The organism is Ralstonia sp. 22086, from assembly GCF_052045975.1.
Classification (GTDB): domain Bacteria; phylum Pseudomonadota; class Gammaproteobacteria; order Burkholderiales; family Burkholderiaceae; genus Ralstonia; species Ralstonia wenshanensis.
In genome coordinates, this window is the sequence record NZ_JBQEPZ010000003.1 from 112263 (window position 1) to 226178 (window position 113916).

102 protein-coding genes and 4 tRNA genes (1 of these 106 cut by a window edge) are annotated in these 113916 nt (G+C 64.0%); 43 read left to right on the top strand and 63 right to left on the bottom strand.

The annotated features are described in order from the left end of the window. Together ACTJK6_RS13695 and ACTJK6_RS13700 are read right to left on the bottom strand one after the other, a co-directional pair. A protein-coding gene (locus ACTJK6_RS13695) for an NADP-dependent malic enzyme (protein ID WP_316878981.1) crosses the window boundary here: on the bottom strand, positions 1-2067 show its 5' portion. It extends 255 nt beyond the left edge of the window; only the first 2067 of its 2322 coding nucleotides appear in the window; it begins with the start codon at positions 2065-2067; the stop codon falls past the left edge of the window. A 294-nt stretch (positions 2068-2361) separates the two neighbouring features. After that, complete coding sequence (locus ACTJK6_RS13700; RefSeq protein WP_440839370.1) at positions 2362-3030, bottom strand: DUF4136 domain-containing protein; 669 nt, start codon at positions 3028-3030, stop codon at positions 2362-2364. 163 nt (positions 3031-3193) lie between these two features. On the opposite strand from ACTJK6_RS13700, the gene pepN reads away from it, so the two are divergent. The 3 genes from pepN (at position 3194) to ACTJK6_RS13715 (ending at position 7123) form a co-directional block, all read left to right on the top strand. Then, on the top strand, positions 3194-5908 hold the full coding sequence (gene pepN, locus ACTJK6_RS13705) for an aminopeptidase N (RefSeq protein WP_440839371.1): 2715 nt from the start codon (positions 3194-3196) through the stop codon (positions 5906-5908). Between the two features lie 46 nt (positions 5909-5954). Then, positions 5955-6971, top strand: a complete 1017-nt coding sequence (locus tag ACTJK6_RS13710; protein ID WP_232040504.1) for a class 1 fructose-bisphosphatase — start codon at positions 5955-5957, stop codon at positions 6969-6971. 76 nt (positions 6972-7047) lie between these two features. Further along, positions 7048-7123, top strand: a tRNA-Thr gene (locus tag ACTJK6_RS13715). Positions 7124-7276: 153 nt separating this feature from the next. Here the strand turns inward: ACTJK6_RS13715 and ACTJK6_RS13720 are convergent. The 9 genes from ACTJK6_RS13720 to lysM form a co-directional block, all read right to left on the bottom strand. After that, positions 7277-9232, bottom strand: coding sequence for a sigma-54-dependent Fis family transcriptional regulator (locus ACTJK6_RS13720; protein WP_440817556.1), 1956 nt, complete (start codon positions 9230-9232; stop codon positions 7277-7279). Between the two features lie 155 nt (positions 9233-9387). Then, positions 9388-10968, bottom strand: a complete 1581-nt coding sequence (locus ACTJK6_RS13725) for a GMC family oxidoreductase (RefSeq protein WP_316869871.1) — start codon at positions 10966-10968, stop codon at positions 9388-9390. Positions 10969-11001: 33 nt separating this feature from the next. Continuing rightward, complete coding sequence (locus ACTJK6_RS13730; protein WP_440839372.1) at positions 11002-11574, bottom strand: gluconate 2-dehydrogenase subunit 3 family protein; 573 nt, start codon at positions 11572-11574, stop codon at positions 11002-11004. 74 nt (positions 11575-11648) lie between these two features. Then, positions 11649-12431 (bottom strand): lipoate--protein ligase family protein, encoded by a 783-nt coding sequence (locus ACTJK6_RS13735; protein WP_260801862.1) that lies wholly within the window; start codon positions 12429-12431, stop codon positions 11649-11651. Next, on the bottom strand, positions 12431-13141 hold the full coding sequence (locus ACTJK6_RS13740; RefSeq protein ID WP_440839373.1) for a dihydrolipoamide acetyltransferase family protein: 711 nt from the start codon (positions 13139-13141) through the stop codon (positions 12431-12433). The genes ACTJK6_RS13735 and ACTJK6_RS13740 overlap by 1 nt, the downstream gene beginning before the upstream one ends. Continuing rightward, a complete protein-coding gene (locus tag ACTJK6_RS13745) occupies positions 13138-13389 on the bottom strand; it encodes a lipoyl domain-containing protein (protein WP_232040559.1) in 252 nt (83 codons plus the stop codon). The genes ACTJK6_RS13740 and ACTJK6_RS13745 overlap by 4 nt, the downstream gene beginning before the upstream one ends. Further along, complete coding sequence (locus ACTJK6_RS13750) at positions 13386-14459, bottom strand: alpha-ketoacid dehydrogenase subunit beta (protein WP_440839374.1); 1074 nt, start codon at positions 14457-14459, stop codon at positions 13386-13388. The genes ACTJK6_RS13745 and ACTJK6_RS13750 overlap by 4 nt, the downstream gene beginning before the upstream one ends. 32 nt (positions 14460-14491) lie before the next feature. Further along, positions 14492-15502 (bottom strand): thiamine pyrophosphate-dependent dehydrogenase E1 component subunit alpha, encoded by a 1011-nt coding sequence (locus ACTJK6_RS13755; RefSeq protein ID WP_260801865.1) that lies wholly within the window; start codon positions 15500-15502, stop codon positions 14492-14494. Between the two features lie 306 nt (positions 15503-15808). Beyond that, complete coding sequence (gene lysM / locus ACTJK6_RS13760) at positions 15809-16294, bottom strand: peptidoglycan-binding protein LysM (RefSeq protein WP_009241111.1); 486 nt, start codon at positions 16292-16294, stop codon at positions 15809-15811. Between the two features lie 302 nt (positions 16295-16596). Here lysM and ACTJK6_RS13765 point away from each other — a divergent pair, with 302 nt between their 5' ends. Next, the gene (locus tag ACTJK6_RS13765) at positions 16597-17631 is read left to right on the top strand and encodes an extracellular catalytic domain type 1 short-chain-length polyhydroxyalkanoate depolymerase (protein ID WP_440839375.1); all 1035 of its coding nucleotides are present in this window, start codon (positions 16597-16599) and stop codon (positions 17629-17631) included. Positions 17632-17638: 7 nt separating this feature from the next. On the opposite strand, the gene ACTJK6_RS13770 is transcribed toward ACTJK6_RS13765, so the two are convergent. The 3 genes from ACTJK6_RS13770 to gcvA form a co-directional block, all read right to left on the bottom strand. Continuing rightward, entirely contained in the window at positions 17639-17944 is a 306-nt protein-coding gene (locus ACTJK6_RS13770) for a hypothetical protein (RefSeq protein ID WP_232040563.1), read from the bottom strand. A gap of 104 nt (positions 17945-18048) precedes the next feature. Continuing rightward, positions 18049-18459 (bottom strand): hypothetical protein, encoded by a 411-nt coding sequence (locus ACTJK6_RS13775; RefSeq protein ID WP_232040564.1) that lies wholly within the window; start codon positions 18457-18459, stop codon positions 18049-18051. A gap of 74 nt (positions 18460-18533) precedes the next feature. Next, complete coding sequence (gene gcvA, locus ACTJK6_RS13780; RefSeq protein WP_440839376.1) at positions 18534-19469, bottom strand: transcriptional regulator GcvA; 936 nt, start codon at positions 19467-19469, stop codon at positions 18534-18536. Between the two features lie 156 nt (positions 19470-19625). On the opposite strand from gcvA, the gene ACTJK6_RS13785 reads away from it, so the two are divergent. Beyond that, positions 19626-20459, top strand: coding sequence for an EamA family transporter (locus tag ACTJK6_RS13785; RefSeq protein ID WP_440839377.1), 834 nt, complete (start codon positions 19626-19628; stop codon positions 20457-20459). 9 nt (positions 20460-20468) lie between these two features. On the opposite strand, the gene greB is transcribed toward ACTJK6_RS13785, so the two are convergent. Then, positions 20469-21032 (bottom strand): transcription elongation factor GreB, encoded by a 564-nt coding sequence (gene greB / locus ACTJK6_RS13790; RefSeq protein ID WP_260801869.1) that lies wholly within the window; start codon positions 21030-21032, stop codon positions 20469-20471. A 115-nt stretch (positions 21033-21147) separates the two neighbouring features. On the opposite strand from greB, the gene ACTJK6_RS13795 reads away from it, so the two are divergent. Continuing rightward, a tRNA-Arg gene (locus tag ACTJK6_RS13795) sits at positions 21148-21224 on the top strand. A gap of 169 nt (positions 21225-21393) precedes the next feature. Here ACTJK6_RS13795 and ACTJK6_RS13800 read toward each other — a convergent pair. Continuing rightward, a complete protein-coding gene (locus tag ACTJK6_RS13800; protein ID WP_232040568.1) occupies positions 21394-23814 on the bottom strand; it encodes a RelA/SpoT family protein in 2421 nt (806 codons plus the stop codon). On the opposite strand from ACTJK6_RS13800, the gene ACTJK6_RS13805 reads away from it, so the two are divergent. After that, positions 23813-24028: a hypothetical protein gene (locus ACTJK6_RS13805; RefSeq protein WP_440839378.1), complete on the top strand. Its 216-nt coding sequence runs from the start codon at positions 23813-23815 to the stop codon at positions 24026-24028. The two genes, ACTJK6_RS13800 and ACTJK6_RS13805, sit on opposite strands and share 2 nt — an antisense overlap. A gap of 47 nt (positions 24029-24075) precedes the next feature. Here ACTJK6_RS13805 and rpoZ read toward each other — a convergent pair whose 3' ends face one another. The 3 genes from rpoZ to ACTJK6_RS13820 all read right to left on the bottom strand — a co-directional run bounded on the left by rpoZ (position 24076) and on the right by ACTJK6_RS13820 (position 26039). Further along, positions 24076-24279, bottom strand: coding sequence for a DNA-directed RNA polymerase subunit omega (rpoZ, locus tag ACTJK6_RS13810; protein WP_004630929.1), 204 nt, complete (start codon positions 24277-24279; stop codon positions 24076-24078). A 136-nt stretch (positions 24280-24415) separates the two neighbouring features. After that, positions 24416-25081 (bottom strand): guanylate kinase, encoded by a 666-nt coding sequence (gene gmk / locus ACTJK6_RS13815; protein ID WP_024975230.1) that lies wholly within the window; start codon positions 25079-25081, stop codon positions 24416-24418. 22 nt (positions 25082-25103) lie between these two features. Next, entirely contained in the window at positions 25104-26039 is a 936-nt protein-coding gene (locus ACTJK6_RS13820) for a YicC/YloC family endoribonuclease (RefSeq protein WP_260801870.1), read from the bottom strand. Positions 26040-26190: 151 nt separating this feature from the next. On the opposite strand from ACTJK6_RS13820, the gene ACTJK6_RS13825 reads away from it, so the two are divergent. From ACTJK6_RS13825 to ACTJK6_RS13850, 6 genes are all read left to right on the top strand, one after another. After that, on the top strand, positions 26191-27216 hold the full coding sequence (locus ACTJK6_RS13825; protein WP_024975228.1) for a serine/threonine-protein kinase: 1026 nt from the start codon (positions 26191-26193) through the stop codon (positions 27214-27216). A 105-nt stretch (positions 27217-27321) separates the two neighbouring features. Further along, positions 27322-28236, top strand: coding sequence for a PP2C family protein-serine/threonine phosphatase (locus tag ACTJK6_RS13830; protein ID WP_147214658.1), 915 nt, complete (start codon positions 27322-27324; stop codon positions 28234-28236). A 94-nt stretch (positions 28237-28330) separates the two neighbouring features. Continuing rightward, complete coding sequence (rph, locus tag ACTJK6_RS13835; RefSeq protein WP_232040571.1) at positions 28331-29047, top strand: ribonuclease PH; 717 nt, start codon at positions 28331-28333, stop codon at positions 29045-29047. Between the two features lie 11 nt (positions 29048-29058). Beyond that, positions 29059-29664 carry an RdgB/HAM1 family non-canonical purine NTP pyrophosphatase gene (rdgB, locus tag ACTJK6_RS13840; RefSeq protein WP_440839379.1) on the top strand — a complete coding sequence of 202 codons (606 nt, stop codon included), beginning with the start codon at positions 29059-29061 and terminating at the stop codon, positions 29662-29664. A 7-nt stretch (positions 29665-29671) separates the two neighbouring features. Beyond that, positions 29672-30940, top strand: coding sequence for a radical SAM family heme chaperone HemW (hemW, locus tag ACTJK6_RS13845; RefSeq protein ID WP_260801871.1), 1269 nt, complete (start codon positions 29672-29674; stop codon positions 30938-30940). 74 nt (positions 30941-31014) lie between these two features. Further along, positions 31015-31104, top strand: a tRNA-Ser gene (locus ACTJK6_RS13850). A 124-nt stretch (positions 31105-31228) separates the two neighbouring features. Here ACTJK6_RS13850 and ACTJK6_RS13855 read toward each other — a convergent pair. Then, complete coding sequence (locus ACTJK6_RS13855) at positions 31229-31546, bottom strand: hypothetical protein (protein WP_440839380.1); 318 nt, start codon at positions 31544-31546, stop codon at positions 31229-31231. Positions 31547-32153: 607 nt separating this feature from the next. Beyond that, positions 32154-32321, bottom strand: a complete 168-nt coding sequence (locus ACTJK6_RS13860; RefSeq protein ID WP_316869884.1) for a hypothetical protein — start codon at positions 32319-32321, stop codon at positions 32154-32156. Between the two features lie 54 nt (positions 32322-32375). On the opposite strand from ACTJK6_RS13860, the gene ACTJK6_RS13865 reads away from it, so the two are divergent. From ACTJK6_RS13865 to ACTJK6_RS13880, 4 genes are all read left to right on the top strand, one after another. Continuing rightward, entirely contained in the window at positions 32376-32960 is a 585-nt protein-coding gene (locus tag ACTJK6_RS13865) for a PAS domain S-box protein (protein WP_232040575.1), read from the top strand. Positions 32961-33358: 398 nt separating this feature from the next. Then, complete coding sequence (locus ACTJK6_RS13870) at positions 33359-33766, top strand: hypothetical protein (protein WP_316869885.1); 408 nt, start codon at positions 33359-33361, stop codon at positions 33764-33766. Between the two features lie 35 nt (positions 33767-33801). Next, a complete protein-coding gene (locus tag ACTJK6_RS13875; protein ID WP_440839381.1) occupies positions 33802-34434 on the top strand; it encodes a DUF2968 domain-containing protein in 633 nt (210 codons plus the stop codon). Between the two features lie 182 nt (positions 34435-34616). After that, the gene (locus tag ACTJK6_RS13880) at positions 34617-35348 is read left to right on the top strand and encodes a ribonuclease E (RefSeq protein WP_440839382.1); all 732 of its coding nucleotides are present in this window, start codon (positions 34617-34619) and stop codon (positions 35346-35348) included. Between the two features lie 26 nt (positions 35349-35374). Here ACTJK6_RS13880 and pcp read toward each other — a convergent pair whose 3' ends face one another. The 8 genes from pcp to ACTJK6_RS13920 form a co-directional block, all read right to left on the bottom strand. After that, entirely contained in the window at positions 35375-36022 is a 648-nt protein-coding gene (pcp, locus tag ACTJK6_RS13885; RefSeq protein ID WP_260801878.1) for a pyroglutamyl-peptidase I, read from the bottom strand. A gap of 78 nt (positions 36023-36100) precedes the next feature. Next, positions 36101-37126: a TRAP transporter substrate-binding protein gene (locus ACTJK6_RS13890; RefSeq protein WP_440839383.1), complete on the bottom strand. Its 1026-nt coding sequence runs from the start codon at positions 37124-37126 to the stop codon at positions 36101-36103. A 139-nt stretch (positions 37127-37265) separates the two neighbouring features. Continuing rightward, a complete protein-coding gene (locus tag ACTJK6_RS13895) occupies positions 37266-38222 on the bottom strand; it encodes a DUF979 domain-containing protein (protein ID WP_440839384.1) in 957 nt (318 codons plus the stop codon). A 3-nt stretch (positions 38223-38225) separates the two neighbouring features. After that, positions 38226-38951 carry a DUF969 domain-containing protein gene (locus ACTJK6_RS13900; protein WP_045206110.1) on the bottom strand — a complete coding sequence of 242 codons (726 nt, stop codon included), beginning with the start codon at positions 38949-38951 and terminating at the stop codon, positions 38226-38228. Between the two features lie 55 nt (positions 38952-39006). Further along, positions 39007-39750, bottom strand: coding sequence for a 5-oxoprolinase subunit PxpA (pxpA, locus tag ACTJK6_RS13905; RefSeq protein WP_024975214.1), 744 nt, complete (start codon positions 39748-39750; stop codon positions 39007-39009). Between the two features lie 19 nt (positions 39751-39769). Beyond that, a complete protein-coding gene (locus tag ACTJK6_RS13910) occupies positions 39770-40819 on the bottom strand; it encodes a biotin-dependent carboxyltransferase family protein (protein WP_316670750.1) in 1050 nt (349 codons plus the stop codon). Beyond that, complete coding sequence (gene pxpB / locus ACTJK6_RS13915) at positions 40816-41463, bottom strand: 5-oxoprolinase subunit PxpB (RefSeq protein WP_414560840.1); 648 nt, start codon at positions 41461-41463, stop codon at positions 40816-40818. The genes ACTJK6_RS13910 and pxpB overlap by 4 nt, the downstream gene beginning before the upstream one ends. A gap of 278 nt (positions 41464-41741) precedes the next feature. Next, on the bottom strand, positions 41742-42956 hold the full coding sequence (locus ACTJK6_RS13920; RefSeq protein ID WP_045206106.1) for a multidrug effflux MFS transporter: 1215 nt from the start codon (positions 42954-42956) through the stop codon (positions 41742-41744). A gap of 486 nt (positions 42957-43442) precedes the next feature. Between ACTJK6_RS13920 and ACTJK6_RS13925 the strand changes: the two genes are divergently transcribed. From ACTJK6_RS13925 to ACTJK6_RS13945, 5 genes are all read left to right on the top strand, one after another. Further along, positions 43443-44957 (top strand): ABC transporter ATP-binding protein, encoded by a 1515-nt coding sequence (locus ACTJK6_RS13925; protein WP_316870212.1) that lies wholly within the window; start codon positions 43443-43445, stop codon positions 44955-44957. Beyond that, positions 44950-46059: an ABC transporter permease gene (locus ACTJK6_RS13930; RefSeq protein WP_440839385.1), complete on the top strand. Its 1110-nt coding sequence runs from the start codon at positions 44950-44952 to the stop codon at positions 46057-46059. The genes ACTJK6_RS13925 and ACTJK6_RS13930 overlap by 8 nt, the downstream gene beginning before the upstream one ends. Before the next feature lie 13 nt (positions 46060-46072). Continuing rightward, on the top strand, positions 46073-46993 hold the full coding sequence (locus tag ACTJK6_RS13935; RefSeq protein ID WP_440839386.1) for an ABC transporter permease: 921 nt from the start codon (positions 46073-46075) through the stop codon (positions 46991-46993). A gap of 81 nt (positions 46994-47074) precedes the next feature. Next, positions 47075-48235: a BMP family ABC transporter substrate-binding protein gene (locus ACTJK6_RS13940; RefSeq protein WP_232040585.1), complete on the top strand. Its 1161-nt coding sequence runs from the start codon at positions 47075-47077 to the stop codon at positions 48233-48235. A 271-nt stretch (positions 48236-48506) separates the two neighbouring features. After that, the gene (locus ACTJK6_RS13945) at positions 48507-48803 is read left to right on the top strand and encodes a YkvA family protein (protein WP_322017313.1); all 297 of its coding nucleotides are present in this window, start codon (positions 48507-48509) and stop codon (positions 48801-48803) included. A gap of 9 nt (positions 48804-48812) precedes the next feature. Here ACTJK6_RS13945 and ACTJK6_RS13950 read toward each other — a convergent pair whose 3' ends face one another. From ACTJK6_RS13950 to ACTJK6_RS13965, 4 genes are read right to left on the bottom strand one after another with little or no spacing between them, the layout of a single operon-like run. Further along, a complete protein-coding gene (locus ACTJK6_RS13950) occupies positions 48813-49793 on the bottom strand; it encodes a quinone oxidoreductase family protein (protein WP_440839388.1) in 981 nt (326 codons plus the stop codon). After that, positions 49790-50221 (bottom strand): methylglyoxal synthase, encoded by a 432-nt coding sequence (locus tag ACTJK6_RS13955; RefSeq protein WP_232040588.1) that lies wholly within the window; start codon positions 50219-50221, stop codon positions 49790-49792. Before ACTJK6_RS13955 ends, ACTJK6_RS13950 begins: the two co-directional genes overlap by 4 nt. A gap of 10 nt (positions 50222-50231) precedes the next feature. Further along, positions 50232-51023 carry an SDR family oxidoreductase gene (locus ACTJK6_RS13960; protein ID WP_147214644.1) on the bottom strand — a complete coding sequence of 264 codons (792 nt, stop codon included), beginning with the start codon at positions 51021-51023 and terminating at the stop codon, positions 50232-50234. Between the two features lie 42 nt (positions 51024-51065). After that, positions 51066-51983 (bottom strand): DMT family transporter, encoded by a 918-nt coding sequence (locus ACTJK6_RS13965; RefSeq protein WP_316878953.1) that lies wholly within the window; start codon positions 51981-51983, stop codon positions 51066-51068. A 184-nt stretch (positions 51984-52167) separates the two neighbouring features. Between ACTJK6_RS13965 and ACTJK6_RS13970 the strand changes: the two genes are divergently transcribed. Next, complete coding sequence (locus ACTJK6_RS13970; RefSeq protein ID WP_440839389.1) at positions 52168-53646, top strand: NCS1 family nucleobase:cation symporter-1; 1479 nt, start codon at positions 52168-52170, stop codon at positions 53644-53646. A 65-nt stretch (positions 53647-53711) separates the two neighbouring features. Continuing rightward, the gene (gene upp, locus ACTJK6_RS13975) at positions 53712-54362 is read left to right on the top strand and encodes a uracil phosphoribosyltransferase (protein ID WP_232040591.1); all 651 of its coding nucleotides are present in this window, start codon (positions 53712-53714) and stop codon (positions 54360-54362) included. Positions 54363-54431: 69 nt separating this feature from the next. Here upp and ACTJK6_RS13980 read toward each other — a convergent pair whose 3' ends face one another. Continuing rightward, a complete protein-coding gene (locus ACTJK6_RS13980) occupies positions 54432-55994 on the bottom strand; it encodes a helicase HerA-like C-terminal domain-containing protein (RefSeq protein WP_440839391.1) in 1563 nt (520 codons plus the stop codon). 173 nt (positions 55995-56167) lie between these two features. Here ACTJK6_RS13980 and ACTJK6_RS13985 point away from each other — a divergent pair, with 173 nt between their 5' ends. The 8 genes from ACTJK6_RS13985 to rng all read left to right on the top strand — a co-directional run bounded on the left by ACTJK6_RS13985 (position 56168) and on the right by rng (position 63422). Further along, complete coding sequence (locus tag ACTJK6_RS13985; RefSeq protein ID WP_260801888.1) at positions 56168-56893, top strand: YebC/PmpR family DNA-binding transcriptional regulator; 726 nt, start codon at positions 56168-56170, stop codon at positions 56891-56893. A gap of 84 nt (positions 56894-56977) precedes the next feature. Further along, positions 56978-58246 (top strand): phosphoribosylamine--glycine ligase, encoded by a 1269-nt coding sequence (gene purD, locus ACTJK6_RS13990; protein WP_232040594.1) that lies wholly within the window; start codon positions 56978-56980, stop codon positions 58244-58246. Positions 58247-58401: 155 nt separating this feature from the next. Beyond that, positions 58402-59310, top strand: a complete 909-nt coding sequence (gene hemF / locus ACTJK6_RS13995) for an oxygen-dependent coproporphyrinogen oxidase (RefSeq protein ID WP_232040595.1) — start codon at positions 58402-58404, stop codon at positions 59308-59310. After that, positions 59307-60017, top strand: coding sequence for a nicotinate-nucleotide adenylyltransferase (locus tag ACTJK6_RS14000; protein ID WP_440839392.1), 711 nt, complete (start codon positions 59307-59309; stop codon positions 60015-60017). Before hemF ends, ACTJK6_RS14000 begins: the two co-directional genes overlap by 4 nt. 66 nt (positions 60018-60083) lie before the next feature. After that, positions 60084-60701, top strand: a complete 618-nt coding sequence (gene rsfS, locus ACTJK6_RS14005) for a ribosome silencing factor (RefSeq protein ID WP_260801890.1) — start codon at positions 60084-60086, stop codon at positions 60699-60701. Positions 60702-60722: 21 nt separating this feature from the next. After that, positions 60723-61193, top strand: a complete 471-nt coding sequence (rlmH, locus tag ACTJK6_RS14010; protein ID WP_440839393.1) for a 23S rRNA (pseudouridine(1915)-N(3))-methyltransferase RlmH — start codon at positions 60723-60725, stop codon at positions 61191-61193. Continuing rightward, positions 61190-61813, top strand: a complete 624-nt coding sequence (locus ACTJK6_RS14015) for a Maf family protein (RefSeq protein WP_232040598.1) — start codon at positions 61190-61192, stop codon at positions 61811-61813. The genes rlmH and ACTJK6_RS14015 overlap by 4 nt, the downstream gene beginning before the upstream one ends. Positions 61814-61952: 139 nt before the next feature. Continuing rightward, on the top strand, positions 61953-63422 hold the full coding sequence (rng, locus tag ACTJK6_RS14020) for a ribonuclease G (protein ID WP_232040599.1): 1470 nt from the start codon (positions 61953-61955) through the stop codon (positions 63420-63422). 22 nt (positions 63423-63444) lie between these two features. On the opposite strand, the gene ACTJK6_RS14025 is transcribed toward rng, so the two are convergent. The 4 genes from ACTJK6_RS14025 to mdlC form a co-directional block, all read right to left on the bottom strand. Then, positions 63445-64863: an MFS transporter gene (locus ACTJK6_RS14025; protein ID WP_440839394.1), complete on the bottom strand. Its 1419-nt coding sequence runs from the start codon at positions 64861-64863 to the stop codon at positions 63445-63447. 120 nt (positions 64864-64983) lie between these two features. Continuing rightward, positions 64984-65919: a ketopantoate reductase family protein gene (locus tag ACTJK6_RS14030; protein WP_440839395.1), complete on the bottom strand. Its 936-nt coding sequence runs from the start codon at positions 65917-65919 to the stop codon at positions 64984-64986. 12 nt (positions 65920-65931) lie between these two features. Continuing rightward, positions 65932-67383: an aldehyde dehydrogenase gene (locus ACTJK6_RS14035; RefSeq protein ID WP_440839621.1), complete on the bottom strand. Its 1452-nt coding sequence runs from the start codon at positions 67381-67383 to the stop codon at positions 65932-65934. Between the two features lie 32 nt (positions 67384-67415). Then, positions 67416-69005, bottom strand: a complete 1590-nt coding sequence (mdlC, locus tag ACTJK6_RS14040) for a benzoylformate decarboxylase (RefSeq protein WP_440076092.1) — start codon at positions 69003-69005, stop codon at positions 67416-67418. Between the two features lie 92 nt (positions 69006-69097). Here mdlC and ACTJK6_RS14045 point away from each other — a divergent pair, with 92 nt between their 5' ends. Beyond that, positions 69098-69997 carry a LysR family transcriptional regulator gene (locus ACTJK6_RS14045; protein WP_440839396.1) on the top strand — a complete coding sequence of 300 codons (900 nt, stop codon included), beginning with the start codon at positions 69098-69100 and terminating at the stop codon, positions 69995-69997. A 12-nt stretch (positions 69998-70009) separates the two neighbouring features. On the opposite strand, the gene ACTJK6_RS14050 is transcribed toward ACTJK6_RS14045, so the two are convergent. Together ACTJK6_RS14050 and msbA are read right to left on the bottom strand one after the other, a co-directional pair. Beyond that, on the bottom strand, positions 70010-70606 hold the full coding sequence (locus ACTJK6_RS14050) for a peroxidase-related enzyme (protein ID WP_440839397.1): 597 nt from the start codon (positions 70604-70606) through the stop codon (positions 70010-70012). 51 nt (positions 70607-70657) lie between these two features. After that, positions 70658-72382, bottom strand: coding sequence for a lipid A export permease/ATP-binding protein MsbA (gene msbA, locus ACTJK6_RS14055; protein ID WP_232043030.1), 1725 nt, complete (start codon positions 72380-72382; stop codon positions 70658-70660). 233 nt (positions 72383-72615) lie between these two features. Between msbA and ACTJK6_RS14060 the strand changes: the two genes are divergently transcribed. Beyond that, entirely contained in the window at positions 72616-73398 is a 783-nt protein-coding gene (locus ACTJK6_RS14060; RefSeq protein ID WP_440839398.1) for a glycosyltransferase family 25 protein, read from the top strand. A 15-nt stretch (positions 73399-73413) separates the two neighbouring features. On the opposite strand, the gene ACTJK6_RS14065 is transcribed toward ACTJK6_RS14060, so the two are convergent. The 5 genes from ACTJK6_RS14065 to dnaE form a co-directional block, all read right to left on the bottom strand. Then, positions 73414-74256: a glycosyltransferase family 2 protein gene (locus tag ACTJK6_RS14065; RefSeq protein WP_440839399.1), complete on the bottom strand. Its 843-nt coding sequence runs from the start codon at positions 74254-74256 to the stop codon at positions 73414-73416. Further along, on the bottom strand, positions 74243-75016 hold the full coding sequence (locus tag ACTJK6_RS14070) for a glycosyltransferase family 2 protein (RefSeq protein WP_232040607.1): 774 nt from the start codon (positions 75014-75016) through the stop codon (positions 74243-74245). The genes ACTJK6_RS14065 and ACTJK6_RS14070 overlap by 14 nt, the downstream gene beginning before the upstream one ends. Positions 75017-75028: 12 nt before the next feature. Next, positions 75029-76309, bottom strand: coding sequence for an O-antigen ligase family protein (locus ACTJK6_RS14075; protein ID WP_232040608.1), 1281 nt, complete (start codon positions 76307-76309; stop codon positions 75029-75031). Next, positions 76306-77373 (bottom strand): glycosyltransferase family 4 protein, encoded by a 1068-nt coding sequence (locus tag ACTJK6_RS14080; protein ID WP_440839400.1) that lies wholly within the window; start codon positions 77371-77373, stop codon positions 76306-76308. The genes ACTJK6_RS14075 and ACTJK6_RS14080 overlap by 4 nt, the downstream gene beginning before the upstream one ends. Positions 77374-77456: 83 nt before the next feature. After that, positions 77457-80975 carry a DNA polymerase III subunit alpha gene (gene dnaE / locus ACTJK6_RS14085; RefSeq protein ID WP_440839401.1) on the bottom strand — a complete coding sequence of 1173 codons (3519 nt, stop codon included), beginning with the start codon at positions 80973-80975 and terminating at the stop codon, positions 77457-77459. 150 nt (positions 80976-81125) lie between these two features. On the opposite strand from dnaE, the gene ACTJK6_RS14090 reads away from it, so the two are divergent. After that, a complete protein-coding gene (locus ACTJK6_RS14090; RefSeq protein WP_440817486.1) occupies positions 81126-81974 on the top strand; it encodes a sulfurtransferase in 849 nt (282 codons plus the stop codon). Positions 81975-82156: 182 nt separating this feature from the next. Here ACTJK6_RS14090 and ACTJK6_RS14095 read toward each other — a convergent pair whose 3' ends face one another. Both ACTJK6_RS14095 and ACTJK6_RS14100 read right to left on the bottom strand, forming a co-directional pair. Next, positions 82157-82729: a flavodoxin family protein gene (locus tag ACTJK6_RS14095; RefSeq protein ID WP_232040612.1), complete on the bottom strand. Its 573-nt coding sequence runs from the start codon at positions 82727-82729 to the stop codon at positions 82157-82159. A gap of 78 nt (positions 82730-82807) precedes the next feature. Next, on the bottom strand, positions 82808-83506 hold the full coding sequence (locus ACTJK6_RS14100; protein WP_440839402.1) for a pirin family protein: 699 nt from the start codon (positions 83504-83506) through the stop codon (positions 82808-82810). A 106-nt stretch (positions 83507-83612) separates the two neighbouring features. On the opposite strand from ACTJK6_RS14100, the gene ACTJK6_RS14105 reads away from it, so the two are divergent. Together ACTJK6_RS14105 and gluQRS are read left to right on the top strand one after the other, a co-directional pair. Further along, entirely contained in the window at positions 83613-84515 is a 903-nt protein-coding gene (locus ACTJK6_RS14105) for a LysR substrate-binding domain-containing protein (protein WP_232040614.1), read from the top strand. 62 nt (positions 84516-84577) lie between these two features. Then, positions 84578-85513 (top strand): tRNA glutamyl-Q(34) synthetase GluQRS, encoded by a 936-nt coding sequence (gluQRS, locus tag ACTJK6_RS14110; protein WP_414560855.1) that lies wholly within the window; start codon positions 84578-84580, stop codon positions 85511-85513. Between the two features lie 48 nt (positions 85514-85561). On the opposite strand, the gene ACTJK6_RS14115 is transcribed toward gluQRS, so the two are convergent. Beyond that, a complete protein-coding gene (locus ACTJK6_RS14115; protein ID WP_392397746.1) occupies positions 85562-87043 on the bottom strand; it encodes a DEAD/DEAH box helicase in 1482 nt (493 codons plus the stop codon). A 254-nt stretch (positions 87044-87297) separates the two neighbouring features. Here ACTJK6_RS14115 and ACTJK6_RS14120 point away from each other — a divergent pair, with 254 nt between their 5' ends. Next, entirely contained in the window at positions 87298-88113 is an 816-nt protein-coding gene (locus ACTJK6_RS14120) for an MBL fold metallo-hydrolase (protein ID WP_232040617.1), read from the top strand. Here ACTJK6_RS14120 and ACTJK6_RS14125 read toward each other — a convergent pair. Next, complete coding sequence (locus ACTJK6_RS14125; protein WP_440475671.1) at positions 88097-88807, bottom strand: TetR/AcrR family transcriptional regulator; 711 nt, start codon at positions 88805-88807, stop codon at positions 88097-88099. The two genes, ACTJK6_RS14120 and ACTJK6_RS14125, sit on opposite strands and share 17 nt — an antisense overlap. 200 nt (positions 88808-89007) lie before the next feature. On the opposite strand from ACTJK6_RS14125, the gene ACTJK6_RS14130 reads away from it, so the two are divergent. From ACTJK6_RS14130 to ACTJK6_RS14140, 3 genes are read left to right on the top strand one after another with little or no spacing between them, the layout of a single operon-like run. Beyond that, on the top strand, positions 89008-90711 hold the full coding sequence (locus ACTJK6_RS14130) for an AMP-binding protein (protein WP_440839404.1): 1704 nt from the start codon (positions 89008-89010) through the stop codon (positions 90709-90711). Positions 90712-90725: 14 nt separating this feature from the next. After that, positions 90726-94037, top strand: a complete 3312-nt coding sequence (locus ACTJK6_RS14135) for a carboxyl transferase domain-containing protein (protein WP_440839405.1) — start codon at positions 90726-90728, stop codon at positions 94035-94037. A 25-nt stretch (positions 94038-94062) separates the two neighbouring features. Further along, complete coding sequence (locus ACTJK6_RS14140; RefSeq protein ID WP_316869922.1) at positions 94063-95340, top strand: branched-chain amino acid ABC transporter substrate-binding protein; 1278 nt, start codon at positions 94063-94065, stop codon at positions 95338-95340. 15 nt (positions 95341-95355) lie between these two features. Here ACTJK6_RS14140 and ACTJK6_RS14145 read toward each other — a convergent pair whose 3' ends face one another. The 7 genes from ACTJK6_RS14145 to rpoD form a co-directional block, all read right to left on the bottom strand. Further along, a complete protein-coding gene (locus ACTJK6_RS14145; RefSeq protein ID WP_316869923.1) occupies positions 95356-96369 on the bottom strand; it encodes an MBL fold metallo-hydrolase in 1014 nt (337 codons plus the stop codon). 210 nt (positions 96370-96579) lie between these two features. Next, entirely contained in the window at positions 96580-97083 is a 504-nt protein-coding gene (locus ACTJK6_RS14150; RefSeq protein ID WP_260801908.1) for a hypothetical protein, read from the bottom strand. Positions 97084-97195: 112 nt separating this feature from the next. Continuing rightward, on the bottom strand, positions 97196-98020 hold the full coding sequence (locus tag ACTJK6_RS14155) for an OmpW/AlkL family protein (RefSeq protein WP_440839406.1): 825 nt from the start codon (positions 98018-98020) through the stop codon (positions 97196-97198). Between the two features lie 74 nt (positions 98021-98094). After that, a complete protein-coding gene (locus ACTJK6_RS14160; RefSeq protein WP_440839408.1) occupies positions 98095-99354 on the bottom strand; it encodes a DUF2957 domain-containing protein in 1260 nt (419 codons plus the stop codon). Between the two features lie 90 nt (positions 99355-99444). Beyond that, a complete protein-coding gene (locus ACTJK6_RS14165) occupies positions 99445-101040 on the bottom strand; it encodes a DUF2957 domain-containing protein (protein ID WP_440839409.1) in 1596 nt (531 codons plus the stop codon). A 738-nt stretch (positions 101041-101778) separates the two neighbouring features. Beyond that, positions 101779-101866, bottom strand: a tRNA-Ile gene (locus tag ACTJK6_RS14170). Positions 101867-101974: 108 nt separating this feature from the next. Continuing rightward, the gene (rpoD, locus tag ACTJK6_RS14175; RefSeq protein WP_232040627.1) at positions 101975-104299 is read right to left on the bottom strand and encodes an RNA polymerase sigma factor RpoD; all 2325 of its coding nucleotides are present in this window, start codon (positions 104297-104299) and stop codon (positions 101975-101977) included. Between rpoD and ACTJK6_RS14180 the strand changes: the two genes are divergently transcribed. Further along, positions 104292-104672, top strand: coding sequence for a hypothetical protein (locus tag ACTJK6_RS14180; protein WP_232040628.1), 381 nt, complete (start codon positions 104292-104294; stop codon positions 104670-104672). The two genes, rpoD and ACTJK6_RS14180, sit on opposite strands and share 8 nt — an antisense overlap. A 108-nt stretch (positions 104673-104780) precedes the next feature. Here the strand turns inward: ACTJK6_RS14180 and dnaG are convergent, their stop codons facing one another. The 3 genes from dnaG to ACTJK6_RS14195 all read right to left on the bottom strand — a co-directional run bounded on the left by dnaG (position 104781) and on the right by ACTJK6_RS14195 (position 108438). After that, a complete protein-coding gene (dnaG, locus tag ACTJK6_RS14185; protein ID WP_440839411.1) occupies positions 104781-106592 on the bottom strand; it encodes a DNA primase in 1812 nt (603 codons plus the stop codon). 40 nt (positions 106593-106632) lie between these two features. Next, a complete protein-coding gene (locus ACTJK6_RS14190) occupies positions 106633-107082 on the bottom strand; it encodes a GatB/YqeY domain-containing protein (protein ID WP_440839622.1) in 450 nt (149 codons plus the stop codon). Positions 107083-107214: 132 nt separating this feature from the next. Further along, complete coding sequence (locus tag ACTJK6_RS14195) at positions 107215-108438, bottom strand: NAD(P)/FAD-dependent oxidoreductase (protein ID WP_440839412.1); 1224 nt, start codon at positions 108436-108438, stop codon at positions 107215-107217. 95 nt (positions 108439-108533) lie between these two features. On the opposite strand from ACTJK6_RS14195, the gene tsaD reads away from it, so the two are divergent. Beyond that, positions 108534-109577 (top strand): tRNA (adenosine(37)-N6)-threonylcarbamoyltransferase complex transferase subunit TsaD, encoded by a 1044-nt coding sequence (gene tsaD, locus ACTJK6_RS14200; RefSeq protein ID WP_440839413.1) that lies wholly within the window; start codon positions 108534-108536, stop codon positions 109575-109577. 46 nt (positions 109578-109623) lie between these two features. Here the strand turns inward: tsaD and folE2 are convergent, their stop codons facing one another. The 4 genes from folE2 to ACTJK6_RS14220 form a co-directional block, all read right to left on the bottom strand. After that, positions 109624-110430, bottom strand: a complete 807-nt coding sequence (gene folE2 / locus ACTJK6_RS14205; protein ID WP_024975157.1) for a GTP cyclohydrolase FolE2 — start codon at positions 110428-110430, stop codon at positions 109624-109626. A 250-nt stretch (positions 110431-110680) separates the two neighbouring features. Further along, the gene (gene dxs / locus ACTJK6_RS14210; RefSeq protein ID WP_316869930.1) at positions 110681-112591 is read right to left on the bottom strand and encodes a 1-deoxy-D-xylulose-5-phosphate synthase; all 1911 of its coding nucleotides are present in this window, start codon (positions 112589-112591) and stop codon (positions 110681-110683) included. Between the two features lie 56 nt (positions 112592-112647). Continuing rightward, complete coding sequence (locus ACTJK6_RS14215; RefSeq protein ID WP_440839414.1) at positions 112648-113559, bottom strand: polyprenyl synthetase family protein; 912 nt, start codon at positions 113557-113559, stop codon at positions 112648-112650. Next, positions 113556-113843, bottom strand: a complete 288-nt coding sequence (locus ACTJK6_RS14220; RefSeq protein ID WP_232040635.1) for an exodeoxyribonuclease VII small subunit — start codon at positions 113841-113843, stop codon at positions 113556-113558. Before ACTJK6_RS14220 ends, ACTJK6_RS14215 begins: the two co-directional genes overlap by 4 nt. Positions 113844-113916: the final 73 nt, after the last annotated feature.

The window sequence follows — 113916 nt, forward strand, 5'->3', positions numbered from 1 at the left end:
CAACGCCGCGTCGCCCTGGATCTCCCCTTCCACCTGCAGATCCGGTGCTTCGGTCTTCAGCAGGTCATACGCAGCGCGCATGCGGCGGGCCGAGGCGTTTTTCGACGAGCCGAACATGGAGTGCGACAGCATCGCCACCTTCGGCTCCTGGCCGAAACGGCGCACTTCTTCTGCCGCCAGCTTGGTGATGTCGGCCAGTTCTTCTGCGCTCGGCATCTCGTTGACGAACGTGTCGGTGATGAACAGCGTGTGCTTCTCCAGCATCAGGCCGTTCATGGCCGCGAACACCTTGGCGTTCGGGGCCAGGCCGATCACGTCGCGCACGTGCTCCAGATGGGCGTCAAAGCGGCCGACCGTGCCGCACAGCAGCGCATCGGCATCACCCAGACGCACCAGCAGTGCGCCGATCAGCGTGTTCGAACGGCGCAGCGCCGACTTCGCCATGTCCGGCGTCACGCCGTTGCGGCCCATCAGCTCGTGGTAAGCGGTGTGGTACTGGTGATAGCGGCGATCGTCTTCCGGGTCCACCAGCTCGAAGTGCACGCCCGGCTTCAGGCGCAGGCCCGCCTTCTGGATACGCATTTCAATCACATGCGGGCGGCCGATCAGGATCGGCTTGGCCAGGCCTTCATCGACCACCGTCTGCACGGCGCGCAGCACGCGCTCTTCTTCACCTTCGGCGTACACGACGCGCTTCGGGTTGGCCTTGGCGGCCGAGAACACCGGGCGCATGGTCAGGCCCGTGTGATACACGAAGTCGCTCAGTTGGGCGCGATACGCATCCAGATCCTTGATCGGGCGCGTGGCCACGCCGGACTCTTCCGCGGCCTTGGCGACGGCCGGCGCGATCTTCTCGATCAGGCGCGAATCGAACGGCTTCGGGATGATGTAATCGGGGCCGAAGGTCAGGTCCTGCCCGGCGTAAGCCTGGGCCACGGCGTCGTTCGTTTCGGCTTCCGTCAGTTCCGCGATGGCCTTCACGCATGCCAGCTTCATCTCTTCCGTGATCTTCGTGGCGCCGCAATCGAGCGCACCACGGAAGATGTACGGGAAGCACAGCACGTTGTTGACCTGGTTCGGGTAGTCCGAACGGCCCGTGGCGATGATGCAGTCCGGCCGCGCGGCCTTGGCCACTTCCGGGCGGATTTCCGGCTCGGGGTTGGCCAGCGCCAGGATGATCGGCTTCGGAGCCATGGTCTTGACCATGTCGGCGGTCAGCACGCCGGCGGCCGAGCAGCCCAGGAACACGTCTGCATCGCGCACGATGTCGGCCAGCGTACGGGCCGAGGTGTCCTGCGCGTAGCGCGCCTTGTTCGCCTCCATCTTGGCGTCGCGACCAACGTAGATCACGCCCTTGGAATCCACCACGTAGACATTCTCACGCTTGACGCCCAGGCCCACCATCACGTCCAGGCAGGCAATGGCCGCGGCGCCCGCGCCCGACACGGCCACCTTCACGCTGCCGATGTCCTTGCCGACGACCTTCAAGCCGTTGAGCAGCGCCGCCGACGAGATGATCGCCGTGCCGTGCTGGTCATCGTGAAAAACGGGAATGTTCAGGCGGTCACGCAGCTTCTGCTCGATGTAGAAGCACTCCGGCGCCTTGATGTCTTCGAGGTTGATCCCGCCCAGCGTCGGCTCCAGCGAGGCAATGATGTCGACCAGCTTGTCCGGATCGCGCTCGGCCAGTTCGATATCGAACACATCCACGCCGGCAAACTTCTTGAACAGGCAGCCCTTGCCTTCCATCACCGGCTTGCTGGCCAGCGGGCCGATGTCGCCCAGGCCCAGCACAGCGGTGCCGTTGGTGATCACGCCGACGAGGTTGCCGCGCGAGGTGTACTCCGCCGCCAGCGACGGGTCTTGCTCAATCGCGGTACACGGATACGCCACGCCCGGCGAATACGCCAGCGACAGGTCGCGCTGGTTGATCAGCGCCTTGGTCGGGCGCACCTCAATCTTGCCGCGCGTGGGGGCGCGATGGTATTCAAACGCCGCGCGGCGCAGTTCGGCCTCGGCGCCTTGGTCTTGGGAATCCGGCGAGGCGTCGTGAAGCTTGTCGTTCATAGCAATGAATCCTGATGGGGAGTTCCGCACATGAGGCACACATGCGCTCAGGCAGAAACTCCCTGAGACGAAGTGGCGAAAAACAGTGGGAACAGAGAGAAACCGGGGGTGAGGCCGCACGCGTTGCGCAGCACCGTCAGGAGGGTAGCGACGGGGCGGAGGCGGCGCCGGCCAGGGGTGGCGGTCGGCGCGAGACGGGATGAAGTGACAACGCTCAAGCGAGGTACGGCTGGCGGCCTACAGATTAGGTCACGCATTCTAACGTAGACAGCCGGCCAAAACCCACCCTGGCGCCTACTTGGGTGCCGGCCCGGATGCCGGTTTCGCCGCCGGTTTCACCGATGGATCAACAGGCAGCTCTACGACGATGGGCTGCGCGTTCGGCGCCGGGAAATTGGCAAAGGCGCTGCGTACCAGGTACGGCATCACCGCCGTCAGCGATCCATCCCCACCCTGCGTTTGCGCCGTCACCTGATAAACGCGCTTGCCGGTGGCTGCTTCGTCAATTTCCACGTGATAGGCATAGAACGGCACTTGAACGTTGGTATCGACGTATTGCGGCCCCCACGGGCCCCAGGGTCCCCAAGGGCTGCGCCATGGCCCCCATGGCCCGGGCCCCCAATACGGATCCGGGTACACGGGCTGGCGCACCTGCACGAGCCGCGTGGCGGCCGAGTAGTCCAGGCGGACCAAATAGCGTGCGCTGGCACGGGGCACGCTGGAAAAGCCGTGGGCGGCCAGTTGGTCCGATGTCCAGGTCTCGTAGGTCTGACGTTCGAGATCATTTTGCTGCGCCGCAGTGTGCTCGAAGGCATAGGTGCGCGGCGGGTTGTCGGTCCAGCCGGGTTGCCGGAACGCCGTCACCTGGCTGGTGACCGTGCTCGCGCAGCCCGCCAGCAGGCTGGCCGCCATCAGGGCGCCAGCCATCGGCCAGACGCCCGATGTCTTGATCCATTTCCACATAGAAGATCCCTCTACTCTCAATCAGACAGATGGTCGCGGGCCCCGGAAGCGGGCTGCGCGCGCTCTGTTACTCAGAGTGACGCCCCGCGCGGAAGATTCCCGCCAAGGGCCTGAGTACAATGGCCCTTTGCGACCGCAGACAACGCAGATAAGGATGTTACCGATGTTGCGCACCGATACCGCCGTCACGATTTACCGCAAGGACTACACCGCGCCCGCTTTCCGCATTGACGAAGTGGCCCTGGAGATCGATCTCGTGCCCGAGCGCACTCGCGTCGTCAACCGCATGCGCATGACGCGCACGGATGCCGGCAGGCCGCTCGTGCTGGTGGGTGAGGGGCTGGAACTGGCCGCCGCAACCGTCGACAGCAAAGCGCTTTCCGGCCTGCAAGCCTCGGGCGACACCCTCACCATCGACGCCGTGCCGGCCGATGTTGGCACCAGCTTCACGTTGGAACTCACCACCTACTGCAATCCCGCAGCCAATTCGTCGCTGATGGGCCTGTACGTTTCCAACGGCAACTTCTTCACGCAGTGCGAGGCCGAGGGCTTTCGCAAGATCACCTACTTCCTCGACCGCCCGGACGTGATGACGGTCTACACCGTCACGCTGCGCGCATCGAAGGCGGACTACCCGGTGCTGCTGTCCAACGGCAATCTCATGTCGGAGCGCGACCTGCCGGACGGCCGCCACGAAGCCGTGTGGCACGACCCCTTCAAGAAGCCGTCTTATCTGTTCGCGCTGGTGGCGGGCAAGCTGGAGTGCATCGAAGAGCGCATTCAATCCGCCTCGGGCAAGGAGAAACTGCTGCAGGTCTGGGTCGAGCCGCATGACCTCGGCAAGACCCGCCACGCGATGGATTCGCTCATCCATTCCATCCACTGGGACGAACGCCGCTTCGGCCTGGAGCTGGATCTCGACCGCTTCATGATCGTCGCCGTGGGCGACTTCAACATGGGCGCGATGGAGAACAAGGGCCTGAACATCTTCAACACGAAGTACGTGCTGGCCAATGCGGAGACGGCCACCGATGTGGACTTCGCCAACATCGAATCGGTGGTCGGTCACGAATATTTCCACAACTGGACGGGCAACCGCGTCACCTGCCGCGACTGGTTCCAGTTGAGCCTGAAGGAAGGCCTGACGGTGTTCCGTGATCAGGAATTCTCCGCCGATATGGCGGCACAAGCGGCCGCGCAAGCCGGCAACGAAGCCGCCGCGGCCAGCGCCCGCGCCGTCAAGCGCATCGAAGACGTGCGCGTGCTGCGGCAGGCGCAGTTTCCGGAAGATGCCGGGCCGATGGCCCACCCGGTGCGGCCCGACAGCTACGAAGAAATCAATAACTTCTACACCGTCACGGTGTACGAAAAAGGCGCGGAAGTCGTGCGCATGTACCAGACGCTGCTCGGCCGCGACGGCTTCCGCAAAGGCATGGACCTGTACTTCCAGCGCCACGATGGCCAGGCTGTCACCTGCGACGACTTCCGCGCTGCCATGGCCGATGCCAACGGCCGCGACCTCACGCAATTCGGCCGCTGGTACAGCCAGGCCGGCACGCCGGTCGTGGCAGTCGAAGGACACCACGATGCGGCCACGCACACCTACACGCTCACGCTGCGCCAGCGCTGCGAGCCGGTCGGCATCGAAGTCAACAGCGGCATCCAGAAGCAACCGTTCCACATTCCGTTTGCGGTGGGCCTGATCGACAAGAACGGCCGCGACTTGCCGCTGCGTTTGCGTGGCGAAGCCGCATCGCCCTCGCCCGCGAACACGCGCGTGCTGGACTTCACTGAAACCAAGCAGACCTTCGTCTTCGAAGATGTGGCCGAAGCGCCGCTGCCCTCGCTGCTGCGCAATTTCTCGGCGCCGGTGATCGTTGAATACGGCTATACGACCGAGCAGCTCACGTTCCAGCTCGCGCACGATTCCGACCCGTTCAACCGCTGGGAAGCCGGCCAGCGCCTGGCCACCGACACGCTGCTGCGCATGGTGACGGACATCCAGCACGGCCGCGCGCCGGTGGTGGATCCGGCGCTGGTCGAAGCCCTGCGTGCCGTCGTCGCCGACGCCTCGCTTGATCCGGCCTTCCGCGAGCAGATGCTGATCCTGCCGGCCGAAGGCTATCTGGCCGAGCGCATGGACGTGGCTGATCCGGCTGCCATCCACACCGCACGCCGCACGCTGCGCCGCACGCTGGCAGAAAAGCTCAACGCAGAGTTGCTGCACGCCTATCAGGCCAACCAGACCGAAGGCGCCTACTCGCCCGATGCGGTGTCTGCAGGCAAGCGCGCACTCAAGAACATTGCCCTCGGCTATCTCGTGGAAACCGAAGCCGCCGAGGCGCTGGCCCTGGCCGAACAGCAATATGCCGGCGCCACCAACATGACCGACCGCATGGGCGCCCTCTCCGCAATGGTCACCAGCTATGCCCCGGGCCGCGAAGCGGCGCTGGCTGATTTCTACACGCGCTTTGCCGACGACGCACTCGTCATCGACAAGTGGTTCTCGCTGCAGGCCATGCAGCCGGGCGCCGCCGGCAAGCCGACGCTGGCGACCGTGCGCGCGCTGATGGCCCATCCGGCTTTCACGCTGCGCAACCCGAACCGCGCGCGCTCCCTGATCTTCAGCTTCTGCTCGGGCAACCCCGCGCAGTTCCATGCCGCCGATGGTTCCGGCTATGCCTACTGGGCCGAGCAGGTGCTTGCGCTCGACGCCATCAACCCCCAGGTCTCTGCCCGCCTGGCACGCGCGCTGGACCGCTGGCGCAAATACGTGCCCACGCTGCGCGACGCCATGCAGGACGCGCTCAAGCGCGTGGCGGCACATCCGAGCCTCTCGCGCGACGTGCGCGAGATCGTCGGCAAGGCGCTGGCCTGAATGTCACCGCTTGTATCGTAAAATCGCGCCCGTCTCAGGAGAACCCATGAAGCGCATCAACCTCACCCGCTACCTGATCGAAGAACAGCGCGAGCACAACACCATCCCGGCCGAGCTGCGTCTGCTGCTCGAAGTCGTGGCGCGCGCCTGCAAGGCGATCTCGCACAGCGTCAACAAGGGGGCCCTTGCCGGCGTGCTCGGCTCGGCTGGCACCGGCAACGTGCAAGGCGAAACCCAGCAGAAGCTGGACGTGATCGCCAACGAAGTCCTGCTCGAAGCGAACGAATACGGCGGCAACCTGGCCGCCATGGCCTCGGAAGAGATGGAATCGTTCTACGAGATTCCGCACCGCTATCCGAAGGGCGAATACCTGCTGCTGTTCGATCCGCTCGACGGCTCGTCCAACATCGACGTGAACGTGTCGATCGGCACGATCTTCTCGGTGCTGCACATGCCCAAGGCCGGCGAGGCCGTGACCGAAGCCGATTTCATGCAACCCGGCGTCAAGCAGGTCGCCGCCGGCTATGCCGTGTACGGCCCGCAGACCACGCTGGTGCTGACCGTCGGCAACGGCGTGCACATGTTCACGCTCGACCGCGAAGTCGGCAGCTTCGTGCTGACCCACCGCGACGTGAAGATTCCGGTCGATACAAAGGAATTCGCCATCAACATGTCGAACATGCGCCACTGGGCCCCGCCCGTGCGCCGCTACATCGACGAATGCCTGGCCGGCTCCGAAGGCCCGCGCGGCAAGGATTTCAACATGCGCTGGATCGCTTCGATGGTGGCGGACGTGCATCGCATCCTCACGCGCGGCGGCATCTTCATGTACCCCTGGGACAAGCGCGAACCGGGCAAGGCCGGCAAGCTGCGCCTGATGTACGAAGCCAACCCGATGGCCTTCCTGGTGGAACAGGCCGGCGGCGCGGCCACCAATGGCGAGCAACGCATTCTGGACATCCAGCCCGAACAGCTGCACCAACGCGTGGCGGTGGTCCTGGGGTCAAAGAACGAGGTGGATCGCGTCACGCAATATCACCTCGAAGCCAAGAAAACGGCGTAACGCGGCCATGTGAGACTGTTGTTCCAGCGGTTCTTGCGGAGCGACAAAAAGTTCTGTTAGAATCGCTGTTTCCGACGCCGCTGTAGCTCAGTCGGTAGAGCAGCGCATTCGTAATGCGAAGGTCACCAGTTCGATTCCGGTCAGCGGCACCAGAATAAAAAAAAAGGGTTACAGGTTCTGCCTGTAACCCTTTTTGTATTTCTGCCTGGCCGATGGTGTCCACCGGCATCTCCCCCGCAAGTAATCCAATTCGCCCCCACCCAAGGCAACTAACTGGCGCCCTTCCCCCTCCTAGCGCGCCCCGCCTATTGCTGATTCGGCGCAACAATCCCGAACCGTTCCATCTGCCGATAAACCGTCGCGCGCGCGATGCCAAGCTCGTGCGCAACGTGGGTGATGCGCCATTTGTTCCGGCGCAGTGCCGCCAGCAGGATTTCCCGCTCGTTGTCCGGTGCGGCATCGGCCACGATGGAAGCTGCGGCGGCCGTAGCGTCCGTCGTGCTTTCGAGCACCTCCGGCGGCAATGCGTCGACATCGATCAGGCCGTCGTCGCTCATGGCCAACGCAAAGCGCAGCACGTTGCGCAACTGCCGGACGTTGCCCTGCCACGGGTAGCTGCGCAGCACCGCCAGCGCGGCCGGCGCGAGTTGCGCGTGCATGTCCAGCTGGCGCGCTTCTTCTTCGACGATACGGGCGATCAGGTAATCCTTGTCGCAGCGCTCGCGCAGCGTCGGCAGGTGCAGCGTTGCGCCGCATAGCCGGTAGTAGAGATCTTCACGGAAGCGCTGCTCGGCAATCAGTTGGCGCAGATCGCGATGGGAGGCGGCAATCACGCGCAGGTCGACCGGAATCGGCTTTTCGGAGCCTAGCGGCATCACCTCGCGCTCGGACAGCACGCGCAGCAGCCGGCTCTGCAGATGCAGCGGCATGTCGCCAATTTCGTCGAGGAACAGCGTACCGCCGTCTGACTGGGCGATCAGGCCACGCATGCCCTTGCTGCGTGCGCCGGTGAAGGTGCCGGGCGTGTAGCCGAACAGTTCGCTCTCGATCAGCGATTCAGGAATGGCGGCGCAATTGACCGCGACAAACGCCTTGCCGCGACGCTCGCTCGCCGTGTGCAGCGCCTTGGCCAGGACTTCCTTGCCGGTGCCGGTCTCGCCTTGTACCAGGATGTTGAGCGGCTTGTTGGCCAGGCGCTTGGCCTGCAGGATCAGCCGCTGCATCTGGGGGTCGTCGGCGCCCAGCGCCTCCAGCGCAGCACTGGCCTCGGGGCTCGGCAACACCGACTGAGCCGCCGCTGCGGACGGCATAGACGGCTTGCCGGGCGCGCCGCGCGGCGGGATCCCCGTCGCGTAATAGAGCCCGTGATCGAACATCCGAATTGCCGTGCGCTCGGATGACGTGCCAGCCCGGGCGATGCGCCACAGCTCGCTCATGTTTTCGCGAAACACTTCGGTCAGCAGGTGGCCACGCACATCGGCGTGCGGATCGCTCTCGAGCCGCAGCTTGCGCCGCCCGCCGCTGTTGATGCCGCGAATCACACCGTTGGCATCGAAGGCGACCATGATTTCGCTGTCCACATCCACCAGCGACCACGTTGACCCCAGCCGCAAGATCCACTGATCGCGGAAGTAGCGCAGGAAGTTCGCGTCTTCGATCTTCTGCGCGTACATGGCGGTCATCTGCAGCGCGAGGTGTTGCCCTTCGCGCGGCGCCGGCGCACTCAGCGCAGACACATCGAGCACGCCCAGGAAGTTGCCCGTCGGGTCAAACAGCGGCGCGCTGTTGCAGGTGAGCGTGATATGGCATGCGTCGAAATGATCGGTCTGATGACACGTTACCGGGGCCTGCTCGACGATGCAGGTGCCGACCGCACAGGTGCCGGCGCGTGACTCACTCCAATCGGCCCCCAGGTACAGGCCCGAACGTTTCAGTTCGCGGTCGAGGTTGTCGTTACCGATGAAGTCGACCGTGACACCGTAGGCATCGGTCAGCAGCAGCACGTAGTCGAGGCCGGAGACGCGCTTGTAGAGCTGCTCCATGCCGGTACGCGCGACGCTCAGGAAGTCCTCGATCTGGTCCTTGTGTTCGCGCAGGCGCTGTGCCTCGACGATGTAGGCGGGTGTGGGGCGGCTCGGGTCGCGGCCGTAGTCGTCCAGGCAGCGCCGCCATGAGCGCTCGATGACGCCCTGCGCCTCGCCCGGCTGCTGCGAGAAGGCGAGCAGCCGCTCGATATGTGCGCGGTGTGCTTTTTGCTGCACGACTGTCTCCTTAGCCGCCGCATTTGAAGGGTGCGATGCCCGCGCCGCCGGTCTTTTGCCGGCCTTTGGGGCGAGGGCGGATGCGGTTCTACGCTAATCGATTTACCCGGTTGCCGCAACGTAGCGGCGCTGCACAGGCAACCGGGCAGACTGGCTTAGATCTCCCTCCGGTTCAATGCCCCGGCAATGTATTCGGCCTGCCGGATCGCCAGAGCCACGATGGTGAGCGTGGGGTTGGCCGCTGAACTCGACGTGAACTGGCTGCCATCGGAAATGAACAGATTCTTCACATCGTGTGCCTGGCCCCAGCGGTTGACCACGCCATCGCTGGCCTTCGCGCTCATGCGGTTGGTGCCCATGTTGTGGCTGGCAGGATAGGCAGGCATGTCGATCACGCGCGTTGCGCCCACCGCCTCCGACACCTTGCGCCACTGCACCAGACCATGAGCGGTAATTTTTTCGTCGTTCTCGTGATAGGTCTTGGTGACGATCGGAATGGGCAGACCGTACTGGTCTTTCTCCGTGGGGTGCAGCGTGATGGTGTTCTGCTCGCGGGCCATGTCTTCACCGCAGACCCACACGCAGCTCATGTGGTCGTACATCTCCATGGCCGATGTGAAGTCGCGCCCCCAGCCGCCCGGCTTCATGAATGCGGCCGTGTACGGCAGATGAATGGCCAGGCCTTCGAGATAATAGCCGCCGACAAATCCGCGCTTGGTATTGAGCGGCACCTCATCGGCCACCACCGCCGCAATGTCGAAGCCGCGATACATGTAGACCGGCTTCTTGTGGATCGACACCGCCGCTGCCGTCGCGTGGTTCATGTAGTTCTTGCCCACCTGCCCTGAAGAGTTTGCGAGCCCGTCGGGGAACATGCTCGACGCCGAGTTCAGCAGCAGCCGCGGCGACTCGATGGAGTTGCCTGCCACGCAGACCACCCGTGCCTTCTGCAGTTGCTTGCGGCCCTTGCTGTCGACATAGAGCACACCATTGGCGCGACCCTGCTTGTCATGCTGGATCTGAAGCACCATCGACTCGGGACGCAGTTCGACATTGCCCGTGGCCTGGGCACGCGGCACTTCGGTGTAGAGCGTCGACCATTTCGCGCCGATCTTGCAGCCCTGCATGCAGAAGCCGATCTGCATGCAGCCCGGGCGACCGTCGTACGGTTCGGAGTTCGACGCCGCCGGCCGCACGATGTGCTTGTAGCCGACCTTCTTTGCCCCCGCCTCGATCACCTTGTAGTGATTGTTGGGCGGCATGGGGGGCAAGCCGCTGGCCTTGGTGCCGCACACGCCCATCTTCTTCTCGGCCAGTTCGTAGTAAGGCTCAAGCTCGGACAGCGTGATCGGCCAATCCAGCACATTAGCCCCGTCGATGGCGCCGTACGTGGTCTTGGTGTGGAAGTCGTGTTCCTGAAAGCGCAATGCCACGCCCGACCAGTGCACCGTAGAGCCGCCCACGCCCTTCACGATCCACGCAGGCAGGTTCGGATACGTCTTGGTGTGGTGCCAACCGCCCGCCGAGATGCGTTTGTCCAGCCACGAGATCTTGTTGAACATGGCCCATTCGTCGTTCTCGAAATCGGCCTGCGTGTAGTGCTTCCCCGCTTCCAACACCACGCATTTGACACCGCGCTGCGCCAGCTCGTTGGCCAGCGTGCCGCCGCCCGCGCCCGAGCCGACGATCACGACGACGCTGTCGTCGTCGAGTGAAAACTTTGCCTGATCCGTCATGATGGTTGTCTCCGTTTTTTTATGTGCCGAGGCTTAGAGCCAATCGATGTCGTCAAAGCCGCGGTGCAGGTAGCCGCCCTTCTGCCACGACGAGCCCTCGTAGCCGAACAGGGGCCAGAGTTTCTTGTTGTTGTAGAGGCCGGTCACCAGATCGCCCTGGACCTTCTTGAAGAAAGGCGTGGACTCGATGTCCTTGAGCAGTACCACGCGTTCGTTCTCGGTCTTCACCTGGGCATAGGGCACGCCATAACGTTGCTTGGCGCGTTGGTCCAGGTCGCGCACGCCATCGATCAGCAGCGCCTTCACTTCGGGGGCCTTGCCTGCGGCCGCGTCATAGGGCGCGACCGCCTCCACGTAGAACTTCTCGGCCAGCTTGTCGTGCGGATAGATGTCGCGCGCCATGCGCACCAGCGTCTTGCCGGTGACGGTGCCCAGACGAGGAAAGCTCTGCTCGACCACCACATCCTTGGTGACCGCCATGGCCGCGGGGACGACCGTGACGCTGATGGCGGCCAAGCCGCCACCGCGCAGAAAGCCGCGTCGCGACACCTTGGGTTGCTTGTCCAAAACACGCATGGCAGCGCCAGCGGCTAGCGTGGGTTTCATGTTGGTTGCCTCCGTTATCGGGCGTGCACAGCGCGCGCCTTATCTTGTTGAAATGCACAACGTTGACCGCCAGCTCACGGGCCTGCTATGGCGGATCGAGTTAACTGCGCCGAATGCGGCACGCGGCGGGAATGACGGGATTCACTCGTGGGCTCATGCTCGCCAAGCACATCGACGAGCATGTGGTGCAGACCTTCGGCCAGCACCGTCGCCAGCAGCGGCGCACCCAGCTGCTCGGCACACGACGTCGTGCAGGCCTGCAGGCGCTGGGCATCCGCCGGGTTCGCCCCCAATGCAGCGCACAGCAGCGGCCACTCGGGCGACGCGATGAGCGTGCCGCACGTCAGCAGCACACCCGTGCGCCGGCGCACCTGCGCGAGGCCGACGATCTTGCGTTGCCCGACCACCACCTCCCATGGCGACAGCGAACCGAAGCAGGCCCACTTGAGCGACGGGGCCGGCGATGCCAACCGCACTTCCTCCGGCGGCACTGCATAGGCCGGAATGCCGAGATCTCGCAGCAGCCCTGCGTGCAGCACGCCCAGCCATCGGTAGCTCGACACCGTGCCGGTGCCCGCGACGAGCGGATGATCGGCGGGCAGCACGATCGACGCCGACAACATCCAGGGCCCGGCCAGCACTGCGCCACCCCCCGCGTCCCGCACAACTACTGGCGTGGCACCGCCTGCCATGCCCGGATGCAAGGCCGCCTGCGCGCGGCCCAGGACAACACCGGGCCCCGCATACGTCCACAGCCGCACCGCAGGCCGCTGGACCGGCTGCGCAAGTTGCGCGCGGTTCCAGTCCTGCTCTTCTGCGCAGTGGATTCCGTCGGAGAGAAAGTCGGGCGCGAGCATCACAGGCCTTCGAGGGTTTCCAGCCGCGTCTTCAGATCGGTCAGGAAGCGTGCGGCCGGGTAGCCATCCACCGCGCGGTGATCAAAGATCAGATGCAGGCCCATCATTGGCGCGATCACGATGCTGTCGTCCTTGACCACCGCCCGCTTGGCAACACGCGTCACACCGAGGATGGCCACCTGCGGCACGTTGATGATGGGCGTGAAGCTGTCGATGCCCGTCATGCCGAGATTGGTCACGGTGAATGTGCCGTGCTGATAGCTGCCGGCCGACAACGTGCCAGCACGGGCGCCCGCCGCCAGACGGCGACTTTCGGCGGCAATGTCGGCCACTGACTGCGTATCGACATTGCGCAGCACCGGCACCATAAGCCCTTCGCCCAGGCTGACAGCCAGGCCGATGTTGACCTCGGGCATCAGCTCGATCTCTTTCTCCTGCAGGCGTGCGTTCAGGCGCGGATGCTCGCGCAGTGTCAATGCCAACGCACGCAGCACGAAGGCCGTCAGCGTGACCTTGCACTGCGGCCCGAGCTGTTGCTGCAGAGCCTGCACGGCGGCCTCCAGCCGTGTCGCCTCCACCTCGATCGACTGCGCCACGCGTGGCACCTGCCAGGCGGCGCTCATGGTGCGGGCGATGGCACCGCGCATGCCGGAAAGCGGCACGACACGACGCTCGCCGGCATCCGGCACGAAAGCCAGGGCCTGACTCATGCTTTCGGCTCCAGCCGCGCGAGCACAGCGCCGCGCCCGAAGGTGTCCTGGGCAGCCACCTCCAGCGCAGCAACAACGCCATCTGCAGGCGCTGCCACCTCGTGCGTGGTCTTGACCAGCTCGACCACCGCCAGTGCCTGGCCCGCGCTCACCACATCGCCGGGTTTGACCAGCCAATCCTGCAACAGGGCCTCGGTGCCGTCTTCAACGTCCTGCCAGACGGCGTCGGACATCACGATGTCGATCATGCTGCTTCTCGCTTGAGTGAATAGGAAACGGGTTGGTGCTGCACCAGCGCACGCACCTGGGCGACGATGCTGTCGACCTGTGGAATGACGAACTGCTCGAGCGGTCGCGAGTACGGGATGGGCACGTCGGGCACCGCCAGCCGCCGCACGGGCGCGCGCAATGCCACGGTGTCGAGGTTCTCCGCGACGATGGCGGCAATCTCGCCCGACAGGCCGAAACTCAGGTAATCCTCGTCGGCCACCAGCAGACGGCCGGTCTTGGCCACCGAGCGCAGCACGGCCTGGCGGTCGAGCGGCACGATGGTGCGAAGGTCGATCACCTCGACATCGATGCCCTCGGCCGCCAGTTGCTCGGCTGCCAGCAGCGACTTCTGCACCATCTGCGAGAGCGTGACGATGGTCACGTCGCGGCCTTCGCGTGCCACGCGGGCCTGCCCGAAGGGAATCGTGTAGGCCTCTTCTGGGACCGCGTTCGTGCTGCCCTCGAAATAGGACATCCACGACAGGCCCATGATGCCCTTGTGGTAGCAGAAGATGACCGGGTTATCGTCGCGGATGGCCTGGGTCATCAGGCCCTTGGCGTCATAAGCGTTGGACGGCACGACCACCTTCATGCCCGGCATGTGGGCAAAGCTGGCGTACAGACATTGCGAGTGCTGGGCCGCATCGTTGTAGCCCCCGCCGATGCCGGTCGTGATGACCGCCGGCAGCGCAACACGGCCGCCGGACATGTAGGTGTTCTTCGCCAGGTGGTTGTAGATCTGGTCAAAGCACACACCGAAGAAATCCACGAACATCAGTTCTGCAATGGGGCGCAACCCTTCTGCCGCCGCGCCGAGCGCAGCGCCGATAAACGCCGTCTCTGAGATCGGCGTGTCCATGATGCGATCCGGCCCGAAGCGGTCGAGCAGCCCGGTGGTGGCGCTGAAAATGCCGCCGTACTTGCCGATGTCTTCGCCCATGACGAAGACACGCTGGTCGCGTTCCATTTCCTGGCCGATCGCTTCGGAAATGGCCTGCGCCATGGTGAGGGTGCGCGCGCCCTGCGCCGCGCCTTGTGAGGATTGCATGGTGAGTCTCCTGTGATGGCCGCAGGGGCTGCTTAGTGAACGAAAACGTGATTCAGCGCTTCACCCGGTTCCGGGTACGGGCTGTTGCGGCCGAAGTCGTAGGCCGCGTCAATGCGTGCCGAGATGGCGGCCCGCAGCGCGGTGTCTGCGTCGCCGTCGAGCAGCCCCGAAGCCCGCAGACTGTTTCCGAGCAGGTTGATGGGATCGGACTCGCGCAGATGCTTCGCTTCGTCCTTCGGGCGGTAGGTTTCCGGATCGCCCTGGAAGTGCCCGAGGTAGCGGTCGGTCTTGACCTCGATGAGCGTCGGCCCCTCGCCGCGGCGCGCGCGGGCGATCGCCTCGCCGGCTGCGTGATACACGGCCACCGCGTCGTTGCGGTCCACCAGCACGCCAGGCATGCCGTAGCCGGCAGCACGTACATCGTTGGAAGGCACGGCGGTCGAATCGGCCTTCTCGACCGAGATGCCGTACTTGTTGTCTTCGCAGATGAAGACGACGGGCAGCTTCCAGAGCGCCGCCAGATTCAGCGATTCATGGAATGCGCCCTGGTTGGCCGCGCCCTCGCCAAACACCGCGATGGCCACCCAGTCCTTATTCAGCTTGCGCGCAGCGAGCGCCGCGCCGCAGGCTTGCGGCATGCTCGCGCCAACGATGCCGCTGCACGAGAACTTGGTCTCCGGGTGGAACAGGTGCATATGGCCGCCCTTGCCGCGGCCCAGGCCCGTTGCCTTGCCGAAGATCTCGGCGGTCATTTCGTTCAGGGGCACACCCTTGGAGATGGCGAAATGGTGGGCACGGTGCGGGCCGACCACGGTGTCTTCGGGCCGCAGATGCGCACACACGCCCACTGCCACCGGTTCCTGCCCTGCCGACAGGTGCATCTCGCCAGGCACAGGGCCGGCACCAATATCAAAGGCCAGGCCCTTCTGGATTTTCGGCGGCAACTTGCCTTCCAGATAGACCTTCGCCATGGCCTCTTCATACTGGCGAATCTCGATCATCTTCTCGTACATCCACAGAAGATGTTGCGGTGTCGGATCCATGCAAAGTCTCCTCTTGCTCTCGTATCGGTGTCCGGCTGCTGGGCCGGCTGACCGGGAATTGCAAGAGGGGTGCCAGGTGCATGCGCAAAGAGGATGCGTGCATGGGAACTACCCGCAAAGCCTTTCAGCACAAGGATTTGCGACGATGCAACCGGAGAGGGCCAGGCACCTGAAGACGTCTCGGCAAAGCGCGGCCGAACGAGACAGACGTCGCAATGAATGCGACAGGTGTCTCACTCAACCGTCATGCGTGAGCAAAAGAAAAGGGCCCGAAGGCCCTTTGTCTTGATGCAACCGCCAGACAGATCACGCCGCCGGAATGCGCAGCTTCTGCCCGGGATAGATCTTGTCCGGATTCGACAGCATCGGCTTGTTGGCTTCGAAGATGGCCGGGTACTTGTTGGCATCGCCGTAGAACTTCTTGGCGATGGCCGAGAGCGTGTCGCCGCGCTCCACCGTGTGCCATTGAGACTCTTCCGACTCGGTGTTGACCGACATCTGGTCGTCCACCGACTTGATGCCCTCGACGTTGCCACAGCACAGGATGATCTTTTCGCGCGTGGCCTGGTCGGGCGCTACGCCGAACACCTTGGCAGCATCGCCTTCCACCTGCACTGACAGCGCCGTGGCGCTCAGGCCCTGCTGTGCGATGTAGTCCTGGATGGCTTGGCCCTTGGCATCGTCGGCCGCCTTGGCGGCATCGGCATCCGCCGACGCATCGGCTGGCGCAGCTGCAGCGCTGCCGTGGAACAGCTTCTCGCCAGCCTCTTTGATGAAGTCAAAAAAACCCATAACGACCTCCATAAGTACACAACGGGGAACGGGAAAGCAGAAAGGCGTGCCCTCATGGGGCTTGCCCGTCGCGGCAGTGTAGCCGCTCACCCACGGTGTCTCCATGACAGTCGCGCGCGCAATTGCAAACTTTGCCGCCCGCTTGAGCGACCATGAGGCGCTTTGCCCACTTTGAATGCTGCGTTGCAACAAAATCGCTGGCACACTGTCTTACCAACATCGAAACCCCTTGCGACCTCTCGGAGAGCACGGGCACCATCGTCCTCCCGAGCCACTTTGCCGCCGCCATGCACCGTAATTGGATGAAATCCATCACCCGGCTGGTCGACGCCCTGACCACACCGGGCTTTGGCCGCCAGTCATGGCCGCCCAAACCGGTCAAGCCGCTCAAGCCAACCACCCGCCGCGACAGCCCGCGCCGCGTACGCCCCACACCCACCCAGGGCACCTTCGTTCGCGAACAATTCATCTACGAACCCGAGTCGCCCGCCGTGGTGGCGCGCCGGCCGGAATACTGGCTCTACACACCGCCCACACGCGGCAGCAAGCCCCCCGCATTGATGGTGATGCTGCATGGCTGCAAGCAATCGGCAGAAGTGCTGGCGCATGGCACGCGCATGAACGCACTGGCAGACCGCGAGGGCTTTATCGTGCTGTATCCGGAGCAGCCGCGCCGCGCGCATCCGCAATGCTGCTGGCACTGGTATGACCCCGAGCACGCCGGCGCGCGCGAGGCCGATGGCATTGCCCAACTGATCGAACAAACCCTGGAACAAACTGGCGCCGACCCTTCACGTGTGTATCTGGCAGGGTTGTCGGCCGGCGCAGGATTGGCCGGCCTGATCGCATTGCGTCATCCGAAGCTGTTCGCCGCGTTGGCGCTGCATTCGGGCCCGGCGTTGGGCGTGGCGCGTTCGCCGGCGTCTGCGTTGAACCTGATGCGCCGCGGAGCCCGCGTCGACGTTGTCGAGGCGCTCTCAAGCGTGGTGAACGTGGCCACCTACCCCGGCATGCCGACGATGCTGTTGCACGGCCTGCGCGACGAGGCCGTCAACCCCGCCAACCAGGCGCAGTTGGCCGCGCAGTTCCGCGCGCTGAATCATCTTGGCGATGGGGGCAACGTCTCACGCCAGACCACGCGCGGCGAGGGCTATGTCCTGCGCAACGACATGCGCGACGGCGAATGCATCGTCAGCTTGTGCCAACTCACCGCCACGGGCCACGCCTGGAGTGGCGGCGACCCGCGCTATGCCTTCCACACGCCGGGGCCCGACTCGACGTGGCTGTGGTGGCAATTCGCACGCCAGCACGTTCGCGACGCAGCGCTGGCGGCGTAAGCGCGCCTCAGAGATCAATCGACTGCTGGACGGGGCTACGCCCGAGCAATTCATCGATCAAGCCATAGCCCCGCGCGAGCCCGGCCTCTTCGGCGGCCTCACGTGTGGGCAGCGGGCGCTCGTCGTGCGAGTGGGCGACGAGGGTTTCGACCGCCGTCGGGTCTGCGCCCGACTCGCAGATGCGCACGACAAAATCCCACTGCGTGGGCCCCTGCCCGCCCTTGTCGGATTTGCGCTCAGCACGCGGAATGGCCAGTACGTAGACGTCGAAGTCCTTGTACAGCTCGGTGCGCCAATTCGATTCCATTGTCATGTTGCCTCCCGGAAGACGCCGCAACTTCTCACTTGGCGGTTGCGACATCGACAGAATCGCGTGCAAAAAACAGGCCGGTACATGACCGGCCTGTCGTTGCATCGTCAGCATTCGCCCTTGCGCGCGTGACCCGGGGGACAGTGGTAGCGGTCGTCGCGATCCCGGCCACGGCCATGCCAGCGGCCGTCGTCGCCTCGGTCCCAGCCGCCGTCACGCATTTGCCAGCCGTGCGGACCCTGCTCCCAACGCGGCTCGCGCCAGTGGTAACCCGGTCGGCCATGTTCGCGATAGCCGCGACGCCAGACATAGCGGCCGTCGCGCCATTGCCAGTAACCCGGTACCCATACGTAGCCCGGCTGCAAGACTGGCACGGGCTCATACTGGGGCGGCGGGGGCGCGTAGGTGGGGCCGATCTGCACGCCGATCGACACCTGGGCCTGCGCCGGCAAGGCGATCGAACCAGCGACACCGGCAGCCGCCAAGCATGCAGCGAGAATCCATGCGTTCTTCTTCATGTGGGGACCTCCTTTTCAAAGCACTCGAGCGTGATTGCATCGTAGCATCGCGTTTCGCCCCCGCCTCTAGGGTGTTACGCGGCGTTACCTCCGTTACCGGAGGCCGGAAATGTATTCACGTTTGCGTGACGTTGCGGTCGTTCCTCCCCCAGCCACGCGCAAAAGGCCTGCACCACCTCGTCACCGAGATTGCGGGCAGGGCTGTACCAGTAGTAGCTGCGCGCGACCAGCGCGAGATCCGGAAACGGCGCCACAAGACGCCCCTCCTCCAGATCCTCCGCGATGAGCGCCGATGGTCCCATCGCGACACCCAACCCATCGATGGCGGCTTGAATCGACAGATAGAAATGCTCGAACGTGAGCGCATGCGCTGGCCGCAGGTTCGGCACGCCTGCCAGCACCAGCCAGCTGGGCCACACCGAAGGCAGCGTGTCCGAATGCAGCAGCGTGTGATGCCGCAAGTCGGACGGGGTCGATAGCGGCAAGCGCTCCAGCAACACCGGGCTGCACACCGGAAAGCGGCTCTCGTCCAGAAAGCGCCCGGATTGAAAGCCCGCATGAATCTCCGGCCCGCCACGGATGATCACGTCGAAATGATCAGGCAAGTCTTCGATCTCTTCGATGGAGGTGGTCAGCCGCACCTCCACGCGCGGAAAGCGCATCTGAAACGTAGAAAGCCGCGGAATCAGCCAGCGCATCGTGAACGTCGGGATGCTGTTCACACGGAGAATGCGCACGGCATCGCGGTCGCGCAGCGCCTGGCTGGCCATGCTGATGCGGTCAAGCGCTACGCCAATCTCGGCAAGGTAGCGTTGGCCCGCATCGGTCAGTTCCACACGCCGATTCAACCGACGAAACAACGACACACCCAGCCACGCCTCCAGCGCCTGGATATGACGGCTGATCGCGCCATGCGTGACGCTCAGTTCTTCGCCCGCGCGCGTAAAACTGAGATGGCGCGCCGCCGATTCAAAGGCGCGCACGGCATTCAGAGGGGGCAGCTTGCGCATATCGCGTGAGTTTTTTGCGCAGATCGAGTCAGTATATATCGATTGTTGATCACACTTTGCGGCGCTACGCTGGGGTCTTCTTGCTCTCGCTGACACGGCATCGAGTGAGAAAAATCGACCCGATTCTCACTTTCGCCCTTCGCGCACATCGTCATCGTGACCCCCGCCGTCATTGCCCTGGTTCTCTGCGCCGCCCTTCTCCATGCCTCATGGAATGCCATGCTGAAAAGCGGCTCCGACCGCCTGCGCGCCATTACGCTGATGACGCTGGCCTCTGGCGTGGCCGCAATACCGATGGCGATTGCATTGCCGTTGCCGGCGCCGGCCGCTTGGCCTTATGTGGCACTGTCCGCGGTGCTGCACGTCGGCTACAACGTGTTCCTCGCGCGCGCGTACCGGTTTGGTGAATTCGGGCAGGTGTACCCGATTGCGCGCGGATCGTCGCCGCTGCTGGTAACGGTGGGCGCCGCACTGTTTGCGGGCGAAATGCCGGGCGTGATTGCGCTCGCGGGCGTGGTGCTGGTGAGCGGCGGCATTTTGAGTCTGGCGCGCGGCCGCAAGGCCGACCTTGGCTCGACGCTGGCGGCCCTCACCACGGGCGTGTTCATCGCGTGCTACACGGTGTGCGATGGCATCGGCGCGCGGGTAGCCGGCAATGCGAATGCGTACTCGGCTTGGCTATTCATGCTCGACGGTCTGCCGATGGTGCTGCTCTATCGCGTGTGGAAAGGCCCTTTAAACATCGACCTGCGAGACGCCGCTACGCTCAAGACGTTTGGCGGCGGCGTGGTCTCGCTCATCGCATACGGCATAGTCATCTGGGCCGTGACGCTCGCGCCGATGGGGCCCGTGTCGGCCCTGCGCGAAACGTCGGTGGTGTTTGCCGCGCTGCTCGGCCGACTGTTCCTAAAGGAGTCGCTCACGGCGCGGCGCCTCTCGGCGTGCTCTGTCATCGCTTTCGGCGCCTACTGCCTGGGGCACCCGGCGTGAGGACACAACTCATGCAGAGCGCTGCGGATATTTGACTTCAAGGATGTCGATCTGCTCGACGCCCGTGGGCGTGCGCAGCGGCACCGTATCGCCCTCGCGCGCTTTGATCAGCGCTCGCGCAATCGGCGAGATCCAACTCACGTGTCCGATGTCCAGATCGACCTCGTCCATGCCGACGATGGTGACGGTGGTCTCGTCACCGCGCTGGTTGGCGTAGGTGACCGTTGCACCAAAGAAGATCTGATCGTTGTCGCCCTGCAAACTGGCGTCGACCACCTCGGCCTTCTCGATACGGCGCGTGAGAAAGCGGATGCGGCGATCGATCTCGCGCAGGCGCTTCTTGCCGTAAAGGTAGTCGCCGTTCTCAGAGCGATCACCATTGGACGCAGCCCACGACACGATGCTGACCACTTCGGGCCGCTCCGTGTCGATCAGGTGCATCAGCTCGGTCCGCAGACGCTCGTAGCCCGCTGGCGTGATGTAGTTCTTGGAACCCGGCGGCAAGGGCGCAGCGCCCTCGGGCAGATCGTCTTCGTCATCGCCGGAATCTTCCCGGACGAAAGCCTTGTTCATGATGGAAGCCACGGTGGATCAAGGCTTCATTATAGAAAGTTGGCCCCGCTCGAAGAAAAAGTGAAGAAGGGGGTTCACAAGACGGAAAATCTCTGTATAATCTCATTTCTCGGTTGCGGCTGTAGCTCAGTTGGATAGAGTACTTGGCTACGAACCAAGGGGTCGTGGGTTCGAATCCTGCCAGCCGCGCCAACCTAATACGAGAACGAGAAGGGCTTCCAGAAATGGAAGCCCTTTTCTTTTGTGCGCATCCGTCTCGCATGCGGCGCAATGTCCCAGCGCTCTTGGGTTCGCCGCAAGCGGCTACAAGCAAAAAAGGCGAAGCCCCTGGCCTCGCCTTTTTTTGCTTGTGCGTGGAGCATCAATCTCCGCCGCGATCTCGCGCAATGCGAATCACATCCGGGTTGCGCCGCAGCGCGCGCATCACATCCGCAAGGTGCACGCGGTCGTGCACCTGAATCAGGAACGTCATGTATGTCGCTTCCTGATCGCCCTCCTGCTCCATCGACACGTGTGCCACGTTGGCGTCGGCCGAGGTCAAATCCGCTGCTACGCGCGCAAGAATGCCCTTCGTATTGCGCACCAGCACCTTGATCGACACGTCGAACGCACGCGTCGTGTGCTCCGCCCACATGACGTCGATCCAGTGCTCCGGATCCTTGCCATGCAGGCGCTTTGCCACGCGGCATTCCTGCACGTGGATCTGCAAGCCTTCGCCCTTGCCGATATAGCCGACGATCGGATCGCCGGGAATCGGGCGGCAGCACGACGAGAACACCATCGCCATGCCTTCGTCGCCACTCACGGTGACGGCAGGCGCCTCTTCACCAGCAAAGGTATGCACGGCCGCCATCAAGGCTTCGTCGCCCTCGTGGCCACCTTCTTGCAAAAGGATTTCCAGACGGCGCGCAACCACGGCAGCCACCCGGCGGCCGAGCGCGAGATCCGCAAAGACATCTTCACGCGCCTTGTTGCCCGTCCACTGCACGATGCGTTCCCACACCTGGGCGGACACGGCCTTCATGTCAATGCCGATCTGACGCAGCGCCTGTTCGAGCAAACGCTCGCCAAGTTGAATGGCCTCATCCAGCTTGGCCGTCTTGAGGAAGTGCCGGATTGCCGCGCGCGCTTTGCCGGTGCGTACGAACGTGAGCCACGCCGGGTTCGGCTTCGAGTACGGCGCCGTCACCACCTCGACGATGTCGCCGTTCTTCAGCTCCGTGCGCAGCGGCAGCAACTCGTTGTTGATCTTGACCGCCACACACTGGTTACCCAGGTCACTATGCACCGCGTAGGCGAAGTCCAACGCAGTGGCACCGCGCGGCAGCGCGCGGATCTCGCCCTTGGGCGTGAACACGTAGACGGCATCCGGGAACAGGTCGATCTTGACGTGCTCAAGAAACTCCTGCGAATCCCCAGTCTGGCTTTGAATGTCGAGCAGCGATTGCAGCCACTGATGCGCTTGTTGCTGCGCCCGATCGGGCTCGTCGTGGTGCTGCTTGTACATCCAGTGCGCGGCCACGCCGGCCTCCGCGATCTGGTTCATCTCGCGCGTGCGGATCTGAAACTCGACCGGTGTGCCGAACGGGCCCACCAGCGTCGTGTGCAGCGATTGATAACCGTTGATCTTGGGGATAGCGATGTAGTCCTTGAACTTGCCGGGCATCGGCTTGTACAGGCTGTGCAGCGCACCCATCGTCATGTAGCACTGCATCTGCGTGTCGACCACCACACGGAAGCCATACACATCCAGCACCTGCGAGAACGACAACTGCTTGTCGTGCATCTTCCGGTAGATGCTGTAGAGCGTTTTTTCGCGGCCCGTCATCTCGGCCGGGATGCCTGCGTCAGCCAGCGCACGCTGAGCCGTTTCAAGAATGCGGCTCACAACCTCGCGTCGATTGCCGCGCGCGGCCTTCACCGCCTTCTCAAGCGTGGCGTACCGGAACGGTGAGCCGATGCGGAAGCTCAGTTCCTGCAGCTCACGATAGGTCGTGTTGAGCCCAAGGCGGTGCGCGATCGGCGCGTAGATCTCCATCGTCTCGCCCGCAATGCGGCGGCGCTTTTCCGGCGGCACGTGGTCGAGCGTGCGCATGTTGTGCGTACGATCGGCGAGCTTGACGAGAATCACGCGCACATCGCGCGCCATCGCGAGCAGCATCTTGCGGAAGCTCTCCGCCTGCGCCTGCTCGCGGCTCTGGAATTCGAGCTTGTCCAACTTGGTCAGGCCATCGACCAGTTCTGCGACTTTGGGGCCGAACTTCTCGGCCAGCTCGCTCTTGGTCACGCCCTGATCTTCGATCACGTCGTGCAGCAGCGCCGCCATGATCGATTGCACATCCAGCTTCCAGCCCGCGCAGATCTCTGCCACGGCCACGGGATGCGTGATGTAAGGCTCGCCGCTCTGGCGATACTGCCCGAGGTGCGCCTCGTCGGAGAAGTGAAACGCTTCCTTCACCAACTTGAGATCGGCCGGCTTCAGATACGAAAGCTTTTCGGTCAGCCCCGAAATGGAAACCACTTGCTGCCGAGGCGGTGCCGCCGGCTGCGAGGTCGGGCCAAACAGATGGCGATAGGTTTGCTCCAGCACCGCATCGATGAAGAGCGTGTCCGCGCCTTCGGACTTGGCCGTCTCCTCGGGTGCATCAGCACTTGCACCCTTGTGTGATTTTGGCGGCAGCGCTGCCCGCTCCCCGACCAGGTCGGCACCGCGCGGATCAGGCAAGTTCGGCGCGCCCGTACGAGGCGACGCAGGGCCGGAGCCGGAAGCGGAGGACGGCATGGAAACGATGGAAGCGGTGGAAGACCCGGAGGGATCCGTGGAGACGCCCAGCGCAGGACCGGACGACCTCGCGGACGATTCCACCGACGGCACGTTGTATTCGTGCGTGGCGGAATGTTCGGTCCTGGGCGAAGAAGCGGGCGAGGTAGGCATGCCGGGGTCTAGTGCGTTCGCGGCTCTTACATCCACGAAAGATCGCAATAACGATCAGTGACCGAGGCAGCGTACCACGCCAGGTAATGCCAAGTAACGCGTGTCAGCTCAGGACGGAACCTTCTTGAGCATCTCGATACCAACCTGGCCGGATGCGATTTCGCGCAATGCGGTCACGGTCGGCTTGTCCTTGGCATCGACCTTGGGCGTGTGGCCCTGCACCAACTGACGGGCGCGGTACGTTGCGGCCAATGCCAGTTCGAAGCGATTCGGAATCTGTTTCAAGCAATCTTCGACGGTAATACGCGCCATGAAAACTCCACCTGGTGGCAAATCTTGTTGATCTCGATATTTTAGCAGCAGCGCAGCACTTCCCTCGGACAGCGCGGGGAAGCGGGCGCTACCACACTTTCGCAATCGCGCTGAAAAACGCGATTGCGCTGCTTGCTCAATGAATACCCAGCTCGACGAACAGCTCGCCGTGGCGCGCCTTCTGGGCACCGAAGCGCAGACGCGTGGCCTGCACCACGGTGCGCAGCTCGGCCAATGCGGTATCGAACACTTCGTTGATGATCACGTAGTCGGCCTCGGGTGCGTGCGCCATCTCGGAGCCCGCCGCCAGCAGGCGGCGCACGATCACGTTAGGCTCGTCCTGACCGCGCTTCTTCAGACGCTCTTCCAGCGCCGTGAGCGACGGAGGCAGGATAAAAATTTCGACCGCGTTGGAGAAACGCTGGTGCACCTGCTGAGCGCCCTGCCAGTCGATTTCGAGCAGCACGTCGGTGCCGGCGCGCATCTGCTCTTCGATCCACACGCGTGAGGTGGCGTAGTAGTTGCCATGCACCTCGGCCCATTCGAGAAACTCGCCGCGATCACGGCAAGCCTTGAACTCCTCGACGGTCATGAAGTTGTATTCGCGTCCGTGCTGCTCGCCCGGACGCGGCTTGCGCGTGGTTGCCGAGACCGACAGGCGGATCGAGGAATCCTGTGCCAGCAGCGCATTCACCAGCGTTGACTTACCGGCGCCGGAGGGCGCCACGACCATGAACAGGCTGCCCGGAAAGTGATTCTCGATGGGCGTATCGACGGCAGAGTGCGCTTGAGAGGATGGCATGTTCTAGTTCTATCGTTTCGAGTTATTCGAGGTTCTGGACCTGCTCGCGCATCTGCTCAATGAGCAGCTTGAGTTCCATCGATGCATCGGCCAGCTCCTTGGCGGCGGCCTTCGAGCCGAGCGTGTTCGCCTCCCGGTTCAGCTCTTGCATCATGAAGTCCAGGCGCTTGCCGATCTGGCCGCCCTTTTCCAAGATGTGGCGCGTTTCGCGCAGGTGCGCCTGCAGGCGCGAGAGCTCTTCGGCGATGTCGATGCGGATGCCATAAACGGTGGCTTCCTGGCGAATGCGCTCGGACAGCTCGTCGCGCGTCAGTGCCGGAGTGCCTTCGGGCGCTGCCAGGCCAAACGCCTCGCGCAGGCGCTCGGTCAGCTTGTCCTGATGCTGCTGGATCAGGACCGGCACCATCGGCGTGAGTCTGTCGACGATGCCGAGCATTGCGTCCGCACGGTCAAGCAGCACGGCCTTGAGCGCATCGCCTTCGCGGCGGCGCGATTCGAGAAGTTGCTTGAGCGCCTCTTTGGCCGCCTCGATCACGGCGTCGCGCAAGGCGTCCTGTGTCAGTTGCGGCTCGGCCAGGACACCCGGCCAGCGCAGGATTTCGCCCATGCGCAGCGAACCCGATGCCGGCAGGTGGCGCGTGACCGCCTGCTCCAGTTTGGCCAGTTGTTGCAGCAGGTCCACATTGAGCGCCGCGACATCGCTCGCGGCTTCCTGGCGCTGCAGGTTGATCCGGCACTCCAGCTTGCCGCGCGACAGTGCGCTCATCAGCATTTCGCGCAGGGCCGGCTCGAAGGCGCGGCATTCCTCCGGGGCACGGAACAGCAGGTCGAGAAAGCGTGAGTTGACGGTGCGGAATTCGACCGAGACGGTAGCGACGCTCCCGCTGGGTGCGCCATGGGCGTCGGTAAAGGCTGCTTGGCGTGTGGCAACGCCGTAGCCGGTCATGCTGTGGATCATGGAATCGTGGTGTGTTGTTCTTGGTCGAATCAGGAAATCCGGCGGCGGTTATTTAACGCCCGGAATTGGCGGGGAATCCCCCACCTTTTGTCGCTTTACAACGTGTGGACTGGTCAGGGAGAATCCGACAGCCATTTCGCCACACAAACCCATGACAGAGTCAAAAGGCTCAGGACAGCCGCGCAGTGCCCCGTTGCCGGTCGGTACCTTGCTGTCCAATTATCGTATTGTAAAGAAGTTGGCCAGCGGGGGGTTCAGCTTCGTCTATCTTGCGACCGACGAACATGGGACGCCGGTGGCCGTGAAGGAATATTTGCCGTCTTCGCTGGCGCGTCGTGCACCGGGCGAATTGATTCCTGTCGTGCCTGAAGAAAGCGGGAGTGCATTCCGCCTCGGGCTGAAATACTTCTTTGAAGAAGGCCGGTCGCTGGCCAAGATTTCTCACCCTGCCATCGTGCGCGTGCTCAATTTCTTCCGGGAAAACGGCACCGTCTACATGGTGATGACGTATGAGCAGGGTAAAACGCTGCAGGAACACATCCTCACCGCGCGCCAGCAGGGCAAGCTGAAGATGCTGCGCGAGCGCTTCATCCGCCAGGTCTTCCATGACCTGATGAGCGGCCTGCGCGAAGTCCACATCCACAAGCTGCTGCACCTCGACATCAAGCCCGGCAACATCTACCTGCGCGAAGACTTTTCACCGATCCTGCTCGACTTTGGCGCCGCAAGGCAGACGCTCACCGCCGAGGCCTCGCGCTTCCAGCCGATGTACACGCCGGGCTTTGCCGCGCCGGAGCTGTACCGCAAGCACAATGAGCTGGGCCCGTGGACGGACATCTACAGCATCGGCGCCACCATCTATGCCTGCATGGCCGGCACGCCGCCCCAGGAAGCCACGCAGCGCGAGAAAGACGACAAGTTGGAAGAAGGCCTGGAGCGCTTGCGCAAGGTCTATACGGCCAGCCTGATCGATCTGGTTGGCTGGTGCCTGAAGATGAAGCCGGAAGAGCGTCCGCAGAGCGTGTTCCGCCTGCAAAAGGTGCTGCGTGAAGAAAGCAACGCGCTGACAGAGTTGCAGGCATTGACCGCCGTCACGCAGGGCGGCCCGGTGCCAGAAGAGAAAGAGGCGTTGACGACACGTTTCATGAGCCGCCTGTTGCGCCGCCGGGACAGTTGACCGCCCAGACGCCGCCCATAGGCGGAGTATGATTCCAAAACGGTGTAACACCAGGCGCGACGTGCCGGTGCACCGCATCCCTCACCGAATATTTATTTAGCCGCAATGCGATTCTCGGTTTATCAGGAAAGCAAAAAAGGCGCGCGACGCGTCAACCAGGACCGCATGGGCTACTGCTTCACGCGCGATGCCATGCTCATGGTGCTGTGCGACGGCCTGGGCGGGCATTCCCTGGGCGAAGTTGCGGCCCAGCAGGCTTTGCAGACCATGGCGCGCCAGTTCCAGCGCCACGCCCGTCCGTCGATTCGCAATCCGCGTGATTTCCTGCACGAGAGCATCATGCTCGCGCACCGCGACATCCATCGCTATGCCGAGACGAACGGCCTGCCGGATGCGCCGCGCACGACGATCGTTTGCGCACTGGCCCAGCGCGGGTCGCTGCATTGGGCGCACGCCGGTGATTCGCGCATGTATCTGATGCGCAAGGGCGAGCTGGTGACGCGCACGCGCGATCACTCCAAGATCGAAAACCTGCTGCAACAAGACCGCGTGCTGCCGATGCAGGTCGCGAACCACCCCGAGCGCAACAAGATCTACAACTGCCTGGGCTCGCCCAATCTGCCGCTGATCGACATCGGCGGGCCGGTCAACCTGGAACCGGGCGACGTTGCCATGCTGTGCTCCGACGGCCTGTGGGGCAGCGTGCAGGAAGACGAACTGATCGACACCTGCACCAGCTTCTCGGTCACGCAGGCAATTCCTGAACTGATCGCCCGCGCGCTGCGCAATGCCGGCGACACGGCCGACAACACCACCGCCATCTCCATGATGTGGGAGCTGGATGCCGTGACCACCACGCAGGATTCGGTGCAGACCGACACCCTCCCCCTGAACGCCTTCACCACGTCCATCCTGGACGCGCCGCAAAGCGAATCGGGGCTGATGTCGGAAGAGGAAATCGAGCGCTCCATCGCGGAAATCCGCGCCGCCATCGACAAGACCAGCAACCTGACGCGCTAAGCACGTCGCGCAGTCCTCATCCGGCCCGCCCTGCCGAGCGCAGCGCGGGCCGGTATCATGTCGGGCTAACCGTTTTCCTCAGCGAGACCCCCACATGCGACCCAGCGGCCGCCAGCCCGACCAACTCCGTCACGTCACCCTCACCCGCAACTTCACGCGCCACGCCGAAGGCTCGGTGCTGGTCTGCTTTGGCGACACGCAAGTGCTCTGCACGGCCAGCGTGCTCCCCAAGGTGCCGCCGCACAAGAAAGGCAGCGGCGAGGGCTGGGTGACGGCCGAATACGGCATGCTGCCGCGCTCGACGCACACGCGCTCCGACCGGGAGGCCGCACGCGGCAAACAGACCGGCCGCACGCAAGAAATCCAGCGCTTGATCGGCCGCGCGATGCGCTCGGTGTTCGATCTGCGCGCGCTGGGCGAGCACACGCTGCATCTCGACTGCGATGTGCTGCAGGCCGATGGTGGCACGCGCACGGCCAGCATTACCGGCGCGTTCGTCGCCGCATATGACGCTGTCTCGGTCATGCGCGAAAAGGGCCAGTTGGTGGGCAACCCGGTCCGCGACTTCGTGGCCGCCGTATCGGTGGGCGTGGTGGATGGCGTACCGGTGCTCGACCTGGACTACCCCGAAGACTCGGCGTGCGATACCGACATGAACGTCGTCATGACGGGCAGCGGCGGCTTTGTGGAAGTGCAAGGCACGGCGGAAGGCACGCCGTTCTCGCGCGCTGAAATGGACGCACTGCTGAATTTGGCCGACCAAGGCATCCGCACGCTGATCGGCCTGCAAAAGCAGGCCTTGGGCCTGTGAACGACACTGCCATGCGCAAGATCGTTCTGGCATCGAACAACGCCGGCAAGCTGGCCGAGTTCAACGCGCTGCTGGGCACCCTCGGGTTCGACGTGACGCCGCAAGGCGCGCTCGGCATTCCCGAGGCGGAGGAGCCCTATGCGACCTTCGTTGAAAACGCGCTCACCAAGGCACGCCACGCGAGCCGTGCCTCCGGCCTGCCCGCGCTGGCAGACGACTCAGGCATCTGCGTGCATGCGCTGGGCGGCGCGCCGGGCGTGTATTCAGCGCGCTATGCACAACTGGTGGGCGAGCCCAAAACGGATGCCGCCAACAACGCCCGCCTCGTCCGTGAACTGGCCGGCAAGGCGGACCGCGGCGCGCACTATGTTTGCGTGCTCGTCTACGTGCGCCATGCCGATGACCCGCAGCCGATCATTGCCGAAGGCAACTGGTTTGGCGAGGTGATCGACACCCCGCGCGGCGACGGCGGCTTCGGCTACGACCCCCACTTCCTGCTGCCTGATCTCGGCAAGACCGCTGCCGAGCTGACCAAGGCCGAGAAGAACAGCGTGAGCCATCGTGCACAAGCCCTCGCGCAGCTTGTCGAACGGCTGCGCACCTTTGAAAACGCCTGAAGTTCCGATGATCCCGATTCACCCCGCCGGCGCAGCCAAGACGCCTTCCGCAACTGCCGCTGAGACTGGTGACAAGGTCACCTCCGTCTTCCTGCAGCCGGGCAAGATCAGCCTGCCCGCTTCGCCGCCGCTGTCCTTGTACGTGCACGTGCCGTGGTGCGTACGCAAGTGTCCGTACTGCGATTTCAACTCGCATGCGGAGCCGGACCAGGGCATCCCGGAAGAGCGCTTTCTCGCTGCCGTGCGTCAGGATCTGGAGGCCGCGCTGCCGATGGTGTGGGGCCGGCATGTGCATACGATCTTCATCGGTGGCGGCACGCCCAGCTTGTTGTCGGCGCAGGGGCTGGATCGTCTGCTGTCGGACATCCGCATGCTGCTGCCGGTCGACGCCGACGCCGAGATCACCATGGAAGCCAACCCGGGCACGTTTGAGGCCGAACGCTTCCGCAGCTATCGCGCCAGCGGCGTGAACCGCCTGTCGATCGGCATCCAGAGCTTCAACGACGCACACCTGCAGGCGCTCGGCCGCATTCACAGCGCCACTGAGGCCCGGGCCGCCATCGACATCGCCCGCGCGCATTTCGACAACATCAACCTCGACCTGATGTTCGCCCTGCCGGGCCAGACACTCGCCGAATGCGAAGCCGATGTGGAGGCCGCGTTGTCGTTCGATACGAACCACGTGTCGCTGTACCACCTGACGCTGGAGCCGAACACGTACTTCGCCAAGTACCCGCCCGCGCTGCCGGATGAGGACACCGCGTTTGCGATGCAGGACTGGATTCACGCGCGGCTGTCTGCGGCGGGCTACGAGCACTACGAGGTGTCGGCATACGCCAAGGCGGGCAAGCGCTGCAAGCACAACCTGAACTACTGGCAATTCGGCGATTACCTTGGCATCGGGCCAGGCGCGCACGGCAAGCTCAGCTTTCCGCACCGGGTCATCCGCGAGATGCGGCACAAGCATCCGGACACATACCTGCGCCAGGCTGAGACGGCCGGCGGTGCGGCGGTCATGCAGGAGCAGCGCGAAGTCGACGCCGCCGACCTGCCGTTCGAGTTCATGCTGAACGCGCTGCGTCTGACGGATGGTTTCCCCGTCACGCTGTTCCAGGAACGCACCGGCCTGCCGCTTCGCTCGATCGAGCGACAACTCGACGCCGCCGAGCAGCGCGGCTTGCTGACGCGCGACCATGTTGCCATCCGCCCGACCGAGCTGGGCCAGCGATTCCTCAATGATTTGCAGGAATTGTTCTTGGCTGACGACGAAAACTGACGGTAACCGGTGCCAAGTTGCGCCAGGTGCCGTTACAATGGCGCCCTTGCTCGCAACGAGCAGCGCAGTACGAAGGAAGCGTGGCCGAGTGGTTTAAGGCAGCAGTCTTGAAAACTGCCGATGGGGTGACCCATCCGTGAGTTCGAATCTCACCGCTTCCGCCAGTCTTTGCCTTGCCACAGGGCGTTCCAGATTTCTCCAACACTCCCTCGCCGCGTCGATTGACAACGCCGTGCCGCGGGCATTTCCGCTTTTACCAGTTCCGGGTCTTCAATAGCGCATGCCGTGTTAGTGCCGCGCCATTGGCCAAAGCGCATCGGGATCTTGTCCAAGCGCCTTGGCAATGGCCAGACGAACGCGCTTGGCCCCACTGCCCGCGATGGAGGACGACAGCAGTTGCGGAGTGACGTCGTCCAAACCCAGCTTTTCTGAAAGTTCACGCAAGGTGGCCTTGCCGAAACGCTCGTTGAGGAGGCGTTTTACGGTGGGTATGGCGCGGGGAAATTCGCGAGGAGCGGGCGTGCCACTGCCTGCCTGGCTAGCGCTCTTGCGCTCCTTCGGCTCTATCGACAAATCGGCCGACTGAGGCAGAGAACTCTCGGCCATTGAACGGCCTAAATTGGTCAAAGCTTCAGCTGCGTCTCGCCCTGTGCTGGAGCACATCGTGTCCGGTGCGACCAACACCGCAAAATAGCGTCCACGGTCTTGATACAACCTCACCTTGCAAATCAAATCCATAGTATTCGGGCGCTAAATAAAAACCGGCTTATTGATTATTCTTTTTTTAAATGGAATAACCTGACCGCGACTGCTATGCGCCGTTAACCAGAGCCAAGAACGCAAGCGCCTCCCCAAGCCCCCCCGGGCTTGGGGTTGGTCGAGCGCATGAAGACTCTTCCCCGTTCTTCAAAAAAGGTACAACTCTTTTTATTTTTTCTCACCAATAAGCTTATTGGTGAGGACTTGCGCATCAATGCCGGAGCAATGTCGCCGGATCGCCAACTCGAAAAGACCCGGAAGAATCCGCTTACCCCCGTGTCAGCGCGTCGGGCTTGGCCTGTGACGGCCAGACGACTTGCTATTTTCCCCGTTACCCGCCCCGCATCGATTCCATGGAATCGAGAGGGCGCTGAACATTGTTATTAGGCATGATGCTGACACCGCATATTGTGGGCAACGATAGCAGACGCTATTCTGAGTGGCACCCTGCTAATTAGAGGGCATGAACCTGCCAGTAGATGCCGTTCGTGCCTGCTGCTTTTTGGTGCAGCGGGCTCGAATCAGCATATTCCGGGGCGCCGTAAACGCTGGCAGCGCTGTCAATGATCACTGCCTTGTGCACTGTTTGTTGCTGCCTGGGATTGCGACCCTGCTTGGTCATGCACATCGGCGCCGGCCACCACTTCTTTTGTATTGCAACCAAACGCGGCAGACCATGGAAGTCCTCAATGATGTGAGCGCGATCGCTTTGGCCAATAGCCTTCCGGATGGCGTCTTCCTGGTCGACGAGCGGGGGCGGATCCGTCACGCCAACGCGGCCTGGCAAGACCTCCTTGGTTATCGGCCATCCGAGCTGGTCGGGCAATGCATGCTTGAACTCGTAGCGCCGGACGACCGCGACAGAACCCGAAGGGAGGCCGGTCGCGTTCAGGCGGGTGCAAAGTGCACCGGATTCGAAAATCGCTATCGCCACCAGCTTGGCACCGATGTCCAGTTGTCATGGTCGGCGCAGTGGAGCGTCGAGCACCGACTGCGCATCGGCGTGGCGCGTGACGTCACCGCAACGCGGGCCCTGGCCGAGCAGAGCCAGCTGGCGCAACTGCAAGCGCGTCTGGCGCCTCACGAATCCCGGGTATTGCAGTTGTTGTTGACGGAGGCCGCGGAAAAGCAGATCGCGGAACAGCTCGGCCTGGCCACGTCGACAACGCACTCTTACATCACGAATATCTATCGCAAATTCGGCGTGCGTGGCCGCGCTGGGCTAATGAGCCTGTGGCTCAAAGAGATGCAGAACCGCTGATACCCGCTTTGTTCATGGCTGGGCCTTGGTAGAGGAGCGCTTGCGCTCACCGGTTTCCTGTATCGCCGGTACGCCAACTCCACCTTGTGCCCGGCCACCCGTCGATATCACAACACCATCTGGCACAAATGGCCCACGCACCCTGGGCTATACTGCCGCCCGTCACGCACACAACGTGACCTCGGATTGGCGTCCGGGAATATCGCAGGCGGGTACGACCGCCGGTTGGCGGTTTTTTTACGCCCGTACATCAAGCGCCTCCTCTGGTCGGGCCTTGGTGGGGGAGCGCTCGCGCTCGCCGGTTGCCTGCGATACCGGTACGCCAACTCTACCTTGTGCCCGGCCACCCTGATTGGCGTCAGGGAGCGGGATACCAACCCATCGCAGGAGGCCACAACGTGCGCCATGCCATCGCTCGCCCCGAGCAATCGCAATCCCCCTCCCCAGACGGCAGCCGCAAATTCCAGCGCGAGATTGAATCGCTTCAACAGCAACGTGCCGACCTCGTGCGAGCGCTGGCAGCGGCCGAAGCATCCGTAAGAAGATTTCCCCTCGGCTCATTGCAACAGGCAAACGCGCGGGCCCGTGTCACGCGTTTGCAGAGAGAATTGCGACGCTTGAAAGCCGCGCTTGGCACGCCAAAGCGGCATCAGGACGTGGGCGACTTCCTGATCGAGATGTTCCGCGAGCGCGTCTCCTTCAGTGAATGGCAGTGCATCGTCGCCGAAGCCCGACGCCGCCACGACTCAAAAGCGACGGAAGGTCAAATCGGTACGCTCCCTGCGGGGCTGGGCGCACAAAGCTGATATAGTCGCGTCGCCTCCGATTTCTGAACTTTGCGATGTCTCTCGTACTCCGCCGAACCGTCCTCACGTTCGTTGCCGCAGCCTCGGTTGCAGGCGCCGGCTTGGTCCACGCGCAAGCCAGTGCGGCACAAGCGCCAGCAGCGTCCACGGCTGCATCGGGCGGTACCGTCGCTGAACTGCAGCAGTTGCTGGCGCAGAAACGCCTGACCGAACTGCGCACGACCTACAACGGCGACTACGGCACCAGCCTGCTGCTCGTCAACGAAGACACCACGGCCTACGTTGCCCTGTCGTATCGCAAAGAATTGTGGCGCGTGTACAAGTTTGCGTCGGTCGCTCCGGCCGAAGGCGCATACGACACGCTGGCCAGCCAGACTCGGACGTGGGCCGAAGATGATCTGCGCCGCGCCGTCACGGCGGGCCAGAAGGCGCAACTGGAGCGCGAAGCCCAGGCGGCTCAGCAGCGCGCCGAATCGCTCAGCCAGGAAGTGCGCATCATGCAGGCGCAGCGTCAGAAGATGCTGACCGAACAGCAGACCATGCGCCAGGAAACCAAGGCGCTGGACATTGAGCGCCGCGCGTATCAAACCCAGGTTGAATCGCTGCAGCAGCAGATCCGCCTGCTGGAAAAGCAGCTGAATGATCCGCACTGGTCGCCTGCGCCGTAACGATCTTTGGCGCCACCTCCCTGGCCTGCGCGAGAGCGGTGGGCCAGCGACCTCTCCGCGCTAGATGCAGCACGCATCGACTTAAGACCAATCTGATCGACCACCGTCCATCTGCCGCTTAGCATGGCGCCTGCTTGCGCAGCCGGCTTGGATGTCCGCTGCGGCCATCAGCGGAGACGGCCTTGGAATCCCCCAACTTCATCATCGACGGACACCTGCGCCTACCTGGTCTGGTGCGTATGCCGCCGCCCTTCGGGCCAACGCTCGATAACGTGCAGGCCAACGCCGCTACACAGGTCAGCGCGCCGATCGATCCCGCAGCCAACACGTGGGGGGACGCTGGTGCTGCGGGTCATGGGCAGTGGCGTCGACGCGTGACTGTGCTGTCGATTGGCATGGCGTGCACATTGGCGGCTGCGCTGCTTGGCTGGCAGACCGGGCAGCATCGGCAACCCGCTGCACAGCTTGATCAAACAACCGTGGCCGCCCTCCCCCCGCAGACCGCATCGCCACGTTCACTCGATCATTCTCTTGCATTGCCGGCGGCGCCCGTGGAAACCAACGAAGCCACGGAGCCGCAAGCCGCTACCACGGCAGCAGCCGCAGCCAACGTTGCCCAGGCGACCGATATGACTTTCGACGAAACGGAAGTTGCCGCGCCGGTCATCGCTGCAACACCGCCGGCCGCGACGCCATTGCCGGTGAAGCCGCGGCCTCGAGCGCTGGCGCAGGCCGTCGCGCGCCCGCCGACGGCGTCCGAATTGCAGCACACACCCGTGTTGCACGACGAAACGCCAGCGTCCATCGAAGCCGAATGGGCCACGGCCGACACGGCGCCGATCACCTCAGCCTATGCAGCGCCGGGCACACCGGTGCACATCGAACTACAACGGCATAAGCGCTTCACGGACTGAACAGCGCGCTGCGCCGTCGCGCAGGCTCAGTGCAGCTGGCCGCCCGTTTCGCGTACGTCGTGCAGCGTGCGCAGCGTTGTCTCGATGGCGATGCGCAGGCCTGTGACGATGGTGTCGTGCGCCATGCTCGGTTGCCCCGGGTGCTTGGCTGCCTGCGACGGCAGATACGGGATGTGGATGAAGCCGCCGCGCGTAGGCAGCTTGTGACGGGCGATGGCATGCATCAGCCCATAGAAGACGTGGTTGCAGACAAAGGTGCCCGCCGTCTGCGACACCGACGCAGGAACACCGCCGGCACGCAACTCGCGCACGATGGCCTTGATCGGCAGCGTTGAAAAATACGCGGCCGGTCCGTCGCTTGCGATTGCGATATCGATGGGCTGTTTGCCGGCGTTATCGGCAATGCGGGCGTCGTCGACATTGATGGCGATGCGCTCGATGGCCATCTCGGCGCGGCCACCGGCCTGCCCCACGGCGATCACCACATCCGGCTGCAGTGTCTGCAGCAACTTGCCGAGCACTTTGTTGGATTCACCAAAGATGGTCGGCAACTGGCGCGCAACGATGTCGGCGCCGGCGATTCCCTGCCCATCGAGGGTGCGCACGGCTTCCCACGACGGATTGATGGGTTCGTTCTCGAACGGATCGAAACCGGTGACGAGGACGGTAGGCATGACGTTCTCCTGCGTGCTGCGTAAGACTAAAACGATGATAAACGTCCGTCGAACATCATGCCCAAGCGCGTTGCGGCGTCAGTTGGCCTTGCTGCGCTTGTTCTCGAAGTTCAACAGGATGTCGACTTCTTCCGTGCCCGCGGTGTGCAGCCATTCACGCGTCAGGCGTTCGCCCAGGCGGCGCATGTCGCCCTGCAAGGTCACGTCGGGATTGAGCACGCGCACGCCGGTTTTGGCGAGCTCGGCTTCATCGCGCTCATAGGTCTGGCGGCTGGCGTCCCAACCCCGCGTCTCGTAATCCTTGGCAAGCTTGAGCACGGTCTGCTGCATCGCCGGCGGGAGCTTGGCGAAGCGCGCCTCGTTGACGAACACGGCGTTCTTCGGGATCCACGCGTTGACCTTGTAGTAATAGGTCATGCGCTGGCCAGCCTTCGTTTCCAGACCGGTGGACGGCGAGGTGACCATGGTGTCGATCCGCCCGCCGGCAATCGCGGCGGTCAGATCGGCGGCTTCCACCTGCACGGCCTGGGCACCATACAACTCGGCAATGCGCTTTTGCGCCGCGTTATAGGTGCGCAAACGATGTCCCTTCAGGTCGGACAAACGGGCGATCGGTGTTTCGGAATACAGGTTCTGCGGCGGCCAGGGTACGGCGTACAGCAGGCGCAATCCGTTGGCCTTCATCAGCGCTTCGATGTGGCTGCGCGAGGCATCCCACAGCAGGCGCGCATCGTTGTAGCCCGACACCACGAAGGGAATCGAATCCACGCCGAAGAGCGGATCGCGCTGGGCCAGCGTCGAAAGCATCACCTCGCCAGCCTCGGCTTTGCCGTCCTTGACGCCGTCAAAGATGGCGGCCGGCTTGAGCAGCGTACCGTTCGGATAAACCTCAAGCTTGAGCCCGCCGTTGGTGGCGCTGCTGACGGCGCTGGCGAAGGCCTGCAGGTTTTGCGTATGAAAATTGAGGGCCGGATACGGCGTGGCCACTCGGAGCGTTTCCGCGCTGGCTTGCGCGGCGGAAATCAGCGACAGGGCACTGACTGCGAGAACACAAAGAAAGCGGCGTCCCGACATGGAACGGCCGCTCGTCATCTGGCTGCTCATGAATCCCCCCGGAGAAAGAGCACGATGCGAGGTCTACGACCGCATGCCCTTGTCTCGCGGGCAGCGATCGCGCTTGGTGACGTCGGCGGGGGAAGAACCGCCCGCGTGACGCACACCGCACGCGACGCATTAAACACGATTAGTGGAGCATCAGGAAGTACAAGAGCAGGATATTGGCTGTAAGCAACAGCAGCGCGGTCGGGACTTGCGCTTTGATCACAGCGTTCTTATCGGACAACTCCAGCAGCGCAGCCGGCACGATATTGAAGTTGGCCGCCATCGGGGTCATCAGCGTGCCGCAGTAGCCCGAGAACATGCCGATGGCCGCCATCACCGCCGGGTTGCCATGGAACACGCCCACCAGGATCGGCACCCCCACGCCGCCCGTCATGACCGGGAAGGCTGCAAAGCCGTTGCCCATGATGACGGTGAACAGCGCCATGCCCACGCAATAGACAACGACCGCAACGAGGCGATAGTCCATGTTGATGTAGGCGGTGGTCAGGTGCGCAACAGCCTTGCCCACTCCGGCATCGGCGAAGACGAGACCCAGCATGGCCAGCATCTGCGGCAGCACCAGCGCCCAGCCGAGCGACTCCGTCAGCCGGCGCGATTCACGCATGGCCTGCACCGGCGTGTCGCGCGTCAACCAGCACGCCAGCGCCAGCGAGATGATGCAGCCCAGGCCCAGCGAGACGAAGGTCTGGTTCTTCGGATCGAGCAGCAAATCGCCGCCAATCTTCACGTCCTTCAGGAACACGCTGCCGATGACGGTGACCAGCGGAATGGTCAGTGCCGGAATGAACAGGCGGTTACCCAGGCGTTTGGCGGATGCACGGCGCTCTTCTGCCGGCAGTTCGCCATGCTTGCCCAGCGTTACACCGCCCGTGCCGGCCAGCAGCGCCATCACCACGGCGCCGACGCCCACCGCGATCGGCGGGATCTTGTCGCCAACGAGAAAGATGACGGCGAAGATCGCCCAGAACAGGCCCGTGGTCCAGCGACGCGGGTGGTTCTTGTCGGCAAAGGTCATCAGCGCGGTGATCGTCAGGATGATCCCGGCCAGCCAGTACAGATAGTTGATTGACAGAATCATGGCTTACCCCTGCTTGGCCGCGGCCGCGTTGGTGTTAGCGGCGGCACCCATTTCACGGGCAAGCCAGCCGTCCAGGCGCTTGAGGCGCACCGAGTGGATCAGGAACGCGCAGACCGCGGTCGGGATGCCCCACACAGCGATGTGCAGCGGTTCCACGTCGATGCCCGAGCCGAGCAGGAACGTGTGCATCAGCGCGATGGCGCCAAAGGCCACGAAGATGTCTTCGCCGAAGAACAGGCCGACGTTGTCGGTGGCGGCGCAGAAGGCCAGCAGGCGTTCGCGCACCGGCGCCGGCAGTTTGCCGAAGCGGTTTTCGGCGGCACCTTCGGCCATTGGGGCCAGCAGCGGACGGACCATCTGCGGATGCCCACCGAGGCTCGTCAGACCGGCGGCCGCCGTCAGCTCGCGCACGGCGAGGTAGACGATCAGCAGACGGCCCACCGTGGCCGATTGGATGCGCGAGATCCAGTTCTGCGCGTGCTCACGCAAGCCGTGACGCTCGAGCAAACCCACCACCGCGAGCGGCAGCAGGATGATCAGCGGCAACGTCCGCGTCTTGATGATGCCTGTCCCGATCGCCGTCAGGATCTGGTCGATGGACATCGATGCCGCAAAGCCGGTGGCGATGGCGGCCACGGCCACCACCAGCATCGGATTGAATCGCAGGATGAACCCCGCGATGATGACGGCCACCCCGATCAGCGGCCATAGATTCACTGCCGTACCCATGTGGTGCTTCCCCCCAAGTTAATAAAAAGCCCCGCTGGAAGGACGGGGCCGTGGCTCAGGCGCCGGCGCGAACAGCGATCCCTTCGCTGCCCAGCCGTTCCCGAATGCGTCGCGCGAACGCCAGCGCATGCGCGCCGTCGCCGTGCAGACAAACCGTTTCCGCGCGGATCGGAACCCACGTGCCATCGATGGCCTTTACGCGCTGCTCGCGCACCATCGTCAGCGTCTGGTCGAGCGCGGCATCTTCGCTGTCGATCAGGGCACCCGGCGTGCCGCGTTTGACGAGCGAGCCGTCCGCGTTGTACCCGCGATCGGCAAACACCTCTTCCTTGGCCTGCAGGCCAAGCTCGCGCGCGGCCTTGACCAGCTCACCGCCCGCCAGGCCAAACACCACCAGCGACGGATCGAAATCACGGATCGCGCGCACGATGGCGACGGCCAGAGGCCGGTCACGCGAGGCCTGGTTGTACAGCGCGCCATGCGCCTTCACGTGGGCGAGCTTGCCGCCCTGCGCGCGCACGATGGCCGACAGCCCGCCGATCTGGAACAGCACGCCCGCGTAGATTTCATCCGGCGGGAGGTGCATTTCAGTGCGGCCGAAGTTTTCGCGATCAGGAAAACTCGGATGCGCGCCGATCGATACGCCCTGGCGTAGCGCCCAGCCGACGGTCTGACGCATCGTGTTGACGTCGCCGGCGTGCCAGCCGCACGCGATGTTGGCGGAACTCACCAGCGTGAGGAGCGCCTCGTCGGTATCGCAGCCCTCGCCGAGGTCGGCGTTCAGATCAATTGCAGTCATGGTGTTGTCTTCCGGTGCATCAGGCGTTCAGTCGCGTCTTGGCGGTGCGGTGCGCGCTCGACAGAATGCCCTGGCGCTGCCAATCCAGCGCGGTTTCAATTTGCTGCAGATACCGTGCCACGTCGGCGCGGGCGGCTTCGGCCTGCTCCAGCGTCACGCGCTCGAAGCGCACGCGCGTGCCAAGCGGAATCTGCGCCAGCCGCCATTGGTCGGCCAGGATGACGGAGCCGATCTTCGGATAGCCGCCCGTGGTTTGCGCATCGGCCATCAGCACAATGGGCTGGCCAGACGGCGGCACCTGGATCACGCCCGGCACCACGCCGTGCGAGAGCAGATCGCCGCTGCGCTGCTTCTTGCGCTTGAGTTCCGGCCCTTGCAGGCGAAAGCCCATGCGGTTGCTGTTGGGCGTGAGCGTCCAGTCTGATTCCCAGAACGCGGCTTGCGCATCGGCAACGAAATCGTCGTATTCGGGACCCGGCAACACGCGCATGACGGGCGTGTCCTTCTGCGCGCGATCGAATGTCCAGCGGGCTGCCTTCACGGCAACGGTATCGCCGCTGATGTCGGGGGCGTACGTCGTATCGGCAGGCAGCACGGGCAGCCTGTCGCCATCCTTCAGCGGGCGCCCTTCAAGGCCGCCGAATCCGGCTTTCAGATCGGTGCTGCGCGAGCCCATCATCTCGGGCACATCAATGCCACCGGCCACGCAGAGATAGGCGCGCACGCCGCCCTGGGCCACACGCAAGGTCAGCGTCTGACCGCGCTGCACGGGAATGGCGCGCCATGCATGCACCGGTGCACCGTCAAGCGTGGCGCGGCAATCCGCACCCGTCAGCGCGATCAAGCCATTGGCGTGGAAGCGCAGCGTGGCGTTGCCCAGCGTGAACTCGATGCCCGCCGCATCACTGCGGTTACCAACCAGGCGGTTGCCCACATACAGCGATAGCGGATCGAGCGCGCCCGACGTGCATACGCCAAAGCGGCGATAGCCGGTGCGGCCCAGGTCTTGCACGGTGGCCAGCACGCCGGCACGCACGATCTCGATCATGGGTTGGGGTTTCGAACTCATGCGCGCACCTTCGAGGCAACAAAACGGATGCGGTCTCCAGGCGAGAGCAGCGTGGGGGGATTGCGCTGCGGCATGAAGAGCGCCGCGTCTGTACGGCCCAGCAGTTGCCAGCCACCGGGGGATGCGGCCGGGTAGATGCCCGTCTGCTCACCGCCGATGCCCACCGAGCCGGCCGGCACGGCCATGCGCGGCTCGGCGCGGCGCGGCGTGGCGAGCGACTTGTCGAGCCCGCCCATGTAGGCAAAGCCGGGCTGGAAGCCCAGGAAATAGACGATGTATTCGGGCGCGGTGTGGCGACGCACGACTTCGGCCGTGCTCAGGCCAGTGTGCCTGGCCACTTCGCGCAGGTCGGGACCTTCGTCACCGCCATACGCGACTTCGATGTCGACGAGTTTGCCGTCGGCCACCAGCGCCTGGCTTTCTTCCCAGGCTTCGCGCAGTTGGGTGGCCAATCGCTGCGCATCGGCCAGTGGGCCGAACACAAGCGTGAGGTTGTTCATGCCGGGCACCACGTCGACCACGCCCGTCCAGTTGGACGCGCGCGAAGCCATCGCCCAGATGCGCTGCTGACAAGTCAGGGTGGCCGGTGGCGGCACTTCGCACAACAGCGCCAGTTCTCCCAGCCGGTGAATCGTGCACTGCAACTTGACCCCCGTCTCGTGTGCACCGCTGGCGGGAAGATCCCAGCAAAACGATGCGCGATTGAATACGAAAGCGATACGTTAATAAATTGTCGATAAATTCTGTATAAGAAGTAACCCTTAGTCACTCAGGGCCAAGTCGCGGCGGAACGCGGTCCGGCTGCACTCATCATAGGTGCCGGACACGGTCAGCGTGACGGGCATGTTATGCCCGAGTCATATGAAAAGAGGAAGACGCCTCTAGAACAAGAGGCGTTAAGGAACAGCGGGAAGCGCGAAGATCAGGCGCTGGGCTCTTCGCGCGTGATGCGCAGGCCCAGAACCAGGGCGGCAACGGCGCACACCGCCATCATGCCCAGCAGCGGCAGCGCGGTCTGGCCAATGGCGGCGACCACCGTACCCGTCACCATGCCGAGGCCGAATTGCATGGCGCCCATAAGCGCCGAGCCCGTACCCGCACGCGCGCCCTGCCCCGCCATGGCCAGGGCGCCGGTGTTGGGCGAGATGCAGCCGATCGACGCGATGTAGCAAAACAGCGCCGCCAACACGAGCGGCAGCGGCGTATAACCCGCGGCGGCGGCGGCAGCAGCCAGCACGCTGGTGATAACCGGCACCCACAGCGCCCGACGCAGCACGCGCGCCGGCGAATACTTGCGCACCAGCCGCACATTCACGCGCGATGCTGCGATCATCCCCGCCGCGTTGCTGCCAAACACCCACGCATAGTGCGAGGGCGTCAGCCCATAACCGTCGATCAGCACGAACGACGACACGGTGATGTACGCAAACATGCCTGACAGAAACACCGCGCCGCACCACATATAGGCGGCGTAGTGGTGATCGCGCAGCAGCTCCCAGTAGTCGCGCAGCACATGGCTGACTGCCAGCTTGCGCGCCTGCTCGGGCGCCAGCGACTCGCGCATCAGGTAGTGCACGGCCACCAGCGACAGCACGCCAAATGCTGTCAGCAATGCAAAGATGACCCGCCACGTTGCGAACTGCAGCACCGCGCCGCCAATCATCGGCGCGAGGATGGGCGCCACACCCATCACCAGCATCAGCGTGGAATACGCCTGCGCGGCGCCGGCCGGGTCCATGCGATCACGCACGGCAGCGCGTGCGATGACCATGCCCGCGCAGCCGCCAAACCCCTGCACGCCGCGCAGCACGGCCAGCATCGTAGCGTCCTTGGCAAATGCGCAGCCAATGGATGCCGCCACGTACATCGCCAGACCGATATAGAGCGGCGGCTTGCGGCCAAACCGATCGCTGGCCGGGCCGTAGATAAGCTGGCCGATCGCCAGGCTGATCAGGAAGACGGTCAGCGTGAGCCCCGCCGCAGCCGACGACGTATTCAGATCGCGCGCGATGGTCGGCAGGCTCGGCAGGTACATGTCGACCGACAGCGGGCCGATGGCCGTGAGCGCGCCAAGCAGCAGGAGCCAGCCTGGAATCGGGCCTGGCATGCGGGATCGTGCGGGAGCGGGAGCAGTCATGAAGGGAGAGCGGGACGCGGCAGCTGACGTGCGGCCCGCGCCGAAGCAAACCGAGAACTGTAGCGCAAAGTAGCCAACCACGGGCGCGCACCGGTCAGGTGCAACTCAGCTCGTGCGCCCCACCCGAGGGCTGCGCTTGCAACCTGCATACGTCGGCATGACAAGCTGGAACCCGCAAATGGGCCCGATGAGCCCGGCACGGGATTTGCACTCTGCCACCCCTCGTACGAGGCAGTCGCAAGCGGGCTGAAATCCCCGTCTGGAGCGGTGCCGGACGATATAATTTATGGTTGATGGTAAGCATCACGCAACCATGATGATTGCTGCGATGCGTCGGCGCGAATCTGCATCGGCGTTACCTGTTGTGAAGTGTCGTCAACACCCAAAAAGAGACCGCCTCCGATGCGTATCCGCACGGTGAGCGGCACGGAAACCACGAGCCAACCTGTTGTGACACCACTCCCACCACGCCTGTCGCTGACGGGCATGACCAAGCGCTACCCGAGCGTGGTCGCCAACGACGGCGTCAGCCTGACTGTCGCGCCGGGCGAGATCCATGCCGTGCTGGGCGAAAACGGCGCCGGCAAGTCGACGCTGATGAAGATCATCTTCGGCGCCGTGCAGCCCGACGCCGGCGAGATGCTGCTCGACGGCCAGCGCGTTGAGATCGCCAATCCGCACCAGGCCCGCGCGCTGGGCATCGCCATGGTGTTCCAGCACTTCTCGTTGTTCGACACGCTCACGGTGGCAGAGAACATCCTGCTCGGCCTGCCCGCTGGCACCGACTTGCGCGACGTAGCCGATCAGGTGCGCAGCACGGGCGAGAAATACGGCCTGCCGCTGGAGCCGCATCGCCATGTGCACACGCTGTCCGTCGGCGAGCGCCAGCGCGTGGAAATCGTGCGCGCGCTGCTCACCAAGCCGCGCCTGCTGATTCTTGACGAGCCGACCTCGGTGCTGACGCCGCAGGCCGTCGAGAAGCTCTTCGTCACGCTGCGCCAGTTGGCGGCAGAAGGTACGAGCATCCTCTACATCAGTCACAAGCTCGACGAGATTCAAGCCCTGTGCCACGCCGCCACGGTGATGCGCATGGGCAAGGTCACGGGCGTGTGCGACCCACGCCAGGAAACGGCCGCTTCGCTGTCGCGCATGATGATCGGTGGCGAGCCGCCGCGCGAATTGCGCCCGCAGACCACGCCGGGCGAGGTGCGCATGGAGGTGGCCGGCCTGTCGCTGCCCAAGTCGCACGCCTTTGCGACGGAACTGCGTGACATCGCCCTGCAATTGCGCAGCGGCGAGATCGTCGGCATCGCGGGCGTCTCGGGCAACGGGCAGCAGGAACTGCTGGCCGCCCTGTCGGGCGAAGACACGCGTGCCCCGGCACAGACCATCAGCATCGGCAACGAGCCGGTCGCCAAGCTGGACCCGCGTGCGCGCCGCAAGCGGGGGCTGTCATTCGTGCCGGAAGAGCGCCTGGGGCGCGGCGCCGTGCCATCGCTGTCGCTGGCCGCCAATACGCTGCTGACGCATCAGCGTGCGCCGCAGGTGCGTGGCGGGCTCATCGACAAGAAGGCTGCCGCCAAGCTGGCTACCGGCATCATCAGCCGCTTTGGCGTGAAGGCCGGGGGCCCGGACGCATTGGCTAAGAGCCTGTCGGGCGGCAATCTGCAGAAATTCATCGTCGGCCGCGAAATCGAATGCGCGCCGCGCGTGCTCATCGTCGCGCAACCTACCTGGGGCGTGGACGTGGGCGCGGCGGCGCAGATCCACAACGAAATCCTCGCGCTCAAGGCGGGGGGCTGCGCCATCCTCATCGTGTCGGAAGAACTCGACGAACTCTTTGCGCTGTGCGATCGCCTGCACGTGATCGCCAACGGGCGCCTCTCCCCTTCCACCCCCACGCACGCCACCGACCGCGAACAGATCGGCCTGTGGATGAGCGGCATGTGGGACAAGACCGCGGCTTCGGCGGCAGCAACCTCGGAGGCGGCCCATGGCTGACGTCATGCATGGCAGCCGCCTGGCGCTGCCGGTTTCGCTGGAGTTGCGCGCAATCCCGTCGCGCACCATGGCCTATGCTTCGCCGCTGATCGCGCTGGTGCTGACGATGGTGTTCGGCTTGCTGCTGTTCGCACTGCTGGGCAAGGACCCGGTGGCGGGCCTGCGCGTGTTCCTGGTCGAACCGCTGGTCAGCAAGCGCGCGATTGGTGAAGTGCTGCTCAAGACCGTGCCGCTGGTGCTGTGCGCGCTCGGCTTGTCGGTGTGCTACCGCGCCAACGTGTGGAACATCGGCGCGGAGGGGCAGCTCATCGTCGGCGGCATCTTCGCGGCGGCCACGATCATTTACTTCGATACGCCCACGCCCGCCATCCCCGGCGGCTTTGCGCTGGTGCTGGCCGTCGTTGCCGGCCTGATCGGCGGGGCACTGTGGGCCGCTATTACTGCGCTGCTGCGTGATCGCTTTCATGCCAACGAGATCCTCGTCTCGCTCATGCTCACGTACATCGCGCAGTTGCTGCTGCTGTACGTGGTCAACGGGCCGTTGAAGGACCCGAACGGCATGAACTTCCCGCAGTCGATCGTGTTCGACAGCGCATTCGTTCTGCCGACGCTCGTAGCCGGCACGCGTCTGCACGTCGGCTTTCTGTTCATGCTGGTGATGACGGCGGCGATGACGTTGTTCGTGTTCCGCAGCTTTGCGGGTTACCGGCTGCAAGTGGGTGGGCTGGCACCGCAGGCGGCGCGCTACGCGGGCTTCTCGTCACGTGCGGCGCTGTGGACGGCGCTGCTGGTGTCGGGCGGCCTGGCAGGCATTGCCGGCGCCTTCGAGGTCACGGGCCCGATCGGGCAGCTGCTGCCGTCCATTTCCCCGGGCTACGGCTTTGCCGCCATCGTGGTGGCATTCGTCGGTCGGCTGAATCCGGTTGGCACCGTGCTGGGCGCGATCGTGATGTCGCTGTTCTATATCGGCGGCGAGCTTGCGCAATCGCGCCTGGGCCTGCCGTCGGCCATTACCGGAGTGTTCCAGGGCATGCTGCTGTTCTTCCTGCTCGCCTGCGACACGCTCATCGAATACCGCCTGCGCTGGCGCGCGCATCACTGATCAGGCCTCACACATGGAAAGTCTCGCTCCCCTGATCGCCGCGTCGATCAACGCCGGCACCCCGCTGTTGCTGGCCGCCCTGGGCCTCTTGATGAACGAGCGCTCCGGCGTGCTCAATCTCGGCGCCGAAGGGATGATGCTGGTGGCCGCCGTGGCCGGGTTCATGGTCGGTTACCAGACGCAGATTCCGCTGCTGGGTTTTGCAGCCGGCGCGATTGCCGGTATGGTGATGGCAGCCCTCTTCGCGTGGCTGGCGCTGGTGCTCGTCACCAACCAAGTCGCAACAGGCCTCGCCTTGTCGATCTTCGGCACCGGGCTGTCCGCCTTCATGGGGCAGCGCTTTGTCGGCATGTCACTGCCGGCGCAGGCGCACGGCATTCCGGGGCTGGAGTCGATTCCGTTCGTCGGCCCTGCCCTGTTCGCGCACCACTGGATGGTCTATTTCAGCCTGCTGCTGTGCGGCGCGATTGCCTGGTTCCTGTTCAAGACGCGCGCGGGGCTCACGCTGCGCGCGATCGGTGAATCACCGGAGTCGGCTCACGCGCTCGGCTACCCGGTGCGCACCATCCGCTTTGGCGCGCTGCTGTTTGGCGGCGCATGCTGCGGGCTGGCCGGCGCATACCTGTCGCTCGTCTACACGCCAATGTGGGTCGAAAACATGGTCGCCGGCCGCGGCTGGATTGCCCTCGCGCTGACCACCTTTGCAACCTGGCGCCCCATGCGCATCCTGTTCGGCGCGCTGCTGTTCGGCGGTGTGACGATCCTGCAGTTCTACCTGCAGGGGATGGGCGTATCGGTGCCGTCGCAAATTCTGTCGATGGCGCCGTTTGCCGCCACCATCGTCGTGCTGGCCATCATCTCGCGCAATCCGGATTGGATCCGCCTGAACATGCCCGCTTCGCTCGGCAAGCCGTTCCGCCCAGGGGCTGCCTAAACTGCTGCCCAAGGCTTCTGCATTCCCGTCTTTTGCTTCAAGCTTCAACACAGTCAACGAGCCACACAACAGGAGAAATCGATGAACGTTACCCGCAGGATCACGCTGGCCGCCCTGGCCGCCGGTGCTGCCCTGACCCTCTGGGGTTGCGGCAAATCCAACGAAGGCGCAGGCGACAAGACCGCCGCTCCGGCCGCTTCCTCGGCACCCGCCGCTGCCGCGCCGGCACCGGCCAATGAGCCGCTGAAGGTCGCGTTCGTCTACGTCGGCCCGGTGGGCGATGCGGGCTGGACATACGCTCACGACGCCGGCCGCAAGGAAGTTGAAGCGAAGTTCGGCGACAAGGTGAAGACCAGCTTTGTCGAAAACGTGCCCGAGAGCGCTGCTGACGCCGAGCGCGTGTTCCGCGACCTGGCCACCCAGGGCAACAAGGTCATCTTCGGCACGAGCTTCGGTTTCATGGAATCGATGCTCAAGGTCGCCAAGGAATTCCCGGACGTGAAGTTCGAGCACGCCACCGGTTTCAAGACCGCAGACAACCTCGGCCAGTACGACGTGCGCACGTATGAAGGCGCGTATCTGGCGGGCGTGGTGGCCGGCAAGATGAGCAAGTCGGGCAAGCTCGGCGTGGTGGGTTCGGTGCCCATTCCTGAGGTGATCCGCAATATCGACTCGTTCACGCTGGGCGCGCGTAGCGTCAACCCGAAGGCCACCACCCGCGTCGTGTGGGTCAACAAGTGGTTCGATCCGGGCAAGGAGCGTGAGGCTGCCACTACCCTCATCGGGCAAGGTGTCGACGTGCTGATGCAGAACACCGACTCCGCAGCAGTCGTACAAACTGCACAAGAGAAAGGTGTCTACGCGCTGGGCTGGGACAGCGACATGACCAAGTTCGGCGAGAAGGCCCACCTGGCCGCCTCGATCAACAAATGGGGCGTGTACTACACCAAGGTCGTCGGCGACGTGCTTGAAAACAAGTGGAAGCCGGAAACCGTGTGGTGGGGCCTGAAGGAAGGCGCAATCGATCTGGGCGCGTACAACGCCGTGGTACCGGAAGACGTGAAGGCGCTGGTCGAGACCCGCAAGAAGGGCATCATCGACGGCTCGGCACCGATCTGGAAGGGTCCGCTCAAGGACAACACCGGCAAGGAAGTCCTGCCCGCCGACAAGGTCGCCGACGACGGCTTCCTGCACGGCATCAAGTTCTACGTGGAAGGCGTGGAAGGCAAGATTCCGGGCTAACCTGCCCACGGTCCTACTGCGCGGGCCGATCTTGGCTCTGTGATGCTCGCCGTACCCATGTACGGCTGCGCTTCTCGCGCCAACCTCGGACCGCTCGCTACGGACCGTGAACAGGTTCGTCGCGGCAAGAGCCGGCACCTCGCGAGAGGACCGGCTTTTTTATGGACGATCGCGCCTTACCTTGAAAACCGGGCCGCTTCCCCAAGCTGATACGATGGTCCGCCGGTCAAACGCTCTCATGTGACGCCGGCTTTTCATCAAGGAGCCCACGATGTTCGGACGCCTCATCCGCCTGTGGAGCGTGGTGCGCAACGATGCGCGCCTGCTGTGGTTTGCGCTGCGCCATCCGGACAAGCCGTGGTGGCTCGCCCCGGCGGCGCTGCTGCTGGTGGGCTATGTGGTATCGCCAATCGACCTGATTCCGGATGTCATCCCGGTGATCGGGTGGGTGGACGACATCGTGCTGGTGCCGTTCGCGTTGCACATGCTGCTGCGCGGCCTGCCCGACCGCGTACGCGAGGATGCGCGCTTTGCCGCCGCCCGGCGTGTGAAGCCCACCGGGCGGTAACGTCCCACCTTACGGCAAGAGGATCGTCGACCCGGTCGTCTTGCGCGCTTCCAGATCGCGGTGCGCCTGCGCCGCGTTCTGCAGTTCGTAGCGTTGGTGAATTTCGATCTTCACCTTGCCGCTGCTCACTACATCAAACAACTCTGCCGCCATCGGTTCCAGCAGCTCGCGCCGCGCCGTGTAGGTCATCAGCGTCGGGCGCGTGATCTTGAGCGAGCCTTTTGCGCTCAGCACACTGAGGTCAACCGGTGGCACAGGCCCCGATGCGTTGCCGTAGGTCACCATCATCCCGCGCGGCGCGAGGCAATCCAGCGAACCCGTAAACGTATCTTTGCCAATGCCGTCGTAGACCACCGGCACGCCCTTGCCGCCGGTGATTTCGCGCACGCGTTCGGTAAAGTTCTCGCGCGTGTAGACGATGGTGTGATCGCAGCCGTGCGCGCGGGCAAGGTCAGCCTTGGCATCGCTGCCGACGGTGCCAATCACCGTGGCGCCGAGCGCCTTCAGCCACTGGCACGCAATCAAACCCACACCGCCAGCGGCTGCGTGAAACAGCACCGTATCGCCGGGCTGCACGCGGTAGCTGTCGCGAAGCAGGTACTGCGCGGTCATGCCCTGCAGCATCATCGCGGCGCCGGTTTCAAAGTCGATCGCATCCGGCAGGCGCACGAGGATGTCGGCCGGCATTGTGCGCACCGCAGCGTAGGCGCCGGTGGGGCGGCCGGCATAGGCGACGCGGTCGCCGGGCTTGACGTGCGTGACGCCCTCGCCCACCGCTTCCACGACACCCGAAGCTTCCATGCCGATGCCGCCCGGCAGCGGCTGCGGATACAGCCCGGTGCGGAAATAGACGTCGATGTAGTTCAGGCCGATGGCGTGCTGCTTGATGGTGGCCTCGCTGGGGCCGGGCGCGGGCACGTCGACATCGACGTACTGCATCACTTCCGGACCGCCGGTCTCAAAGATGCGGATGGCTTTCGCTTGCGTCATGCGTGGATCTCCTTCGGATCGGGCGCCACCCGTTGCAGGGCAGACATCACCAGGTCGGCGGTGGCCAGGTTGGTGGCGCAAGGAATGTTATGGACGTCGCAGGCGCGGACGAGCGCGTTGATATCGGGTTCGTGCGGCTGCGGCGTCATCGGGTCGCGCAGAAAGATGACGGCGTCGACGCGGCCTTCGGCCAACTGCGCGCCAATCTGCAAGTCGCCGCCCCACGGGCCGGACAGCATGCGCTGCACGGTCAGGCCGACTTCTTTCTCCAGGCGGCCACCGGTGGTGCCAGTCGCCAGCAGATCGCATTGCGACAGGAAGGCTCGGTGCGTTTGTGCGAAAGCGACCATGTCGTCTTTCTTGTGATCGTGTGCGATCAGGGCGACGCGGCGTTTGCGGGCTGCGCTTTCGGGCGTAAGAGTGGTCATCGTGATTGGCTTAGAAGGTGCCAGGGAAGCTGCCGCCATCCAGCAGGATGTTTTGCGCATTCAGGTAGCCAGCATGCTGGCTGCACAGGAAGGCACACACGGCGCCAAATTCGGCCGGTTGGCCAAAGCGTCGAGCCGGATTGCCCTGCCGCTTGCGGTCGAAATTCTCTTCTGCGCTGATGCCGGCGGCCTTGGCGCCCGCTTCCAGCGTCTTGGTCAGGCGATCGGTCTCGAACTGGCCCGGCAGCAGATTGTTGATGGTCACGCCGTGCTTGGCGACTTCACGCGCCAGGCCCGCCACGAAGCCCGTCAGCCCGGAGCGCGCGCCGTTGGACAAACCCAGCACGTCGATCGGCGCCTTCACGGCACCGCTGGTGATGTTGACGATGCGGCCCCAGCGGCGCTCGATCATCTTGTCGACGGTGGCTTTGATGAGGTCGATGGGCGTGAGCATGTTGGCGTTGAGCGCGGCATTCCATGCGTCGCGGTCCCAATCACGGAAGTTGCCCGGCGGCGGGCCGCCCGCGTTGTTGATGAGGATGTCCGGCGAGCCGCCCAGGCGTTCGCACGCGAGTAGCGCCTCAGCGCGGCCTTCCGGCGTGGTGATGTCGGTGGCGACGGCTTCGACGCGCACGCCGTGCGCCGTGCGGATGCGCTCGGCGGCTGCCGACAACGCTTCGGCACCGCGCGCGACGATCACCACGTCCACGCCTTCGGCGGCCAGCGCGTCGGCACACGCAAAGCCCAATCCCTTGCTTGCGCCGCACACCAGCGCCCGCTTGCCTTTCAGCCCCAAGTCCATCCTGTCTGACTCCTTGTGATTGTTATTTCGATTGGCCGCCCGTCAGCCGCGACGGCGTGACAGCAGCGCCATCCCGGCAAGCACCAGCGCGCTGCCGGCAATCTGCCAAATCGTGATCGGCTCGCCCAGCAGCCACCAGCCCAACAGCAGCGTCGACACCGGCCCGATCATGCCCGCCTGCGACGCCACCGGCGCACCCACACGCGCCACCGCCATCATCGTCATCGTGACCGGCGCCACCGTGCAGAACACCGAGTTGATGGCCGACAGCCCATATACCTGCCAGGGCAGCACCAACGCTGAAACCGGCCGCAACACCAGAAACTGGACGATACAGGCCGCGGTCGACACGCACATCGCATAGGCAACCAGCCGCATCGACCCAACACGCTTGACCAGCTCACCGCTGGCCAGCAGATAGATACCGTAGCTGATGGCGCTGGCGAGCACCAACCCACCGCCCAGCCACACGTTGTTACCGCCCAGGTTCAGGTCGTGCGCGAACACCAGCACGATGCCGGCATAGGCCAGCGCCAGCGACACCCACTGCAAGCCGGTGATGCGCCGCTTGAAAACCGTCGATGTAATCAGCAGCACGAACGACGGCGTCAGAAACAGGATCAGCCGCTCCAGCCCTGCCGTGATGTACTGCAGGCCGAGGAAGTCGAGAAAGCTGGAGAGGTAATAGCCGATGAGCCCCAAGCCGACGATGCGCCAGCGGTCTGGCACGGTGAGCGGCTCGGCCCCGCGCGACTGCCACCACCCCATTGCCATGAACAGCGGCGCGGCCAGCAGCATGCGCAGAGTGATGACCATGACGGCGTCCACCTGATAGCGGTACATCAGCTTGGCGACGATGGCCTTGGCGGAAAACAGGACGGCGCCCGCGGAGGCAAGCAGCAGGCCGCCGGTGTCGGTGGTTCTTGCGGAACTCGAAGACGCAGAAGACGCGGTGGTCACAGCGGGGCGCGGGAGAGAAGCGAGCGGCGTTGGAGGGCGTCGTCGATTGTATTGGAATTCAACAAAACGTTCCGGCGCGGGGTGCGCTGCGCGTGGCACAGGTTTCGCTTGGATACGCCCGGGGCCGCCGTACAATCGCGCCTGCATTCCGAAAATCTACAACGACAACGGATCCCACATCGACATGAGCCAAATCACCTCTTCCGCGTTCCCTGCGGGCCCCGCCGGGGCACCCGACCCGACCCTCTGGAACGAAGACCTCAACCCCACCCCGCAGGCTGCCCGCACCTGGACGGCGACCAATTACGCCGCGCTGTGGGTATCGATGGTGGTGTCGGTGCCAGCCTACATGCTGGCGTCGGGCCTGATGAGCGAGGGCATGAATTGGTGGCAGGCCGTGCTGACGGTGTTTCTCGGCAACCTGATCGTGCTCGTGCCGATGGTGCTGGTGGGCCACGCTGGCACCAAGTACGGCATCCCGTTCCCTGTGCTGGTGCGGGCGTCGTTCGGCGTGCGCGGCGCGCAGTTGCCGGCCATTCTGCGAGCCATCGTCGCATGCGGCTGGTTCGGCATCCAGACGTGGCTGGGCAGCCAGGCGATCTACACGATCCTCAACGTCGTCACCGACAACATGCTGGTCGGCAGCAACATTCCGGGGCTGGGCATCAACCCCGGCCAGGGATTCTGCTTCCTGCTGTTCTGGGCGCTGCACATCTGGCTGATCACCAAGGGGCTCGAATCGATCAAGCGCTTCCAGGCGCTGGCCACGCCGCTGTTGATCCTGGCGGCGCTGGGCCTGGTCTGGTGGGCGTATATCAATGCGGGCGGCTTCGGGCCCATGCTGTCTGCGCCGTCGGCGTTTGCGGCGGGCGGCAAGCGCGCCGGCGAGTTCTGGGGCTTCTTCTGGCCGTCGCTCACGGCCATGGTCGGCTACTGGGCCACGCTGGCGCTGAACATTCCCGACTTCACCCGCTTCGCACGCAGCCAGCGTGATCAGCTGGTCGGCCAGGCAATCGGCCTGCCGCTGCCGATGGGGCTGCTGGCGCTGGTGGCCGTTCTGGTCACGTCGTCCACGGTGGTCATCTACGGCCAGGCCATCTGGGATCCGGTCACGCTGGCCGGCAAGATGACGGGCCCGTCGGTCATCGTGGCCCTGCTGGCGCTGATCACCGCCACGCTGATGACGAACATCGCAGCCAACGTGGTCTCGCCGGCGTATGACTTCTCGAACCTGGCACCGCACCGCATCTCGTTCCGCATCGGCGGCTACATCACGGCGGGCATCGGCCTGGCGATGATGCCGTGGAAGATCCTCGAAACCACCAAGGGCTACATCTTCACGTGGCTGGTCGGTTACGGCGCGCTGCTGGGCCCCGTGGCCGGCATCATGATGGTCGATTACTTCCTGGTGCGCCGCACCGTGCTCAAGACGGGCGAACTGTTCCGCGTGGACGGCCCTTACGGTTACGGAAACGGCTGGAACGGCCGCGCCATCGCCGCGCTCGTCATCGGCGTGCTGCCCAATCTGCCGGGCTTCTTCAAGCAGGCCGGGTTCGTCGCAAGCGTCCCGGGCGTGTTCGAAGCGCTGTACACGTATGCATGGTTCGTTGGCCTGGCGATTTCGGCCGTGGTGTATGTGATCCTGATGCGCGGCCGCCGTTGAGCGCCTCCACAATCGGCACGGGGCGCGCCGGTACAATGCGCCCCATCTGAGAATCCCTTGCCGCCATGAAACAAGATCCGCGCTTTCCGAACCTGTTCATCCTCAATCACCCGCTGATCCAGCACAAGCTCACGCACATGCGCGACAAGGACACGTCGACGCGCACGTTTCGCGAGCTGCTGCGCGAGATCACGCTGCTGATGGGCTACGAGATCACGCGCAACCTGCCGCTGACCAGCCGCCACATCGACACGCCAATGGGCCCGATGGAAGCGCCCGTCATCGCCGGGCGCAAGCTGGCCGTGGTGCCGGTGCTGCGCGCGGGCGTCGGCATGAGCGACGGGCTGGTCGAACTGATTCCGTCGGCGCGCATCGGCCACATTGGCGTGTACCGTGATGAGCAACACCGCCCGGTGGAATACCTCGTGCGGCTGCCGGACCTGGAAGACCGCACCTTCATCCTGTGCGATCCGATGGTCGCCACCGGCTACTCGGCCGTCCACGCTGTCGACGTGATGAAGAAGCGCGGCGTGCCCGACGAGAACATCCTGTTCCTCGCGCTGGTCGCGGCGCCCGAAGGTGTGGAGGTGTTCCAGAAGGCGCATCCGAACGTGAAGCTCTTCGTGGCCTCGCTCGATTCGCACCTGGATGACAACGCCTACATCATCCCCGGCCTGGGTGACGCGGGCGACCGCCTCTTCGGCACGAAAAACTGATCGCGCATTCCCAGTGCAAACAAAAACAGCCGGCAATGCCGGCTGTTGTCTTTGGTGCGTCGAATGCGCTCAGCGCTTCTTCGATCCGCCCAGAATGCTGCCCAGCACGCCGCGCACGATTTCGCGCCCGACAGTGGAGCCGATGGTGCGCATCGTCGACTTGGCCAACGTTTCGACAATCGAATCGCCACGGCCGCTGCGGCCCGTACCCTTGGTCAGGATCGAGCCGACATCGCCAAGCCAGCCGCCACTTTCCTGCTGGGCGGGCGCAGGCGCCGGTGCGGGTGCCGAGCCCGTCGATGCGCCGAAATCCGTGCCGATGGAACCCGGTGCGGGCGCCGATGCTGGCCCGCCCTTTGCCATACGCCCGCTCAGGATTTCGTACGCCGATTCGCGGTCGATTGCCGCCTCATAGCGGCCGGCCACCAGCGAATTGGCCATCAGCTCGCGGCGCTCTTCGTCCGAGACCGGCCCGATGCGCGATGCAGGCGGCACGACAAACGCGCGCTGCGTGATCTCCGGGCGGCCGCCCTCGTCCAGCATGGAGATCAGCGCCTCGCCCACAGCCAGTTCGCCGATGGCCTCTTCGATGCTGAACTCGGGGTTCGCGCGCATCGTGGTGGCCGCCGCCTTCACGGCTTTCTGATCGCGCGGCGTGAAGGCCCGCAGCGCATGCTGCACGCGGTTGCCGAGCTGGCCGAGCACCGTGTCGGGCACGTCGGCGGGGTTTTGCGTCACGAAGTACACGCCCACGCCCTTGGAGCGGATCAACCGCACCACCTGCTCCACCTTCTGCAGCAGCGACGGCGGCGCGTCATTGAACAGCAGATGTGCTTCGTCGAAGAAGAAGGCGAGCTTGGGCTTGTCCACGTCGCCCACCTCGGGCAGATGCTCGAACAACTCGGAGAGCATCCACAGCAGGAACGTCGCGTACAACTTGGGCGCGTTGAGCAGCTTGTCGGCCGCCAGGATGTTGATCACGCCCTGGCCGCGTACGGTCTGCATCAGGTCATTGATATCGAGCATCGGCTCGCCGAAGAACTGGTCTGCCCCCTGCTCTTCCAGCGCGATCAGGTTGCGCTGGATGGCCCCGATACTGGCCGACGAGATATTCCCGTACTTGTTTGTGTAGTCCGAAGAATGCTCGCCAACGTGCTGAAGCATCGCGCGCAGGTCTTTCATGTCGAGCAGCGCAAGACCCGAGTCGTCCGCAATCTTGAAGACGAGGTTCAGCACGCCGGTCTGGATGTCGTTCAGCTCCAGCATGCGCGAGAGCATCAGCGGGCCCATGTCGGACACGGTGGCGCGCACGGGGTGGCCACGCTCGCCGTACACATCCCACAACGTGACGGGGCAGCTGGCCCATTGCGGCTCTTCCAGGCCTCGCTCCTGCAGGCGGGCCTTGAGCTTGTCGTTCGGCTGACCGGCTTGCGAAATGCCGGTCAGATCACCTTTTACGTCGGCCAGGAAAACCGGTACGCCGATCTTCGACAGGCCCTGGGCGATCGTTTGCAGGGTGACGGTCTTGCCGGTGCCGGTAGCGCCGGTGATCAAGCCATGCCGGTTGGCGAGCTGGGGCAGCAGCACCAACTCCGCTTTGGCGTTCTTGGCAATCAGGATGGGATCGGTCATGGCGTTTGGACGAGGATCAATCTGGGGGGATGACACACCAGCAAGTCGACCGGATGGACGGGGCGGCGGGCGTGTGCAGCATGCTAAAATCCGCGACCGATTATAGAGCGTGCAGGTGGCGTCAAACCGCCATCTGGGCGCCAGATTCCACTGCATTCCGCTCGGAGAGTTTCATGGCCGGTCATTCCAAATGGGCCAATATCAAGCATAAGAAAGCCGCTGCCGACGCCAAGCGCGGCAAAGTTTGGACGCGCCTGATCAAGGAAATCACCGTGGCGGCCCGTCTGGGCGGCGGCGATGCGGACTCCAACCCGCGCCTGCGCCTGGCCATGGACAAGGCCACCGACGCGAACATGCCCAAGGACAACATCAACCGCGCCATCCAGCGCGGTGTGGGTGGTCTGGAAGGCGCGAACTACGAAGAAATCCGCTACGAAGGCTACGGTATCAACGGCGCCGCCGTGATCGTCGACTGCCTCACCGACAACCGCACGCGCACCGTGGCCGAAGTCCGCCACGGGTTCGACAAGTACGGCGGCAACATGGGCACATCGGGCTCCGTCGCGTTCCTGTTCGACCACATCGGTCAGTTCATCTATGCTCCGGGCACGCCGGAAGACAAGCTGATGGACGCCGCGCTCGAAGCCGGCGCCGACGATGTCGTCACCCATGAGGACGGCTCGCTCGAAGTCATTTGCCCGCCGCACGATTTCACCAAGGTCAAGACCGCGCTGGAAGCCGCCGGCTTCAAGGCCGAACTGGCCGAAGTCATCATGAAGCCGCAGACCGAAGTCGAGTTCACCGGCGAAGACGCGGTCAAGATGCAGAAGCTGCTCGACGTCCTGGAAAACCTGGACGACGTGCAGGAAGTCTTCACCAACGCGGTCTTCGGGGAGTAAGCCCCGGGACACGCGCATAACGGCGATCGACCTCACGATCGCCGTTTTTGTTTTCCAGATTTCGAATTTTTGAGTAGGTACAGCATGAAAGTGATGGTGGTCGGTTCGGGCGGTCGAGAGCACGCCCTGGCATGGAAGCTGGCACGCTCGCCCAAGGTGCAGGTGGTATACGTGGCCCCAGGCAACGGCGGTACGGCGCTCGACAAGCGCCTGCAGAACCTCCCGATCACGGATCCGGAAGTGCTGGCAGCCTTTGCCGAGCGCGAGGGCATCCACTTCACGGTGGTCGGCCCCGAGGCGCCGCTGGCCGCCGGCATCGTCGACCTGTTCCGCGCCAAGGGCCTGCGCATCTTCGGCCCGACCAAGGCCGCCGCGCAGCTCGAATCGTCGAAGGATTTCGCCAAGGCGTTCATGCACCGCCACGGTATTCCGACCGCCAAGTACCAGACTTTTAGCGATGCTGCGCAGGCACATGCGTACATTGACCAGGAAGGCGCCCCGATCGTCATCAAGGCCGATGGCCTGGCCGCCGGCAAGGGTGTGGTCGTGGCAATGACGGCCGAAGAGGCGCACAACGCCATCGACATGATGCTGGCCGACAACCGTCTGGGTGACGCCGGTGCGCGCGTGGTGATCGAAGAATTCCTCGCCGGCGAAGAAGCCAGCTTCATCGTGGTGTGCGACGGCAAGAACGTCGTGGCACTGGCCACCAGCCAGGACCACAAGCGCCTGCTCGACGGTGACGCCGGCCCCAACACGGGCGGCATGGGTGCCTACTCGCCCGCGCCGGTGGTTACGCCCACACTGCACGCCCGCACCCTGCGCGAGATCATCCTGCCGACCATCCGCGGCATGGAGAAGGATGGCATTCCGTACACCGGTTTCCTGTATGCCGGCCTGATGATCGACGCAGAAGGCAACCCCAAGACGCTCGAATTCAACTGCCGCATGGGCGATCCGGAAACGCAGCCCATCATGGCGCGCATGAAGACCGACCTGTACGACGTGCTGGACCGCGCCATCGACGGCAAGCTCGACGGCATGGAGCTGGACTGGGACCGCCGCACCGCACTGGGCGTGGTCATGGCCGCACACAACTACCCGGACACGCCGCGCAAGGGCGACGTCATCACCGGCATCCCGAAGGAAACCGAAGACAGCGTCACCTTCCACGCCGGCACCACACTCAAGGACGGCGTGTTGACTACCAACGGCGGCCGCGTGCTGTGCGTCGTTGGCCTGGCCGATACCGTCAAGGCGGCCCAGCGTGCGGCGTACAACGCCATCGAGCAGATCCACTTTGACGGCGCACAGTACCGGACCGATATCGGCCATCGCGCCATCCGCCATTGAGCGATAGCCAGCCGCGCTGATGCCCCACCATGGGGCAGGCGCGGCATCCGTCACCCCGGGTGATCCCCGACTTGCCCCGGCTGCGCGCCCGCTACAATGGTGACAACCGTATGACTCGGCCTGACTCGCCCCTTCGAGCGGCCCCTTCTGATCGCATGGATACCCAAGTCGTCCGCGCCTACCTGCTGGACCTGCAGGACCGCATCACCACTGCCGCCAGCGCCCTGGACGGCGGCACGTTCGTTACCGACGCATGGGAGAAGCCGCCCACCGAGCGCCTGCGCGGCAGCGGTCGCACCCGCATTCTGGAAGGCGGCGCGCTCCTTGAGCGCGGCGGCGTCGGTTTTTCGCACGTGATGGGTGACACCCTGCCCCCCTCGGCGACCGCCAACCGGCCAGAATTGGCGGGGCGAGGTTTTGAGGCGATGGGGGTGTCGCTGGTCTTCCACCCGCGCAACCCGTACGTGCCGACGGTGCATATGAATGTGCGCTGCTTCGTCGCCGTGCGCCCCGACGCCGAGCCCGTCTGGTGGTTCGGCGGCGGCATGGATCTCACGCCTTACTACGGTTTCACCGAAGACGCGTCGCATTTCCACCGCACCTGCCAGGGCGCCCTGGCCCCCTACGGCGATGAGCTGTACCCGCGCTTCAAGCAATGGTGCGACGATTATTTCTATCTGAAGCACCGCAAGGAAGCGCGCGGCGTCGGCGGCATCTTCTTCGACGACTTTGCGGAGCTGGGCTTCGAGCGCAGCTTCGAGATGATGCGCTCGGTCGGCGACGCCTTTCTGCCCGCCTGGCTGCCTATCGCCGAACAACGCCACGCCACACCCTACGGTGAGCGCGAACGCGCCTTTCAAGCCTACCGCCGTGGCCGCTATGTCGAGTTCAATCTGGTATTTGACCGTGGCACGCTGTTCGGCCTGCAAAGCGGCGGCCGCGCAGAATCGATCCTGATGTCGATGCCGCCGGTCGCCAACTGGCGCTACGACTGGCAGCCGGAACCGGGTTCGCCGGAGGCCGCGCTCTACACCGATTTCCTGCCGGCGCGCGACTGGGTATGACGCTTCCCACATTCGTGCGCCCTGATCTCGATCGCCCCTACCGGCTTGGCTTGCTGGGTGGCACGTTCGATCCGCCGCACGTTGGCCACATCGCCCTGGCCGAGCTGTGCATTGCCCGCCTCGACCTGGATGAGCTGCTGTGGATTCCCACCGGCGTGTCCTGGCAGAAAGCCTCCGACATCACGCCCGCACCGCTGCGCTTTGCCATGACCGAACTGGCCGCCAAAGCGGTGCAGGGTGGCCGCGCCCGTGTCCGAGTGAGCAGCATGGAAGTTGACCGCCATGGCCCCAGCTACACCATCGACACCGTGCGCGAACTGCGCGGCGTCTACGGGCCGGACACCTCCATGGCGTGGCTCATGGGTGCCGACCAGCTCGTCGGCCTGGACACCTGGCACGGCTGGCAGGACCTGTTCGAATACGTCCACTTGTGTGTCGCCACACGCCCCGGTTTCGACCTTCAGGCGTTGCATGCGCCGGTGCAGCGCGAACTGGATGTGCGCAGGGGCGACACGGCATTGATACAATGCGCACCCGCCGGCCACATGTGGATCGACCAGACCCTGGCCGTCAACCTGTCATCCACGCGCCTGCGCCAGCAGCTTGCCAGCGGCGCGCGCTGCGACGCCGACCTGCCCGCCGGCGTGGCCGACCTGATCCAATCGCATTCGCTGTACCGCCGTGCCAATGGCACGGTCAGTGCCTGACCGCGTGATTGACCACGCGCTTTTTCGACCTTTTTTCTCGCCCTTTAAACGTTCTTCTCACTCAGTATGGATATTCGCAAACTACAACGCGTGATCGTCGACGCGCTCGAAGACGTCAAGGCGCAAGACATCAAGGTCTTCAATACGACCCACCTGACCGAACTGTTCGACCGCACGGTCATCGCCAGCGGCACATCTAACCGCCAGACCAAGGCCCTCGCCGCATCGGTGCGTGACGCCGTCAAGGAAGCCGGCGGCCACGTCATCGCCGTGGAAGGCGAAGACGTGGGCGAATGGGTGCTCGTCGACTGCGGCGACGCCGTGGTCCACATCATGCAGCCGCAACTTCGCCAGTACTACAACCTCGAAGAGATCTGGGGCGACAAGCCGGTGCGCATCGAGCTCGGCGGCACCGGCAAGCGCGGTCTGCCCAAGGCCAGCGAAGGTTACGACGACGAGGAAGACGAGGCCGAAGAGGTCACGCCCGCCAAACGCCGCACCACCAAGCCGAAGCTGGCAGGCGAGCGCCCGACCAAGGCCGCGGCACCGGCCAAGAAGGCTCCCGCCAAGACAGCCGCCAAGAAGCCGGCAACCAAGCGCGCAACCGGTACCGGCAAGACCGCCGCAAAAACGGCCACCAAGACGGCAGCCAAGCGCGCTCCGGCCAAAAAGCGCGCAGCGTAACGTCGAGCACGCAGTCTCGCCATGCAGTTGCTGATCGTTGCCGTCGGGCACAAGATGCCGTCCTGGATCGAGGACGGCTTCTCTGAATATGCCAAGCGCATGCCGCCCGAACTGCGCATCGAACTGCGTGAGATCAAGCCCGAGCAGCGCTCGGGCAGCCGCACCGCCGCCACCGTCATGCAACTTGAAGCCGCGCGCATTGAAGCCGCGCTGCCCAAGGGCTGCCGCATGATCGCGCTGGATGAGCGCGGCAAAGATCTCACCACCGTCGCACTGGCAGAATCCCTCACCGGATGGCAGCAGGAAAGCGGCGACATCGCCTTCGTGATCGGCGGCGCGGATGGGCTGGACCCGGCGCTCAAGGCAAAAGCCCGTACGCTGATCCGCCTGTCGAGCCTGACGCTGCCGCATGGCATGGTGCGCGTGCTGCTGGCCGAGCAGCTCTATCGCGCGTGGAGCATCACGCAGAACCACCCGTACCACCGCGTATGACCATGGATGCACCCGGCGCGCCACACCTCTATCTCGCCTCGCAAAGCCCGCGCCGGCAGGAACTGCTGCGCCAGATCGGCGCGCGATTCGAGCTGCTGCTGGCCGCCGACGATGAAGATGCCGAAGCGCTGGAAGCCGTGCTTCCCGGCGAGACGCCAGATGACTACGTCCAACGTGTCTGCGCGTTGAAGGCACAAGCTGCGGTGCGCCGCCGCATCGCCCGCACCCTCCCTGCCCTGCCGATCCTCACATCCGACACCACGGTATGCCTGGGCGGTGAGATCCTCGGCAAGCCGACCGACGCCGCCGATGCCCACCGCATGCTGCGCGCCATGTCTGGCCGCGAGCACCGAGTGCTGACCGCCGTGACGGTCGTCACCGCCAGCGGCACGCCGATGCACGCGCTGTCCATTTCCGACGTGCGCTTTGCCGTGATGACGGACAACGACATCGCCCGCTACATCGCCAGCGGCGAGCCCTTTGGCAAGGCCGGCGCGTACGGCATCCAGGGTCGCGCAGCCGCCTTTGTCGCCCATATCTCGGGAAGCTATTCGGGTATCATGGGCCTACCCTTGTTCGAGACAGCAGCGCTGCTCGCACAGGCGGGCATCACGCTGTGAACCACGCTGTAACTCGCGCTCTCTGACCGGCCATTGATGCACGCGCCGGACAGCGTGCGAGGGCCGGTTTCAAGACACGCTTCGGGCAACGCTGTCCGGCCCAGAGGCGGGTGCTGAAACCCGCTCTCCAGGTATCCCCATGTCCGAAGACATCCTCGTCAATATCACGCCGCAAGAAACGCGCGTGGCCATCGTCCAGCAAGCCGCTGTTCAAGAGCTTCACATCGAGCGCACGCTGACGCGCGGCCTGGTCGGCAACATTTACCTCGGCAAGGTGGTGCGCGTGCTGCCCGGCATGCAGTCGGCCTTTATCGATATCGGGCTGGAGCGCGCCGCGTTTTTGCATGTGGCCGACATCTGGCACCCGCGTGATGCCAAAGACGCGCCGCCTACACCGCAGGTCGCCATCGAAAAAACGCTCTTCGAAGGCCAGGCGCTGATGGTGCAGGTCATCAAGGATCCGATCGGCACTAAAGGGGCGCGGCTGTCCACGCAGGTCAGCATTGCCGGCCGCACGCTGGTGTATCTGCCGCAAGACCCGCACATCGGGATCTCGCAAAAAATCGGCAACGAGGCCGAACGTGAAGCGCTGCGTTCGCGCGTGACCGCCATGGTCCCAACCGATGAGCGCGGCGGCTTTATCGTGCGCACCATCGCCGAAGAGTCGACCGACGAAGAGCTTGCTAACGACGTTGCGTACTTGCGCAAGATCTGGGCGACCATCCGCCACAACGCGACGACCCTGCCCGCCCCGTCGATCCTGTATCAGGACCTGAACCTCGCCCAACGCGTGCTGCGCGATTTCGTGACAGACGAAACGCGCAGCATTCAGGTCGATTCGCGCGAGAACCATCAGAAGCTCGTCGAGTTTGCGCAGGAATACACGCCGGCTGTGGTCGAGCGCCTGACGCATTACACCGGCGAACGGCCGATCTTCGACCTGTACAACATCGAAGCGGAAGTGGAGCGTGCGCTGTCGCGCCGGGTCGACCTGAAATCGGGCGGTTACCTGATGATCGACCAGACCGAGGCGATGACGACCATCGACGTCAACACCGGCGGTTACGTGGGCGCGCGCAACTTCGACGACACGATCTTCAAGACCAACCTGGAAGCAGCCCACACCATTGCGCGTCAGCTGCGGCTGCGCAACCTGGGCGGCATCATCATCATCGACTTCATCGACATGGAGTCGGCCGAGCATCGCGATGCGGTGCTGGCGGAACTGCGCAAGGCGCTGTCGCGCGACCGCACGCGCATCACGGTCAACAGCTTCTCGCAACTGGGCCTGGTGGAAATGACGCGCAAACGCACGCGCGAATCGCTCGCGCATGTGCTGTGCGAGCAGTGCCCGGTGTGCCAGGGCAAGGGCCAGGTGAAGACGCCGCGCACCGTATGCTACGACATCCTGCGCGAGATCATGCGCGAGTCGCGGCAGTTCAATCCGCGCGAATTCCGCATCCTCGCGTCGCAGTCGGTAATCGATTTGTTCCTGGAAGAAGAAAGCCAGCACCTTGCGATGCTGGGGGATTTCATCGGCAAGCCGATTTCGCTGCAGGTGGAATCGTCGGCGGCCAGCCAGGAGCAGTACGACATCATCCTGATGTAGTGCTGCCCACAAGCGCCGGCAGTTACGGTTTGACCGGGCTGCCGTGCGAAACCGGCGCGGCTGCCAAGGATGCTCGCGCACGCTCGGTCAGACGCGGAATTTGTTCGCGCATGGCGAGCAGCGCGGCCAACACCACCAACATCACGATCCCGAGCATGGCCAGATAGGCCGCCGACCCGCCGGCGGTGATGACCATCGCCCCAGCAAACGCGCTGAGAATCGCGCCCAGCCGACCGAACGCCACCGCCGACGCCGTGCCCGTTGCGCGCACCGCCGTCGGATAAACATAGGCACAGAGCGCATACATCGTCGATTGCACGGCGTTGACGAACAGCCCGTGCAGCCCAAGCCCGACGATCAGCAGGTTCGTGTTCAGCTTGGCGTCGACACCCTGCAACGCAAAGGCGCTCGCGGCCGCGCCCACGCAACACAGCGCCATTGGCCAACGCGAACCCCACCGTGCGATCGTCACCGCGCAGACCAACGCGCCGATCACCCCGCCAAGGTTGTACGCCGTGAGCCCCGAGCCCGCCACGCTCACGCTCAAGCCTTCTGAAGCAAGCATCGTCGGCAACCAGCTGAACGCTGCGTACACAGCGAGCAGACACATGAAGAAGGCCGCCCAAAGCGCCACCGTATCGCGCGCCTGCCCCGGGGCAAAAAGCGAGCGGAAGCTCGCGTGCTGAATGACCTTCTGACCCGCCACATCCGCAAACGCGGTATTGGCGGGCACATCGCGCCCCATCTTCGATAGCAGATGCGCCAGTTGTGGCCAATGCGATTGGCGACGCGCCAGGAAGCGCGGCGATTCTGGCAGCGCGGCCACCAACACAAAACCAAGCACGAGCGGCAGCGCACCGCCAATCCAGAACAGGCCGCGCCAGCCATAGAGCGGCAGCACGTGGCCCGCAAACAGACCTGCCACCATCCCGCCCAGCGGCACGCACACGATGGTGGCCGTCACCGCCAGCGTGCGGCGACGCGCAGGCGTGAACTCCGCCGTCATCGTCGTGGAGCTTGGCAGCGCGCCACCAATACCCAGACCGGCGATAAATCGCAGCGCGGCAATTGTCGCCACATTCGGTGCAAAACCGATCGAGCACGTCGCCACGCCAAACACGAATACGCTGCCGATCAACGCCCAGCGTCGCCCGAAGCGATCGGCAAGCAGGCCCGCCAGCGCGCTGCCGAGCCCCATGCCAATCAGGCCCGCAGCCACCGCCGGTGCAAACGCGTTGCGCGTGATGCCCCACTCCTTGATGAGCACGGGGATGGCAAAGCCGATCAACTGGCCGTCAAAACCATCCATGACGATTGCAAAGGCTGCCAGCAGCACCGCCATCTTCTGCGCGAAGGAAAACGGTCCATCATCGAGGACCGTACCGATATCGAGCGTGGTCTGGTTCTGGCTCATGCCGGCCTCCGTGGGGGCGTAGAGCATGCGAACGCGCAACGCGATACCACCACTGCGCTCAACAATTTGGAACTGCACTTCATGGGGTTGTCTCCGTTGAGGTGGCGTCTGCGCGCCATCGAATGAATCCCTAGGTACCTCGTCCTGCTAGGGCGCCCGCTGGTGCACGGCGCTCGCCTGCACCAACCGCACCAACTGCATCAACGTCTCGGTGTGCGGCACGGGCACGCCATGCCGGCGTGCCGTCGCCACCACTGCGCCGTTGATGGATTCGATCTCGGTCTGGCGCCCGGCAAGCACGTCCTGCAGCATCGACGGCTTGTGCCCGCGATGCGCGACGATGGCGTGCCGCACGTTGTCGCTCACCTTCGCGGCGTCAACCGTAATGCCGCTGGCGCGTGCCACGGCCAGCACTTCGTCCACGATGGTCAGCGCCAGCAGTGGGCCGTCTTCCACCGCACCCAGCGCGTCGACGGGCTGATTCAGCACCGTGCACAGCGGGTTCAGCGCGGCGTTGAAGGCGACTTTCTCCCACACAGCGCCCCATACGTTCGCATCGGACTGACAGTTCAGGCCGGCGGCGCTGAGCGTATCGACCACGCGTGCCAGCATCGGACGCGGCGTGCCGTCTGCGCTCATCAGGCGGATCAAACCCGCGCCGTGGGAGCGCACGTGGCCCCGCCCAGCAAGATCCGCTGGCCACGTCGTCACGCCAACGAAGATGCGCTCCTGTGGCACGACCGACGCCAGCGCCTCCACATTGCCGAGCCCATTCTGCAGCGTCAGGACATGCGTTGAGGCGCCGATGAGATGACGCACGCTCGCCAATGCGGCCCGTGTGTGCATCGCTTTGGTGAAGACGATCAGCACATCGGGTACCTCTGTCGCATCGCCCGGACGCAGCGCCTGCAGATTCCGCACGTGACGATCGCCGCGATCGGTTTCCAGCCGCAAACCGTGCGCAGCAATGGCGTGCAAATGCGCGTCGTTGATGTCGAGCAGCGTGACGTGCTTGTCGGCTTCGGCCAGCAGCCCGCCAAACAGCGAGCCCATGGCGCCCGCACCGAGGATTGCGATCTTCATCGGCATCGTGGCTCAGAACGGGTAATGGCGCGGCGTGGTCTGCACCGTCATCCAGCGCAGTTCGGTGAACTCCGCCACACCGGCGCGGCCGCCAAAGCGCCCGAAGCCGCTCGCCTTGACGCCGCCGAACGGCATTTGCGCCTCGTCGTGCACGGTCGGGCCGTTGATGTGGCAGATGCCGGATTCGATGCGGCGCGCAACGTTCATCGCCCGCGCCACATCGCGGCTGAACACGGCGGACGACAAGCCATACGCGTTGTCATTCGCGCAGGCGATGGCGGCATCGTCACCGCTCACGCGCACGATGCCCTTGACCGGACCGAATGATTCTTCCGCGTAGATCAGCATGTCGGACGTGACGTGGTCGAGCAGCGTGGCGGGCATCAGTGTGCTGTCTGCCTTGCCGCCGCACAACAGCTTCGCGCCCTTGGCGAGCGCGTCGTCGATGAGGTGATTGCAGCGTTCGACCGTGCTCATGTCGACCACCGAGCCCAGCACCGCCGGCCCCTTGCGTGGATCGCCCAGTGGCAGCGCGGCGGCCTTGGCAGACAGTTTGGCAACGAACGCATCGGCGATGGTTTCGTCGACGATGATGCGCTCGGTGGACATGCAGATCTGGCCAGAATTGGCGAATGCGCCAAACGCCGCACCATCGACAGCGGCGTCGATATCGGCATCTGCCAGCACGAGCAGCGGCGCCTTGCCGCCCAACTCCAGCACAGCAGGCTTCAGATACGTCGCGCACATCTGCGCGATGAGGCGACCCACGCGCGTGGAGCCCGTAAAGTTGACGCGCCGCACGGCCGGGTGGGCAATCATCGCCTCCACCACTGCCCCCGCGTCGGCCGGCGCATTCGTCACAAAATTGACGACGCCGCGTGGCAAGCCCGCCTCCTGCAAGGCTTCGAGGATGAGCCCGTGCGTGGCGGGCGAAACTTCCGAGCCCTTGAGCACGACGGTGTTACCGCACGCCAGCGGCAACGCAATTGCACGCACCGCGAGGATGACCGGCGCATTCCACGGCGCGATGCCCAGCACAACGCCTGCCGGTTGGCGCACGCCCATGGCGAGGCTGCCTGGCACATCGGACGGAATGATCTCGCCCGCAATCTGCGTGACCATGGCGGCAGCTTCCTGCAAACCGCTCGCAGCGAGATGCACGTTGAAGCCGGCCCACAGCGCGGAGGCGCCGGTCTCCGCGGCCATCGCCGCAGCAAAAGCATCGCCCTTGGCTTCGAGCGCTTGCGCAGCACGCATCAGCAACGCGCGGCGTTCCGTCGGTCCTATGGCTGCCCAGGCGGGGAAGGCTGCAGCGGCGGCGTCGACAGCGCGACGGGCATCGTCCACGGTGGCGGCTGGCGCTCTCGTGGCCACGGTGCCGTCAAGCGGATTCCGCCGCTCGAACACCGCACCACTGGCGGCGTGCGCGCGTTCGCCGTTGATGAGCATCGAGATGGTCTGCACCGCATCCGGCGCGGCAATGTTCGTATTCGTCATCAAGCGATCTCCACTTCAATCAAGGTTGGTCCGGCGGATTGCAGCCCTGTACGCAGTACGGATTCCAGCGCACGCGGGTCGCTCACGCGCTGGCCAGTGCAACCCATCGCGCGAGCCAGGCCTACGAAATCGATGCCGTGCAGATCCGTGCCCTGCACCGCGTCGGTTGGCGCAAAGCCGAATACCGGGGCGAAATCCTGCAGGGCGGCATAGCGGCGGTTGTTCAGGATCACGAACGTCATGGGCAACTTGAGCAGCGCCGCGCTCCACAACGCCTGGATCGAATACATGCTCGAACCATCGCCAATCAAGCCGATGACACGCTTACCAGGGGTGGCCAGAGCAACTCCCACGGCGGCGGGCATGCCGTAGCCCAAGCCGCCGCTGTCCATCGTGTAGAAGGCGCCGGAGCGGCGCATCGGCAGATAGGCCTGCATGGTCGCCCGGGCACTCGGGGCTTCTTCGACAACGATGTCTGTGGGTCCGCGTACAGCGTCGAGCGTCTGTAGAACAAAGGCCGCCGACATGGGCGACGCCGGCTCGGCGCGCGGCGATTCGACGCGTGGCGCGGGCAGCGGCCGTGCCGGTGGCGCGGGGCGGGCGAGCAGATCCAGCACACCCAGGCGGATGTTGCCAACGGCGGAAATGCCCTCCGGCGTCCACGCAGCGGTCGCTGGATCGTCGATCAACTGCACGAGCTTCGCCCCGACCGGCACATGCGGCCCATGGCCTTCCACGTGATACGTAAACGCCGGGGCGCCGAGCGCGAACACCACGTCATGTCCCTGCAGGAGGCTGACGATCTTTTCACGCATGGCGGGAAGAAAACCGGCGAAAAGGCGGTGGTCTTCCGGAAACGCCCCGCGCCCTGCCATCGGCGCGGTGAACACGCGCGCGTTGTGGGTCTCGGCGAGTTGCACGACGGCATCCCACGCGCCAGCGCGATCGACCGCGGCCCCAACCACGAACGCCGGCCGCTGCGCCGCGTCGAGCAGGTCGCCGATGCGCGCCAGCATGACCGGATCGGGCCGCACCGCTGTCGCCACTTCGTGCACGGCAACAGGCGCGGCAGGCTGGTCCCAGTCATCCACGGGAATCGACACCAGCACGGGGCCGCGCGGCTCCTGCATCGCAATGTGATATGCGCGGGCCAGCGCCAGCGGCACATCTTGCGCACGCGCGGGCTCAGCGCTCCACTTCACATACGGCTTGGGCAGTTCCGTCGCCTGGTTGGAAGCCAGGAACGGATCAAATGGCAGGATGGACCGCGCCTGCTGCCCGGCGGTAATCACAAGCGGCGTACGGTTCTTGAAGGCCGTGAAGATATTGCCCATGGCATTGCCGACACCGGCCGCCGAATGCAGGTTCACCAGCGCGGCATTGCCCGTTGCCTGCGCAAAGCCGTCCGCCATGCCGACCACCACGGCTTCCTGCAAGCCCAGGATGTAGCGGAAATCCTCCGGAAAATCGCGAAACATCGGCAGCTCGGTCGAGCCAGGATTGCCGAACACGTAGGTCATGCCGAGTCGGCGCAGCAAGTCGATCGTGACGTCGCGCACGGTGGTCAGCGCGAGCGAAGTGCGGGTCATACAGGCAGTCTCCTTGAAACAGGCTGCCAGTATGGAATCCGTAGCGATTAACGCGATATTGAATTATTTCGGAAAAGTCATTACCTTCCAGCATGACTTTCGATCTGCGCCAGTTGCGCGCCTTCACCACCATCGTTTCCACGGGCAGCCTCGGGCGTGCGGCAGAGGTGCTGCACGTCACCCAACCTGCACTCAGCCGCATCGTCAAGCGGTTAGAAGACGAAGTGGGCGCCCCGCTGTTCGAGCGGCATTCCAAGGGAATGCAACTCACGGCCATCGGGCAGGCGCTCCTGCCGCACGCGTCGCTGCTCCAGCACGAGGCCGATTACGCACAGGAAGAGATCAACGCGATGCGCGGCCTTGCCAAGGGCACCATCCGCGTGGGTGCGGTGGGCAGCATCGCAAGCTATGTCTTGCCGCTGGCCGTCGGCACGGTGGTAGCCCGCTGGCCGAACCTGCGCGTAGAGATCTTGGAAGGCGTATGGGACCGGCTGGCCGAAGGGTTGGTCAAGCACGAGATCGACCTCGCGCTTTCCATGGCGATGGCGGATACCGATGAAATCATCGCCATCGCGGATTGCCGCTGGGCGGATGCGAGTTTCGTGGTCGCGTCGCCGGAGCATTCGCTACGCCATCGCCCAGGCCTGACATTGGCCGATACGCTGGATGCATTCTGGGCCGTTCCGCCGCGCGGCACCGGCCCGTACGAGCACATGCGCCAGGTATTCGAAGCCGCCGGTCTTGGGCTGCCGAATATCGTTGTGGAAACGCGCTCGGTGACGGCACTCAAGAGCCTGGTGGCGCGCTCCGGCTTCCTGAGCTGGATGGCCGAACCGATGATCGATGCCGAGCGCCGCGCCGGCGTGATCGAGCCATTGCCGATTCCCGGCCTGGTGGCACGCCGCACGCTCACCGCGTTCCGCCGCCGGCACGGCATTCTGCCGAGCCCGGCCGTCAAGCTGCTCGAAGCGTTGCGCGAGCTGACGGCGTAGGCGGCCTGCGCCCTACTTCTTCTCGCGCGGCACGCGGCCAAGCAGGAAGAATTCGTCATTGGGCCGCATCGAAATCACATTCGCCATGCGATTCGACAGGCCAAAGAAGGCGGTGATGCCGGTGATATCCCAAATGTCCTCATCATCGAAGCCGTGTGCGCGCAGTGCTTCATAGTCGGCGTCATTGACGGTGTGCGATTCGGTGCAGACCTTCATCGCAAAGTCGAGCATGGCGCGCTGGCGGGGCGTGATATCGGCCTTGCGGTAATTGACGGCGATCTGGTCGGCCACCAGTGGCTTCTTCTCGTAGATGCGCAGGATGGCGCCGTGTGCGACCACGCAATACAGGCACTGGTTGGCGGCGGACGTGGCGACCACGATCATCTCGCGCTCGCCCTTGGTGAGGCTGCTGCCATCGCGCAGCATCAGGGCATCGTGGTATGCAAAGAAGGCGCGGCACTCGTCGGGCCGATGCGACAGCGCCAGGAAGACGTTCGGCACAAAGCCGCTCTTCTCCTGCACCTCCAGGATGCGCGCGCGGATATCTTCGGGAATGTCTGCCAGTTCAGGAACGGGGAACCGGCTGATGGGCGGCGTTGTGGTCGTCACGATGTCTCCTTTGTTGTGAGCATCCTGAGCACGCCGCCCGAAAGGCAAGGCTTACTGGGTGGCGAACTGGATGCGATGCAGTCCAGCATACAACCCATCGCGCTCGATGAGCTCGCGGTGCGTGCCGGCTTCTGCAATCTTGCCGTGCTCGAGCACAATAATCCGATCGGCATTTTCGATGGTCGACAGACGGTGCGCGATCACGAGGGTCGTGCGACCTTCCATGAGCCGTTCGAGCGCGGCCTGCACCTGGCGTTCGGACTCCGAATCCAGTGCGGACGTCGCTTCGTCCAGGATCAGGATCGGCGCGTCTTTGTAGATCGCGCGTGCAATCGCCAAGCGCTGGCGCTGGCCACCAGACAGCTTCGAACCGTTGTCGCCGACATTGGTATCGATACCCTCGGGCAGGTTGTCGACCACATCGGTCAGGTAGGCTGCTTCCAGCGCACGGCGCACGCGGGCCATGTCGATCTCGGAGGCGTCTCGCGCGCCATAGGCCACGTTGGCGGCAATGGTGTCGTTGAACAGCACCACATCCTGGCTCACGAAGGCAATCTGGCGGCGCAGGTCGTGCAGCGCCAGATCCGCTAGCGCTTCGCCGTCGAGCGAGATCGTGCCCGAGGTGGGATCAAAGAAGCGCGGCAGCAGGTTCACCAGCGTGGTCTTGCCGCTGCCCGATGGCCCGACCAGCGCAACGACCTCGCCCGGCTTGACGTGCAGGTTGACGTTGTCAAGCGCTGCCCGGCCGTCTTCGCCATAGCGGAACGTGACGTTGTCAAAGCGGACGTCGCCACGGGCGCGATCAATCTTCTTGCCACCTTCTTGCGGTTCGATCGGTGTGTCGATCAGGCCGAAGATGAACTCGGCGGCGGTCAGGCCGCGCTGCAGCGGCTGATTCACGTCGGTCAAGTGCTTGAGCGGCGAGATCAACAGCAGCATCGCCATCACAAAGCCGGTAAAGCCGCCGACCGTGGTCTGGTTGGCCTGCGCCTGCATCATGGCAATGGCCAGGATGATCGACAGCGCCAGCGCGGCCAGAAACTGCGTCACCGGCTGGTTCAGGCCACCGGCCACGGCCACGCGCATGGCGTAACCACGCAGACGATTCGTCATGGCATTGAAGCGCAGCGATTCATACGCTTCGCCGCCATGCAGCTTGACGACCTTGTAGCCGCCCACGGCTTCTTCCACCACATAGGCGGCCTGGTTGGTCAGGTTCTGGCTCTCGCGGTTGAGCGAGCGCAGCCGGCGGTTGATACGCGACATCAGCAGCCCGATGATCGGCAAGATCACCGCCACCACCAGCGTCAGGCGCCAATTGGTATAGAAGAGGAAGATCAGCAGCGCCAGCACGGTCATCGAATCGCGCACCAGCGTGATGAACACGCCGGTGAGCACCTGCAGCACCTGGTTCACTTCAAAGATGACCGCGTTGATGATCGACGCCGCCGTATTGCGCTGATAGTACGAAGCCGGCGCCTGCAGCAGGCGCTCGAACATCTTCATCCGCAGATTCAGCAGCACCTTGTTCGACACCAGGCTCAACAGATACGTCGACGCAAACTGCGCGATGCCGCGCACCACGGCAATGCCCACCAGCATGGCCGGCACCTGCCACAGCCTCCCGGCGTATTCACCGCCGAAGCCCTGATCCAGCAAATCCTTTACGACCTTCGGGATGATCCCCTCAGTGGCCGCCACTACGCCCATGGCGACCATTGCCAGGATGAAGGCGGTCAATTCGGGGCGCAGGTAGCCCCACAACCGCTTGAGCATCGGCTTGGCGGGCGCTGGGTGATCAGACTTTGCTTGTATACTCACGGCGTTTTCAAATGAGGGTGGGCAGCTTGCGTCGCATGGCGGTCAGCGCCGCCGACATAAAGTGCGTTGCAGCAGCTGTCATCCGACAGACGGGCGACCCGGCATTTTAGCGGCAATCGACCACCCGGCCCATTCTGCTGCGCAATCCCAGGTCCAGACTGGCCTACGCATCATCTGACGCTTCTGCAATGAGTTCGCGCGTTCCCACGTTTTTCATCAATCTTGAGCACGACGCCGGACGCCGCGAGGCGCTGGAACGCCAGCTTGACGCGCTGGGCCTGCCGCACAGCCGTTTCCCAGCTGTGTACGGCAAGGCGCTCCCCGCCGACGAACTTGCGCGCCACTACGATCATGCGCGCGCGACGAGTCAAAGCCGCGAATTGACTGTCGGCGAAGTCGGCTGCGCGCTGAGCCACCTAGGTGTCTACCGGGCAATGATCGAGCAGAACCTGCCCTACGCGCTCATCCTGGAAGACGATGCAAAGCTCGGGCCGGATGTGCCAGCCGTGCTCGACGCGCTCGCACAGAGCGTGTCGCCCGACGAACCGGTCGTCACATTGCTCACGCACATCGACCGTTACTACAAACGCAGCGCCCGGCCGCTGACAGCTGACCACCGCACGGTCAAACTTGCCAACTACCAGTGGCTCGCGCATGGCTATTTCATCACGCGCGCGGCGGCCAAGCGCATGGTTGAGCAGCTCTATCCGGTGTGGTTGGCCGCAGACTATTGGTACAAGTTCGAGCGCGAAGGCATCGTGCAGATACGCGCGGTCGTGCCTTATGTGATTGGCGTGCAGCACTTCGATAGCGGCTCCAACCTGGAAGCCGATCGCGCTATCAAAAGCCGCGAAGCCGACAACCGTCTTGGCGTCGGCCATCACCTGCGCCAGATCTTCGTGCGCAAGTTCCTCTATCAGATTTTCGTGCGGCCGTTCCTCGGCATCGTTAAGCAGAAGAAGACTTGGTGAGCAGATGGCGCCCGCTCAGGCGCGCTGCCCTCGCAGTTCTGCAAGCCCAGCGTCTGCGCGGATGATGTCGGTATTGCGCCGAGCCATCATGCGTTGATAGTTGGGGCTTTCCTGCTCGCGCGATTGCTCGCGATGCCACAGGTGGAAGACCTCAGTCGCGCAGAAGCCGCGCTTGCGCCGCACACCTGCGTTGTACAGGCGGACCGCCAGATCGGCGTCTTCATGGCCCCACCCGACGAAGCTCTGATCGAAGCCGTTCACGCGCTCGAAATCGCTGCGCCACACGCCAAGGTTGCAGCTCTTGATGCCGCGCAGGCTGGTGTCCTTGAAGGTGCGAGGCACCGGCAAACCTGGCACCAGTAGCGGCAGGAACTTGTTGATGCGGCGCGCGCGCCAGGCGGCAAACCAATACGCGCGGTCCTTCAAGTGGATATCGATCTGCTGGGCGACGACCTCACGCGTCATCGCTTCATTCAGGAGGATGCGGCTGCCGGACAGCAGGCGCCCCCGCTCCGCCAACGCGCGATGCCGCGCCACGAAATCCGGACGCGGCACGCAATCGCCATCGAGAAAAACGAGGTAGTCGGCGTCTGTCGCCAGCACGCCGCGGTTGCGGATCTCACCCGCGCGAAAGCCGTCATCGGGATGCCAGACATGGCGTAGTGGATACGGCGCAGTCTTGACAGCGGCTTCGACCGCCACGCGTGTGTCATCGCGCGAACCGTCGTCAGCGACGACGACGTCGAATGCGTGGTCGGTCTGTGCGCCACAGCCGGCCAGTACGCGAGCCAGCGCATCTGGGCGGTTATACGTCGTAACGATGAGGGCGATGCGACGCGGCGGCTCAGCGCTTGCCATGACGATGCAGCATCATCAGCTTGATGTAGCGGTAGTACGTGCCCTCGGCGTTCGACACGGCGAGCATGAAGCCCTCCGCACCATCGAGGAAACCACGCTGGATGATGTACGTACGGATGAACGCCCACAGCCCGTGACCAATCGCACTGCCCAGCGACGCGCGCTTGCCCTTGGCATAGGCTGCGGCCGCACCGGCGGTCGAATAATCGTTCGCCTTGTCAAGCGCAGCCTTCAGGTCGGGAATCGAGTAGTGAATGATCGGCGCGCGGAAGTCGCCCACCGTACCCTCGAAGACCAGGTGCGAGTGCACCGGCGCATCGAAGAACGTCACCTGTTCACGCTTGAAGAAGCGGCGGATGCGGTCCGGCCACCAGCCCGAATGCTTCATGAAGCGGCCGCAGAAACTGGAGCTGCGCGGCATCGAGTAGACGGTGTGTGAGCTACCCGATTCCAGGACGGCGATCATCTCGGCACGCAATTCGGGGCTGATGCGCTCGTCGGCGTCCAGCGAGAGCACCCAGTCGGTACGCGCCTCGCGCAAGGCACGGTTGGACTGCTCGCCGTAGCCGGGCCAGTCGGTCTCGAACACGCGCGCACCGAGCTGGCGGCAGATGTCTTGCGTGCCGTCCGTGCTACCCGAGTCGAAGACGATGACATCGTCCGCCCAGTCTCGCACCGAACGGATGCAGTCGCCGATATCAGCGGCTTCGTTCTTGGCGACGATGATGACGGCGAGCGTGGCTCGATTGGATGCGGACATGCGAAAGCGATCTCAGAGAACAGGAGCGGCGCCAAGCTGCTGCCGGCGCCGATGAATATGCGCGGTGAATATGGCCACCATCACGCTGTAGAACACGACCGTCTGCGCGATGATCAGCATCACTTCGGTCAGCCCGAACAATACGAAACCGACACATAACGTGAGGCCCATCGCTCCCGTGGTGCGTAGGATGCGATCGTCGCACAGCGCAGCGCGCAGAAAGTACGCGGCAGGCACCAAGTACAGCGCCAACAATGCGCCGATGCCCAGCACGCCAAGCGTGGCGCCATTGTATAGAAACTCGTTGTGGGCATGCTCGAAGGCAGTCGCTTCCTGTGTGATCAGCCCCTCCGCATGAATCGCCTTGAGGGCGGGCTCGAATTGGCCTCTTCCCACCCCGGCGAGCGGATGGCGCGTCAACATCAGCGTGGCCGCTTTCCAGAGTTGGAAGCGAATGCCCACAGAGGTGTTCGTCTGGCCAGCTTGATAAGCATGGATGTCCCCCATCGCCTGATCAAAGCGGGTCCGCACCATACTCGACGACACGCATATCGCCGCCAACAGCGCGAAGAACACCAGCAAGGCGGACAAGCGCTTCTTCCAGCTCACATGGCGCAGCGTCGCCACGGCGATCAGCAGTAGTACGGGGATTGCAATCCATCCACCGCGCGCCTGGGACAGGTACGACGCATAGAGGCCAGCGCCGCCTGCCACTCCGCGCAAGATAACAAGCAGCCAGCCGTCCCTCTTGGACCAACCAATAGAAATCAGAGAGAACAGCCCCATCAGCAACGATAGATTGCCGAAAGGGATCGTGTTGGCGAACGCGCCGATCTTGTCTGGCCGCCCCACACGCAACTCAAGGTAGGCCCACACAACCGACGCCAGTGCCCCTGCAACACATCCCCACTGCACACTCTCCAGCTGTTTAGGCCGCAATTTCAACAGCGCAAAAAGCGCCAATCCGAACAACCAAAGCCTGCCATAGGCAAACGGCACAGTGCGCGGCGCGGCCGGGTTCAGCTGCGCACTGACCAGCATCGCAGTCGGCATGGCGGCCATGGCCAGGATCAGCCACCGATGTTCGCGCCACATCGCGCGCAGTCGGTTCATGACTTCTGCAGGCGCGGCCAGCATCGACCAGAACGCGGCCACCAGCAGCAGCAAGAACGACAGGAACGCTGCGCCGCGCACCGACAGCATGAAAGCCGGGAGGATGGCAATTCCGAACACGGCCAGCGCCGCCGGCGCACTGGATATCAGCGTCCGGCCACGTTGCATCGAGCCGTTCATCGCAATGTCCCCGCGCCAGGTGCAAGCGCCAGCAAGGCATCGATGTGCGCAGTGATGCTGGGGTCATAGCGCAAATGCTCACGCGGATTCGCCACGCGTGCCTGGCCGGCCTGCGCACGGGCAACAGCGGCTTCGATCGTACGCGCCAGCGTGGCTGGATCGTCGAGATCGAAGGTGGGCGCCCCCTCCTCCGAGATCACCTCGGTGCAGGCGATGTTGGCTGCCAGCACGGCCGGCGTGCCGCACAGCACGGACTCCACGCCAATCAGCCCAAACGGCTCGTAGTGCGAAGCAAGGATTGTGTAGTCCGCCGCGCGGTAGACGTTCTCGATGTCCTTGCGGTATCCCAGGTAGCGGATGTTGGGCGAGGACGACGACACCGGCCGTCCGATCACCGCCAGTTGCACCGGCAAATCCGTCTTGGAGAAGAACGCCTCCAGCAGCGGATAGCCCTTGCGCTTGTGGCTCGACGAGGGGAACACAAACGTGACGCGGTCCTTTGCAAAGCCCAGCTCATCGCGCAGCCGCTGACGCTCGGCCTCACCCACCGGCGAGAACTTCGTCTCGCTCACCGGCGGGTACACCGTCTTCACCTTGGCCGCCGGAATGTCGTAATAGTCGAGCACTTCCTGCGCCATCAGCCGCGAGTGCGCAACAACAACGTGCGAGCGGACATAGTCTCTGCGCTCCAGCGCGATCTGTTGGCGGTCCCAGAAAGCGGCCTCTTTGGAAAAGCTCTTGAGATAACCGACGTGCGTACCGCCGCAAATGGCGATATCGGATGCCCCTGTGCGGTTGCAGCCGATCATCAGATCGATGTGCTCCCGCTTGGCCAGATAGCGCACTAGCCAGCCGAACGCGTGGTCATTCAATTTGCCGGGCAGTTTGCGCGTGGGCAATGCAACTGCCTTGACCTGGCGGTATTCGGGAAGCGCCTTGTCCACCATCTTGGCGAAGAACACGGGACGGATGGCGCGCTCATGCAGGCCGCGCACCAGGTCCATCGCGTAGCGCTCGCTGCCGCCGCTGTAGCCCAGCGCGTTGCACGAGATTCCGACGTTCATGGATGCTCTAGTAATAATCGTATTGAGACTGCAGTCCTGCCGAGCGTACGCCCGGCGATGGCGCCCCCTGCGCCATCTTCAGACTACTCGTACACCGTTGCCACGTTCTCGGCGTCCAGCGCCTGACGCAGCGCGGCGATGGCGTCGTCGCTCGGAACAATGCGCCAGGCGTCGCCGAGCACGGCTTCGCAGCGGGCCTGCTCGCAGACGTAGTTGATGCGTACCGAGACGCCGTTGCCATCTGCCGCCACATGCGGCGAGAGCAGATCGCGCAGCTTGGCCGCTGTCGAATCGCCGTTCATCGACAGTCGGATCGCACGCGCAAACTTCGCGCGCGCCTGGGTCATGTCCATGACGGATTCGGCTGTCACCCGCACGCCGCCAGTGAACATGTCGTGGCGGGCGCTGCCCTGCACGATCAACACTTCGTCTTCCTTGAAGAGCGCGCGATTGGCCTCGAAGACTTCGTTGAAGACCGTCACTTCGGTGGCTTCGCTGGCGGAGCCGTCGTCGAGCATGACGATCAGCATCTTGCCGCGCTGCGTCATCTGCGTGCGCTGCCCGACAATCACGCCGGCCACCGTTTTGTTACGTGCATCGCGGTTGCCGTAGCCGCCGCCATTGCCCTTGTCGGTCACTTCGCGAGCTAGATCGGCCAGCGTCGTGCGTGCAAAGCGGCGCACCTCGTCGCGGTATTCATCGAACAGGTGACCGGAAAGGTAGAAACCCAGCGCCTGCTTTTCTTCCTGCAGCTTGCGCTTGGTCGTCCAGGCCGGTTCGTCGACAAGTTCGGGGCGATGCTGCTCGGCATCGTCACCGCTCATCAGGTCGAACAGCGACACCTGGTTGGCGGCCGCTGCCTTCTGCTCGGCGGCTTCCATGGCCAAGCCGATCGAAGCGAGCAGCTGTGCGCGGTTGGCGTTGAGGCTGTCGAAGGCGCCGGCGCGCACCAGCGCTTCGATTGTGCGGCGATTCACCTGGCGGCGGTCGACGCGCTCGCAGAAGTCGAACAAGTCCTTGAATGGGCCGTCTTCGCGTGCACGCAGGATGTCTTCGATCGCGCCCTGACCGCTGCCCTTCACGCCGCCCAGGCCGTAGCGGATGGTCTTGGCGTCGGTTGGGGCGAAGCGGTACTGGCTCGCGTTGATATCCGGCGGCAGCACGGTCAGGCCGTTCTTGCCCCGGGCATCGTCGTAGAGGATCTTCACCTTGTCGGTGTCGTCCATGGCGAGCGACATGTTGGCTGCCATGAATTCGGCCGGGTGATGCGCCTTGAGCCACGCCGTGTAATACGCCAGCAGCGCATAAGCGGCCGCGTGCGACTTGTTGAAGCCGTAGCCCGCGAACTTCTCCATCAGGTCGAAGATTTCGTCGGCCTTTTCGGTAGAGAGCCCATCCTTGGCCGCGCCCGCGCGGAACAGCGCGCGGTGCTCGGCCATTTCTTCGGCTTTCTTCTTACCCATTGCACGGCGCAGCAAGTCGGCGCCGCCGAGCGAGTATCCGCCCACGATCTGCGCCATCTGCATCACCTGCTCCTGGTAGACCATGATGCCGTAGGTCTCCTTGAGCACCGGCTCGACGCGCGGGTCGGGGTACTCGACCTTCTCGCGACCGTGCTTACGCGCGCAGAAGCTCGGAATCAGGTCCATCGGGCCTGGGCGATACAACGCTACCAGGGCGATGATGTCCTCAAAGCGGTCAGGTTTGGCGTCCTTCAGCATGCCCTGCATGCCGCGGCTTTCCAGCTGGAACACAGCGACCGTGTTGGCCGACTTCAGGATGTCGAACGCCTTCTTGTCCGTCAGCGGAATGTGACTGCAGTTCCAATCTGCCTTGGACGGATCGAGCATGCGGATGTAGCGCTCGGCCCAGTCGAGGATCGTGAGCGTGGTCAAGCCCAAGAAGTCGAACTTGACCAGGCCGACGGCTTCCACGTCGTCCTTGTCGTACTGGCTGACGACGCCGGCGTCTTCGCCGCCTTGTGTGTAGAGCGGGCAGAAGTCGGTCAACTTGCCCGGGGCGATCAGCACACCGCCCGCGTGCATGCCGACGTTACGCGTCATGCCTTCCACGCGCTGTGCGAGTTCGAGGAGCTGCTTGACCTCTTCTTCGTTGGCTTCGCGCTCGGCCAGCAGCGGCTCTTCCTTCTTCGCTTCTTCGAGCGTGACGAGCTTGCCCGGCTTGAACGGGATCAGCTTGGCCACGCCGTCAACGAAGTTGTAGCCGAGGTCCAGCACGCGACCCACGTCACGCACCGCGGCCTTGGCGGCCATCGTGCCGAAGGTGGCGATCTGCGAGACGGCATCCTTGCCGTACTTCTCTTTCACGTACTGAATGACGCGGTCGCGGCCGTGCTGGCAGAAGTCGATGTCGAAGTCGGGCATCGACACACGTTCCGGGTTCAGGAAACGCTCGAACAGCAGGTTGTATTTGAGCGGGTCCAGATCGGTAATGCCCAGCGCATATGCCACCAGCGAACCGGCACCCGACCCCCGGCCCGGCCCCACCGGCACGCCGTTGTTCTTGGCCCAGTTGATGAAGTCCGCAACGATCAGGAAGTAGCCCGGGAAGCCCATCTTGATGATGGTGCCGGTCTCGAATTCCAGGCGGGCGTAGTACTCGGCGCGCTTGGATTCACGTACTGCCTCGTCGGGGAACAGCACTTCCATGCGCTTTTCCAGCCCTTCCTTGGCAAGCTGGACGAGGTAGTCATCCAGCGACATGCCATCGGGCGTCGGGAACAGCGGCAGCTTGGGCTTGCCCAGTTCCAGCTTGAGGTTGCAGCGCTGCGCGATCTGCACCGCGTTGGCCAGCGCGGACGGAATGTCGGCAAACAGCGCGCACATCTCGTCCTGCGTCTTGAAATACTGTTCGGTCGTGAAACGGCGGGCGCGGCGCGGATTGGCGAGCAGTTCGCCCTCCGCAATGCAGGTGCGCGCTTCGTGGGCCGTGAAATCGTCCGGCGTCATGAACTGCACCGGATGCGTGGCCACCACCGGCAACTGCATGGCCGAGGCCAGCTTCACGGCTTGCTGAATGTAGGCATCGGTACCGGCGTGCCCGGCGCGCTGCAATTCGATGTAGAAAGCGCCCGGAAACACGCGCGACCAGTTCGTCGCGAGCTTGCGCGCCAGCGCATCGTTTCCATTGGCCAGCGCCATGCCGATATCGCCCGCCATACCGCCGGAGAGCGCCAGCAGGCCGGTGGCCAGGGGGGCGTTTTCCACGCCAGGCTCATCGAACCATTCGGGGGCGATTTCCGCGCGGCCGCGATGTTGGTTGGAGAGCCACGCCCTGGCCAGCAACTGGCACAGGTTCAGGTAACCCTGCTTGTCACGCACCAGCAACAGCAGGCGTGTCGGTTTGTCGCGCTCGTCGTGATTGGTGATCCACACGTCGGCGCCGACGATGGGCTTGATGCCCTTGCCACGCGCTTCCTTGTAGAAGCGCACCAGCCCGAAGGCGTTGGCAAGATCGGTCAGCGCCAGGGCGCCCATGCCGTCTTTGGCGGCGGCCTTGACGGCATCGTCCAGACGGACGTTGCCATCGACGACGGAATATTCGGAGTGGAGACGGAGGTGGACGAAGCGCGGCGAATTCATCCGCGTATTGTACCGGGTGACACCTTCCGTAAAGCATTCCGGGCGTGCCCGGTTGACCATCGACAACCCCGCACGGCTGCGCGGGCGGCTATAATTTCGGCTTACGAATCAACGGGTTACCCAAGGCGCCAGAAAATGGCGCGGCAGCACATGCAGATCGTCAATATTTCCGCTTACAAATTCGTCACCCTCGATGACCGCGAGACCCTGCGCCCCGCCCTGCTGGCCGAGTGCCAGGCGCGCGAGTTGAAGGGCACCGTGCTGCTGGCGCCCGAGGGCATCAACATCTTCCTGGCCGGCTCGCGTGAAGCCATTGACGGCATCGTCAGTTGGCTGCGCGCCGACGCCCGTTTTGCTGACCTGGCACCGAAGGAAAGCCTGTCCGACCACCAGCCGTTCCGCCGCTTGCTGGTGCGCATGAAGAAAGAAATCATTACCATGCGCCACCCGCTGATCCGCCCGGAAGAGGGCCGCGCGCCGTCGGTTGCGCCGCCAGATCTCAAGCGCTGGCTCGATCAGGGCCACGATGACGAGGGCCGCCCCGTGGTGATGCTCGACACGCGCAACGACTATGAAGTTGCCGTCGGCACGTTCAAGAACGTCGTCGAATACAACCTCAAGAAATTCACTGAATTCCCGCCCGCCATTGCCGCGCACAAGGACGACTTTGCCGGCAAGACGGTCGTGTCGTTCTGCACCGGCGGCATCCGCTGCGAAAAGGCGGCGATCCACATGCAGGAGATCGGGGTCGAGCGCGTCTATCAGCTTGAAGGCGGCATCCTCAAATATTTCGAGGAAGTGGGCGGCGCCCATTACGACGGCGATTGCTTCGTGTTCGACCACCGCACCGCTCTGAATGCCGAACTGCTGCCGGCGGGCCCCAAGCAATGCTTCGCCTGCCGCGCCGTGGTCACGCCGGAAGAACAGCAATCTCCCGACTACATCCCAGGCCAGCGCTGCCCGCATTGCGCCGGCAGCCAAGCGCGCGCCGCTGCATGAAGCACCTCGCCGCCCTCCTCCTCGTCACCACGATGTGCCTGACAGCATTGGCAGGCTGCGCGGCGAGCTGCGAGAGTGGCTCCAACCGCGGCGTGTTCTGCGGAGCAGGCACGCGGTTCTGACAGCGCTTTGCCCAACAAAAAACGCCGGACATGCCGGCGTTTTTCTTTGAGCGATCCGCTTTACTGACGGCCGCGCACAAACTGGTTGGTGATGGCAACAATGCGCTCGCCGAACAGCTTGGCGGTTTCCAGATCGCCCGGCAGCGGACCTTCTTCAGGGCTCGCATCCGACGGCGATTGCGCCAGCGCGCCACCAAAGCCCGCCAGGTAGTTCACGTCGTTGCGCGTAGCGGCCTTGCTGTTGGCCGGCATCATGCCCGTGCCAACCCAGATCATTCCGTGCTGCTGCGAGAGCGTCCACAGGTACTGGATCGACGCGTATTTGTCGCCGTTCATCGATGCAGAGTTCGTGAAACCCGCAGCGATCTTGTCCTTCCACGCGCCCGTGAACCAAGCCTTGGACGATGCATCGGCAAATTTCTTGAAGTCGCCCGAAACGCCACCCATGTAGGTCGGCGCACCAAAGACGATCGTGTCGACACCGGCCAGCAGCGCCCAGGTGTCGTCGTTGACGTCGGTGACCGAAATCAGATGCGCGTCAGCGCCGGCGCCTTGAATGCCTGCAAATACGGCCTCGGCCTGCTTCTTCGTGTGGCCATAACCGCTGTGATAAACAACTGCAACTCGTGCCATGGGAATCCTCTTGGGGTTGGGGTACCGCGGGGGAACAACGGAAAAGAAAAATGGCGCACACAGGGTGCGCCATGAACATTACGGCAGATCGAACACCAGCACTTCGCCACCTTCGCCGCCAGAGAGCGTCACCGCCTCTTCTTGCGTCAGCTTGGCTGCGTCGCCGCCAACCAGCGTGCGACCGTTAACGCTCACCTTGCCACGCACCACGTGCACATAAGCACGGCGGCCTGCGGCGATTGACAAGGACGCAGTTTCTGCGCCATCAAACTTGCCGGCGTAGAGCGCCAAGTCCTGGTGGACTTTCACCGAACCACCACGACCATCGGCGCTAGCGATCAGGGCGAGCTTGCCGCGCTTGGCAGCCTCGTCGAAATGACGTTCTTCATAGCCCGGCGTGAGGTTCATTTGCGCGGGCAGCACCCAGATCTGCAGAAAATGCGTGGTCTGGTCCTGCGCGTGGTTGAACTCGGAGTGACGCACACCTGTCCCAGCCGTCATGCGTTGCACGTCGCCCGGGCGCAGCACGCTACCGTTGCCCATGCTGTCCTTGTGCGCCAACTCGCCGTCGAGCACGTAGCTGATGATTTCCATGTCACGGTGGCCGTGGGTGCCAAAGCCCATGCCGGCTGCGACGCGGTCTTCATTGATGACGCGCAACGGGCCGAACTGGACGTGCTCAGGGTCCATGTAATCGGCAAACGAGAAGCTGTGATACGACTTGAGCCAGCCGTGGTCTGCGTAACCGCGATCTTGAGAGCGGCGGATTTCAATCATTTTGATGAATCTCCTATCCGAATTACTGCGTCGATGTGTGAATGGTACGCAGATTGGCTATAGTTGAGCGGTACGGCTTTGATTCAATACATCAAAAATTCTGAACATGGCGCTATCGCTGGAATCTCTGGAAGTGCTGGACGCGATCGAACGCAAAGGCAGCTTTGCCGCCGCGGCGCACGAACTGGGCAAAGTGCCGTCTGCCCTCACCTATGTGGTGCGCAAGCTGGAAGACGATCTCGATGTCCTGCTGTTTGACCGACGGCGCCACCGGGCGGAACTCACGCCGGCTGGCCGTGCGCTGCTCGACGAAGGCCGTCACCTGCTGCAGGCCGCGGACGAACTCGCGCGCCGCGTCAAACGCCTTGCCACCGGATGGGAAGCCACGTTGACCATCGTAGTCGACGATCTCGTGCACTTTCGCGCACTCATGCCCGTCATCCAGGATTTCTACGCCGAGAACACCGCCACGCGATTGCGCTTCTGTCGGGAGGTGCTGGCCGGCACGTGGGACGCCCTTCTCTCCGGCCGCGCGGACTTGCTGATCGGGCCGGCACAGGTGATGCAGGTGCAGGGTATCCAGACGCGCACGGTGGGCAACATCCCGTTCATCTTTGCGGTGGCGGCACATCACCCATTGGCGCAAATGGACGAGCCGTTGCCGGCAACTGCCATCACGCGACATCGCATCGTTGCCGTGGGAGATACATCGCGCAATCTGCCCGCACGCACCATCGGTGTGATGGCTGGACAAGACACGCTGGTCGTGCCGTCCATGGCAGACAAGGTGCAGGCGCAGATTCGTGGCCTGGGTTGTGGCTGGCTACCGGTACCGCTGGCGCAACCGTATCTGGATTCAGGCGTGCTGATCGCCAAGGAAACCACCGAAGACAAGCGTGCGGGCACGTTTCAGGTTGCGTGGCGCAACAACATGCGCGGCAAGGCGCTGCAATGGTGGGTCGACAAGCTGGAAGATCCGCGCCTGGGGCAGGCCCTGATGATGCAGTAGGGGCCTCGTGCGGACAAATCGCGCACAATAGCGGCATCGGCTTCTGAGCCTGGAGCGTTGCGTTGTCCCAAGCCAATCTCGATTTTTCGGAATCCACCATGTCGTCGCGGGGCCAATACCGCGGCCGCTTTGCGCCCTCGCCCACGGGGCCGTTGCATATCGGCTCGCTGGTCACCGCGCTGGCAAGCTGGCTGGATGCACGTGTACACGGCGGCACGTGGCTGGTGCGCATTGAAGACATCGACTTCCAGCGCAACGTGCCCGGCGCCGATCGCGACATCCTCGCCACGCTGGATGCGCTCGGGCTCATTCCCGACGAAGCCCCGCAGTGGCAGAGTACGCACCTATCCCGCTTTGAACAGGCGCTGGAGCAACTGCAGGCCAGCGGCAGCCTCTACCCGTGCGGCTGCACGCGCCGTGAGATTGCGGATTCCGTCACCAGCATCGACGCCAACGGCCACGTGCGTCACCAGACCCTGATCTATCCCGGCACGTGCCGCAACGGACTGCACGGCCGCCCGCCGCGCGCTTGGCGCGTGCGTGTGCCGGATGCCGACGCCGCCACCATCTGCTTCAACGATCGCTGGCAAGGCACGCAATGCCAGAACCTGGCTGAAGCCGTAGGCGACTTTGTGCTCAAGCGCGCAGACGGCATGTGGGCGTACCAGATTGCGGTGGTGGTGGACGATGCGACGCAAGGGATCACGGATGTCGTGCGCGGTGCCGACCTGCTCGACTCGACGCCGCGCCAGATCTACCTGCAGCAGCTGCTGGGGCTGCCCGCGCTGCGCTACCTGCACGTGCCCGTGGTGGTGAATGCCGACGGCGAGAAACTCAGCAAGCAGACGGGTGCACGCGCCATCAACCGCAATCAACCGCTGGCCGCGTTGACGGAAGCGGCCCAGCACTTGAGGCTGGACATTCGCGCGGGGGATGTGGAGGGGTTCTACCGGGACGCCGTCCCGGCATGGGCCAATCGCCTGGCACAACCGGCCTGATGCAATTGACCCTGGCGGCGGGAGCACCGCCGTCTTGGGTCGACTGACTTAGCGCTTACGCGGCACGCCGCCGAGCAGCGCCGCGATCGGGCGCTTGGCACTGCGCGGATGTCCGGTCGCTTGTGCCGGCTTGGCAGCCTCTGCCGACTCCGCCGGCAGAGACGATTCGTACGGGCGATTGAAGAACGGGTCGTCCGATGGGCGGAATGCCGGGCGCACGATCGTGTGATCGAGCACGCGGGCGCCATTACGCTCATCGCGCTCACGGGCGCGGCGGACTTCTCCGCGGGCACGCTTCTCGTCTCGCTCACGACGTTCACGGTCACGCGCCTGCTCGCCGGTCGGATCGAAATCAGCGAGTTGCTCGCGTGGCAGGTTGCGCTTGATCAGCTTTTCGATGTCGGCCAGGAAACGCTCATCGCCCGGCGCGAACAGCGACAGTGCATCACCGGAAGCACCGGCACGGCCCGTGCGGCCGATACGGTGCACGTAGTCTTCCGCGTTGAACGGGAGGTCGAAGTTGATCACGCACGGCATCTGCGAGATGTCGAGACCGCGCGCCGCCACGTCGGTGGCCACCAGCACGTCAACGGTACCTTGCTTGAATGCTTCAAGCGTTTGCATGCGCTCGGTCTGCGTCTTGTCACCGTGGATGGCGTTGGCGTTGATGCCTTCGCGCTCCAGCGCGCGCGCCAGGCGCGAGCAGCCGATCTTGCTGTTGGAGAACACGATGCACTGGCGCGGAAGACCTTGATCCGCACGCTGCTTCAAGAGGTGCACGAGCGCCGCTTGCTTGTGGTTGTCCGGCACCGTGTAGATGACCTGGCGGACGTTCTCTGCCGTGGCGTTGCTGCGTGCCACTTCAATGGTTTGCGGATGACGCAGGTAGCTCGCGGCCAGCTTCTTGATCTCCGGCGAAAACGTGGCCGAGAACAGCAGCGTCTGGCGGTGAGCCGGCAGCAGGTTGATGATGCGCTGCAGGTCGGGCAGGAAGCCCATGTCGAGCATGCGATCGGCTTCATCCAGCACCAGCATGCGCACTTGCGATAGGTTCACGCTGCGCTGCTGCACGTGATCGAGCAGACGACCCGGCGTGGCAACGAGAATTTCCACGCCGCGGCGCAATTGCTCAGTCTGCGGGTTCATGTCGACACCGCCGAACACGACGGCGCAGCGCAGCGCCGTGTACTTCGCGTACTTGGCGACGTTGTCGTACACCTGGTCGGCAAGCTCGCGCGTGGGCGTGAGGATCAGCGCCCGTACCGGGTGGCGCGCCGGCGACGCGCTCGTGTTGGCGTCGGGCAGCAGGTTGTGGATGATCGGCAGCGAGAAACCGGCGGTCTTGCCGGTGCCGGTTTGTGCGGCGCCCATGACGTCGCGACCGGCGGTCACCACCGGAATGGCGGCGGCCTGAATGGGTGTGGGCTTGGTGTAACCGCTTTCGGTCAGCGCGCGGAGGACGTCCGGATGCAGGCCGAAGCTGTCGAATGTCACCGATTCATTGGCCGGCGCTTCTGACGCTTCAGACATCGTTGCAGTATTCATAGGGGGAGATGCGGCATGCCGGTTGGCATGGCGGCGCGCCAGACCCAAGCGGACGATCCCGCGTGCGGCTCGCGCAAAGCGTTAAAAATCAAAAGTTTATCACGTGACACCCGGCCCGGGACGGATGACAGGCTCGCCCGGGCCACTGCCAACACCACGGCTGCCTTGACACGGATCAAGTGTGACGGGCACGCGCTGCGCGACCATCGAAACATTCCAACCGCGCGCCGCCCTCTCCCATGGTCACCACGCTCTACGAAACGCCCGAGCACGTCTGCCTGATGTTTTCGGATCTGGTCGACGATCACGACGACCTGCCGGTGCAGACGAACCAGTTCCTAATCGTCGATCACGGCCACGGCGCGCTGATCGATCCGGGCGGTCAGATGACCTACAACGCGCTGTTTTTGGCGATGAACCGGTACTTTCCGCCCAAGCAGCTCGACTACGTGCTAGCCTCACATGCAGACCCCGACATCGTCGCCTCGGCTGGACGGTGGCTGACAAGCTCAAGCTGCGACATCCTGATCTCGCGCGTGTGGGAACGCTTTCTGCCGCACTTCTGCAGCGTCGGCAAGACCGAGGGCCGCATCGTGCCGATCCCGGATACGGGCATGGCGATTCCGCTGGGGCAATCGCATCTGTTGGCAGTGCCGGCGCACTTCCTGCATTCGGAAGGCAATTTCCAGTTCTACGATCCGGTGTCGCGCATCCTGTTCTCGGGCGATCTGGGGGCCTCGATGGTGCACGCCAATGTGGCTGCCAAGCCCGTGGAAGATTTTGACGCGCACCTGCCGCTGATGGCGCCCTTCCATCGCCGCTACATGAGCGGCAACCGCGTGTGCCGGCTGTGGGCGCAGATGGTGCGAGGGCTCGATATTGAATGGATCGTGCCGCAGCACGGCCAAGCCTTCCGTGGCAAAGCCATGGTCAACCGGTTCATCGAATGGGTTGAGACGCTCGACTGTGGCATCGACCTGATGACGCCCGAAGTCTTCCGCCTGCCTGCGTTGCCGAAGGCGCCGGCCGGCGCGGCGCTCAAGACGCGCGCTTAGCGCCAGATGCCGGGGCGGCCGGCAAAATGATCTTCATCATTGCGCCCGACAGCTCCACCGCCAGCACCTCGGCATCGATGCGCGACGGGTCATGCCAGGTGTACATGAAACCCATGACGCCGCCCATCGAGTGCGCGGCGACGCGCGCATCGCCAAAGTCAAACACGCCGGCGCGCTTGCCCTCGTCGAGCAGCGCATAGAGATCGCGGTAATACGCCCGCGACATGCCGTGCAGCCACTCCACCGTTTCGGGGCGCAGGTATTGCCGATCGCGATACGTCAGCGCAGCGGCGTAATGGCAGGCAATGCAGCGGCGCGCCATTTCCAGCAGACACGCCTGCAAACGCTCTCGCACTGGCAGCGCCGGATCGGCCGTCTCGCGGATGGCCGACAGGCAGATCTGCGCGGCCTCACGGCAAAGGATGTCGAAGATCTCGTACTTGTCGGTGAAGTAGTAGTACACCGCCGGCTTGGTCACCCCGAGCGCGTTGCAGAGGTCGCTCATCGTCATGCCGGCATAGCCTTTGGTGAAGAAGAGCTGCGCGGCTGTGTCGAGAATCTGCCGGCGGCGGGCCTCCTGCCGCTCGGCGATGTGCGGGCGCGTGACCGGCGATGTGACGCCAGAGGCTTCGGGGGCCTCGGATTCACCAGACGGTTGCACGTCGGGAACGACAGATTTGCGGACGATGGACATGGCGCATATTTTCGCATGCCGCCCGCGTATGCGCCGTGGCATACGCGCATCTGGCGACAGCATTGCTCTTAAATGCTTGACGCATCAAAGAACGCTTTCTATATTCTTACCCGTTGGTATAAAAAATTACTTTTTAGTATAGAGAGTGCGGCGCCGCTGTGCGCACGCACTGCACAACCCAACGGAGACAAGCTTTGGCGATGGACGAGTCCGAGTATCTCGGCCGCGTTCGCGCGCTCTGGGCGCGCGCATGGCCGGTGGATACCCCACGTGAGCCGCATTATCCAATCGGGCGCGTAGCCCTCACCGACTACCTGCGGCACTGGGCACGCACCACGCCAGACAAACCGGCCATCCACTTCTACGGGCACGACACAACGTTCGCCCAGCTTGACGATCTCTCCGACCGCTTTGCCGCGCTGCTCGCGCAACACGGCATCGGCACTGGAGACCGCGTTGCGGTGTTCCTGTCCAACTGCCCGCAATTCAATGCGGTGTTTTTCGGCATCCTCAAACTGGGGGCCGTGTATGTGCCGATCAGCCCGCTGTCGCAGCGCGCCGAGCTGATGCATGCACTGAGCGACGCCACACCGCGGGCCATCGTCGCGCTGGATCGCCTCATGCCCCTGGTGCGGGACGTGCGTACCGAAATATCGATCGAGCACGTCTTCGTCACCCGTTACGCAGACGTGCTGCCCGCGGAGCCGACGCTGCCGCTCCCGACAATGCTGACCGAACCGCCGGTGGCCTGCGACGATGCGATCGACTTGTTGCCCGCATTGGCACAGACCACGCCGATTCCCCTGCCGCCTGCCTCACTCGATACAGTTGCCGCGCTCAACTACACCGGCGGCACGACGGGGCTGCCGAAGGGCTGCATCCACACGCAGGGCGACATGGTGGATATGGCGGCCGCGTTCTCGGCCGTATCGCTGCGTGCGGATGCCGACACCGTCATGCTCAGCTTCTATCCGCAGTTCTGGATTGCGGGCGAGAACACCGGTCTGATCTTCCCTGCCTTCCTTGGCGTGCCGCTGGTGTTGCTGGCGCGCTGGGATGCCGAGGCCTTCATGGCTGGCGTGCAGCGCTACCGCGTGACCAACGGCTCGATGCTGGTCGACAGCGCGGCCGAGGTGATGGCGCATCCTCGTGTGCATGCCTACGACTTACGCTCGCTGCGGCATACAGGCGTGTCATCGTTCGTAAAAAAGCTCAACCCCGAGTACCGCCGTGCGTGGCGTGAACTGACCGGCTCGATGATGGCCGAGAGCGCCTGGGGCATGACGGAAACGCAGACCTGCAACAGCTTCACGGTCGGCATGCAGGACGACGATTTCGACCTTCGGTCACAACCGATTTTCGTGGGTCTGCCGGTGCCAGGCACCGACTTCAAGATCTGCGATTTCGACACGCACGAGCTGATGCCGATCGGTGCCGAAGGCGAACTCTGCGTACGCACGCCGACGCTGCTCAAAGGCTACTGGAACAAGCCGGACGCCACCGCGCAAACCCTGCGCAACGGCTGGTTTCACACCGGCGACATCGGCTGCATCGACGAACAGGGATACGTGCACTACCTAGGCCGCCGCAAGGAGATGCTCAAGGTCAACGGCATGAGCGTATTTCCGGCGGAGATCGAAGCCATGCTCGGTAAACATCCGGCCATCCTCGGTTCTGCCGTGGTGGGCCGCGCCGACGAACAACGCGGCCAGCTTCCCGTCGCCTTCGTGATGCTGCGGCCCGAGGCCGTGGGCACATTGGATGACGCCACCCTTACCAGTTGGTGCCGCGACAACATGGCCGTCTACAAGGTGCCCGTCGTGCGCATCGTCGACGCGCTGCCACTCACGGCTACCGGCAAGGTGCGCAAGCAGGACCTCGCACCACTCGCTGAACAGATCTAACCCACACCCGTTCCATGACGTTTCGCAAACTGCTCATCGCCAATCGCGGCGAGATCGCCATTCGCATTGCCCGCGCAGCCGCCACGATCGGCTTGCCCTCGGTCGCCGTCTATTCCGAAGACGATCGCGACGCGCTGCATCCACTACGCGCCGATGAAGCTGCGCCCTTGCCCGGCACCGGCGCGCGCGCATATCTCGACGGTGCGGCCCTCCTTGCGGCCGCACGCGCCGTCGGCGCCGATGCGGTCCACCCGGGCTATGGCTTTCTGAGCGAGAGCGCCGCCTTCGCGCGCGAGTGCGCACAGGCCGGGGTGCAGTTCATCGGACCGTCACCGCGCGTGCTCGAACTCTTCGGCGATAAGGCTCGTGCGCGGGCGCTTGCGCACGAGGCAGGCATTCCCATCGTCAGCGGCACACAAGGCGCGACCATGCTGGACGATGCCCGCGCCTTCTTCGCCGCGCTGCCGCCCTCGCACGGCATGATGATCAAGGCCGTGGCCGGCGGCGGCGGACGCGGCATGCGTGCCGTGCACGATGCGCAGGCGATTGCCGACGCGTATGCACGCTGCGTATCTGAAGCCACTGCCGCAGGTGGTGGCGGCGACGTCTATGTGGAAGCGCTGGTGCCCTCGCCGCGCCATATCGAAATCCAGATCGTTGCAGACGCGCATGGCCACGTTGTGCACCTCGGTGAGCGTGAATGCAGCCTGCAGCGCCGTCACCAGAAGCTGATCGAGATTGCGCCCAGCCCCGCGCTGGACGAGGCGCTGCGTGCGCGCATTGCCGATGCTGCCGTCACGCTCGCCAAGGCCGCAGGCTACAGCGGCATCGGCACGTTCGAGTTCCTCGTCGAGGGCGCGGGCAAGCCGCACGCCACTTTCTACTTCATGGAAGCCAACCCGCGCGTGCAAGTCGAGCACACCGTCACGGAAATGGTGACCGGTGTTGATTTGGTGGTGACACAACTGGCACTGGCGCAAGGTGCGTCGCTCACGGATTTGGGGCTTGAGCGACCCATCGCACGGCGCGGCCATGCCGTGCAAGTGCGCATCAATGCCGAGACCATCGATGCATCAGGACAACCGCATCCGTCCACCGGCACGCTCACCGCATTCGAACCACCGAATGGCCCAGGCGTGCGCGTCGACACCTGCGGTTACGCGGGCTACCGTCCGAACCCGCGCTTCGACTCGCTGCTGGCCAAACTGATCGTCCACGCGCCGCACGGCACATATGCGCAGACGCTGGCACAGACGTACCGCGCGCTGTGCGAATTCCGCATCGAAGGGCTGGCCACCAACAAGCGGCTGCTGCAGAGCCTACTGCGCGACGCCGACGTGCAGGCCAACGCTGTGCACACGCAGTTCCTCGATGTAAGGCTCGCCGACTTGGCCGCCGGCAACAGCGAAGCGCATCCCGCGCTGCATGCCACATCGGTCGCCACCCCCGACCTGACGCCCGCAACGTCATTCCTCGATGAGCTTCCTGACGACGCTGAAGTGCTCACTGCCCCAATGGATGGCGCGCTCATCCAGATCCACGCAGAAGCCGGCGCCATGGTTGCGCGCGGCGACGTGCTGGCCGTGATTGAAGCGATGAAGATGGAACACGTCGTCATCGCGCCTGCAGCCGGTCGTGTGCTGCAGGTCTGCGCGCAGTCGGGCGCAACGGTGCGCGAAGGCCAGCCGCTGGCCGTGCTGCAGCCCGATGACGCACAACATGACGCCGCAGCCGCCGATACCGAGATCGACCTCGACCGCATTCGCCCCGACCTGCAGGCCGTCATCGACCGCCATGCATTCGGCCTCGACGCGAACCGCCCGGAGGCCGTTGCCCGCCGCCGCAAGACCGGCCAGCGCACCGCGCGCGAGAACATCGCCCACCTGTGCGACGCCGGCTCATTCATCGAGTACGGCGCGCTCGCCATCGCTGCGCAACGTCAACGGCGCGCGCTCGATGACCTGATTCGCTCCACACCGGCTGACGGCATCATCACCGGCATTGGCACCGTCAATGGCGCGCACTTTCCCGATCAGGATGCGCGCTGCATGGTGCTCGCATACGACTACACCGTGCTGGCGGGCACGCAAGGCACCTTCAATCACAAGAAGACCGACCGGGCGCTGGAGCTGGCGCAGCAGTGGAAGCTGCCCGTCGTGCTGTTTGCCGAAGGGGGTGGCGGCCGGCCGGGCGACACTGAAAAGCGTGGCGTCAGCGGCCTGGACTGTCCGACGTTCATCCACTTCGCGCGTCTTTCGGGGCTGGTGCCGACCGTCGGTATCGTCTCGGGCCGCTGCTTTGCGGGCAATGCCGCGCTGCTCGGATGCGCAGACGTGATCATCGCCACGCGCGACGCGACCATCGGCATGGGCGGCCCGGCCATGATTGAAGGCGGCGGCCTTGGCGTCTACGCGCCAGAAGAGGTCGGCCCCGTGAGCGTGCAGGCGCCGAATGGCGTGATCGACGTGCTCGTCGAAGACGAGACCGAAGCGGTCGACGCCGCGCGCCGCTATCTGAGCTATTTCCAGGGGGCGCTCACCCACTGGGAAGCCGGCGATGTGCGCCACCTGCGCCATGTGATTCCCGAAAACCGCATGCGCAGCTATGACATGCGCGCCGTGATCGATGCATTGGCCGACACGGGTTCGGTTCTGGAACTGCGTCAGGCGTTTGGCGTGGGCATCATCACCGCGCTGATCCGCATTGAAGGGCGCGCCTTCGGCTGTATCGCCAACAACCCACGTCATCTGGGCGGCGCCATCGATTCCGCCGCGGCCGACAAGGCTTCACGCTTCATGCAGTTGTGCAACGCGTTCGATTTGCCCATCGTCTCGCTGTGCGACACCCCGGGTTTCATGGTCGGGCCGGACGCGGAAAAGACCGCCACCGTGCGCCACGTCAGCCGCATGTTCGTGACGGCGGGCAACTTGCGTGTGCCCTTCTTCACCGTCGTGCTGCGCAAAGGCTATGGCCTCGGGGCGATGGCCATGGCCGCGGGCGGTTTCCACGCGCCGTTCTTCACCGCGTCGTGGCCGAGTGGCGAGTTTGGCGGCATGGGCATCGAAGGCGCCATGCGCCTGGGTTATCGCAAAGAGCTGGAAGCGGTGGAAGACCTTGCCGAGCGCGAGGCGCTGTTCCGCAAGATGGTCGATGCCGCCTACGAGGAAGGCCGCGCGCTCAACATCGCCAGTTATCTCGAAATCGACGCCGTGATCGACCCGGCCGATACGCGCCGCTGGCTGTTGCGCGGGCTGCAATCGACGCCGCCTGCGCAGCCGCGGCACGCACGCGACCCCGCCACACGCCGCTTCATCGACACCTGGTAGCCGAGAACACACACAAGGAGGAGACATGCCCGCAGCGATCCGCTTTGCCCGTCTGTTGTCCGCATCGGCCTGTGCGGCAACGTTTCTGTTCGCACACCCGACCTACGCCGCCGACACGGCGCCAATCAAAGTGGCGTTCATCGATCAGCTGAGCGGGCCGCTCTCGAATGTGGGCGAGCAGTTTCTGGCGAATCTGAAACTCGGCATCGACGACGCCAACGCACAACCGCAAGGCGTGCTGAATGGTGCGCGCTACGAGCTGTCGACCTACGACAATAAGCTCTCGGCGCAAGACAGTCTGTCGGCGCTGCAGAGCGCCATCGACGCCGGTGCGAAGATCGTCTTCACCGGCGGCTCGGGCTCCTCCGTCGTGGCCGCCATGGTGGATGCGGCCACCAAGCACAACGAGCGCAATCCGAACAGCCGCGTGCTGATCATCAACTACGCGTCGATCGACCCTGACCTGACCGGCGCGCATTGCAGCTTCTGGCATTTCGCCACCGAGGCCAACACGGCGATGAAGATGCGCGCGCTGGCCAACTTCGTGAAGACGCAGCCCGATATCCGCAAGGTCTATTCATTGAACCAGGACTACGCGCACGGCCGGCTGTGGGCGTCGTTGGGCAAGCAGATGATCTCGTCCGCACGGCCCGACGTGCAGTTCACCGGAGAGACGCTGCACCCGATCGGCAAGGTGAAAGATTTCGCGCCGTACGTCTCGAAGGCCAAGGCGACGGGCGCTGACACACTCCTCACCGGCAACTGGGGGCAAGACCTGAACCTGCTCATCAAGGCCGCCGGCGACATGAGCTACGACGTACGCTATCTGAACCACAGTGGCGCGGGCGCGCCGGGCACCGTGCTTGCCGTATCGCAGGCCAAGATCGGCAAGGTGACCTGGGTGTCGGAATGGACGCCCGGCAATGGCAACGCGCAACTGATGCAGATGGATGCGCGCGTGCGGCAGACGCCCGCTGGGGAGCACTTCGCGCCGCGCACTGTGTTGTCCGTCGAACTGGTGACGGACGCCATCCGCAAAGCCAATTCCACCGATCCGCTGAAGATTGCGCTGGCGCTGGAAGGCATGCAGAAGCAGAGCTTTCTCGGCGACGTCACGATGCGCAAGGTCGACCACCAGTTGCTGCTCCCGCAAGTAGTCTCGACGATCGCGCCGGTGGACGGAAAGACCGTCAAGATTGGCTACGACGGCACCCAGTGGGGCCACAAGACGGAGAGCACAACCGCGGCCAAAGACCTGGATCTGCCGACCACTTGCAAGATGAAGCGGCCGGCAGGCGCTTAATCGATCAATCCGAAATCAATCTGCGCGGTCCGTGCGCAGCGGGCCGTATTCGATTGGCACCCATGCGAAGGCGTTGCCGTCGCGGCGCACGTGACCCAGGCCCGGGAACGGCAAATGTGCGCCGGCCACCCAGAGCTTGTCCCGCGCTGCTTCCGCAAACAGCTTGCGTCGCGAGGCAATGGCGGCCTTCTTGTCGACGTCGTATTCGAACGCGACCTCCGGGTGCTGGAACTGCACCGCGTGGCTGTGCACGATGTCGCCCCACACCAGCAGGCTGTGTCCCTTCGAGGCAAACAGATAGCCGCTATGCCCCGGCGTATGCCCGTTGGCGATCACCGAACGTACGCCCGGCACGACCTCGTCGCCCGGCTTGAATTGCTTGAGCTTGCCCGCGGCGGCATATGGCGCCACCGAGTCGCGTGCCATCTTGAAGAACGGTTGCATGTCGGTCGGCTTGGAAGCAGCGATCGTTTCGCTCAACCAGAAATCGGCTTCTGGCGCGGCCACATACACCTGCGCATTTGGGAAGGCCGGTTGGCCTTGTGGCGTCAACAGGCCGCATGCGTGGTCCGGATGCAGGTGCGTCAACAGCACGGCGTCGATCTGCTCGGGCTGGTAGCCGGACGCACGGACGTTACCGGCCAGGCCGCCCATCGTCGGACCAAAGCACGTGCCCGAACCCGTATCGACAAGGATGCGTTTGGCGCCGGTGTCGATCAGGAAGCCGTTCACCGCCGTCTGCATCCCTGGCGTGTTCGATACGAACATCCGTGCCAGCAGGCTCTGCACCGACTTCGCATTCAGGCCGAGCAAGGTCTTGGCGGGCAGATCGGTGTAGCCGTCGTAGAGCGCGGTCACAACGTCGTCGCCCAGTGCCATGCGGTAATAGCCGGGCACCTGGGTGCGTTGTTGCGTGGCGGCGGTGCTGACAGCGGTGGCAGCCACAGCGGATGCTGCGGTTTGGGCGTGAGCAAATCCGATGGACGCCGCCATCGCGGCGGCCACGGCGGCAGAGGTGAGCAAACGCATGTCTTGGCTCCTGGGAAAGACCGCTGCCCCGGTGCAGCGGCGAAAGCCGGATCATGCCACCGCCCAGCACATTGCGTTGCCGCCATTGACGACAGGGGTATTGCCCAGAGAGAAATACGCATCCCAAAAGAAACAAGGCCCGACATGCCGGGCCCATGCTTCAGACCAATCGACGGCGGCTGCGCAACCGCCCGTCAACCGGGTACGTGCTTACTGCACGTGGAACTTCGGCGTCGACACCACCGTGCCGCTCACCGTGCAGTCCGGCGTGAGCAGTGCGTTGGTGAACGTGAGCGACGAGTTCGGATCGTTCCAGGCGGTCACGACCTTGCTGGGGCCGCAACTGCCCAGCAGGAACACGTTGACCGCCGCATTGTTGATCGACAGCTGGGTGGTGCTGTCGGCCTGGCCCGTCCACGGGTTGGAGCTGCTGGCCGTTCCCGAGATGAGGCCGCACGTCCCGCCGCCGGTAAACGATGTGGACGTGATGTTGACGATGCCCGTAGGCGTGATCGTGCCGGTGAAGGTCGCTGTGCAATTGGCGCTGATGGAGCCTTTGGACAGCGTGGTCTGACCGGTCACCGAGAACGGCTCGCCATTTGGGTTCATGGCTTGACCATCGACACGCGAAACGGTGACGGCAAGTGCGGGTGTGGCTGCTACGGTGGCAAGTGCGAGTGCAACTGCAAGAGATACGACTTTACGTGTGCTCATTTATTGCCTCACTAGAACTGACGGTAGAAACCGCCTTAAGAATGCGACGCAAACCGGTTCCCGCTCGATTCACGCCGCGCCAATTAGCCAGGCGCAGACAGCCAACACCCGGCTAAAACTTGTACGACACCCCGACGAACGTGATGATCGGATTGGCCTTGAGGGTGGTCTTGGTGGTGGCCAGCGTGGAGCCGTCCGCCGCCTTGATGACGGTTGCCGCTTCGGTCTTGAGTGGCAGATACGAGACCGTTGCCGTCAAGGCCCATTGCTTGTTGATCGCGTAGCTCGCCCCGAGGTTGAAGATCGGCGCCCACGAGGAGGACGATTTCCCTTCGACATACGTCGGCCCCGGCTTGCCCGCTCCCGCTGCCAGCACGCTGCCCAGTTCGCGATTCACCGCCGCCGCAAAGTACGGATTCAGCTCGATGTTGGTGAAGAAGCTGTAGACCACGCCCACGCCCACGAACGGACGGAACGTCGACTGCGCGTGCCCGAAGTACCACTGCAGGATGACCCCGGGGCTCCATTGGCGCGCCTTGCGCACGGCCGGCTGATTGGATGGATCATCCAGATCGACGTGGCCGAGGGCGCCCGCGGGCCCGGGCGCGCGGATCACGCCATGCCCGGTCAGCTTGAATTCGGGCGGCACGCCCGCAATCGTGGTCAGCGCAATGTTGTCGGTAAAGAAGTGCGTGAGCGTCAGGCCCAGCGTGTTGGCATTGCTCACGCGCAGCCCGCTGTTGGGCGACGTGAAGCTGCCCGGCAAGCGCAGCGGATCATTGATCGGCGCGTTGATCACGCTGGTGGTCAGGTTGTTGCTCGAGTCCTGCGGCATGATGTGGAACCAGCCCACCGTTGCCACGTTGTCACCGGCCTGCTGCGCCATGGCACCTGCGGATGCGCAGGCCGCCATCAATGCGACAGTCAGTTTCTTCATGATGCTTCCTCCTGTTGTTCTGAGCGGAGCGCGGTGCTCTGTGCCGCGCCCCGTGGCGTGTTATTCCGGAAACGTCACTGCACGAAAGCGCCCACCGTGAAGTACGGGTTCTTCGTATCGCTCATGTCCAGGAAGCCAAAGGTCTTGCCGGTAAAGATCAGCTTGCCCGTCGGGGCCGAACCGGCCGGTGCGCTGGTCTGCGTGGTGCGGATCACGCCCGGGACGCTCTGCGTGAAGTCGAGGTTCAGCGGTCGCGCCAGCGCTGCCTGCGATGCGTTGAACGGATCGAGCATCGTGGCCTGCGCCCCCACCAGCGCCGTGGCACGGTAGTTGAACGTGCTGTCCACACCCGTGTATTCGCCGTCTTGCGAGCCCTGCGCGATGTTGCCGACCGGCGCCATGATGGAAATGCCGGACTCGTCATCCGCCACCGGGGGGCCCGCCGTCAGATCGGAATTGGCCGCACCCACGCGAATGAAGATCGGCACGAGCTGGCCGTACAGCTTGCCCACGATCATCACGCCCTTGCCTGCCTTGGCCGGATCGAGCGACGACACCGTTGCCGGCACCTGCGGCTGATAGTTCAGCGTGGTGAAGGCCGGCGCATCGCCGCGCAATGTCAGCTTCTGGTTGACCGTCGCGCTTGACGTCAGGCACGCCCCGCCGTTCTTCACGCCCAGGTTGTCGCACTCGGTGTAGGTGCCGTCCGCGTTGATGGTGAAACGCGCATCGACCGCCTGCTGCGAGAAGTTCTGCGACGGCACCTGGTGGTAGCCGAGCTGGTTGTAGTTGCCCGCAATCTTGTTCAGATCGGTCTCGGTGTTCGAGAAGCTGATGAACGGGTAATACGGGAACGTGGTCTGCGGAATCTTGCCCACGCCGACAATGCCGTCGAACTGGATCGTCGCCCCGGGTATCGTGCCGCCCAGCACGCCCTGCCCCAGGAAGAACCGCGCCGGACGGCTCGGATCAAGGCTTGCATTGTTCAGGCGGAACGCGCACTGGTTCAGCTTCTCGGTCGGCAGCGCCGTCTCTTGCGTGAGGGTGCCGGTCTGCACATTGTTGGGGGCCGTATCGCGCGTCGGCGCAACAGTGCCCGTCTTGACGGGAATCGGCGAGGCCAGATACGTGATCTGGTACGTCATCTTCGTCGTGTCGAGCTGCACCTTCACGAGTTCGCCCGAACCCGACCCGCCGGTGAACACGGTGTTGTAGTCGATGGCCTGCGGACACAGGCGCTGGATCACCGGGGCCGGCGAATCATCCCCGCCGCCTCCGCACGCCGTCACCATCGGTGCGCAAGCGAGCACCACCAACCATTTACGCCATTGCATTTGCGTCTCCTCCATGTTGTTGTTCAGCCGCGGCAGCGCAGCGTGCACAGGGCACGCACGCCGCCGCATGTGGTTTCGTTGCTTCGCGCCTCACTGGACGAATGCACCGACCGTGAAGAACGGGTTGTACTTGTTGTTGTTCATGAGCATCGCGTACACGTTGCCCACCTTGACCGCCACGCCCGTATCGCCCGCCTTGAACAGCGCAACGTTGCCGCTGGCGCCCTGCGCGTTGAAATCGTTCTGCGCGGTCACGATCAACTTGCCCGGCGAGCTTTGCGTGTAGTCGAGCCCGAACTGCGCCGTCACACGTGACGTAAGCGGGTTGATGAAGGCGGCGGTGCCGTTCTGGAACAGCGTCGAGGTGTAGTTGGCGGCCAGCGACGACACGGCTGTGCCGTCGCTGCAGTTGCCGGCATTGGCGTGGAAGAAGCCACCGCTGAAGGAGCCCGGCAGTTCCGGGTGATCGATCGTCGCGTTCAAGCCGTTGCCGCTGGCAGGCGCACCGCTCGGCCCGTTGTTGGTGACCACGCCGCAAGCCGAACCGCTGGTCGCCCCGACATAGCCGCCCTTGAGCGCGTTGGCCGGGATCGCCGTTGCGGGCGACAGGATCGAGATGCCGATCTGGTCGTCCGCCACCGAAGCCAGCAGGTTCGCGGCATCGCTATGCGAGTAGCCGACACGGATCACCACCGGCACCACCTGCCCGTTGAGCTTGCCGGCAATCAGAATGCCCTTGGCCTGGCTTGGCGCCAGCAGCACGAGCGGCGAGACCTGGCCCACATACGGATACGGCACGCTGCTGCTGGTCGGGTTGCTGACGAACACGTTGTCCTGCGAGCCATCGGCGTTCTGACGCAGCGTCCACGGCGTGCCAGTCGTGTGGCAGGAATAGTCGATCCCTTCCGCCGTACACGTGCCGTCGGCATTCAACGTTTGCGTCCAGTTGACGGCATCGGGTTGCCAGCCTTGCGGCGCCGAGGTCTGGTTGCCCGACCCCGTGGGTGTGACATGCACGCCAACCTGGTTGTAGCGCCCCGCCACCTGCGAAAAATCCGTCACCGTCTCGGAGAAGCCCAGGAACGGATAGAAATCGAACGTGCGCGACGGCACCGCGCCAATCACGACGCCGGGAATCGGCTGGATGCCGTCGAATTGGATGGTTGCCCCCGGAATGCCGCCCCCCACGATGCCCTGACCGACAAACAGCATCGGCGGGTCTTGCGGATTGACGGTGATCGCGTAGCTGTTGTCCGCCGTCTTGCCCGACTGCAGCACGAAGGCGCAGCGGTTCTGCTCGGGCGTCGGCAAGTTGGTTGGATGGACGAACGTACCGTCGATGGTCAACCCCTTGCGGGTCGTGTTGATCTGCCCCGCCGAAGTCGGCACCGACGACTCCAGAAACTGCATCTGGTACGTGTTCTTGCTCGTATCGAACTTGACCTTGATGTACTCGCCGCTGCCGGAGCCGCCGGTGTACGTGGTCGTGTAGTCGAGCGCCGCCGGGCACAGACTGGTCGGCGTGCTGGGCGTGGTAACCGCTCCGCTCGGCGGGCAGGAACTGCCCGAACACTGCGCTACATCGGACGAGCCGGGGTCATCTGCCCCGCCACACCCGCCAATGAACGGCATGGCCACGATGCAACTGGTTGCCATGACAACAAAAAGATGACGTCGACTACCCATGGTTGTCTCCTCACGTTTTGGAACTTGTTGTGTTTTGGGCCGGCGAATGTGTGCAAGAGCCGGTCAATACCCCCGCCTGCCGGCAAACGACAGCCGGCAGCGCACGACCTGCCCAGTCGGCAGATCGACTTGCGAACTACAAAAACGACGGACGAGCTTTGGCCGCGTTACCCGATGGTTTGCCGGGTATCACGCAGATCGGCCGGGTGCCGATCTCAAGAAATCGAGGTAACGCTGCTAGCGTGAACGAAGCTCGCCACCGCTGCTGCAGTGACGACGATGGCGATGACGCGCGGGGGCACGCGCAGAAGCGGAATGCTGGAAGGGCCCGTTTTGAATGCGTAACATCCTGTGTCTCCGAAGGGTACGCTACTGGCTATTTACTTATCGTTATGGCCGAAACTATGGTCTGCTCAGAGTATGAAGTAAATAGAGATTTCATTCAAAACAGCGACCGCAATCTCCCGCGCAAGCAGGCGCGGCGCGGTTTGGCGGGTTTTCAAACGAGGGAATGAAACGCTTTCGTTTGAAGCGTTTTAAACTCCCCCCTCCGATTGAGGGGAATGCCCACGCACCGCTGCGTTATTCAATTATTTCGAAATGAATATATTTCGCCGAAACTCACTGGCTTAGCAAAATACGATCCCGCGACAATAACGCGCGCAACGCGAGAGAAAGCCACCAGATAAAAAGGGTACGCAAACGCGGGGGAAGGGAAAAACGGCGGAAGAAGAAAGATGGTGGGCCGGGTGGGATTCGAACCCACGGTGTCCTTTCGGAGGCGGATTATGAGTCCGCTGCCTGCAACCAGCACGGCGTCCGGCCCTGAGAAACAGGAAAAAAAGAGACCCGGCGCTTGGGCCGGGCCTGGGGCAGGATTTTACCTGAAAGTGGGCGTAAGCCCACTCGGAAAATCGCCTGCTTCGCTACAGAATCAGCTCCCCTCGAGGAAGCTCTTGAGCTTGTCGGAACGGCTCGGATGGCGCAGCTTGCGCAGTGCCTTCGCCTCGATCTGACGGATACGCTCGCGGGTCACGTCGAACTGCTTGCCGACTTCTTCCAGCGTGTGGTCGGTGCTCATTTCGATACCGAAGCGCATGCGCAGCACCTTGGCTTCGCGCGGCGTCAGCGAATCCAGCACGTCCTTCACCACGCCGCGCATGGAGCCATGCAGCGCCGCTTCGGCCGGAGCCAGCGTGTTCGTATCCTCGATGAAATCGCCCAGATGGGAGTCGTCGTCGTCACCGATCGGCGTTTCCATGGAGATCGGCTCCTTCGCGATCTTCATGATCTTGCGGATCTTGTCTTCCGGCATCTCCATCTTCTCGGCCAGCGTTGCCGGATCCGGCTCGTTGCCGGTTTCCTGCAGGATCTGACGCGAGATGCGGTTCATCTTGTTGATCGTCTCGATCATGTGCACCGGAATACGGATGGTGCGCGCCTGATCGGCGATCGAACGCGTGATGGCCTGACGGATCCACCACGTGGCGTACGTCGAGAACTTGTAGCCGCGGCGGTATTCGAACTTGTCCACCGCCTTCATCAGGCCGATGTTGCCTTCCTGGATCAGGTCGAGGAACTGCAGACCGCGGTTCGTGTACTTCTTGGCGATCGAGATCACCAGACGCAGGTTGGCCTCGGTCATCTCACGCTTGGCCTCACGGGCGCGGCGCTCGCCTTCCGACATCTTGCGGTTGACGTCCTTCAGCTCGGTCAGCGGCAGCACCACGCGGGCCTGCAGGTCGATCAGCTTTTGCTGCAGCTCGTGCACGGCCGGCACGTTGCGCTCGACGATGGTGCTGTACGGCTTGCCGTCAGCCACCACGGTCTCGATCCACTTCAGGTTGGTCTCGTTGCCCGGGAAGCGCGCAACGAAGTCGCCGCGCGGCATGCCGCACTTGTCGACCACGATGTTCAGGATGGCGCGCTCGAGCTTGCGGACTTCGTCCACCTGGCCGCGCAGCGTGTCGCACAGGCGCTCGACGTTGCGTGCCGTGAAGCGGATCGTCATCAGCTCGGCCTGGATGGCTTCCTGCGCCTTCACGTAAGGCTTGGACTTGTAGCCTTCCTTCTCGAACGCACGACGCATCTTGTCGAACTGCTCGCCGATCACACCAAACTTGACCAGCGCAGCCTGCTTGAGCTCTTCGAGTTGACGGGCCGAGGCTGCGGCAGCGCCGGCGCCTTCATCGTCCTCGTCTTCCTCTTCGTCGCCCTCTTCTTCGGCTTCCTCTTCCTCGAATTCCTCTTCTTCCTCAGCAGCAGCGGCTGCGTCGGCTTCAGCGTTCGGGTCGATCAGGCCGTCGATGTACTCGTCGATCTTGGCTTCATCGTTGGCAACGCGCTCGCCCATGGCGAGGATTTCAGAGATGGTGACCGGGCAGGCCGAGATGGCCATGACCATGTCCTTCAGGCCGGCTTCGATGCGCTTGGCGATCACGATTTCGCCTTCGCGCGTCAGCAGCTCGACCGTGCCCATTTCGCGCATGTACATGCGCACCGGATCGGTCGTGCGGCCGAATTCGGAGTCAACCGTCGACAGCGCGGCTTCGGCTTCTTCTTCAGCCTCTTCTTCCGTGGTCACGGAAGGCGCGTTGTCGTTCAGGAGCAGCGTTTCGGCGTCCGGCGCCTGCTCGTACACGGCAACGCCGATGTCGTTGAGCGTGGCGACCAACGTTTCCAGCGACTCCACGTCGACCATGTCGTCGGGGAGGTGGTCGTTGATTTCGGCGTAGGTCAGGTAGCCGCGCGATTTGCCCAGCTTGATCAGCGCCTTGAGCTTCTGGCGGCGGGCCTCGAGCTCTTCTTCCGAACCGCCTTGCTGCGAGGCAGCGAATTCCTTGAGCAGGGCTTTTTCCTTGGCCTTGCGGTCACGGGCCTTCAGCTTTTCGGTTTTCGGTGCCGGAGCGGCGGGGGTGTCAAATTCTTCAGTCACGTCCGTGCTGCTGTCGTCGTCTGCCTGCGTCTCTGCCTTGGGCTTGCGGCCGCGCTTCTTGGGCTCGGCTGCTGCCTCGGCGCGGGGCGCGGGAGGAGTTGTGGGGGTGGCCTCTGCCTGGGCGGTGCGCTTGGTGTCTTCCGCGGTCGCCTTGGCTGGCTTGGCTGCGGTGCTGGTACGAGCAGTACCCGTCTTGGTTGCGCTTGCGCTGGCAGTGGTCTGCTTGCTCTCGACTTCGGTAACTTTCGATTTCGCCACGGTGGTTGTCTTGCCCTTGAGTGCGACGGAAGCGGCTGTGCCGCCAGGTCTGGCGCTCGTGCTCATCGACGTCGAGACCTTGCCTGAGGTTGAAGATTGGATCACGCCCTTTGTGCGCGCTGTCGGTTTGACAGTCTTGGCGGCGACAGCGATATCGGCGGTCTGGCGCGGCTGGGTTTTCCCCGTCTTTGCCGGCGCAGTGGCCTTCACTCCTGTCGATCCTGCCTGCCCCATATGGGTCCGACCATTCGCGACTTTCGCCGTTCCCGCTGGGGTCTTTCCTCCTCCCGAGCCGCGCGCCGATGAGGATCGCTTGGCAGAATCAGAAGCAGGACTGGCCTTGGAACCGGCCTTCGCGGAGGTCTTCACCTTCACCATGGGCACGCTCACTCCCCCAAAAATGGGAAAAAGGACTTGCAATCCAAACCGGCTATTCTAGCACGCCAGACCCAGCCGGTCTAAACGAAAATCGGGTTTTCGCCTGAAAAATCAAGGGGCTAACCGCAATTGCCCGCCCCGCTTGGCGGTGGGCTCTGCGGCCCATGCGCTACACGAGCTGTCGACGGCGGCTGATTTCGCCCACGAGCCAGCGCATGCGCTCCTTGTCGTCGTCGCCGGCATGGCCGGCTTCCATCTTGCGCTGCAACATCTCCAGCTCGCGTTTGAGTGGCTCGGCGAGCATCTTCTGCACGGCGGTATCGAATTCGGAAATGGCCGGTTCCAGCTCGATGTCATCCTGGAGCACGGCGGTACGCAGCGCGGCAAAAGCTTCGGCCTGGGGAGTCTGGCCCAGTCGCTCGACAAAGGCCCCGAAATGCACTTCCGGGCCGACAGCATCGCATTCGGCCAGCAAACCCGCCAACACCTCACCTTGGGGCAACTGTGGTGCAGTCAAGTGGGTACGGGCATCGGCGTCGAGCCGGGCGGCCAGTGCGGGATAGCGCATAAGCAGGCGAAGCACCTTCTGCTCCAACGCGGTGGGTGCCGTGCGCGCCACGCGCGGGCGCTTTTGGGTCATACGGCCCGCTTGGGCCGGGTCGCTGCGAAGCCCGCATAGCGCCTCGATGTCGGCGGGCGTGGTGCCTGTCATGTCGGCCAGGCCCCGCACGATCTGCAGGCGCAGGCCCCCGGCGGGCATGGCACTCAGCAGCGGCTTGGCCTCGTATTGCGCGCGGGCACGCCCCTCGGGTTGACGCAGGTCGAGGTCTTCCGTCACGGCCTGCAGCAAGAAGCGCGACAGCGGCATGGCGTTGTGCACTTCACGGGCGAAGGCCTCGGTGCCCTCTTCACGCACGAAGCTATCCGGATCGTGTTCGGCGGGCAGGAAGAGGAACTTGATTGTCTTGTTGTCGGTCGCGTGCGGCAGGCAGGCTTCAAGGGCGCGACGTGCGGCCCGGCGCCCGGCGCTGTCTCCGTCAAACGAAAAGATGACGGTATCGACCTGCCGCAACAGCTTCTGCACGTGGACAGGCGTACAGGCCGTGCCCAGCGTCGCCACTGCATTGGCAAACCCGAGCTGCGCCAGCGCGACGACGTCCATATAGCCTTCCACGACCAGCACATAGTCGAACTCGCGGATGGCGTTGCGCGCCTCGAACAGGCCGTACAGCTCGGTGCCCTTGCTGAACAGCGGCGTTTCGGGGGAATTGAGATATTTCGGCTCGCCCTGCCCCAGCACCCGGCCGCCAAATCCGATCACCACGCCCTTGGTATTGCGGATCGGGAACATGATGCGATCGCGAAAGCGGTCGTAGCGGCGATGCGAGCCGTCGGCACCGGTCTTCTCGCTTTCGATGACGAGCCCGGCCTCGATAAGCGGAGCCGCGGTGGCGTCTTCGCGATACGGACCAAACACGGCTTCGAGCGATTGCCAGTCGTCCGGCGCATAGCCGAGGCCGAAGTGCGCGGCAATCTCGCCAGTCAGTCCCCGGCCTTTCAGGTATTGGATGGCGTTGGGTGCACTGCGCAGTTGCTTGCGATAGTGCTCGCAGGCGCGAGCCATGACGTCGCCCAGTGCGACAGTCTTGGCTTGCTGCTCGGCGCGTGCTGCAGGCGGCAAGCCACCGCGCTCTTCGGGCACCACCATACCGACGGATTGCGCGAGGTCCTTGATGGCCTCGACGTACGATTGCCCGGAAAACTCCATCAGGAAGCCGATGGCCGAGCCGTGCGCGCCACAGCCGAAGCAGTGATAGAACTGCTTGGTGGGCGACACCGAGAACGACGGCGACTTCTCGTTATGGAACGGGCACAGCCCCATGAAGTTGGCGCCGCCCTTCTTCAACTGCACGTAACGACCCACCACGTCGACGATATCGACGCGGTTGAGCAGGTCGTCAATGAACGGCTGCGGGATCACGCGGGGTGTGCCCCTTGGATGCTGCGAGTGTGGTGGGGATTCAGACGCCGGTCAGGGCGGCCTTCACGCGGGCAGAGACCTGCGTCATGTCGGCGCGACCGGCCAGGGCGGGCTTGAGGATGCCCATCACCTTGCCCATGTCCTGCGGGCCAGTTGCGCCAGCCTTGGCCACGGCGTCACGCACGGCGGCGTCAACTTCGGCTTCCGACAGTTGCGCGGGCATATAGACCTGCAGCACGGCCACCTCTGCCGCTTCCTTGGCGACGAGATCGTCACGACCGGCTTGCTCGAATGCGGTGATGGAATCCTTGCGCTGCTTCAGCATCTTGTCGATCACGGCCAGCACGGCAGCGTCATCCAGTTCGATGCGCTCATCCACCTCGCGCTGCTTGATGGCGGCCTGCAACAGGCGGATCGTGCCGAGACGATCCGTTTCCTTGGCGCGCATGGCCGCCTTCATGTCTTCCGTGATCTGTGCCTTGAGGGACAACTGCGACATTCCGAACTCCGATAAACGGCAAAACCCGCTTGGACGGTGGGCCCAGCGGGTTGCAAACTTTAAAAAATGGATCACTGATCGTAGCACAGAACCCGAACAGTTCCAGGACCGAGCCGTGGGGGATCAGCGGGCGGAGGCGGCCTCTCCCGCCGCGACGGCCGAAGCCCACGCCCACTGGAAGTTGTAGCCGCCAAGCCAGCCCGTCACGTCGACCACCTCGCCGATGAAGTACAGGCCCGGCGCAGATTGCGCCTCCATGGTGGCCGATGACAGCGCGCGCGTGTCGACCCCGCCGCGCGTCACTTCAGCCTTGCGATAGCCTTCACTGCCGGACGGTGTCAGCTCCCAGCGGTTGAGCGCGGCGCCCAGCACGCGCAGCACCTTGTCCGGCAACTCGGCAATCGGCGTATGCGGGTTGGCACCGTGCGTGGCGCACCAGGCCTGCGCGACGCGTTCCGGCAAGCGCTGCGCCAGCACCGTCCCGAGCTGCTTGCGTGAACCCGACTTCTCACCGCACAGCCACTGCGCCGCGTCAGCGTCCGGCAGCAGATCGACGACAAGCGGCTGGCCCGAATTCCAGAAACTGGAGATCTGCAGAATGGCCGGTCCCGACAGCCCGCGATGGGTCAGCAGCAAGTCTTCGCGGAACGTCGTCGCGCCCCCCTTGCGACCAGCTTTGCCCGACGGCTGCGCCACGGTCACGTCCACCTCCATCGACACGCCGGACAATGCCGAGAATGGCGCCCAATGCTCGGCATTGAAGGTGAGCGGCACCAGTGCCGGATGCGTCTCAACGATCTTCAAGCCAAACTGCCGCGCAATGCGATACCCGAAATCCGTCGCACCGATCTTCGGAATCGACAGGCCGCCCGTGGCGATCACCACCTTGTTGGCGATGATCTCGCCTGCGCTGGTCGACAGACGATATGCCTCGCCGTCCTTGCCGACTTCTGCGATTGCGCAGCCGGTGCGCCAGATCACATTGCCGCGCTCGCATTCCGTTTCCAGCATGCGGATGATGTCTTCCGCGGTGTCGTCGCAGAAAAGCTGGCCCTTGTGCTTCTCGTGATACGGAATGCGATAGCTGGAAACGAGGTTGACGAAATCCTGCGCCGTATACCGCGCCAGCGCCGAACGGCTGAAGTGCGGATTGTTCGACAGGTAGTTGGCCGGCCCCGCGTTGACGTTGGTGAAGTTGCAGCGGCCGCCGCCAGAGATGCGAATCTTCTCCGCCAGCTTCGTTGCGTGATCGATCAGCACCACGCGGGCACCGCGCTGCCCAGCCACAGCTGCGCACATCATCCCGGCCGCGCCCGCGCCGATCACCGCTACATCGCACCGCATCATGATGGCTGCGCCGCCCTATTCTTGAAGAAACCGCGCATTTTAACTTGTGCTATCTTCGGCGGCCTTCCCATTGCAATTCCTCACTCCCGCTTGCCATGCTGGTCCTCGGCATCGAATCCTCCTGTGACGAAACCGGCGTCGCCCTGTACGACACGGCGGCTGGCCTGCGTGCGCATGCGCTGTATTCGCAGATCGCCATGCACCGCGAATACGGCGGTGTGGTGCCCGAGCTGGCCTCGCGCGATCACATCCGCCGCGTGATCCCGCTGCTGGAAGAAGTGCTCGGCAAGGCCGGCGCCACGCGCGCGGACATCGACGCCATTGCCTATACAAAAGGGCCAGGGCTTGCCGGCGCGCTGCTGGTGGGCGCTTCCGTGGCGAATGCGCTGGCGTTCGCGCTCGGCAAACCGCTGGTGGGCGTGCATCACCTGGAGGGGCATCTGCTCTCGCCGCTGCTGGAGGCGGATCGGCCCGACTTTCCGTTCCTGGCGTTGCTCGTCTCGGGCGGGCATACGCAGTTGATGCGCGTCGATGGCGTCGGCCAATACACGCTGCTTGGCGAAACACTCGACGACGCCGCCGGCGAAGCCTTCGACAAGACCGCCAAACTGCTCGGCCTCGGGTACCCGGGCGGCCCTGCCGTGTCGCGCCTGGCCGAATTCGGCAACCCGGGCGTATTCGACCTGCCTCGACCGATGCTCCATTCGGGCAACTTCGATTTCTCATTCGCAGGCCTCAAGACCGCGGTGCTCACGCAAGTGCGCAAGCTCAACCTGACCGACAGCGAGACCTGCTACCAGCCACGCGCCGACCTTGCTCGCGCATTTGTCGACGCCATTGTCGAAGTGCTCGTCAAGAAGACGCTGCGCGCGGCACGCGAGCATGGCCTCAAGCGCATCGTCGTGGCCGGTGGCGTGGGCGCCAACCGCCAGTTGCGCGATGGCCTGAACGCCGAGGGCAAAAAGCGCGGCCTGCGCGTCTATTACCCCGACCTGCAATTCTGCACAGACAACGGGGCCATGATTGCCTTTGCGGGGGCGATGCGGCTGCAGGCCGACCCTACCCAGGTGCAGGACGGCTACGGCTACGGCGTGACACCACGCTGGGACCTCGAAGACATCCGTATCCAGCAAGCATGAAAAAAGCCGCTCGGTTGAGCGGCTTTTTCTTTGGGCACAGCGTCGATTACTTGTCGGTGCGCTTGTCGCGCTCGATCAGCGCATAGGCGCTGTGGTTGTGGATCGACTCGAAGTTCTCGGCTTCCAGCGTGTAGGCGACGATGCGGTCGTCCTGGTTCAGGCGCATGGCGATATCGCGCACCAGGTCTTCCACGAACTTCGGGTTTTCGTACGCACGCTCGGTCACGAACTTTTCGTCCGGACGCTTGAGCAGGCCCCACAGTTCGCACGACGCCTCTTCTTCGGCCATGCGGATCAGCGATTCGACCGGCGTATCGGCCGCCAGCTCGGCATCGATCGTAATGTGCGAGCGCTGGTTGTGCGCGCCGTACTGCGAGATCTTCTTCGAGCAGGGGCACAGGCTCGTCACCGGCACCAGCGCCTTGACGCGGACCTTCGTGTGGCCGTCGCGCACTTCACCGATCATCGTCACTTCATAGTCCATCAGCGACTGCACGCCCGACACCGGCGCGGTCTTGCTGACGAAGTACGGGAAGTGGACTTCGATGCGGCCGGCGTCGGCTTCGAGCTTCTCCAGCATCTTTTCCAGCAGCAACTGGAACTGCGCCAGATTCAGCGGCTCGCGCTCTTCTTCAAGCAGCGCAACGAAGCGCGACATGTGCGTGCCCTTCTGGTCAGCGGGCAGATGCACATCGAGGTTGTACGTGCCGACGGTGTTCTGCACGCCCGAGGGGGTCTGCAGCGACATCGGATAACGCACGCCGCGCACGCCAACGCGCTGAATGGGGATCTGGCGGGTATCGTGACTGGACTGCACGTCCGGCATCGCGAAAGCCGGGTTCATATCGTTCATGATCGGTTTCCTTTACGGTCGCCCGGCCATCGCAGTCGGCCGGCACGCAACGAGTGTGAAACCGCGGAACTTGGCTGACGGTGACCACCCCTCAAGTGATCCAATCTGCCCATCCCGCGACTGCGCACACAATTCAGAAATAAGACTGGCGGAGTGTAAAAGAAATTTCCTACCTCTGCAGTCAACTACTCATACCCGTGGATGCAATACGGGTGATTGATTCTGCCTATGACGCAACACCAAAGGTGCCTCAGGCGACGCGCGGGGCTGCCGCGCGCGGCTGTACGGAAAAGCGCTCGCGGATGGACGCGAGGATGCCGTTGGCATCGAGCCCGCATTGCGTCAGAAGCGCCGCGTGATCACCGTGATCGACAAAGCGGTCAGGCAAGCCGAGCTGCAGTACCGGCGTTGCGACACCGGCGGCAGCCAGGGCTTCCAGGCACGCGCTGCCGGCGCCGCCCATCACACAGCCCTCCTCCACCGTGACCACAAAATCGTGTGTGCGGGCCATTTCCAGGACGCATGCCACGTCGAGCGGCTTGACGAAGCGCATGTTGACGACGGTGGCGTCCAAACGCTCGGCCGCCGCCGTAGCCGGCGCAACCATCGAACCAAACGCCAGAATCGCCACGCGCTGGCCAGCCGGAGCCGTGGAAGCGCGGCGCACTTCGGCCTTGCCTACCGGCAGCGGCTCCAGCGTCGGCTGCACCGCCACGCCCGTGCCGGCACCTCGCGGATAGCGCACTGCTGCCGGGCAGTCCTGCGCAAACGCGGTACTCAAGAGCTGGCGGCATTCGTTCTCGTCGGCCGGCGTCATCACCATCATGTTGGGGATGCAGCGCAGGTAGGCAATGTCGTAGGCGCCTGCGTGCGTGGCGCCGTCTGCACCGACCAGGCCGGCGCGGTCCAGCGCAAATACCACCGGCAGATTCTGCAGCGCCACGTCGTGGATCAACTGATCGTAGCCACGCTGCAGGAACGTCGAATAGATAGCGACAACAGGCTTCAACCCCTCGCACGCCAGGCCGCCAGCAAAGGTGACGGCGTGCTGCTCGGCGATACCGACGTCGTAATAGCGGTCAGGAAAGCGCTGCTCGAACTCCACCATCCCAGAGCCTTCGCGCATGGCTGGCGTAATGCCCACCAGCCGCTTGTCGGCCGCCGCCATGTCGCACAGCCATTGGCCGAACACTTGCGTGTACGTGACCTTGGCCGGGCGCCCGGAAGGTTTGATGCCCTCTTGCGGGTTGAACTTGCCCGGGCCGTGATAGAGGATCGGGTCAGCTTCAGCCAGCTTGTAGCCCTGACCCTTCTTGGTGACGACGTGGAGGAACTGCGGACCACCGCCTTCGCGAGCGCGCTGGCGGATGTTCTGCAGAGTCGGCACGAGCGATTCGAGATCATGTCCGTCGATCGGCCCGATGTAGTTGAAGCCGAACTCCTCGAACATCGTGGCCGGCACGAACATGCCTTTGGTGTGTTCCTCGAAGCGCTTGGCGAACTCGAGCACCGGCGGCGCCACCGACAGCAGCTTCTCGACGCCTTTCTTGGTGGCCGCGTAGAACTGCCCGCTCATGAGGCGCGCCAGATAGCGGTTCAGCGCCCCGACCGGCGGCGAGATCGACATGTCGTTGTCATTCAGCACGACCACCAACGGCAGGTCTTTATAGACGCCGGCGTTGTTCATGGCCTCGAAGGCCATGCCGGCGCTCATCGCGCCGTCGCCAATCACGGCAATGGCGACGCGGTCTTCACCCTTGGTCTTGGCGCCCAGGGCCATACCCAGCGCAGCCGAAATCGACGTGGACGAGTGCGCGGTGCCGAACGTGTCGTACGGGCTCTCGCTGCGGCGCGGGAAGCCGGAGATACCGTCCAACTGGCGCAGCGAGCCCATCTGGTCGCGGCGGCCCGTCAGGATCTTGTGCGGATAGCTCTGGTGACCGACGTCCCACACGATGCGGTCTTCCGGCGTGTTGAAGACGTAATGCAGCGCGATTGTCAGTTCGACCGTACCCAGGTTCGACGACAGGTGCCCGCCCGTTTGAGAGACGGAATCCAGCACGAAGGCGCGCAACTCGTTGGCCAGCGGCCCAAGTTGGCGGCGGTCCAGGCGGCGCAGGTCGGCCGGATCGTCGATGGTGTTCAGAAGTTCGTACGTCATGTGGGACCGCCGTTCAGGCGTTTGGGCAAAGACTTCTACCGTCTATGCAATGTTGTTCAGTGGCCACGCCGCACGATCAGGTCAGCCATTTCGACCAATCGATCGGTACGTGCCTTGTCCGCTTCACGGCCGATCTCGCGGGCAAGTTGGGCAACCGCCGCACCCGCTGTGGCGTGCAGCTCGTCGGCCAGTGCCCTGGCCTTGTCCAGCCCGAGGATGGACACGTAAGTCGGCTTGTCGTTGGCCTCGTCCTTGCCAGCGGTTTTGCCCAGCGTGGCGGTATCGGCGGTCACATCGAGGATGTCATCGACCACCTGGAACGCGAGACCGACCGCGCCAGCATAAGCATCAACCTGCTCCAAGGCTGCGGCATTCACGCCAGCACAGAGCGCGCCCATCCGCAGACTCGCCCGCAGCAACGCACCGGTCTTCATGCGATGCATCGCCTCCAATTCGTCCTGCGATAGCGCAATGCCGACGCTTTGCAGATCGATCGCCTGACCGCCCGCCATGCCGAGCGAACCAGAAGCGCGCGCCAATTCAGCCACCAACACGGCACGCGTCGCCTGGCTTACCGCGCCCAGCTCAGCCAACACGATGAACGCCTGCGTCTGCAAGGCATCGCCTACCAGCAGTGCAGTCGCTTCATCATAGGCGCGATGCACGGTCGGGCGGCCCCGGCGCAGGTCGTCGTCGTCCATGCACGGCATGTCGTCGTGAACGAGCGAGTAGGCGTGGATCATCTCCACCGCGCAGCTCACGCCGTCGAGCGCCTCGGAGGAGGCCTCCCCCAGCGCGCCCGCCGCATGCGCCAGCAAGGGCCGCACGCGTTTTCCGGCCCCCAGGGTGGCATAGCGCATCGCCGCGTGCAGACGTTGCGGCGCGACGGTTTCGGCCGGCAGCGCGCGCTCAAGTGCACTTTCCGTCCGCGCGACCACAGATGCCATCCATTGGGCGAAATCGCTCATGCGTCGCCCTGCTCGTTCGCGTTGCTATCGTCGGCTAAGGGCCTCAGGGCTTCGCCATCAAGCACGCGCACCTGCTGCTCGACGCGTTCCAGCACCTGCTGACAGTATTTGACCAGCTCGGCTCCGCGTCGATACGCCGCAAGCGAAGCCTCCAGCGGCAATTCACCGGATTCCATGCTGGCGACGAGGGTTTCGAGTTCAGCCATGGCCGCTTCATAGGAAGCCGGCGTAGCGGAGGGCGTGGCGGACGCGCTGCTGGAGGCGTCGTTTGAGGCACGGGGCATGCCGATTGCGAATCAGAAAAGGACAATCTGGCATTTTACGGCAATTCCGCGTGCGTTCCGCGCACATCCCGCA

Excerpts from the sequence above, each read along its gene's own strand:
- ACTJK6_RS14105 (WP_232040614.1), top strand. The coding sequence starts at position 83,613 with ATGGCGCTATCGCTGGAATCTCTGGAAGTGCTGGACGCGATCGAACGC.
- ACTJK6_RS13935 (WP_440839386.1), top strand. The coding sequence starts at position 46,073 with ATGGAAAGTCTCGCTCCCCTGATCGCCGCGTCGATCAACGCCGGCACC.
- rsfS (WP_260801890.1), top strand. The coding sequence starts at position 60,084 with ATGGATATTCGCAAACTACAACGCGTGATCGTCGACGCGCTCGAAGAC.
- tsaD (WP_440839413.1), top strand. The coding sequence starts at position 108,534 with ATGCTGGTCCTCGGCATCGAATCCTCCTGTGACGAAACCGGCGTCGCC.
- ACTJK6_RS14000 (WP_440839392.1), top strand. The coding sequence starts at position 59,307 with ATGACGCTTCCCACATTCGTGCGCCCTGATCTCGATCGCCCCTACCGG.
- ACTJK6_RS13800 (WP_232040568.1), bottom strand. The coding sequence starts at position 23,814 with ATGCCGTCCTCCGCTTCCGGCTCCGGCCCTGCGTCGCCTCGTACGGGC.
- ACTJK6_RS14130 (WP_440839404.1), top strand. The coding sequence starts at position 89,008 with ATGGACGAGTCCGAGTATCTCGGCCGCGTTCGCGCGCTCTGGGCGCGC.
- ACTJK6_RS14160 (WP_440839408.1), bottom strand. The coding sequence starts at position 99,354 with ATGCAATGGCGTAAATGGTTGGTGGTGCTCGCTTGCGCACCGATGGTG.
- ACTJK6_RS14215 (WP_440839414.1), bottom strand. The coding sequence starts at position 113,559 with ATGAGCGATTTCGCCCAATGGATGGCATCTGTGGTCGCGCGGACGGAA.
- upp (WP_232040591.1), top strand. The coding sequence starts at position 53,712 with ATGAAACAAGATCCGCGCTTTCCGAACCTGTTCATCCTCAATCACCCG.
- ACTJK6_RS14070 (WP_232040607.1), bottom strand. The coding sequence starts at position 75,016 with ATGTCCGCATCCAATCGAGCCACGCTCGCCGTCATCATCGTCGCCAAG.
- ACTJK6_RS14115 (WP_392397746.1), bottom strand. The coding sequence starts at position 87,043 with ATGTCTGAAGCGTCAGAAGCGCCGGCCAATGAATCGGTGACATTCGAC.
- ACTJK6_RS14075 (WP_232040608.1), bottom strand. The coding sequence starts at position 76,309 with ATGAACGGCTCGATGCAACGTGGCCGGACGCTGATATCCAGTGCGCCG.
- ACTJK6_RS13740 (WP_440839373.1), bottom strand. The coding sequence starts at position 13,141 with ATGAGTCAGGCCCTGGCTTTCGTGCCGGATGCCGGCGAGCGTCGTGTC.
- ACTJK6_RS14045 (WP_440839396.1), top strand. The coding sequence starts at position 69,098 with ATGACTTTCGATCTGCGCCAGTTGCGCGCCTTCACCACCATCGTTTCC.
- hemW (WP_260801871.1), top strand. The coding sequence starts at position 29,672 with ATGATCCCGATTCACCCCGCCGGCGCAGCCAAGACGCCTTCCGCAACT.
- greB (WP_260801869.1), bottom strand. The coding sequence starts at position 21,032 with ATGAACAAGGCTTTCGTCCGGGAAGATTCCGGCGATGACGAAGACGAT.
- ACTJK6_RS14065 (WP_440839399.1), bottom strand. The coding sequence starts at position 74,256 with ATGGCAAGCGCTGAGCCGCCGCGTCGCATCGCCCTCATCGTTACGACG.
- ACTJK6_RS13910 (WP_316670750.1), bottom strand. The coding sequence starts at position 40,819 with ATGAGTTCGAAACCCCAACCCATGATCGAGATCGTGCGTGCCGGCGTG.
- ACTJK6_RS14220 (WP_232040635.1), bottom strand. The coding sequence starts at position 113,843 with ATGCCCCGTGCCTCAAACGACGCCTCCAGCAGCGCGTCCGCCACGCCC.
- ACTJK6_RS13980 (WP_440839391.1), bottom strand. The coding sequence starts at position 55,994 with ATGACCGATCCCATCCTGATTGCCAAGAACGCCAAAGCGGAGTTGGTG.
- rph (WP_232040571.1), top strand. The coding sequence starts at position 28,331 with ATGCGACCCAGCGGCCGCCAGCCCGACCAACTCCGTCACGTCACCCTC.
- ACTJK6_RS13725 (WP_316869871.1), bottom strand. The coding sequence starts at position 10,968 with ATGACGGATCAGGCAAAGTTTTCACTCGACGACGACAGCGTCGTCGTG.
- ACTJK6_RS13900 (WP_045206110.1), bottom strand. The coding sequence starts at position 38,951 with ATGGGTACGGCAGTGAATCTATGGCCGCTGATCGGGGTGGCCGTCATC.
- lysM (WP_009241111.1), bottom strand. The coding sequence starts at position 16,294 with ATGGGTTTTTTTGACTTCATCAAAGAGGCTGGCGAGAAGCTGTTCCAC.
- ACTJK6_RS13700 (WP_440839370.1), bottom strand. The coding sequence starts at position 3,030 with ATGTGGAAATGGATCAAGACATCGGGCGTCTGGCCGATGGCTGGCGCC.
- gmk (WP_024975230.1), bottom strand. The coding sequence starts at position 25,081 with ATGCCATCCTCTCAAGCGCACTCTGCCGTCGATACGCCCATCGAGAAT.
- msbA (WP_232043030.1), bottom strand. The coding sequence starts at position 72,382 with ATGCTCAAGCGGTTGTGGGGCTACCTGCGCCCCGAATTGACCGCCTTC.
- rpoD (WP_232040627.1), bottom strand. The coding sequence starts at position 104,299 with ATGAGCACGAGCGCCAGACCTGGCGGCACAGCCGCTTCCGTCGCACTC.
- pcp (WP_260801878.1), bottom strand. The coding sequence starts at position 36,022 with ATGCCTACCGTCCTCGTCACCGGTTTCGATCCGTTCGAGAACGAACCC.
- ACTJK6_RS14080 (WP_440839400.1), bottom strand. The coding sequence starts at position 77,373 with ATGAACGTCGGAATCTCGTGCAACGCGCTGGGCTACAGCGGCGGCAGC.
- ACTJK6_RS14155 (WP_440839406.1), bottom strand. The coding sequence starts at position 98,020 with ATGAAGAAACTGACTGTCGCATTGATGGCGGCCTGCGCATCCGCAGGT.
- ACTJK6_RS13730 (WP_440839372.1), bottom strand. The coding sequence starts at position 11,574 with ATGAAACCCACGCTAGCCGCTGGCGCTGCCATGCGTGTTTTGGACAAG.
- dxs (WP_316869930.1), bottom strand. The coding sequence starts at position 112,591 with ATGACGTACGAACTTCTGAACACCATCGACGATCCGGCCGACCTGCGC.
- ACTJK6_RS13745 (WP_232040559.1), bottom strand. The coding sequence starts at position 13,389 with ATGATCGACATCGTGATGTCCGACGCCGTCTGGCAGGACGTTGAAGAC.
- ACTJK6_RS13950 (WP_440839388.1), bottom strand. The coding sequence starts at position 49,793 with ATGACGCAAGCGAAAGCCATCCGCATCTTTGAGACCGGCGGTCCGGAA.
- ACTJK6_RS14150 (WP_260801908.1), bottom strand. The coding sequence starts at position 97,083 with ATGAGCACACGTAAAGTCGTATCTCTTGCAGTTGCACTCGCACTTGCC.
- ACTJK6_RS14125 (WP_440475671.1), bottom strand. The coding sequence starts at position 88,807 with ATGTCCATCGTCCGCAAATCTGTCGTTCCCGACGTGCAACCGTCTGGT.
- ACTJK6_RS13820 (WP_260801870.1), bottom strand. The coding sequence starts at position 26,039 with ATGATCCACAGCATGACCGGCTACGGCGTTGCCACACGCCAAGCAGCC.
- rpoZ (WP_004630929.1), bottom strand. The coding sequence starts at position 24,279 with ATGGCGCGTATTACCGTCGAAGATTGCTTGAAACAGATTCCGAATCGC.
- ACTJK6_RS13755 (WP_260801865.1), bottom strand. The coding sequence starts at position 15,502 with ATGGATCCGACACCGCAACATCTTCTGTGGATGTACGAGAAGATGATC.
- ACTJK6_RS13920 (WP_045206106.1), bottom strand. The coding sequence starts at position 42,956 with ATGACTGCTCCCGCTCCCGCACGATCCCGCATGCCAGGCCCGATTCCA.
- ACTJK6_RS13710 (WP_232040504.1), top strand. The coding sequence starts at position 5,955 with ATGAAGCGCATCAACCTCACCCGCTACCTGATCGAAGAACAGCGCGAG.
- ACTJK6_RS13945 (WP_322017313.1), top strand. The coding sequence starts at position 48,507 with ATGTTCGGACGCCTCATCCGCCTGTGGAGCGTGGTGCGCAACGATGCG.
- ACTJK6_RS14015 (WP_232040598.1), top strand. The coding sequence starts at position 61,190 with ATGACCATGGATGCACCCGGCGCGCCACACCTCTATCTCGCCTCGCAA.
- ACTJK6_RS14100 (WP_440839402.1), bottom strand. The coding sequence starts at position 83,506 with ATGATTGAAATCCGCCGCTCTCAAGATCGCGGTTACGCAGACCACGGC.
- hemF (WP_232040595.1), top strand. The coding sequence starts at position 58,402 with ATGGATACCCAAGTCGTCCGCGCCTACCTGCTGGACCTGCAGGACCGC.
- dnaE (WP_440839401.1), bottom strand. The coding sequence starts at position 80,975 with ATGAATTCGCCGCGCTTCGTCCACCTCCGTCTCCACTCCGAATATTCC.
- folE2 (WP_024975157.1), bottom strand. The coding sequence starts at position 110,430 with ATGAACGATATGAACCCGGCTTTCGCGATGCCGGACGTGCAGTCCAGT.
- pxpA (WP_024975214.1), bottom strand. The coding sequence starts at position 39,750 with ATGACTGCAATTGATCTGAACGCCGACCTCGGCGAGGGCTGCGATACC.
- ACTJK6_RS13960 (WP_147214644.1), bottom strand. The coding sequence starts at position 51,023 with ATGGACTTGGGGCTGAAAGGCAAGCGGGCGCTGGTGTGCGGCGCAAGC.
- purD (WP_232040594.1), top strand. The coding sequence starts at position 56,978 with ATGAAAGTGATGGTGGTCGGTTCGGGCGGTCGAGAGCACGCCCTGGCA.
- ACTJK6_RS13875 (WP_440839381.1), top strand. The coding sequence starts at position 33,802 with ATGTCTCTCGTACTCCGCCGAACCGTCCTCACGTTCGTTGCCGCAGCC.
- ACTJK6_RS13830 (WP_147214658.1), top strand. The coding sequence starts at position 27,322 with ATGCGATTCTCGGTTTATCAGGAAAGCAAAAAAGGCGCGCGACGCGTC.
- ACTJK6_RS14195 (WP_440839412.1), bottom strand. The coding sequence starts at position 108,438 with ATGATGCGGTGCGATGTAGCGGTGATCGGCGCGGGCGCGGCCGGGATG.
- ACTJK6_RS14090 (WP_440817486.1), top strand. The coding sequence starts at position 81,126 with ATGCAGATCGTCAATATTTCCGCTTACAAATTCGTCACCCTCGATGAC.
- ACTJK6_RS13825 (WP_024975228.1), top strand. The coding sequence starts at position 26,191 with ATGACAGAGTCAAAAGGCTCAGGACAGCCGCGCAGTGCCCCGTTGCCG.
- ACTJK6_RS14095 (WP_232040612.1), bottom strand. The coding sequence starts at position 82,729 with ATGGCACGAGTTGCAGTTGTTTATCACAGCGGTTATGGCCACACGAAG.
- ACTJK6_RS14145 (WP_316869923.1), bottom strand. The coding sequence starts at position 96,369 with ATGCGTTTGCTCACCTCTGCCGCCGTGGCCGCCGCGATGGCGGCGTCC.
- ACTJK6_RS13890 (WP_440839383.1), bottom strand. The coding sequence starts at position 37,126 with ATGAGCAGCCAGATGACGAGCGGCCGTTCCATGTCGGGACGCCGCTTT.
- ACTJK6_RS13860 (WP_316869884.1), bottom strand. The coding sequence starts at position 32,321 with ATGACCAAGCAGGGTCGCAATCCCAGGCAGCAACAAACAGTGCACAAG.
- rng (WP_232040599.1), top strand. The coding sequence starts at position 61,953 with ATGTCCGAAGACATCCTCGTCAATATCACGCCGCAAGAAACGCGCGTG.
- ACTJK6_RS13930 (WP_440839385.1), top strand. The coding sequence starts at position 44,950 with ATGGCTGACGTCATGCATGGCAGCCGCCTGGCGCTGCCGGTTTCGCTG.
- ACTJK6_RS13970 (WP_440839389.1), top strand. The coding sequence starts at position 52,168 with ATGAGCCAAATCACCTCTTCCGCGTTCCCTGCGGGCCCCGCCGGGGCA.
- mdlC (WP_440076092.1), bottom strand. The coding sequence starts at position 69,005 with ATGACCCGCACTTCGCTCGCGCTGACCACCGTGCGCGACGTCACGATC.
- ACTJK6_RS14025 (WP_440839394.1), bottom strand. The coding sequence starts at position 64,863 with ATGCTCTACGCCCCCACGGAGGCCGGCATGAGCCAGAACCAGACCACG.
- ACTJK6_RS14135 (WP_440839405.1), top strand. The coding sequence starts at position 90,726 with ATGACGTTTCGCAAACTGCTCATCGCCAATCGCGGCGAGATCGCCATT.
- ACTJK6_RS13895 (WP_440839384.1), bottom strand. The coding sequence starts at position 38,222 with ATGATTCTGTCAATCAACTATCTGTACTGGCTGGCCGGGATCATCCTG.
- rdgB (WP_440839379.1), top strand. The coding sequence starts at position 29,059 with ATGCGCAAGATCGTTCTGGCATCGAACAACGCCGGCAAGCTGGCCGAG.
- pepN (WP_440839371.1), top strand. The coding sequence starts at position 3,194 with ATGTTGCGCACCGATACCGCCGTCACGATTTACCGCAAGGACTACACC.
- ACTJK6_RS13765 (WP_440839375.1), top strand. The coding sequence starts at position 16,597 with ATGAAATCCATCACCCGGCTGGTCGACGCCCTGACCACACCGGGCTTT.
- ACTJK6_RS14030 (WP_440839395.1), bottom strand. The coding sequence starts at position 65,919 with ATGAAGATCGCAATCCTCGGTGCGGGCGCCATGGGCTCGCTGTTTGGC.
- ACTJK6_RS14120 (WP_232040617.1), top strand. The coding sequence starts at position 87,298 with ATGGTCACCACGCTCTACGAAACGCCCGAGCACGTCTGCCTGATGTTT.
- ACTJK6_RS13940 (WP_232040585.1), top strand. The coding sequence starts at position 47,075 with ATGAACGTTACCCGCAGGATCACGCTGGCCGCCCTGGCCGCCGGTGCT.
- ACTJK6_RS13805 (WP_440839378.1), top strand. The coding sequence starts at position 23,813 with ATGGAAACGATGGAAGCGGTGGAAGACCCGGAGGGATCCGTGGAGACG.
- rlmH (WP_440839393.1), top strand. The coding sequence starts at position 60,723 with ATGCAGTTGCTGATCGTTGCCGTCGGGCACAAGATGCCGTCCTGGATC.
- ACTJK6_RS13770 (WP_232040563.1), bottom strand. The coding sequence starts at position 17,944 with ATGACAATGGAATCGAATTGGCGCACCGAGCTGTACAAGGACTTCGAC.
- ACTJK6_RS14165 (WP_440839409.1), bottom strand. The coding sequence starts at position 101,040 with ATGGGTAGTCGACGTCATCTTTTTGTTGTCATGGCAACCAGTTGCATC.
- ACTJK6_RS13865 (WP_232040575.1), top strand. The coding sequence starts at position 32,376 with ATGGAAGTCCTCAATGATGTGAGCGCGATCGCTTTGGCCAATAGCCTT.
- ACTJK6_RS13925 (WP_316870212.1), top strand. The coding sequence starts at position 43,443 with ATGACCAAGCGCTACCCGAGCGTGGTCGCCAACGACGGCGTCAGCCTG.
- ACTJK6_RS13775 (WP_232040564.1), bottom strand. The coding sequence starts at position 18,459 with ATGAAGAAGAACGCATGGATTCTCGCTGCATGCTTGGCGGCTGCCGGT.
- ACTJK6_RS13985 (WP_260801888.1), top strand. The coding sequence starts at position 56,168 with ATGGCCGGTCATTCCAAATGGGCCAATATCAAGCATAAGAAAGCCGCT.
- ACTJK6_RS13735 (WP_260801862.1), bottom strand. The coding sequence starts at position 12,431 with ATGCTCGCGCCCGACTTTCTCTCCGACGGAATCCACTGCGCAGAAGAG.
- ACTJK6_RS13750 (WP_440839374.1), bottom strand. The coding sequence starts at position 14,459 with ATGCAATCCTCACAAGGCGCGGCGCAGGGCGCGCGCACCCTCACCATG.
- ACTJK6_RS14140 (WP_316869922.1), top strand. The coding sequence starts at position 94,063 with ATGCCCGCAGCGATCCGCTTTGCCCGTCTGTTGTCCGCATCGGCCTGT.
- gcvA (WP_440839376.1), bottom strand. The coding sequence starts at position 19,469 with ATGCGCAAGCTGCCCCCTCTGAATGCCGTGCGCGCCTTTGAATCGGCG.
- ACTJK6_RS13855 (WP_440839380.1), bottom strand. The coding sequence starts at position 31,546 with ATGGCCGAGAGTTCTCTGCCTCAGTCGGCCGATTTGTCGATAGAGCCG.
- ACTJK6_RS14060 (WP_440839398.1), top strand. The coding sequence starts at position 72,616 with ATGAGTTCGCGCGTTCCCACGTTTTTCATCAATCTTGAGCACGACGCC.
- ACTJK6_RS13955 (WP_232040588.1), bottom strand. The coding sequence starts at position 50,221 with ATGACCACTCTTACGCCCGAAAGCGCAGCCCGCAAACGCCGCGTCGCC.